General features: G+C 72.3%; 110 protein-coding genes and 1 pseudogene (1 of these 111 only partly in view). 57 read left to right on the forward strand and 54 right to left on the reverse strand.

Annotated elements, in window-relative coordinates; translation table 11 throughout:
• The coding region (locus Q8W71_RS13060) for a transposase (protein WP_459251762.1) at positions 1-390 on the reverse strand (390 nt) is incomplete at its 3' end.
• Positions 391-458: 68 nt separating this feature from the next.
• Here Q8W71_RS13060 and Q8W71_RS13065 point away from each other — a divergent pair.
• Positions 459-977, forward strand: coding sequence for a dienelactone hydrolase family protein (locus tag Q8W71_RS13065; protein WP_305525812.1), 519 nt, complete (start codon positions 459-461; stop codon positions 975-977).
• A 48-nt stretch (positions 978-1,025) separates the two neighbouring features.
• Here the strand turns inward: Q8W71_RS13065 and Q8W71_RS13070 are convergent, their stop codons facing one another.
• Together Q8W71_RS13070 and Q8W71_RS13075 are read right to left on the reverse strand one after the other, a co-directional pair.
• On the reverse strand, positions 1,026-1,211 hold the full coding sequence (locus tag Q8W71_RS13070; protein WP_305525813.1) for a hypothetical protein: 186 nt from the start codon (positions 1,209-1,211) through the stop codon (positions 1,026-1,028).
• A gap of 117 nt (positions 1,212-1,328) precedes the next feature.
• Positions 1,329-1,586 carry a hypothetical protein gene (locus Q8W71_RS13075; RefSeq protein ID WP_305525814.1) on the reverse strand — a complete coding sequence of 86 codons (258 nt, stop codon included), beginning with the start codon at positions 1,584-1,586 and terminating at the stop codon, positions 1,329-1,331.
• 465 nt (positions 1,587-2,051) lie between these two features.
• On the opposite strand from Q8W71_RS13075, the gene Q8W71_RS13080 reads away from it, so the two are divergent.
• The 4 genes from Q8W71_RS13080 (at position 2,052) to Q8W71_RS13095 (ending at position 3,495) form a co-directional block, all read left to right on the forward strand.
• Positions 2,052-2,306, forward strand: coding sequence for a putative hemolysin (locus Q8W71_RS13080; protein WP_305525815.1), 255 nt, complete (start codon positions 2,052-2,054; stop codon positions 2,304-2,306).
• A 77-nt stretch (positions 2,307-2,383) separates the two neighbouring features.
• Complete coding sequence (locus tag Q8W71_RS13085) at positions 2,384-2,662, forward strand: hypothetical protein (protein ID WP_305525816.1); 279 nt, start codon at positions 2,384-2,386, stop codon at positions 2,660-2,662.
• A gap of 72 nt (positions 2,663-2,734) precedes the next feature.
• On the forward strand, positions 2,735-3,190 hold the full coding sequence (locus tag Q8W71_RS13090; RefSeq protein ID WP_305525817.1) for a hypothetical protein: 456 nt from the start codon (positions 2,735-2,737) through the stop codon (positions 3,188-3,190).
• 77 nt (positions 3,191-3,267) lie between these two features.
• Positions 3,268-3,495, forward strand: a complete 228-nt coding sequence (locus tag Q8W71_RS13095) for a hypothetical protein (RefSeq protein ID WP_305525818.1) — start codon at positions 3,268-3,270, stop codon at positions 3,493-3,495.
• 60 nt (positions 3,496-3,555) lie between these two features.
• On the opposite strand, the gene Q8W71_RS13100 is transcribed toward Q8W71_RS13095, so the two are convergent.
• Complete coding sequence (locus tag Q8W71_RS13100) at positions 3,556-4,746, reverse strand: serine hydrolase domain-containing protein (RefSeq protein ID WP_305525819.1); 1,191 nt, start codon at positions 4,744-4,746, stop codon at positions 3,556-3,558.
• A gap of 463 nt (positions 4,747-5,209) precedes the next feature.
• On the opposite strand from Q8W71_RS13100, the gene Q8W71_RS13105 reads away from it, so the two are divergent.
• A complete protein-coding gene (locus tag Q8W71_RS13105; protein ID WP_305525820.1) occupies positions 5,210-5,593 on the forward strand; it encodes a hypothetical protein in 384 nt (127 codons plus the stop codon).
• 36 nt (positions 5,594-5,629) lie between these two features.
• Here the strand turns inward: Q8W71_RS13105 and Q8W71_RS13110 are convergent, their stop codons facing one another.
• The 4 genes from Q8W71_RS13110 to Q8W71_RS13125 all read right to left on the reverse strand — a co-directional run bounded on the left by Q8W71_RS13110 (position 5,630) and on the right by Q8W71_RS13125 (position 8,591).
• Positions 5,630-5,779 carry a hypothetical protein gene (locus Q8W71_RS13110; protein ID WP_305525821.1) on the reverse strand — a complete coding sequence of 50 codons (150 nt, stop codon included), beginning with the start codon at positions 5,777-5,779 and terminating at the stop codon, positions 5,630-5,632.
• The gene (locus Q8W71_RS13115) at positions 5,773-6,624 is read right to left on the reverse strand and encodes an NAD(P)H-dependent oxidoreductase (protein WP_305525822.1); all 852 of its coding nucleotides are present in this window, start codon (positions 6,622-6,624) and stop codon (positions 5,773-5,775) included. The genes Q8W71_RS13110 and Q8W71_RS13115 overlap by 7 nt, the downstream gene beginning before the upstream one ends.
• A gap of 226 nt (positions 6,625-6,850) precedes the next feature.
• On the reverse strand, positions 6,851-7,585 hold the full coding sequence (locus Q8W71_RS13120) for a hypothetical protein (protein ID WP_305525823.1): 735 nt from the start codon (positions 7,583-7,585) through the stop codon (positions 6,851-6,853).
• 304 nt (positions 7,586-7,889) lie between these two features.
• Positions 7,890-8,591, reverse strand: coding sequence for an IclR family transcriptional regulator (locus Q8W71_RS13125; protein WP_305525824.1), 702 nt, complete (start codon positions 8,589-8,591; stop codon positions 7,890-7,892).
• A 369-nt stretch (positions 8,592-8,960) separates the two neighbouring features.
• Here Q8W71_RS13125 and Q8W71_RS13130 point away from each other — a divergent pair, with 369 nt between their 5' ends.
• From Q8W71_RS13130 to Q8W71_RS13180, 11 genes are all read left to right on the forward strand, one after another.
• Complete coding sequence (locus tag Q8W71_RS13130) at positions 8,961-10,295, forward strand: MFS transporter (protein ID WP_305525825.1); 1,335 nt, start codon at positions 8,961-8,963, stop codon at positions 10,293-10,295.
• Between the two features lie 5 nt (positions 10,296-10,300).
• On the forward strand, positions 10,301-13,528 hold the full coding sequence (locus Q8W71_RS13135) for an FAD-binding and (Fe-S)-binding domain-containing protein (RefSeq protein WP_305525826.1): 3,228 nt from the start codon (positions 10,301-10,303) through the stop codon (positions 13,526-13,528).
• A 25-nt stretch (positions 13,529-13,553) separates the two neighbouring features.
• Positions 13,554-14,468, forward strand: coding sequence for a DUF1932 domain-containing protein (locus Q8W71_RS13140; protein ID WP_305525827.1), 915 nt, complete (start codon positions 13,554-13,556; stop codon positions 14,466-14,468).
• A 41-nt stretch (positions 14,469-14,509) separates the two neighbouring features.
• Positions 14,510-15,184 (forward strand): RraA family protein, encoded by a 675-nt coding sequence (locus tag Q8W71_RS13145; RefSeq protein WP_305525828.1) that lies wholly within the window; start codon positions 14,510-14,512, stop codon positions 15,182-15,184.
• Between the two features lie 77 nt (positions 15,185-15,261).
• A complete protein-coding gene (locus Q8W71_RS13150; RefSeq protein WP_370875404.1) occupies positions 15,262-16,602 on the forward strand; it encodes an MFS transporter in 1,341 nt (446 codons plus the stop codon).
• Between the two features lie 62 nt (positions 16,603-16,664).
• The gene (locus Q8W71_RS13155) at positions 16,665-17,585 is read left to right on the forward strand and encodes an SMP-30/gluconolactonase/LRE family protein (protein ID WP_305525829.1); all 921 of its coding nucleotides are present in this window, start codon (positions 16,665-16,667) and stop codon (positions 17,583-17,585) included.
• An 11-nt stretch (positions 17,586-17,596) separates the two neighbouring features.
• On the forward strand, positions 17,597-18,538 hold the full coding sequence (locus tag Q8W71_RS13160; RefSeq protein WP_305525830.1) for an amidohydrolase family protein: 942 nt from the start codon (positions 17,597-17,599) through the stop codon (positions 18,536-18,538).
• Between the two features lie 46 nt (positions 18,539-18,584).
• Entirely contained in the window at positions 18,585-19,574 is a 990-nt protein-coding gene (locus Q8W71_RS13165) for an amidohydrolase family protein (RefSeq protein ID WP_305525831.1), read from the forward strand.
• 71 nt (positions 19,575-19,645) lie between these two features.
• Positions 19,646-20,230 (forward strand): DNA-3-methyladenine glycosylase, encoded by a 585-nt coding sequence (locus Q8W71_RS13170; protein ID WP_305525832.1) that lies wholly within the window; start codon positions 19,646-19,648, stop codon positions 20,228-20,230.
• 100 nt (positions 20,231-20,330) lie between these two features.
• Complete coding sequence (locus tag Q8W71_RS13175; protein ID WP_305525833.1) at positions 20,331-20,549, forward strand: hypothetical protein; 219 nt, start codon at positions 20,331-20,333, stop codon at positions 20,547-20,549.
• A 72-nt stretch (positions 20,550-20,621) separates the two neighbouring features.
• Entirely contained in the window at positions 20,622-20,837 is a 216-nt protein-coding gene (locus tag Q8W71_RS13180; protein WP_305525834.1) for a hypothetical protein, read from the forward strand.
• A 57-nt stretch (positions 20,838-20,894) separates the two neighbouring features.
• Here the strand turns inward: Q8W71_RS13180 and Q8W71_RS13185 are convergent, their stop codons facing one another.
• A complete protein-coding gene (locus Q8W71_RS13185; protein WP_305525835.1) occupies positions 20,895-21,362 on the reverse strand; it encodes a Ros/MucR family transcriptional regulator in 468 nt (155 codons plus the stop codon).
• A 587-nt stretch (positions 21,363-21,949) separates the two neighbouring features.
• Here Q8W71_RS13185 and Q8W71_RS13190 point away from each other — a divergent pair.
• Complete coding sequence (locus Q8W71_RS13190) at positions 21,950-22,453, forward strand: Ros/MucR family transcriptional regulator (RefSeq protein ID WP_305525836.1); 504 nt, start codon at positions 21,950-21,952, stop codon at positions 22,451-22,453.
• A gap of 260 nt (positions 22,454-22,713) precedes the next feature.
• On the opposite strand, the gene Q8W71_RS13195 is transcribed toward Q8W71_RS13190, so the two are convergent.
• From Q8W71_RS13195 to Q8W71_RS13210, 4 genes are all read right to left on the reverse strand, one after another.
• Positions 22,714-22,890, reverse strand: a complete 177-nt coding sequence (locus tag Q8W71_RS13195; protein ID WP_305525837.1) for a hypothetical protein — start codon at positions 22,888-22,890, stop codon at positions 22,714-22,716.
• Between the two features lie 218 nt (positions 22,891-23,108).
• Positions 23,109-23,279: a hypothetical protein gene (locus Q8W71_RS13200; RefSeq protein ID WP_305525838.1), complete on the reverse strand. Its 171-nt coding sequence runs from the start codon at positions 23,277-23,279 to the stop codon at positions 23,109-23,111.
• Positions 23,280-23,397: 118 nt separating this feature from the next.
• Complete coding sequence (locus tag Q8W71_RS13205; RefSeq protein ID WP_305525839.1) at positions 23,398-23,580, reverse strand: hypothetical protein; 183 nt, start codon at positions 23,578-23,580, stop codon at positions 23,398-23,400.
• Between the two features lie 123 nt (positions 23,581-23,703).
• Positions 23,704-24,198 (reverse strand): ferritin-like domain-containing protein, encoded by a 495-nt coding sequence (locus Q8W71_RS13210; RefSeq protein ID WP_305525840.1) that lies wholly within the window; start codon positions 24,196-24,198, stop codon positions 23,704-23,706.
• A gap of 177 nt (positions 24,199-24,375) precedes the next feature.
• On the opposite strand from Q8W71_RS13210, the gene Q8W71_RS13215 reads away from it, so the two are divergent.
• Complete coding sequence (locus tag Q8W71_RS13215; protein WP_305525841.1) at positions 24,376-24,693, forward strand: hypothetical protein; 318 nt, start codon at positions 24,376-24,378, stop codon at positions 24,691-24,693.
• A gap of 54 nt (positions 24,694-24,747) precedes the next feature.
• Here Q8W71_RS13215 and lpdA read toward each other — a convergent pair whose 3' ends face one another.
• The 6 genes from lpdA to Q8W71_RS13245 form a co-directional block, all read right to left on the reverse strand.
• Positions 24,748-26,595 (reverse strand): dihydrolipoyl dehydrogenase, encoded by a 1,848-nt coding sequence (lpdA, locus tag Q8W71_RS13220; protein WP_305525842.1) that lies wholly within the window; start codon positions 26,593-26,595, stop codon positions 24,748-24,750.
• A gap of 48 nt (positions 26,596-26,643) precedes the next feature.
• A complete protein-coding gene (gene aceF, locus Q8W71_RS13225; protein ID WP_305525843.1) occupies positions 26,644-27,936 on the reverse strand; it encodes a dihydrolipoyllysine-residue acetyltransferase in 1,293 nt (430 codons plus the stop codon).
• Between the two features lie 116 nt (positions 27,937-28,052).
• Positions 28,053-30,716 (reverse strand): pyruvate dehydrogenase (acetyl-transferring), homodimeric type, encoded by a 2,664-nt coding sequence (gene aceE, locus Q8W71_RS13230; RefSeq protein ID WP_305525844.1) that lies wholly within the window; start codon positions 30,714-30,716, stop codon positions 28,053-28,055.
• Positions 30,717-31,440: 724 nt separating this feature from the next.
• Complete coding sequence (gene dgcA, locus Q8W71_RS13235) at positions 31,441-32,424, reverse strand: N-acetyl-D-Glu racemase DgcA (protein WP_305525845.1); 984 nt, start codon at positions 32,422-32,424, stop codon at positions 31,441-31,443.
• Position 32,425: 1 nt separating this feature from the next.
• Positions 32,426-33,439, reverse strand: coding sequence for an N-acetyltransferase DgcN (gene dgcN, locus Q8W71_RS13240; RefSeq protein ID WP_305525846.1), 1,014 nt, complete (start codon positions 33,437-33,439; stop codon positions 32,426-32,428).
• 64 nt (positions 33,440-33,503) lie between these two features.
• Complete coding sequence (locus tag Q8W71_RS13245; protein WP_305525847.1) at positions 33,504-33,743, reverse strand: hypothetical protein; 240 nt, start codon at positions 33,741-33,743, stop codon at positions 33,504-33,506.
• 76 nt (positions 33,744-33,819) lie between these two features.
• On the opposite strand from Q8W71_RS13245, the gene Q8W71_RS13250 reads away from it, so the two are divergent.
• Complete coding sequence (locus Q8W71_RS13250) at positions 33,820-34,464, forward strand: DUF47 domain-containing protein (protein WP_305525848.1); 645 nt, start codon at positions 33,820-33,822, stop codon at positions 34,462-34,464.
• Positions 34,465-34,475: 11 nt separating this feature from the next.
• On the opposite strand, the gene Q8W71_RS13255 is transcribed toward Q8W71_RS13250, so the two are convergent.
• Positions 34,476-35,288 (reverse strand): 2-keto-4-pentenoate hydratase, encoded by an 813-nt coding sequence (locus Q8W71_RS13255; protein WP_305525849.1) that lies wholly within the window; start codon positions 35,286-35,288, stop codon positions 34,476-34,478.
• 47 nt (positions 35,289-35,335) lie between these two features.
• On the opposite strand from Q8W71_RS13255, the gene Q8W71_RS13260 reads away from it, so the two are divergent.
• Positions 35,336-36,337, forward strand: coding sequence for an inorganic phosphate transporter (locus Q8W71_RS13260; RefSeq protein WP_305525850.1), 1,002 nt, complete (start codon positions 35,336-35,338; stop codon positions 36,335-36,337).
• A 16-nt stretch (positions 36,338-36,353) separates the two neighbouring features.
• Here the strand turns inward: Q8W71_RS13260 and Q8W71_RS13265 are convergent, their stop codons facing one another.
• The 10 genes from Q8W71_RS13265 to rho form a co-directional block, all read right to left on the reverse strand.
• A complete protein-coding gene (locus Q8W71_RS13265) occupies positions 36,354-37,118 on the reverse strand; it encodes a DeoR/GlpR family DNA-binding transcription regulator (RefSeq protein ID WP_305525851.1) in 765 nt (254 codons plus the stop codon).
• 156 nt (positions 37,119-37,274) lie between these two features.
• Positions 37,275-38,273 (reverse strand): 4-hydroxythreonine-4-phosphate dehydrogenase PdxA, encoded by a 999-nt coding sequence (gene pdxA / locus Q8W71_RS13270; RefSeq protein ID WP_305525852.1) that lies wholly within the window; start codon positions 38,271-38,273, stop codon positions 37,275-37,277.
• The gene (locus Q8W71_RS13275; protein WP_305525853.1) at positions 38,270-39,538 is read right to left on the reverse strand and encodes a four-carbon acid sugar kinase family protein; all 1,269 of its coding nucleotides are present in this window, start codon (positions 39,536-39,538) and stop codon (positions 38,270-38,272) included. The genes pdxA and Q8W71_RS13275 overlap by 4 nt, the downstream gene beginning before the upstream one ends.
• Before the next feature lie 247 nt (positions 39,539-39,785).
• Positions 39,786-39,986: a hypothetical protein gene (locus Q8W71_RS13280; RefSeq protein WP_305525854.1), complete on the reverse strand. Its 201-nt coding sequence runs from the start codon at positions 39,984-39,986 to the stop codon at positions 39,786-39,788.
• Between the two features lie 61 nt (positions 39,987-40,047).
• Positions 40,048-40,674 carry a dephospho-CoA kinase gene (gene coaE / locus Q8W71_RS13285; protein ID WP_305525855.1) on the reverse strand — a complete coding sequence of 209 codons (627 nt, stop codon included), beginning with the start codon at positions 40,672-40,674 and terminating at the stop codon, positions 40,048-40,050.
• On the reverse strand, positions 40,671-41,501 hold the full coding sequence (locus tag Q8W71_RS13290) for a shikimate dehydrogenase (protein WP_305525856.1): 831 nt from the start codon (positions 41,499-41,501) through the stop codon (positions 40,671-40,673). Before Q8W71_RS13290 ends, coaE begins: the two co-directional genes overlap by 4 nt.
• 10 nt (positions 41,502-41,511) lie before the next feature.
• Positions 41,512-42,528, reverse strand: a complete 1,017-nt coding sequence (locus Q8W71_RS13295; protein ID WP_305525857.1) for a cation diffusion facilitator family transporter — start codon at positions 42,526-42,528, stop codon at positions 41,512-41,514.
• 111 nt (positions 42,529-42,639) lie between these two features.
• Positions 42,640-43,263 (reverse strand): Maf family protein, encoded by a 624-nt coding sequence (locus Q8W71_RS13300; RefSeq protein WP_305525858.1) that lies wholly within the window; start codon positions 43,261-43,263, stop codon positions 42,640-42,642.
• A gap of 253 nt (positions 43,264-43,516) precedes the next feature.
• Complete coding sequence (locus Q8W71_RS13305; protein WP_305525859.1) at positions 43,517-44,065, reverse strand: PAS domain-containing protein; 549 nt, start codon at positions 44,063-44,065, stop codon at positions 43,517-43,519.
• 133 nt (positions 44,066-44,198) lie between these two features.
• Positions 44,199-45,554, reverse strand: a complete 1,356-nt coding sequence (gene rho / locus Q8W71_RS13310) for a transcription termination factor Rho (RefSeq protein WP_305525860.1) — start codon at positions 45,552-45,554, stop codon at positions 44,199-44,201.
• 384 nt (positions 45,555-45,938) lie between these two features.
• On the opposite strand from rho, the gene Q8W71_RS13315 reads away from it, so the two are divergent.
• The 6 genes from Q8W71_RS13315 to thiL all read left to right on the forward strand — a co-directional run bounded on the left by Q8W71_RS13315 (position 45,939) and on the right by thiL (position 50,952).
• On the forward strand, positions 45,939-46,442 hold the full coding sequence (locus tag Q8W71_RS13315; RefSeq protein ID WP_305525861.1) for a DUF3429 domain-containing protein: 504 nt from the start codon (positions 45,939-45,941) through the stop codon (positions 46,440-46,442).
• Positions 46,443-46,569: 127 nt separating this feature from the next.
• On the forward strand, positions 46,570-48,105 hold the full coding sequence (gene hisS, locus Q8W71_RS13320; protein WP_305525862.1) for a histidine--tRNA ligase: 1,536 nt from the start codon (positions 46,570-46,572) through the stop codon (positions 48,103-48,105).
• A gap of 35 nt (positions 48,106-48,140) precedes the next feature.
• The gene (locus Q8W71_RS13325; RefSeq protein ID WP_305525863.1) at positions 48,141-48,764 is read left to right on the forward strand and encodes a carboxymuconolactone decarboxylase family protein; all 624 of its coding nucleotides are present in this window, start codon (positions 48,141-48,143) and stop codon (positions 48,762-48,764) included.
• Positions 48,765-48,873: 109 nt separating this feature from the next.
• Positions 48,874-49,365 carry a 6,7-dimethyl-8-ribityllumazine synthase gene (gene ribH / locus Q8W71_RS13330; protein ID WP_305525864.1) on the forward strand — a complete coding sequence of 164 codons (492 nt, stop codon included), beginning with the start codon at positions 48,874-48,876 and terminating at the stop codon, positions 49,363-49,365.
• A gap of 11 nt (positions 49,366-49,376) precedes the next feature.
• Positions 49,377-49,952 (forward strand): transcription antitermination factor NusB, encoded by a 576-nt coding sequence (nusB, locus tag Q8W71_RS13335; RefSeq protein ID WP_305525865.1) that lies wholly within the window; start codon positions 49,377-49,379, stop codon positions 49,950-49,952.
• A gap of 4 nt (positions 49,953-49,956) precedes the next feature.
• Positions 49,957-50,952 (forward strand): thiamine-phosphate kinase, encoded by a 996-nt coding sequence (thiL, locus tag Q8W71_RS13340; protein ID WP_305525866.1) that lies wholly within the window; start codon positions 49,957-49,959, stop codon positions 50,950-50,952.
• Here the strand turns inward: thiL and Q8W71_RS13345 are convergent.
• On the reverse strand, positions 50,872-51,282 hold the full coding sequence (locus Q8W71_RS13345) for a hypothetical protein (protein ID WP_305525867.1): 411 nt from the start codon (positions 51,280-51,282) through the stop codon (positions 50,872-50,874). The genes thiL and Q8W71_RS13345 overlap by 81 nt on opposite strands.
• Positions 51,283-51,664: 382 nt before the next feature.
• Between Q8W71_RS13345 and Q8W71_RS13350 the strand changes: the two genes are divergently transcribed.
• Positions 51,665-53,809 (forward strand): sodium-translocating pyrophosphatase, encoded by a 2,145-nt coding sequence (locus Q8W71_RS13350; RefSeq protein ID WP_305525868.1) that lies wholly within the window; start codon positions 51,665-51,667, stop codon positions 53,807-53,809.
• An 88-nt stretch (positions 53,810-53,897) separates the two neighbouring features.
• Here the strand turns inward: Q8W71_RS13350 and Q8W71_RS13355 are convergent, their stop codons facing one another.
• Entirely contained in the window at positions 53,898-54,509 is a 612-nt protein-coding gene (locus Q8W71_RS13355; protein ID WP_305525869.1) for an SOUL family heme-binding protein, read from the reverse strand.
• A gap of 349 nt (positions 54,510-54,858) precedes the next feature.
• Here Q8W71_RS13355 and Q8W71_RS13360 point away from each other — a divergent pair, with 349 nt between their 5' ends.
• The 3 genes from Q8W71_RS13360 to Q8W71_RS13370 all read left to right on the forward strand — a co-directional run bounded on the left by Q8W71_RS13360 (position 54,859) and on the right by Q8W71_RS13370 (position 58,612).
• Complete coding sequence (locus Q8W71_RS13360) at positions 54,859-55,944, forward strand: alkene reductase (RefSeq protein WP_305525870.1); 1,086 nt, start codon at positions 54,859-54,861, stop codon at positions 55,942-55,944.
• Between the two features lie 119 nt (positions 55,945-56,063).
• Entirely contained in the window at positions 56,064-57,977 is a 1,914-nt protein-coding gene (locus Q8W71_RS13365; protein WP_305525871.1) for a PAS domain S-box protein, read from the forward strand.
• A gap of 2 nt (positions 57,978-57,979) precedes the next feature.
• On the forward strand, positions 57,980-58,612 hold the full coding sequence (locus Q8W71_RS13370) for an HAD hydrolase-like protein (protein ID WP_305525872.1): 633 nt from the start codon (positions 57,980-57,982) through the stop codon (positions 58,610-58,612).
• A 63-nt stretch (positions 58,613-58,675) separates the two neighbouring features.
• On the opposite strand, the gene Q8W71_RS13375 is transcribed toward Q8W71_RS13370, so the two are convergent.
• The gene (locus Q8W71_RS13375; RefSeq protein WP_305525873.1) at positions 58,676-59,173 is read right to left on the reverse strand and encodes an outer membrane protein assembly factor BamE; all 498 of its coding nucleotides are present in this window, start codon (positions 59,171-59,173) and stop codon (positions 58,676-58,678) included.
• Between the two features lie 186 nt (positions 59,174-59,359).
• Between Q8W71_RS13375 and Q8W71_RS13380 the strand changes: the two genes are divergently transcribed.
• From Q8W71_RS13380 to Q8W71_RS13435, 12 genes are all read left to right on the forward strand, one after another.
• Positions 59,360-59,956, forward strand: coding sequence for a ubiquinol-cytochrome C chaperone family protein (locus Q8W71_RS13380; protein WP_305525874.1), 597 nt, complete (start codon positions 59,360-59,362; stop codon positions 59,954-59,956).
• Positions 59,953-60,456 carry a YceD family protein gene (locus tag Q8W71_RS13385; RefSeq protein ID WP_305525875.1) on the forward strand — a complete coding sequence of 168 codons (504 nt, stop codon included), beginning with the start codon at positions 59,953-59,955 and terminating at the stop codon, positions 60,454-60,456. Before Q8W71_RS13380 ends, Q8W71_RS13385 begins: the two co-directional genes overlap by 4 nt.
• Positions 60,457-60,607: 151 nt before the next feature.
• Positions 60,608-61,642: a phosphate acyltransferase PlsX gene (gene plsX / locus Q8W71_RS13390; protein ID WP_305525876.1), complete on the forward strand. Its 1,035-nt coding sequence runs from the start codon at positions 60,608-60,610 to the stop codon at positions 61,640-61,642.
• An 86-nt stretch (positions 61,643-61,728) separates the two neighbouring features.
• The gene (locus tag Q8W71_RS13395) at positions 61,729-62,697 is read left to right on the forward strand and encodes a beta-ketoacyl-ACP synthase III (protein ID WP_305525877.1); all 969 of its coding nucleotides are present in this window, start codon (positions 61,729-61,731) and stop codon (positions 62,695-62,697) included.
• Between the two features lie 159 nt (positions 62,698-62,856).
• The gene (locus Q8W71_RS13400) at positions 62,857-63,177 is read left to right on the forward strand and encodes an integration host factor subunit alpha (RefSeq protein WP_305525878.1); all 321 of its coding nucleotides are present in this window, start codon (positions 62,857-62,859) and stop codon (positions 63,175-63,177) included.
• 151 nt (positions 63,178-63,328) lie between these two features.
• The gene (locus tag Q8W71_RS13405; protein WP_305525879.1) at positions 63,329-63,835 is read left to right on the forward strand and encodes a MerR family transcriptional regulator; all 507 of its coding nucleotides are present in this window, start codon (positions 63,329-63,331) and stop codon (positions 63,833-63,835) included.
• 98 nt (positions 63,836-63,933) lie between these two features.
• Positions 63,934-64,353, forward strand: coding sequence for a hypothetical protein (locus tag Q8W71_RS13410; protein ID WP_305525880.1), 420 nt, complete (start codon positions 63,934-63,936; stop codon positions 64,351-64,353).
• Positions 64,354-64,515: 162 nt separating this feature from the next.
• On the forward strand, positions 64,516-64,974 hold the full coding sequence (locus tag Q8W71_RS13415) for a 4-aminobutyrate aminotransferase (RefSeq protein WP_305525922.1): 459 nt from the start codon (positions 64,516-64,518) through the stop codon (positions 64,972-64,974).
• Between the two features lie 227 nt (positions 64,975-65,201).
• Positions 65,202-67,154, forward strand: coding sequence for a PrkA family serine protein kinase (locus tag Q8W71_RS13420; RefSeq protein ID WP_305525881.1), 1,953 nt, complete (start codon positions 65,202-65,204; stop codon positions 67,152-67,154).
• A gap of 91 nt (positions 67,155-67,245) precedes the next feature.
• Positions 67,246-68,541 carry a YeaH/YhbH family protein gene (locus Q8W71_RS13425; protein ID WP_305525882.1) on the forward strand — a complete coding sequence of 432 codons (1,296 nt, stop codon included), beginning with the start codon at positions 67,246-67,248 and terminating at the stop codon, positions 68,539-68,541.
• 264 nt (positions 68,542-68,805) lie between these two features.
• The gene (locus Q8W71_RS13430) at positions 68,806-70,374 is read left to right on the forward strand and encodes a SpoVR family protein (protein WP_305525883.1); all 1,569 of its coding nucleotides are present in this window, start codon (positions 68,806-68,808) and stop codon (positions 70,372-70,374) included.
• Between the two features lie 219 nt (positions 70,375-70,593).
• Positions 70,594-71,022 carry a PaaI family thioesterase gene (locus Q8W71_RS13435; protein WP_305525884.1) on the forward strand — a complete coding sequence of 143 codons (429 nt, stop codon included), beginning with the start codon at positions 70,594-70,596 and terminating at the stop codon, positions 71,020-71,022.
• Positions 71,023-71,380: 358 nt separating this feature from the next.
• Here the strand turns inward: Q8W71_RS13435 and Q8W71_RS13440 are convergent, their stop codons facing one another.
• From Q8W71_RS13440 to Q8W71_RS13480, 9 genes are all read right to left on the reverse strand, one after another.
• Entirely contained in the window at positions 71,381-72,004 is a 624-nt protein-coding gene (locus tag Q8W71_RS13440; protein WP_305525885.1) for a riboflavin synthase, read from the reverse strand.
• 3 nt (positions 72,005-72,007) lie between these two features.
• Complete coding sequence (gene ribD, locus Q8W71_RS13445; RefSeq protein ID WP_305525923.1) at positions 72,008-73,090, reverse strand: bifunctional diaminohydroxyphosphoribosylaminopyrimidine deaminase/5-amino-6-(5-phosphoribosylamino)uracil reductase RibD; 1,083 nt, start codon at positions 73,088-73,090, stop codon at positions 72,008-72,010.
• Positions 73,091-73,107: 17 nt separating this feature from the next.
• A complete protein-coding gene (nrdR, locus tag Q8W71_RS13450; RefSeq protein ID WP_305525886.1) occupies positions 73,108-73,626 on the reverse strand; it encodes a transcriptional regulator NrdR in 519 nt (172 codons plus the stop codon).
• A 99-nt stretch (positions 73,627-73,725) separates the two neighbouring features.
• Positions 73,726-75,030 (reverse strand): serine hydroxymethyltransferase, encoded by a 1,305-nt coding sequence (glyA, locus tag Q8W71_RS13455; RefSeq protein WP_305525887.1) that lies wholly within the window; start codon positions 75,028-75,030, stop codon positions 73,726-73,728.
• Positions 75,031-75,262: 232 nt separating this feature from the next.
• Positions 75,263-76,078, reverse strand: coding sequence for a DUF937 domain-containing protein (locus tag Q8W71_RS13460; protein WP_305525888.1), 816 nt, complete (start codon positions 76,076-76,078; stop codon positions 75,263-75,265).
• A 186-nt stretch (positions 76,079-76,264) separates the two neighbouring features.
• Entirely contained in the window at positions 76,265-77,713 is a 1,449-nt protein-coding gene (locus Q8W71_RS13465) for an MATE family efflux transporter (RefSeq protein ID WP_305525889.1), read from the reverse strand.
• Positions 77,706-79,694, reverse strand: coding sequence for a monovalent cation:proton antiporter-2 (CPA2) family protein (locus Q8W71_RS13470; protein ID WP_305525890.1), 1,989 nt, complete (start codon positions 79,692-79,694; stop codon positions 77,706-77,708). The genes Q8W71_RS13465 and Q8W71_RS13470 overlap by 8 nt, the downstream gene beginning before the upstream one ends.
• 147 nt (positions 79,695-79,841) lie before the next feature.
• Positions 79,842-80,156, reverse strand: a complete 315-nt coding sequence (locus Q8W71_RS13475; protein WP_305525924.1) for a BrnA antitoxin family protein — start codon at positions 80,154-80,156, stop codon at positions 79,842-79,844.
• Between the two features lie 103 nt (positions 80,157-80,259).
• On the reverse strand, positions 80,260-81,837 hold the full coding sequence (locus Q8W71_RS13480; protein WP_370875405.1) for a glucosamine inositolphosphorylceramide transferase family protein: 1,578 nt from the start codon (positions 81,835-81,837) through the stop codon (positions 80,260-80,262).
• Positions 81,838-82,191: 354 nt separating this feature from the next.
• On the opposite strand from Q8W71_RS13480, the gene ispH reads away from it, so the two are divergent.
• The 3 genes from ispH (at position 82,192) to Q8W71_RS13495 (ending at position 85,022) form a co-directional block, all read left to right on the forward strand.
• On the forward strand, positions 82,192-83,193 hold the full coding sequence (ispH, locus tag Q8W71_RS13485; RefSeq protein ID WP_305525892.1) for a 4-hydroxy-3-methylbut-2-enyl diphosphate reductase: 1,002 nt from the start codon (positions 82,192-82,194) through the stop codon (positions 83,191-83,193).
• An 88-nt stretch (positions 83,194-83,281) separates the two neighbouring features.
• Positions 83,282-84,247, forward strand: a complete 966-nt coding sequence (locus Q8W71_RS13490; protein ID WP_305525893.1) for a homoserine kinase — start codon at positions 83,282-83,284, stop codon at positions 84,245-84,247.
• A gap of 148 nt (positions 84,248-84,395) precedes the next feature.
• Positions 84,396-85,022: a hypothetical protein gene (locus Q8W71_RS13495; protein WP_305525894.1), complete on the forward strand. Its 627-nt coding sequence runs from the start codon at positions 84,396-84,398 to the stop codon at positions 85,020-85,022.
• A gap of 4 nt (positions 85,023-85,026) precedes the next feature.
• Here the strand turns inward: Q8W71_RS13495 and zwf are convergent, their stop codons facing one another.
• Complete coding sequence (zwf, locus tag Q8W71_RS13500; RefSeq protein ID WP_305525895.1) at positions 85,027-86,553, reverse strand: glucose-6-phosphate dehydrogenase; 1,527 nt, start codon at positions 86,551-86,553, stop codon at positions 85,027-85,029.
• 144 nt (positions 86,554-86,697) lie between these two features.
• Between zwf and Q8W71_RS13505 the strand changes: the two genes are divergently transcribed.
• A complete protein-coding gene (locus tag Q8W71_RS13505) occupies positions 86,698-87,345 on the forward strand; it encodes a transposase family protein (protein WP_305525896.1) in 648 nt (215 codons plus the stop codon).
• 288 nt (positions 87,346-87,633) lie between these two features.
• Entirely contained in the window at positions 87,634-87,915 is a 282-nt protein-coding gene (locus Q8W71_RS13510) for a hypothetical protein (RefSeq protein WP_305525897.1), read from the forward strand.
• Between the two features lie 132 nt (positions 87,916-88,047).
• Here Q8W71_RS13510 and Q8W71_RS13515 read toward each other — a convergent pair whose 3' ends face one another.
• From Q8W71_RS13515 to Q8W71_RS13525, 3 genes are read right to left on the reverse strand one after another with little or no spacing between them, the layout of a single operon-like run.
• Positions 88,048-89,745 (reverse strand): efflux transporter outer membrane subunit, encoded by a 1,698-nt coding sequence (locus tag Q8W71_RS13515; RefSeq protein ID WP_305525898.1) that lies wholly within the window; start codon positions 89,743-89,745, stop codon positions 88,048-88,050.
• The gene (locus Q8W71_RS13520) at positions 89,742-92,891 is read right to left on the reverse strand and encodes an efflux RND transporter permease subunit (protein WP_305525899.1); all 3,150 of its coding nucleotides are present in this window, start codon (positions 92,889-92,891) and stop codon (positions 89,742-89,744) included. Before Q8W71_RS13520 ends, Q8W71_RS13515 begins: the two co-directional genes overlap by 4 nt.
• Before the next feature lie 4 nt (positions 92,892-92,895).
• Complete coding sequence (locus Q8W71_RS13525) at positions 92,896-94,227, reverse strand: efflux RND transporter periplasmic adaptor subunit (RefSeq protein ID WP_305525900.1); 1,332 nt, start codon at positions 94,225-94,227, stop codon at positions 92,896-92,898.
• Between the two features lie 401 nt (positions 94,228-94,628).
• Between Q8W71_RS13525 and Q8W71_RS13530 the strand changes: the two genes are divergently transcribed.
• Positions 94,629-95,612, forward strand: coding sequence for a CobW family GTP-binding protein (locus Q8W71_RS13530; RefSeq protein ID WP_305525901.1), 984 nt, complete (start codon positions 94,629-94,631; stop codon positions 95,610-95,612).
• A 120-nt stretch (positions 95,613-95,732) separates the two neighbouring features.
• On the opposite strand, the gene Q8W71_RS13535 is transcribed toward Q8W71_RS13530, so the two are convergent.
• The 3 genes from Q8W71_RS13535 to Q8W71_RS13545 all read right to left on the reverse strand — a co-directional run bounded on the left by Q8W71_RS13535 (position 95,733) and on the right by Q8W71_RS13545 (position 98,319).
• Positions 95,733-96,848, reverse strand: a complete 1,116-nt coding sequence (locus Q8W71_RS13535; RefSeq protein ID WP_305525902.1) for an ATP-dependent DNA helicase — start codon at positions 96,846-96,848, stop codon at positions 95,733-95,735.
• The gene (gene hemF, locus Q8W71_RS13540; RefSeq protein WP_305525903.1) at positions 96,848-97,780 is read right to left on the reverse strand and encodes an oxygen-dependent coproporphyrinogen oxidase; all 933 of its coding nucleotides are present in this window, start codon (positions 97,778-97,780) and stop codon (positions 96,848-96,850) included. The genes Q8W71_RS13535 and hemF overlap by 1 nt, the downstream gene beginning before the upstream one ends.
• A 107-nt stretch (positions 97,781-97,887) precedes the next feature.
• Positions 97,888-98,319, reverse strand: coding sequence for a PaaI family thioesterase (locus Q8W71_RS13545; protein WP_305525904.1), 432 nt, complete (start codon positions 98,317-98,319; stop codon positions 97,888-97,890).
• 351 nt (positions 98,320-98,670) lie between these two features.
• Between Q8W71_RS13545 and Q8W71_RS13550 the strand changes: the two genes are divergently transcribed.
• Positions 98,671-99,174 (forward strand): Ros/MucR family transcriptional regulator, encoded by a 504-nt coding sequence (locus tag Q8W71_RS13550; RefSeq protein ID WP_305525905.1) that lies wholly within the window; start codon positions 98,671-98,673, stop codon positions 99,172-99,174.
• A gap of 123 nt (positions 99,175-99,297) precedes the next feature.
• On the opposite strand, the gene Q8W71_RS13555 is transcribed toward Q8W71_RS13550, so the two are convergent.
• Positions 99,298-99,492 (reverse strand): hypothetical protein, encoded by a 195-nt coding sequence (locus Q8W71_RS13555; RefSeq protein ID WP_305525906.1) that lies wholly within the window; start codon positions 99,490-99,492, stop codon positions 99,298-99,300.
• Between the two features lie 80 nt (positions 99,493-99,572).
• On the opposite strand from Q8W71_RS13555, the gene Q8W71_RS13560 reads away from it, so the two are divergent.
• From Q8W71_RS13560 to Q8W71_RS13580, 5 genes are all read left to right on the forward strand, one after another.
• Positions 99,573-100,370 carry an alpha/beta hydrolase gene (locus Q8W71_RS13560; RefSeq protein ID WP_305525907.1) on the forward strand — a complete coding sequence of 266 codons (798 nt, stop codon included), beginning with the start codon at positions 99,573-99,575 and terminating at the stop codon, positions 100,368-100,370.
• A 22-nt stretch (positions 100,371-100,392) separates the two neighbouring features.
• Positions 100,393-100,848 carry a GNAT family N-acetyltransferase gene (locus Q8W71_RS13565; RefSeq protein WP_305525908.1) on the forward strand — a complete coding sequence of 152 codons (456 nt, stop codon included), beginning with the start codon at positions 100,393-100,395 and terminating at the stop codon, positions 100,846-100,848.
• Between the two features lie 179 nt (positions 100,849-101,027).
• A complete protein-coding gene (locus Q8W71_RS13570) occupies positions 101,028-102,359 on the forward strand; it encodes an NAD(P)/FAD-dependent oxidoreductase (RefSeq protein ID WP_305525909.1) in 1,332 nt (443 codons plus the stop codon).
• 68 nt (positions 102,360-102,427) lie between these two features.
• Entirely contained in the window at positions 102,428-102,739 is a 312-nt protein-coding gene (locus Q8W71_RS13575) for an EthD family reductase (protein WP_305525910.1), read from the forward strand.
• Positions 102,736-103,050 carry a hypothetical protein gene (locus Q8W71_RS13580; protein WP_305525911.1) on the forward strand — a complete coding sequence of 105 codons (315 nt, stop codon included), beginning with the start codon at positions 102,736-102,738 and terminating at the stop codon, positions 103,048-103,050. The genes Q8W71_RS13575 and Q8W71_RS13580 overlap by 4 nt, the downstream gene beginning before the upstream one ends.
• 323 nt (positions 103,051-103,373) lie before the next feature.
• Here the strand turns inward: Q8W71_RS13580 and Q8W71_RS13585 are convergent, their stop codons facing one another.
• On the reverse strand, positions 103,374-106,733 hold the full coding sequence (locus Q8W71_RS13585; RefSeq protein ID WP_305525912.1) for a PAS domain-containing protein: 3,360 nt from the start codon (positions 106,731-106,733) through the stop codon (positions 103,374-103,376).
• Positions 106,734-106,764: 31 nt separating this feature from the next.
• Positions 106,765-108,066 (reverse strand): O-antigen ligase family protein, encoded by a 1,302-nt coding sequence (locus tag Q8W71_RS13590; protein ID WP_305525913.1) that lies wholly within the window; start codon positions 108,064-108,066, stop codon positions 106,765-106,767.
• Between the two features lie 230 nt (positions 108,067-108,296).
• On the opposite strand from Q8W71_RS13590, the gene Q8W71_RS13595 reads away from it, so the two are divergent.
• Entirely contained in the window at positions 108,297-108,419 is a 123-nt protein-coding gene (locus Q8W71_RS13595) for a hypothetical protein (RefSeq protein ID WP_305525925.1), read from the forward strand.
• Positions 108,404-108,762, forward strand: a pseudogene (locus tag Q8W71_RS13600) (IS3 family transposase); the annotation flags it as partial. The gene Q8W71_RS13595 and the pseudogene Q8W71_RS13600, both read left to right, overlap by 16 nt.
• An 88-nt stretch (positions 108,763-108,850) precedes the next feature.
• On the opposite strand, the gene Q8W71_RS13605 reads toward Q8W71_RS13600, so the two are convergent.
• Positions 108,851-109,543: a fumarylacetoacetate hydrolase family protein gene (locus Q8W71_RS13605; RefSeq protein WP_305525914.1), complete on the reverse strand. Its 693-nt coding sequence runs from the start codon at positions 109,541-109,543 to the stop codon at positions 108,851-108,853.
• Positions 109,544-109,693: 150 nt separating this feature from the next.
• Positions 109,694-110,475, reverse strand: the 3' portion of a protein-coding gene (locus Q8W71_RS13610; RefSeq protein WP_305525915.1) for an SDR family oxidoreductase. Its footprint extends 7 nt past the window's final position; 782 of the gene's 789 nt are visible here — the last part of the coding sequence; its start codon lies off the right edge, out of view — the gene reads right to left on this strand; the stop codon is at positions 109,694-109,696.

Raw genomic sequence — 110,475 nt, forward strand, 5'->3', positions numbered from 1 at the left:
GCCGCGCAGGGCCTTCAGGCGCTTCTGGCTGGCCGGCAGGTGGTTGCCGTCGAGGATCCGGATCGCGTAGCCCGGCAGCCGCACCGGGCTCGGACCCAGCGCCGGCAGCACCGGGCCGAGCCGCTCGGCGCTCGCGCGCACCAGCGCCCCCAGCAGGTCCGGATCGGTGCGCTTGAGCTTGTCGTACAGCGCCGTCAGCGACACCGGCAGAGGCTCCGCCTGCCGGGCTGCCGCGTGCAGCGAAGGCTGCAACCCCACCGCCACACGCATCATCAGCTCGACCACCGTCGAGAACAGCAAGGTGCGCTCGTACTGGCGGCCGCGATGCTGCGCGAACACCGCGTCGAGCCAGGGCGCCGGAAACGCCTGTTCCAGCAGCGTGCGCGCCATCACGCTGGCCGGCGCCTGCTGCTCGAACCGCTCCAGAACAGCGCCCCAGAGTGGCCCCAATCCGTCCGATGTGCCCGTCATCGCAAGGACTTGGGGCCAGCGCAAACACCTTGAAAGGGCTGGCCTATCTCCAGGCGAGGCCCGACGTGAATCCGCACGCCGTGTCGCTCCTCGGCTGGTCGAACGGCGGCTCCACCGTGCTCTACGCCGCAGCGGCGGGCGCCCGCGACCCGGCCGCCGGGCCGCCCTTCGCCCGGGCCGTCGCGTTCTATCCCGGGTGCCGCCGCGCGGCCGAGAGCGGATGGCGGGACGGCGTGCCGCTGCACATCCTCGTCGGGGGCGCCGACGACTGGACCGGTGCCGAGGCCTGCCGAGCGCTGGCCGCCGCGGCGCAGGCCCGCGGCGAGCCGGTCGGGATCACCGTCTATCCCGGCGCCTGCCACGACTTCGACCACCCGAACCTGCCGGTCCGCGCGCGGCGCGGCCTCGCCTACACGGCGACCGGCACGGGGGTGGCCCATGTCGGCACCGATCCGGCGGCCCGCGCGGATGCGCTGCGCCGCGTCCCGGCCCTTCTCGCGCGGTGACGGGGTCGGAACCGAGGCGGCGCCCCGGCGCGCGCTGGCGGGCGCGTCCTAGCGGGTGCGGCGCTTCGGTCCCGGGCGCGGCTTGCGCTTCGGCTTCGCCCCCGTCGCGGCCCGCGTCATCTCGGCCAGCGCCGCGCGCTGCTGACGGCGGACGGCATTGGTGGCGTGGCCCATCCACCAGCCGGCGGCGCGGTTGGCGGTGGACATCCAGAGGCTCAGGGCCGGGTTCTTCATCGCGCGCTCCTCGGCAGGCAACGGGGCCGGCGCCGATCGGTTCGGCGCGGTGCCGAGATTGGCCGGGGTCCGTCGCCGCGTGAGCGCTCCGGCGCGCGGCGACGGGCGTGCGACCGGTCAGTCCGCGTAGGCGATGCCGGCCTGGACCTGCTCGATGGCGGCGTTGACGAGGCTGATCGCCCGCTCGCGATGCCCGCCCTTGTTCGGCGTGGCGACTTCGAGCTGCTGCCGCGCGGTGCTGAGCGCGGAGAGCGCGGCGTCCATGTGCGGCTGGAACGGTTGGGCCCCGGCCAAGCCGGCGTAGAGCGCCGAGGTGACTCCGGCGGCGGTCGCGATCCCGAAACAGAAACCCTTCACGGTCTTGCGGTCGAACATCGATCCCTCCCAGCTCGACACCCGCCCGGTCGGGCGGCGTGCAGCGACCCCTCAGTGCACCGTACGGTTCTGAGGCGCGAAAGCGTAGCCGCAATGGGTCGTCGCGAGCAACAGGTCGAGCGCGGCGTTCCGATGAACTGTAAACGGGGCGCGGCCGCCGATCTGCCGTCGTGCGACGGCCCGTGTCTTCCGCATCGACGCCCCATGAGCCCCGCACGAACCCGAACAGCGCGCGGGCCACGACCTCCGGGCGGCGCCGAGATGTGGCTGCGCTGCCTCTGCGGTCCGCGAATTCCATCCCTCCACAGTTTTGGGGCCCGGGACGTCGGCTCAGCGACGGATCGCGGTCTGGACAGGTCGGGCACGGCGATGCAGTGATCGCGGCGCGACCCGATCCGACGCCGTCTCGACCGGATGCAGGGCGGGATGCTCGACCGGGCGTCTCCTGGCGAAGGGCTGACTGGGATGAGGGTTCGATCCCTGTTGGCGGCCTTCGGTCTCTGCCTGAACGTCGGCGTGTGCGGGGCCGGCCAGCCCGGCGCCCCGGGTGGTCCGAGCGGGCTCGCGAACCCGGCCGCCGTGAACTGCGTCGCGCGCGGCGGCGCGACCGAGATCCGGAACGGCAAGGGCGGCCAGATCGGCTACTGCCGCTTCGCCGACGGCCGCGTCTGCGAGGAGTGGGCGCTGCTGCGGGGCGACCGCTGCGCGCCGCCAAAATGATGTGCCCGGCCGGATCGGCACGCCGCGGGCGAAGATCCGAAGTTTCGAGAAACGCGGACGCGATAGGCAGATCGACCATGAAGCCCCTGATCTTCACCACCCTCACCCTTCTCGGCGCCCCGGCGCTCGCCTCGGCGCAGGACATCCCGGTCCAGCAGGATCTCAAGCGGATGGAGAGGGTCGAGCGGCGCCTCGACCGCGACGGCCTCAGGCGGCCCGTCGACCCGAACGTGACGCCGGACAACCCCGACGGGGTGGTCGGCTTCGATGGACCGCCCTTCAACTACGGCGATCCCGGCGTGATGGGCGACGCGCCCCTGCCGCCCGGCTCGCCGGCCGACATCGACGACGAGTGAGCCGGATCCCGGGCCGGTGACCGGCGCACGGTGACCGGCTCGCGACCGCCGCTCCTCCACGGAGATCCCGCCATGCTGCGATCCAGTCTCGCCGTGCTCGTCGCAGCCTTCGCGTGCTGCCCGGCCCGGGCCGACAGCCTGCCCCCGCCGGTGGCGGCGGCCGTTCGCGACGTGAAGGCATCCTGCGGCGGCGCGCCCGCCACGATCGGCAAGGGCTTCCTGCGCAGGCAGGACGTGACCGGCGACGGGCTTCCGGACTACGTCATCTCGTATGCCGGCGTCTCGTGCCCGACCGGCGGCCACATGAAATGCGGGTCGGGCGGCTGCCTGACGCAGGTCTTCGCCTCCACGCCGGGCGGCTACGTCGAGGCCCTGAACCAGAACGTCCAGAAGATCGCGTTCAGGACGCGGAACGGCAAGCCGGCCGTCGTGCTCGACCTGAACGGCAGCGAGTGCGGCCGGTTCGGCTACCAGGTGTGCAAGTCGGTCCGGTACTGGAACGGCACGGGGTTCGTCGCCCAGAACTGATCCGGGCCCCGACGAGGACCGCCCGACCGCGCCCGGCCGCCCCTGGACCGGCCGGCGTCCCGTCCTACTCTGGCGCCATGCCCGCCAAGAAGCCCTCCAAACAGCCCGCGAAGAAGCCCGCCAAGGTCGGCCTGCCGACGCAGCTCGCCGCGATCCAGGCCCGCTACCGGCGCGCCATGCTCGACGTGCACCGGCGCCCGGAACACGAGCACGCCGCGCTGATCCGCGCCGCCATCCGGACGATGCTCGCCGAGAAGGCCGCGCTGGGGATCCGGGACGGGGAGGAGGCGGCGTCCCCCGAGTAGCCCGCCCCCGAGTAGCCCGCCCGGGCGCTCGCCGGGTCGGCGCGGGCGCCGGACAGGGCTTCAGACCGTGAAGAGCTGGTAGCCGAGCTGGTCGATCGCGGTGAGGAGGCTGCGTCCGCCGACCGTGCGGCCGGTCCGCAGATTCGTCATCGCCGCGTAGGAGCGGCCGTTGGGCTGCCGCCAGAGGATCGAGGTCGTGCCCGGAAGCGACCCGTTGTGCCACAGATTGTAGGGCGGGTTGCCGCCGAGCTGCCAACCCTCGCCGTAGGGCTGTCCGGCGGCCAGCGATTGCGGCGTCGGCGTCGCCATCCGCTGCTCCATGGCCTCCGGCAGGCCCTGCAGGGCGGTCGCCGCGAACAGCGCCACGTCGTGCGCCGTCGCGACCCAGCCCCCGTGCGCCGCCATGCGGGTGATGTTGAAGCCGTAGGGATTCTCGCCGTTCTCGCCGTAGTACACGACCTCGTTCGGCAGCCGGACGCCGTTGCGCGCGAGCCGCATCCCGTGGATGCCGCGCGGCTTCAGGACCATCTCCTGCACGAACCGGCCGTAGGGGCCCGCCACCTCGCAGGCGGGCGCGTCGGGCTGCGGGGCGTCGCAGCGCAGGGCCGCCCGGCCGATGATGGCGCCGAGCAGGTAGAAGCCGAAGTTCGAGTACGCGTATTGCAGGCCGGGGCTGGTCCTGGGGCAGGCGCCGTCGCGCGGCATCTCCTGGTTCAGGCAGCGCGACGTGGCGACCTCGCGGATGAACGGCGCGTCGCCGAGATTGCGCAGCGCCGGGGCGAACATCGGATCGCGGCCGTCGTTCGTCGGGCAGCCGGCGGTGTGCGTGAGAAGCTGGCGGACGGTGATCGCCTCCCAGCCGTTCCGCATGCCCGGGACGTCCAGCTCCGCCAGGAGTCCGCCGGCGCCGAACACCTTCTGGTCGAGATCGGCCCGGTCGGGCCTGCCGGTCGAGGCCGCGAGCATCATCGCCGCGGAGGTGAACGGCTTGGTGCAACTCGCGATGCGGAACAGGCTCTGGCCGGTGACGGGCTCCCGCGTCGCGGTGTCGGCGACGCCGCTCTGCGCCTCGAAGATCACCTTTCCGCCGGCCGCGAGGGCCACCGTCAAGCCCGGCAGCCCGTAATCCTGCCGGACCTGATCGACCAGGGCCCGGCGCCGGGCATCCTCCGATTGCGCGCGCACGCGCAGGGGCACGAGGACCGCAGCGGTCGCGGCGCCTCCGACGAGGCCGCGGCGCGTGATGCTCATCCGTCCCTCCCGAATCCGCTCTCCGGCCTCACGGGTAACCCGGCACTCCTGAATTCCCCGTTCGAACCGGACCCGAGCCACGCGCGAATTCAGGTCCGTCCGGCCGTGCGGCCCGCGTTAACACGCTTCGCAGCCCGCGTGTCCCGTCACACATCGGGCCGGACAGCTTGAGCGTAGATCTCGGCCATGGCGGCGGTGGCCGCCGAACCGATGGAGATCACCATGCCCCTCGCGTCCCGCATCGTCCTGCTCGGCGGCGTCGTCGGCCCCGCGGCCGCGCTGCTCGTCGGCGCCTATGTCCAGCTCGTCAGCCTCGCCCTGCCGATGCACTTCGTCTGAGGGACGGACGCCTTTGACCCGTCTCAGCGCCGCGGCCGGCCTGCGCGCCGGAACAGGGCGGCTCCGGGCGGCTTGCTGGAATCGACGCCGCAGCGTGACGGCGGCGAACGTCAGGACGGAACCCGTGCACCGCCGAGCCTCCACCGCCCCGTCCCGTGCCGCGTTCCTGGCCAGCGCGGCCCTCGTCGCGAGCCTGCACGCCGTGCCGGCCCGCGCCCAGGCCGACGCGGATCAGGCCCTGGCCCTGCTCCGGACCGCCAGCGCCCAGGCGGCCATCATCACGTTCTGCCCGAAGCACTACGCCATCGACGGCACCACGGCCCTGCGGATCTCGCAGACGACCCGGGACGTCGCCGCCAAGGTGCTCGGCCGGGCGCGGGCGGACGCCGCGTTCAAGGACGAGCTGGCGCGTCGCTTCGACGAGGTGAAGGCGGTCGGCGAGCAGCAATGGTGCGCCGAGCAGCGCGACGAGCTCGCCGATGTCGGCGCGGGGATCTTCAAGGACTGAGGGCGATCCGTCCGGACCGCCCGCCGGGGGATCCGGTCAGGAGCCGATCGGGCGCGCGGCGGCCCGGACGGAGGCGGGCCGGAACAGGCCGCGGACCGCGCGGAACGGCAGCGTCGGCAGCTTGAGCAGGCCGTGCAGCGCCACGACGGCGAAGACGGTCAAGAGCGCCAGCAGAGTCTTCAGCAACGCGACATCCTCCGGGGCACGGCGACCGCCGCGGGGGCGGCGCCGTCCTGACCGGCAGGCAGCGCCCGGATCGTGGCGAAGTTGTGTGCCGTTTCCCGCGTCATGTGGACTCGGCGGCGGCGCTGCCTGGACGTGCCCTTGGGCCGGACGCCGACGAAGGGCTCCCGTCGATGCGGCCGGTCCGGGGGGCTGGGGCGGCAGGTCTCAGGCGTCCGTGCGATTGGGCATCTCGCCCGCCGCGACCAGGGCACGGGCGATCGCCACGGTGTGCCGCGCCTGATGCCGAGCCGCGTCGAGATCCTCGGACCGCGGGTGGCCCTTGCTCCCCCGACGATGGCCGAGGCGCCGTAGGGCGAGCCCGCCTCCAGCATCGCCTCGTCCGTGTAGCCGGTCGGCACGATGATCATGCCGAGATGCGCCATCGGCGCGTAGAGCGCCAGCGTGACCACCTCGGAGCCGCCGTGCGGGAAGGAGGCGGTGGCGAAGGCGCCGCCGACCTTGCCCGACAGGGCGCCCTTCTTCCACTGCGGCCCGAGCCGGTCGAGGACGTTCTTCAACTCCGTGGCCGGCGCGCCGAAATAGGACGGCGTGCCGAGCAGGATCGCGTCGGCCCACTCGGCGTCGTCGTGCGTGGGGGCCGGGTAGAGCGCGTTCTGGCGGTCCGCCTCCTCGCGCCAGCCCTCGACCTTGGTCATGTCCTCGGCGGACGCGACTTCCCGCGCCCGGCGCAGACGCACCGCGGCCCCGGCGCCGCGCGCCGCTTCGGCGGCGGCGACCGCCAGGGCTTCGACCGAGCCGGTGCGCGAGTAGAAGGCGATCAGCAGGCGGACTTGTGGCTCGGCCATCGTGTCGTCCGGTTCGGTCGCGGCGCGGTCACAGCGCGGCCGGCCGCGAGCGGGGAGGGTGTCCGACAACCGCTCGCCGGTGGGCCGGCTCCCGCGCCCATTGCGCGCACGCAGGCGCGTCGGCGGGATCGACCGGATGCGGGCGGGCCCGCGCCCCGGCGTCGCCTGGGCCGACCGCTCCGCGTCGAAGCGTCGACGACGGCCCGCGCCGCGCGTCCGGAGACGTTCACCAGTTGCCCTTGAGCTTCTCCCACCCGTCCTCCGAGACGAGCGTCGCGACGGCCGCCGCCATGGTCTGCCGGTCCCGGCTGCCCATGAACGTCCACGAACCGGAGAGAAGGAAGATCGTCCCCATGGCGGCGGTGCAGCCGTTGCGCCCCGACTCGATCAGGGCCTTGCAGACCTTTTCCTTGGGCCGCTCCTCGCCGACGCCTTTCGAGTAGGCCCATTTGCCGATCGAGTGGATCTTCTTCCCGATCCCGACCGCGCCGAACGTGAAGATCGAGGTCGCGACGACGGCGACGTTCCTCTCCTTCTTGTCGATGACGTACTGGATGTTCTTCGCGCATGTGCCGCAGCCGCACGTGTACCGCACGGACGAGGAGCCCTGCTTCTGCGCGTCCTCCATCAGGTCGTAGAGATCGAAGATCTTTCCGGCCTGGACGGCCACCGTCGCCGCCCCGATCCAGGGGGCCAGGGCCGCACCGATCGGCGCGATCGTCGTGCCGGCCAGGACCGACGTGCCGAGGACGTTGACGCTCGCACCCACTTGCAGGCCGCTCGAGATGCCGCCCAGGCTGGCGAGCCCCGTCACGCCCGATTGCAGGGCCGTGGGGACGCCCACCTCGGTGAGCGTCTTCATGACGCCTTTGAACTTCGGCCACGCGCCGTTGCATTGTCCTTTGACGGCGCTGATCTTGCTGGAGAGCTCGTCCAATTGTTGCGGAGATGGCAGGCCCACCGATCGCTCCTCGATGAAAGTAAAATCAGACCACGAGCCGCCCGTTCCTAGCAGGCCCTCTCGGAATTTGGAACGGAAATCACGATCGGGCTGGTGAATTTTGCGTGCGCGGCGGATTGTTTGGTAAAATTCTATTTACGGATACTGAACGCTGTTTTGCCGTATTGATTGCCGACGGTCCCGATCGACGATGCTTGATCCGAGTATCCGCCGGTCGCCGGTCCGTGTGGCCTCGCTACCGAGCGTCCGCGCCCCGACCCGAGCCGTGTGTCGGGTTGGACCGCTCCAGGGCGGCTTCAGGGCATCAGAGTTCCGCGCCCAACTCCGCGGACAGGCGCTCTGCCGCCTCCCGCAGCCGCGGCTTCAGGCCGTCCGCCCGGTCCTCGGTCAGGCGCGACAGGGGCCCCGAGAGCGCCAGGGCCCCGAGGAGCCGCTCCCCGGAGCCGAACACCGGCATCGCGAGGGAGGCCACGTGCGGGTCGGTGATCCCGGCGGTGTAGACCGGCAGCGCGATGCCGGTCCGCGCCGAGCGCTTGCGGTCGCCGAACGCCGCCAGGACCCGCGCGATCGCCGACTCGTCCATCGGGCGCATGTCGCCGGGTCGGACGTGCATCCGGAGCGGGGAGGGCGAGTCGGCCCGGAACAGGCAGAGCCGCTGATCGCCGCGGCGGATGTAGAACGAGGCCGTCTCCAGGGACTCGGCGGCGAGGCGGTCGAGGACGGGGACGATGCGCTCCTCCAGCGCGAAGGATTGCTGGTAGACCGAGCCGATGCGCGCGGCCTCGACGCCCAGGCGGTAGCGCCCGTCGTCCAGGCGCTCGATGAAGCCGAACTTCTCGAGCGAGATGCACAGCCGCATGATGGTGCTCTTCACGAGCGCCGTGCGGCGGGCGAGTTCGGACAGTTCGAGCGCGTCGTCGCCGCGCCGGAACGCGGCCAGGACCGTCAGGACCCGGTCGGCCGAGGCGACGCCTTCGAGCTTGGGCCTCGTTCGAGCCTCCTTCATCGGTCCGTGCCCTCCCCAGACTCGGCGGTATCGGCCGACCCATAACCGTCGCCGGTCGTCCGACCAAGAACCCGCGCCCTCGCGCGGCAGGCGAGGGGGCCGGGCCGGCGCAGCGCGGCGCTCTTCGCCCACCGCGCGGCACCCGTCGCGGCGGGGCTGGCGGGCGACGCCGCCCGGCGAGCCCGGTGCGACGGATCTCGCGCCGAACTGCACAGCTTTGCTGGATCCCGCGACCGGCGGCGACTTCATTCGCGCCGATCGAGGGCCCGGTGGCCAAGTCACGGCCGGCCTCGCGGCGCTTGACTTCCGGCAGAATCAGCGTCATTCAAAAACGAAACGACGTTTCAAAAATTGCTCGGAGGCAACGTCATGATGCAGGCACGCTCGCTCGAGGCGGCACCCGCCCGAACGCCGGCGGTCGACGAGACCGCGCTCTTTCGCAAGATGATGCGGCGGATCCTGCCGTTCCTATTCGTCTGCTACGTCGTCAGCTACCTGGATCGCGTGAATGTCGGCTTCGCCGCGCTCACGATGAACAAGGATATCGGCCTCACCGCCACGTCGTTCGGGATCGGCGCCGGACTGTTCTTCTTCGGCTACTTCATCGCCGAGATCCCGAGCAACCTGATCATGATGCGGGTCGGGGCCCGGATCTGGATCGCCCGGATCATGATCAGTTGGGGGCTGGTCTCGGCGGCGACCGCCTTCGTGACCGGCCCGGTGCAGTTCGGGATCGCCCGCTTCCTGCTCGGCCTCGGCGAGGCGGGGTTCGTCCCCGGCGTGTTCCTCTACCTGAGCCTGTGGTTCCCGGCCGCCGTCCGGGCCCGGGCGACCGCCATGTTCCTGCTGGGCATCCCCGTCGCGAACATCGTCGGCTCGCCGCTCTCGGGGGCGCTCGTCCAACTGGAGGGCTTCGGCCTGAAGGGCTGGCAGTGGCTCCTGATCCTGGAGGCGGCGCCCGCCGTCCTGCTCGGCATCGCCTGCCTGTTCGTGCTGACCGACAAGCCCGAGAAGGCGCGCTGGCTAACCGCGCCGGAGCGCGATTTCCTGGTCGACCGGCTGGCCGCCGAGAAGAGTGCCATCGAGAAGAAGCACAACCTCACGCTGGGCCAGGCCCTGCGGAACTGGCGCGTGCTGACGCTGGCGATCATCAACTTCTGCGCCATTGTCGGGTCGCTCGGCATCGGCCTGTGGCTGCCGCAGATCATCAAGCAGCTCGGCCTCGACACCGCCAGCGTCGGCCTCGTGACGGCGATCCCCTACGTCTGCGGCGCGGTGGCGATGGTCGCCTGGGGCCGGATGTCCGACCGGGGCCGCGACCGGACGATCTATCCCGCCATCGCCCTGTTCGTCGGCGCGGCCGCCCTGCTCGCCAGCGCCTTCACGCCCACGCCGACGCTGACGATCGCCGCCCTCTGCGTCGCGGTCGCCGGGATCAACGCCTTCGTCGCGACCTTCTGGGCCGTCCCGTCGGGTTTCCTCACCGGCCGCGCGGCGGCGGGTGGCATCGCGATGATCGTGTCGATCGGCAACCTCGGCGGCTTCGCGGGCCCCTACCTGATCGGCCTCGTCCGCGACCTGTCGGGCGGGTTCACGGCCCCGCTTCTCCTGGTGGCCGGCTTCCTCCTGGTGGGTGCGAGCCTGATGGTCGTCTTCGGCCAGCGCGTCCGGCGGGCCGATCTCCCCGCCGCGATCCCGGCCTGAGCGCCATGATCCCCCGCCTGCCCCTCGAACCCGCGGCTCCGCCGGTCTACGCGAGCTTCTGCGCCGAGCTGCGGGCGCGGGGCTTCGCGGGGGACCTGTCCCTGGGCGCGGCCGACCGGACGGTCCTGTCGACCGACAACTCGATCTACCAGATGACGCCCGGGGCGGTCGCCTTCCCGCGGGGCCTCGACGACCTCGTGCGGATCGCCACGCTGCTGGCGGAGGCGCGCTTCGCCGAGGTTCGGGTCGCCCCGCGCGGCGGCGGCACCGGCACCAACGGCCAGTCCCTGACGGACGGGCTCGCGGTCGACCTGTCGCGGCACATGAACCGCATCGTGGCGATCGATCCGGTGCGCCGCACCGCGCGGGTCGAGGCGGGCGTGGTCAAGGACCAGCTCAACGCGGCGCTCAAGCCCCACGGGCTGTTCTTCGCACCCGAATTGTCGACCTCGAACCGGGCGACGATCGGGGGCATGATCTCCACCGATGCCTGCGGCCAGGGCTCGTGCCTCTACGGCAAGACCCGCGACCACGTGCTCGAACTCACGACGGTCCTGTCCGACGGGACGGTCTGGCATTCGAGGCCCCTCGACGACGCCGCCCTCGCCGCGATCCAGGCCCGGCCCGACCGGGCGGGTGCCATCCACCGGGAGGTGGACCGGCTCCAGCGCGCGAACGCGGCGCTCATCGCCGAGCGCTTCCCGCCCCTCAACCGCTGCCTCACCGGCTACGACCTCGCCCATATCCGCCGCGCCGACGGCCTGTTCGACCTGAACGCGGTCCTGTGCGGCTCGGAGGGGACGCTCGGCTTCCTCGCCGAGGCGACCCTCAACCTCCTGCCGATCCCGCGCCACGCCGCGCTGGTGAACGTCCGCTACGACGGCTTCGACGCGGCGCTCCGCGACGCGCGTGCGCTCGCCGCCCTGGGGCCGGCCTCGATCGAGACCGTCGATTCCCGCGTGCTCGACCTCGCCCGCGGCGATGGCGTCTGGCACGAGGTCAGCGCCTACTTCCCCGACGACGCGGAAGGGCCGGCCGCGGGCGTCAACCTCGTCGAGGTGCTGGCCGAGACGCCCGCCGACCTCGAAGTCCGGCTGGCCGCCGTGACCGGCCTGCTCGACCGCAAGGGCCGCAGCGGTGGGCGGCGCGGCTACACCGTTGCCCGCGAGGCGGCGGCCGATCCAATGACGCCAGGCGGCGAGGCCGCCCGCGCGTTCGGTGCGGGCGCGCAGGGAAGCCAGCGCTTGGCTGAGGACGGCGACGAGGCAGAGGGCGACGGCGTGCGGCTGGCACCCCCGGAGGCGGTCGACGCGGTCACCCGCATCTGGGGCATGCGCAAGAAGGCGGTGGGGTTGCTCGGCAACATGCAGGGCGACGCCCGGCCGGTCGCCTTCGTCGAGGACACCGCCGTCCCGCCCGAGAACCTCGCCGACTACATCGCCGAATTCCGCGCGGCGCTCGACCGCCGCGGCCTCGTCTACGGCATGTTCGGCCACGTCGATGCCGGCGTGCTGCACGTGCGGCCCGCCCTCGACATGAAGGCCCCGGGCGCCGAGGCGACGGTCCGCGCGGTCACCGAGGAGGTGGTGGCGCTGACGCAGAAGTACGGCGGCCTGCTCTGGGGCGAGCACGGCAAGGGCGTGCGCTCCGAGTTCTCGCCCCGGTTCTTCGGCCCCCTCTACCCCGTGCTCCAGGCGATCAAGGCCGCCTTCGACCCGCGCCACCAGTTCAACCCGGGCAAGATCGCCGCCCCGGACGGGGCCGCGCTCCTCACCGTCGACGGCGTGCCGACCAAGGGCGCCGCCGACCGCGCGATCCCGGCCGATGTCCGGGCCGGCTACGACGAGGCGCTGCACTGCAACGGCAACGGCGCCTGCTTCAACTGGGACCCGGACGACGCGATGTGCCCGTCCTGGAAGGGCACGCGCGAGCGGCGGCACAGCCCCAAGGGCCGCGCCCAGTTGATGCGCGCGTGGCTGCGCCGCCTCGCCACCGAGGGCCGCGACCCGCTGGAGGAGGCGCGCCGGCTGCGCGCCCGGCCGGGCTGGCGCGGCTTCCCGCGCCGCCTCGCGGCGACCGTGCGCGGGCGGCGGGACGACTTCTCCCACGCGGTGCACGAGGCGATGGCCGGGTGCCTCGCCTGCAAGTCCTGCGTCGGGCAGTGCCCGATCAAGGTCGACGTGCCGACCTTCCGGGCGAAGTTCCTCGAACTCTACCACGGGCGCTACCTGCGGCCCCCGCGCCACCACGCCGTCGCCGCGCTGGAGGCGCTGGCGCCGCGGCTCGCCCGGGTGCCGCGGCTGGTCAACGGCGCGACCGGCCTGGGCGTGGCGCGCGCGATCGGGCTCGTCCACGCGCCCAGGCTGTCGGGTCTCGATCTCGACCGCGAGGTCGCCCGCCGCGGCGTCGCCCGCGCCACCCCGGACGCCCTGGCGCGGCTGACCGATCCCGAGCGCCTGACGAGCGTCGTCGTCGTCCAGGACGCGTTCACGAGCCACTACGACACGCCCGTCCTGCTCGCGCTGCTCGACCTCCTGATCGCGCTCGGCGTCCGGCCGTGGCTCGCCCCCTACCGCCCCAACGGCAAGCCGCTGCACGTCCACGGCTTCCTCGGCCGGTTCGAGCGCCTCGCGGCGGCCAACGCGGCCGATCTCGGCCGCCTCGCGGCGACCGGCGTCGCCCTGGTCGGCCTCGACCCGTCGATGACGCTGACCTACCGCGCGGAGTATCGGCAGGCCCTGCCGGGGCACGACGTGCCGCGCGTCCAGCTCGTCCAGGAATGGCTCGCGGACCGCCTCGACCGCGCCCCGCGCGCGGCGGGCCGGGAAGCCTTCTGGCTTCTGCCGCACTGCACGGAGCGCACCACCGCACCGGCCGCGACGGCGGCCTGGACCGCGGTCTTCGCGGCCTTCGGGCTCGACCTCGCGGTGCTGCCCTCCGGCTGCTGCGGGATGGCCGGCACCTACGGCCACGAGGCCGAGCACCGGGCGACGTCCGAGCGCATCTACGGGCTCAGTTGGGCGGGGCACGTGGCCGACAAGGGCCGCACCGGGCGCCTCCTCGCCGACGGCTACTCGTGCCGCAGCCAGGCCAAGATCGTCGACGGCGTCCGGCTGCCCCACCCCGTCGAGATCCTGCGCGACCGCTTGGCCGACCGCTCGGCCGACCGCTCGGCGTCCGACGGGATCGACCCCCTCACCGAACCACGCCGCCCGCGCGAAGCGCGGCACTGACCCGGATCACACGGAGGAGCACATCATGGCGAACCGCGAACAGTTCAGGCTCGGCCTCGTCGGCTACGGCGAGATCGGCAGCACCCTCGGGGCGGGCCTGCGCGGGGCGGGCCTCGAAGCGATCGCCTGCTACGACAGGTACGCCTTCGACGGGCCCTACGCCGACCTGATCCAGGGCCGGGCGCGGGAGGCCGGCGTCACCCTCGTGCGCTCGAACGCGGAGCTCGCCGCGGCCGCCGACCTGATCGTCAGCGTCACGCCCGGCGCGTCCTCCCTGGAGAGCGCGGCGGCCTTCGCCCCGGTCCTGACCGAGCGGCACACCTTCCTCGACTTCGCCTCCGCCACCCCGAAGATCAAGACGACGGTCGCCGAGACCCTGGCGGCGAGCGGCGCGCTGCTCGGCGACGGCTCGATCGAGGGCACGCCGCTGCACGGCTACGCGATGCGCATGCTGTCGAGCGGCCCGGCCGGCGAGCGCGTGCGCGATCTCCTGGTCCCGTGGGGGATGCAGATCGAATTCACGGGCCCGGTGCTCGGCACCGCCTCGGGCATCAAGATCATCCGCTCGGTCCTGATCAAGGGCATCGAGGCGCTCACCGACGAGATGCTGCTCGCCGCCCGCCAGTACGGGATCGACGAGGTGGTCCTCGCCTCCGCCGCGAAGACCCTGGCGCGGCCGTGGATGGACACGGTCCAGAGCCTGACCCCGTCGGGCGTGATCCACGCCAAGCGCCGCGCCGAGGAGCTGGAGATGTCGGCGGACGCCGTGGCCGATGCCGGGGTCGAGCCGATCATGGCCCGCGCCGTGGCCCAGCGGCTGCGCTGGAAGGAGAGCCTCGGCCTCAAGGACCACTTCAAGGGCGTCGTACCGCGCACCTACCAGGAGGCCGTCGAGGCCATGGCGCTCAAGGCCGGCCTCAAGCCCGCCGACCCGGCCTGACCGGCCGCCGACATCCGCGACGCATCGAGAAGGAGGACACCATGCCGATCGGGTTCAGGATCCACCCGCGCGCCCGCGCGGTCGACGCCGCGACGGTCGAGAGGTTCAAGGGCATCGCGGTCGCCAACATCAGCGACTCGATGAACCGGATGGCCCACGGCGGCCCGCGCCTGCGGCCGCTCCACGCCGGGGGCGGGATGTGCGGCGCCGCGCTCACCGTGCGGCAGCGCCCGGGCGACAACCTGCTCGTGCACGCCGCCCTCAACCGCGCCAAGGCGGGCGACGTCCTCGTCGTCGACGCGGGCGGCGACCTGACCAACGCGATCATGGGCGAGCTGATGCTCTCCCACGCCCAGAAGATCGGCGTCGCGGGCGTCGTGATCAACGGGGCGGTCCGCGACTTCGGCTGGATCCGCGCCAACCCGTTCCCGGTCTTCGCCGCCGGCGTCACGCACCGCGGCCCCTACAAGGACGGGCCGGGCGAGGTGAACGCCACCATCGCCATCGACGGCATGGTGATCGAGCCGGGCGACCTGATCGTCGGCGACGACGACGGCTTCGTCTGCGTGCCCTTCGACCAGACCGAGGCGGTCCACGCCGCCGCCGACAAGAAGCAGCGCGGCGAGGCGCAGACCATGGCGGCCATCCTGGCCGGCACCGTCGACCGGTCCTGGGTCGAGCGCGCCCTCCGGGACGCCGGCTGCGAAGGGATCTGACCCGCGCCGACGCGCATAGCGACAGGCTCAAGAGCGACAGGCTTACGGGCGACGACCGTCACGCGAGCCGCAACACGATGTCATGGGGAGGTTGTGACGTGAGTGTCTCCGAGGACGGCGCGCACGCGCTGGAGAAGACGACGATGCGCCGGGTCATCCTGCGCCTCGTGCCGTTCCTGATGCTCTGCTACTTCTTCGCCCTGCTCGACCGGGTGAATGTCGGCTTCGCCGCCTTGCAGATGAACAAGGATCTCGGGCTCACGCCCGCGATGTTCGGCTTCGCGGCGAGCCTGTTCTTCGTCTCGTACTTCCTGGTCGAGGTGCCGAGCAATCTCGCCCTGCAGCGCGTCGGGGCGCGGCGGTGGATCGCCCGGATCATGATCACCTGGGGCCTCGTCACCATCGGCATGTCCCTCGTGACCGGGCCGTACTCGCTCTACGCGATGCGCTTCGTGCTCGGCGCGGCCGAGGCCGGGTTCTTCCCGGGCGCGATCCTCTACCTGACCTACTGGCTGCCCAGCGCGTACCGCGCGCGGATCCTCGCCACCTTCACGGTCTCGATCCCGCTGGCGACCTTCCTGGGCTCGCCGCTCTCCGTGGCGCTGCTCGAACTCGACGGGGCCCTCGGGCTCAAGGGCTGGCAGTGGCTGTTCGTGCTGGAGGGCGTGCCCACCGTCCTCCTCGGGATCGCCTGCCTGTTCGTGCTGACCGACAAGCCGCGGGAGGCCCGGTGGCTCGGCGACGCGGAGCGCACCTGGCTCGTCGGGCGCCTGGACGAGGAGGCGGCGCGCAAGAAGCCGATCGGCCACATCTCGCTCTGGCAGCTCGCGCGCAACAAGTACTTCCTCACCATGGCGCTGGTCTGCTCGGGGGCGTCGGCGACCGGCAGCACCCTGTCGGTCTGGCAGCCGCAGATCATCAAGGCGTTCGGTCTGACCAACCTCCAGACCGGCTTCGTCAACGCGATCCCCTACGGCATCGCCACGGTGCTGATGGTCCTGTGGGGGCGCCGGTCGGACCGCAGCGGCGAGCGCCGCTGGCACACCGCGATCCCGCTGCTCCTGGCGGCCTGCGGCCTCACCTACCTGAGCGCCTCGGGCGGCCTGACCACCACCGTGGTGGCCGTGTCCTGCGCGCTGGTGGGCGCCTACGCCTTCAAGGGGCCGTTCTGGGCCCTGTCGGCGGGCTGGCTGTCGGCCGGCACCCTGGCCGCGGGCCTCGCCGGGATCAACGCCATCGCGAACCTGATCGGCGGCGGCCTGATGGTGAACGTCGTCGGCCTCGTGCGGGAGGCCACCGGCAGCTTCGCCCTCGGCATGCTGCCGGTCGCCGCGCTCGACGCCGCCGCCGCGGTCAGCGTGATCCTGATCAGCCGGGCGCATGCCCGCGAGACGCAGGCCGCCGCCCTCGCCGCCTGAGCCCGCGGTCGCGCCGCCGCAGCCCCATTCCCAAACCCCGCCACCCCTTCCGAGGACGGACCATGTCGTTCTTCGCCCCCCCGCCGGCCGTGACGGCCGAGGTGTTCACCCGGTTGCCCGACCGCTTCCGCAACGCCCGCCCGACCGCCTGGGCGAACGCGAACCGGGGCGGCCACGCGATCGACTCCTTCCTGGAGGGACCGGTCTTCGACCGCGCCGGCCGGCTCTACGTCACCGACATCCCGTACGGGCGGATCTTCCGGATCGATGCGCAGGGCGAGTGGGAGCTCGTCGCGGAGTACGACGGCTGGCCGAACGGGATGAAGATCCACCGCGACGGGCGGATCTTCATCACCTGCTACAAGCGCGGCCTGATGCTGCTCGACCCGGATACGGGCGCGGTGACGCCGTTCCTGGAGACGGCCGGCTCGGAGGGGTTCCGCGGCGTCAACGACCTGACCTTTGCGCAGAACGGCGACCTCTACTTCACCGACCAGGGCCAGACCGGCCTCCAGGACCCGACCGGCCGGGTCTACCGCCTGCGCCCGTCCGGCGAGCTGACCTGCCTGATCGACACGGTGCCGAGCCCGAACGGCATCGTGATCGACACGGCGATGTCGAGCCTGTTCATCGCCGTCACGCGCGCCCAGCAGATCTGGCGCATCCCGCTCAACGCCAGCGGGCTCGTGGCGAAGGTCGGCGTCTTCGCGCAGCTCCACGGCGGGCTGGGCGGTCCGGACGGCATCGCCCTCGATTCCGAGGGCTGCCTGATCGTCGCGCATACCGGCTTCGGGTCGATCTGGCGGCTGTCGCCGGTCGCCGAGCCGGTGCTGCGCGTCATGGCGCCCTCCGGCATCTCGACGACCAACGTCGCCTACGGCGGGCCGGACGGCGCCACCCTGTTCATCACCGAATCCCAGACCGGCAGCATCCTGACCGCGCGGATGCCGGCCCCGGGGCAGCCCCTCTTCTCCCACGCCTGAACGGAAGCCCCATGAGCACGAGCACCACGACGACGCGCCGCACGTATCTGGCGATGCTGGCGGGGGCGGCGCTGGCCGCCGGGGCGCGGCCGGCCTCCGCCCAGGCCGTGCGCTGGTCGTCGGGCACGGAACGCCCGACGATCGCCGTGCCGCCGAACGCCTGCGACTGCCACCACCACATCTACGACGCGCGCTTCCCCCCGGCCCCGGGCGCGACCCTGCGGCCGCCGGACGCGAGCGTCGACGAGTACCGGGCGCTCCAGCGCCGGCTCGGCCTGACCCGGAACGTCGTCGTGCAGCCCTCGACCTACGGGACCGACAACCGGCTCCTCGTGGACTCCGTGAAGGCGTTCGGCGCGTCCGCCCGCGGCGTGGCGATGCTCGACGCGACGGTGAGCGCGGAGGAGCTGAAGCGCCTCGACGCCGCCGGCATCCGCGGCGTACGGTTCGGGACGCGGCTGCCCGGCGGCGCCTCCATGGACGACATGGTCCCCGTCGCCCGCAGGATCGCGGATCTCGGCTGGCACATCCAGCTCGTGTCGGACGGCGACAAGATCGTCGAACTCGCCGAGGTCCTGAAGGGCCTGCCGGTGCCGGTCGTGTTCGACCACATGGGGCACCTCCCGGAGCCGGCCGGGCCGGACCACCCGGGTTTCCGGGTGATCGCCGACCTGATCGAGACGCGCGGCGCCTGGGTGAAGCTCACCGGCGCCTACATCCTGTCCAAGGTCGGCCCGCCGACCTACGGCGACCGGAGCCGGCTCGCCCGCGCCTACGTCGCCCTCGCCCCCGAGCGCCTCGTGTGGGGCAGCGACTGGCCGCACCCGACATCGCCCGCCGACGCGAAGCCCGACGACGCCGTCCTGCTCGACCTGCTCGCGAACTGGGCGCCGGACCCGCGGGTGCAGGCGCGCATCCTCGCGGACAACCCGGCCGAGCTCTACCGCTTCTGATCCCGCCCGGATCCGATCCCAGCGTTCGCAGAGAGGAGACGCGTCCATGAACCCATCCCGGACAGACGCCCCCGTGGGCGCGGCGCGCCCGTCCCGGCGGACGGTGCTGGGGGCCGGCGGCCTGATCGCCGCCGCGATGGCAGCCGGCACCCGCGCCGTCCGCGCCAAGGGTCCGGAGCCCGTCCCGTTCTCGTCGGGCACGGAGGCGCCGCGGACGCGGGTGCCCCCGAACGCCTGCGACAGCCACATCCACATCTTCTCGACCCGCTTCCCCGCGTCGAGCCACTGGAAGGGCGAGCCGGTGGTGGATGCCGACGTGGCGGCCTATCGCCGGTTCCAGAAGCGGATCGGCACGAGCCGGGTGGTCGTGGTGACGCCCTCGACCTACGGCACCGACAACCGCGCGACCCTCGACGGCGTCGCGCAGTTCGGCGCGTCGGCGCGGGCGGTCGTGGTCGTCGACCTCGACGTGTCCGAGGCGGCGCTGAAGGACATGGCGGCGCGCGGCGCGGTCGGCATCCGGGTCAATTTCGGCACGCCGCAATCCTGGGGGCCGACGACGGCCGAGCGCCTCGAAGCGATGGCCGAGAAGGTCCATCCGCTCGGATGGCACGTGCAGATCTACGCGACCGGCGACCGGATCGTCGAACTCGCCCCCGTCCTGTCCCGGCTGCCGACGCCGCTCGTCATCGACCACCTCGCGCGCCTGCCCCCGGGCCAGGGCGTGGACCACCCCGCCTTCGCGGTCGTGCGCCGGCTGCTGGACGGGGGCCGCACCTGGATCAAGCTGTCGGGGGCCTACCTCAACACGGCGAGCGGGCCCCCCGACTACGCCGACGCCACCGCAATCGCCCGGGCCTTCGCCGCGGCGGCACCCGAGCGCGTGGTCTGGGGCAGCGACTGGCCGCACCGCGGCGAGAAGCACATGCCCGACGACGCCCGCCTGTTCGACCTGCTCGCCGCCTGGGCGCCCAGCGAGGCCGCCCGCGACCGGATCCTGGTCGACAACCCGGCCGAGCTCTACGGCTTCGCCTGATCCGCGCGGCGCGAGGCGGTCGACCGGATTTGGTACGACGCTCCTCGGAGCGCGCGGGGATGGGAGCGACGATGCCCGAGACCTTCTTCGCCCGGAGCGCCGCGGCGGTCGCGCGCGATCTGGTCGGCGCGCGGATCTTCGTCGGCGCGGCCGGCGGCGTGATCGTCGAGACCGAGGCCTACGACCGGACCGATCCGGCCTCCCACAGCTTCGCCGGACCCACGGCCCGCAACGCCAGCATGTTCGGCCCGCCCGGGCACGCCTACGTCTACCGCTCCTACGGCCTGCACTGGTGCCTGAACCTCGTCTGCGAGCCCGGCAGCGCGGTGCTCCTGCGCGCGCTCGAACCCACGGAGGATCTCGACGGGATGCGGGCGCGCCGGGGCGTGAGCGAGCTGCGGCTGCTCTGCGCGGGCCCCGGCCGCCTCTGCCAGGCGCTCGGCGTCACCGGCGCGCTGGACGGGTGGCCGCTCGACCGCGCGCCGTTCCGCTTCGCGCGCCGCGAGGGGGCAGCCTCGGTCGTCGCGGACAGGCGGATCGGGATCACGCGCGGCGCCGAGACGCCCTGGCGCTTCCTGCTCGGCGGGTCGCGGTTCGTGAGCCGTCCGGCGCGGCGCCCCGATCCGATGCGCGGCCGGCCCGACGCCCTGCGCTGAGCGGTGCGGCGCCCGCCGAGTGGCCGCCGCCTGCCGCGCGCCCGGGAACACGCCCGGGCGCCCATGCCTTGAACCGGGGTGTCCAGGCACGGAGGACGGTATGGGTCAGGATGTCGATGCAGCCCGCGAGGCGTTCGGGACGGTGCCGCCCGTCAAGCCGGCCGAGCCCGACCGGCGGCCCGCGGCCGGCGGCAGCGGCCCGCACGCGCCCGGTTCTCCGGAGCCGGAGAGCGATGTCGGACCGGAGAGCGGCGGCTACGACAACAGGCCGCCGCTGCCGCAGCCGGACAACCGGAAGGGCGGCCACGGCGCCGGCTGAACCGTCGCGATCCGGGCGGCATCCGCCCGGACGCCGCACGACCGAACACGGCGCGACCGGAGGGACCGGCCCATGGAAGCCAGCGGTCTGAAGCCGCCCCCGTTCCGGGTGATCACCTTCCGGGACGCGCACGCGGTGAACGCGGAGGATGTCGAGACGGAGGCCGCGTCCCGGATCCGGTTCGCCTCGGCCATCGACCTGTGCCGGTCGCGCGACGACGCGCACGCGCATCGGGTCGAGCTGCGGGCCGGGGACGCCGTGATCGACACGTGGCCACGGCGCGTCTGACGCCCGCAGGACGGATCCCGCCGGGACGACGCCGCGCCCGGCCGGCTTCCCATCAGCTCAGGCGGCCTTGCGGGCGCCCTTCGGCTCCTGTCCGACCACGTCCGCGCGCGCGCCGGGCACGCCGAGACCGATCGCCCGGGCGAGGTTCGAGCGCTGCTCGCTGTAGGAGGGCGACACGAGCGGGTAGTCGACGGGCAGCCCGTAGCGGGTCCGGTAGCCCTCCGGCGTCAGGCCGTTCGCCGTCAGGTGCCGCTTCAGGGTCTTGTACGTCCGGCCGTCGATGAAGCTGACGATGCCTTCGGGCTGGATCGACCTGCGGATCTGCGCCGTGCTCGGCTTCTCGACGGGCGCCTCCGCCACGACCGCCGGCCGGCCCGAGGCCAGGCCGCCGATCGCGGCGTGAATCTGCGTGATCAGCGCCGGCAGGTCCGCCGGTGCGACGTGATTGTTCGAGACGTAGGCCGCTACGATCTCGCTCGTCAGCGCGATGAAGTCGGGGCTGAGCCCTGCATTTTCTTCGGTCATGTCGGCTCCTGAATGCGCCCTCCCACTCCGCATCCGCAATGCATCCGACGAACGCAAGTTAAAATTGGGTAATCTGGGCGCGGAACCGATCTGACCGGAATGCATGGCTAAGCATCCGTCAACGATGTCTTCCCGAAAGCGATGAAAACCGGTCCGTCGCCAACCGGACGTCGATGAATCCTGATGCTTGCCCGCCGCGCCTGCGAAGTGCCGGACATTCGCCCGACGGGCGCGCCGGGACCCTGCGGCCGTCCGCACACGAGCAAGGATCTGCAAGTCTTCCGCAAGCATCGCAACACGTCCGAGCGGTCGAGCGAGCGGTCCGGACCGGATCGGTGCCTGTCGACCCGGACCCTTTCCGGTGCGCGATCCGTACTCCGCTCGGACGGCCGCTCGGACGAGCATCGGGATGCAGCTTCGCAAGTCATGGCTTGCGGCGGAAAAAAGCGCGATGCGGCGCCGGATTGTATCGGCTGGATGCAATTACCTGTTGGTAATTTCTGCCCGCGCACCTATGGCAAGACGTTCCGGTTGACCAGCCCGACACAGGGGCATCTCAGTCGCACAGCGCGCAGCGAGGATATGAGATGGACGAGCCAACATCACCTCAGCAGGGTCAATTGACCGAGTGGGCCGCGGATATCGTCGCTGCCTACGTGTCGAACAACTCGATCCCGGTTGCCGAGATGCCGGCCCTGATCGCCGCCACCTACGCGGCCCTCGTCGGTCTCGACCGCGGGACCGCCGCCGAGCCGGCGATCGAGAAGCCGACCCCCGCGCAGATCAAGCGGTCGATCACACAGGACGCGCTGGTCAGCTTCGTCGACGGCAAGCCCTACAAGACGCTGAAGCGCCATCTCGGCACGCACGGGCTCACCTTCGAGGCCTACCGTGAGCGCTACGGCCTGCCGCTGGATTACCCGGCGGTCGCGCCCAGCTACTCGGAGGCGCGCTCAGCCCTCGCCAGGAGCCTCGGCCTGGGCCGACCGCGCCGCGAGGCCGCACCGGAGACGCCCGCCGAGACCGAGACCGAGAGCGACGCGCCGAAGGCCCGCAAGCCCAGGACGGGGCGGCGGACGGCGGCGGAATAAGCGATCCGGACGCGGCGCCGACGCCGCGTCCGTACACGATCGGATCTCCCGGCCGGCGATCGGCATCTCCCATCGCCGGCCAACCCACAAGCCGATCGGGATCACACCGCCTCCCGTTGAACCGCTCGGCTGCCCCCGCGCCCACGACAGCGGAGTGGCCCGGGCAGCGCGACCTCACGGAACGTGGCGCCGCCGGGTTTGTTCGCCCCGCTCGCAGCGGCGGGCGGAGACGACCGCGATCCCTTCAATCGGATGGCGTGTCAGACGCGGACTTCCTCGGCCTGAAGGCCGCCGGCGCGCATGTGCTCGGGGATGTCCGAGTGGTCGTAGTAGCCGGCCTCGTGGGCCATCGCGTCCAAGGCGGACAGCGGATCGGCGGCCGCTCCGGTCCAGAGGATCGCGCCCGTCGTCGTCTGCCGCACCTGAAACACCCGCATCGCGTCCTCCCACCGGCATCCCGCCCGCTCGACAAGCGCGACCGTGCCGGTGACGTTCCATCGTCCGTCCAGGGATTGTGGCGCAGTTTGCCGCAGGGGGCGGACCGGAGCGTGGACCATCGCTCCGGCCCCGCGGAGATCGCTGCTCCGCCCGAGCGATCTCGGTCGAAAGGGATGCGCATTCAGCGCCGGTTTGGGCCCCGGTTGGCGGGCCGAACTCACGCCGCCACGGCCGCCATCAGCGCGAGACCGGCCGCCGGGAGGGCGAAGGCCAGCACGGCGAGGGGGTCGAACGGAGCCGGTCTACCCGCCGCGAGCCAGCGCCGCGCGATGCAGCCGTCGGCCGCGAGGCCCGCCAGCACGAGCCCGCACCCGACCGCCGACCCCATCCCGCACGTCATCGCGCCCGCCTCTCGACACGGTGCGAGGATCGCCGCCGCATGTTTCCACGATGTGTGCGCCGCCTTGTTCGCAGATGCGCGCCGAGCGGGGGCGCCGCGGATGGCCCTACATCCGGGGCGGCCGATCCCCGGCCTTGGTCTCGGCTCCCGGCGCGTCGTCGGCCCCGGCATCCGGCGCGGGCTTGCGGTCCCGACTCGCGCCGCCTGTGCGGCCGGGCTCAATCCCGTCGAGTCCCCGGCGATCGGAGCTTCGCGCGCGGTTCTGCGGCGCCTTCTCGTCGTCGGTCATCGCGTTCCTCGATCCTGATCGCTCGTGGCCCAATCCGGGGAGGGGCCCGACGCGGCGGCGCTGCTTGCGCCGCCGCGTCGGGCCGGTCCGCCTTCAAAGCCGTAGGTGCGGGCCGGGAGCCCCTCAGGCCGCGGCCTTCTCGACGGTTTCCGCGAGCTGGCTGGCGATCTCGTCGCCCTTGTAGATCTCGGACACCGCCTGCTTGAGCTTGGCGGCATCGTCCTGCCGTCCCAGCGCCTTCGCGTAGGCCGCAGCCGTGCCGAAGCCGGCGAGACCGTAATGCGTCATGCGCTGGTACTGGGCGAGGATCGCGCAATCCCGCAGCCGGCCGTCGCCGGACGCCTCCTGCACGCCGTGCTTGAGCGCCTCGGCGACCAAGCCCTCCATGCCCTTGCAGTGCTCGGGCTTGGTCTCGCCACCGTTGGCCTGGATCAGGCTCTTCAGCGCATCGGTGTGCTTCTGGATGCCGCCGACCGCCTGTTCGAGCATCTGTTTCAGCTTCGGGTCGCTGGCCTTGCCGCCGAGCTGCTGGACGGCGCGGACCATCTGGTCGTTTGCCGACCACAGGTCCTGCATCTCGTCGAGATACACCTCCTTGAGGTTGCCGGGTGCGCCCATCTTGTCCTCCGCCGATGCCTGAGTCAGATGCTCCGCAAACCCCGGCGGGATGGCCCTGTTCCGATCCCCGCCCGGCGCGGATTCGCGGCTGGTCACACCGCCGCATGACGCGGCCGGGCCATGGACGGTCGAACCGGGGGCGTGTAGGCGCGAGGCTCGGAAGGGACGAGGTTCGACATGGCCGGCACGCTCGCGGACCGCGTCGCGGAGGCCGCCGGAACGGCGCGGCGCCGGGCCGAGGCCTTCCCCGGTTCGGTCTCGAAGGACGCCTTGCCCTGGGCGGTGATCGAGGCGTTCGACGCCGATGTCCGCGGCAGGGTCGCGCGGGATGCGCGCATCGAGGACGAGCGCGACCGCGTGCTGATCGCCGCCGTCAAGCTCGCCGAGACGCCGCCGGACGAGGCCGATGCGGTCGCGGCCGCGCGCCGGCATCTCGTCGACGCGATCGATTATCTGGAGCAGGCGGTGCTGCGGTTCGGCGGCGTCGGCCGGTAGACGCGCCGCCTCGCCGAGAGGTCGGTAGCCGGCGGCATACGCCGCCGGCCGCTTTCAGGCGTGGGCCTTCTTCTTGGGCATGTACAGGTCGGTGATCGTGCCCTCGAACGCTTCGGCCGCCATGCCCACCGTCTCCGACAGGGTCGGGTGCGGGTGGATGGTGAGCCCGATATCGGCCGCGTCCGCCCCCATCTCGATGGCGAGCGCGGCCTCGGCGATCAGGTCGCCCGCGGACGGCCCGACGATGCCGCAGCCGACGATCCGGTCGGTCGCCTCGTCGAACAGCACCTTGGTCAGGCCCTCGTCGCGCCCGAGCGACAGGGAGCGCCCCGAGGCGGCCCAGGGGAAGACGCCCTTGCCGACCTTGATGCCTTTGCCCTTGGCCTCGTTCTCGGTCATGCCGACCCAGGCCACCTCCGGGTCGGTGTAGGCGACCGACGGGATCACCTTCGCGTCGAAGAAGCTGTTCTGGCCGGACGCGGTCTCGGCCGCGACCTTGCCCTCGTGCACCGCCTTGTGGGCGAGCATCGGCTGGCCGACCACGTCGCCGATGGCGAAGATGTGCGGCACGTTGGTGCGCATCTGCTTGTCGACGGGCACGTAGCCGCGCTCGTCGACGATCACGCCGGCCTTGTCCGCGCCGACCAGCTTGCCGTTCGGCCGCCGCCCGACCGAGACGAGGATCTTGTCGAAGGTGTCGGTCGGCGGCGCCGAGCCGCCCTCGAAAGTCACCTTCAGGCCCTCGGGCGTCGCCTCGACGTTCGTAACCTTAGTCTTGAGGTGGATCGCCTCGTACTGCTTCTGGATGCGCTTCATCAGCGGCGTGACGATATCCTTGTCGGCGCCGGGGATGATCTGGTCCATCAGCTCGACGATCGTCACCTTGGCGCCGAGCGCGTGGTAGACGGTCGCCATCTCCAGACCGATGATGCCGCCGCCGATCACCAGCATCCGCTTGGGGATCCCGTCGAGTTCGAGCGCGCCGGTCGAGTCGATCACTCTGCTGTCGTCGTGGGGGATGAACGGCATCTGGATCGGCTCGGAGCCGGCCGCGATGATCGCGTGGTCGAAGCCGATCACCTGCCGCTTGCCCTCGTGCTCGACCGCGACCTGATGCGGGCTGACGAAGCTCGCCACCCCCGTCACGATCGTGACCTTGCGCTGCTTGGCCAACCCTCCGAGGCCGCCGGTGAGGCGCTTGACCACGCCGTCCTTCCAGCCGCGGAGCTTGTCGATGTCGACCTGCGGCGCCGCGAAGCTGATGCCGTGGGCGGCCATGGCGTGGCTCTCGTCGATCACCTTGGCCGCGTGCAGCAGGGCCTTGGACGGGATGCAGCCGACGTTGAGGCACACCCCGCCGAGCTGCGGCCAGCGCTCGACCAGCACCACCTTCTTGCCGAGGTCGGCGGCGCGGAAGGCGGCGGTGTAGCCGCCGGGCCCGGCGCCGAGCACCAGCACCTCGGCGCGCAGATCCTCGCCGGAGACCGGGGCGGCGGCCTGCGGCGCGGCCTTCGTGGACGAGCCGTCCATGGTGGCGCCCGCGGCGGAGGAGCCGTAGCCCGCCTGACCCTCGCCGACCGCGTGCGGGCCGGTGCTGAGGCCCGGCGCGGCCTGGACGCTCTTGCTCGCCTTGTCGGTGGTCGAGGGCTTCGGGGCTCCCGCGTCGGCCGTGTCGGCCATCACCAGCAGCAGGTCGCCCTGCGTGACCGTGTCGCCGACCTTGACCTTCACCTCGGCGACCGTGCCCGCGACCGGGGACGGGATGTCCATGGTCGCCTTGTCGGATTCCAGCACGATCAGCACGTCGTCGACCGAGATCTGGTCGCCCGCGCTGACGCTCACCTCGATGACCGGCACGTCCTTGAAATCGCCGATGTCGGGAAGCTTGACCTCGTTGCTCATGCGCTCACCCTCTCCATTCGCGTCGGGGATCGTCGTCGGGGCCGGCCGTCAGACGACGAGCCGGCGGACGTCCTCCAGGGTGTGGGCGAGGTGGCGGGTGAAGCGCGCGGCGAGCGCCCCGTCGATCACGCGGTGGTCGTAGGAGACGCAGAGCGGGAGCATCAGGCGGGGCTTGAACTCCTTGCCGTCCCAGACCGGCGCCATCTTCGAGCGCACGACGCCGAGGATCGCCACCTCCGGCGCGTTGACCAGCGGCGTGAAGTGGCTGCCGCCGATGCCGCCGAGCGAGGAGATCGTGAAGGTCGCCCCCTGCATGTCGCCGCCGCCGAGCTTGCCGTCGCGGGCCTTCTTCGAGATCGCGCCGAGTTCCTGGCTGATCTCGACGATGCCCTTCCGGTCGGCGTCCTTGACCACCGGCACCACGAGCCCGTCCGGCGTGTCGACCGCCACGCCGATATTGTAGAACTTCTTGAGGATCAGCGCGTCCTTCTCGGGACTCAAGGATGCGTTGAACTCCGGGTGCGCCCGCAGGGCCGAGACGGAAGCCTTGATCAGGAAGGCGAGCAGGGTGACGCGGTAGCCCTTCTCCTTGCCCGCCGTGTCGAGTTCCTTGCGGTAGGCGTCGGTGTCGGTGATGTCCGACTCGTCTGTGTGGGTGACGAGCGGCACGTTGAGCCACGCCCGGTGCAGGTGCGGCCCCGAGATCTTCTTGATCCGCGGGAGCGGCCGATGCTCGATCGGGCCGAACTTCGAGAAGTCGACCGCCGGGATCTCGGGGATGCCCATGCCGCCGGACGCCATCACCGCGCCGCCCGCCGCCGCGGCCGGGGCGGCCGAGCGGGTGAGGTGGCCGCGCACGTCCTCCTTGGTGATCCGGCCCTTGTCGCCGGTGCCCTTGACGCCGGTCAGGTCGACGCCGAGCTCGCGGGCGATGCGGCGCACCGCCGGGCTCGCGTGGACGTTCGAGAAGTCCGGGATGTTCGAGGCGGCGCGCGGCGCCGGGGCGGCCGCGGCCGGGGGTGCGGAGGCGGTCGGCGCCGGCTCCTGCTTCTCGACGAGCGCGGCGGTGTCGGCCGCGGCGGGCGTGCTCGGGGCCTCGCCCGCGCCCTCGCCGGCGAGCAGCAGGACGGGCGAGCCCTCGCTGACCTTGTCGCCGATCTTCACGAGGATCTTCTCGACGACGCCCGCCTGCGGCGAGGGCACGTCCATCGTCGCCTTGTCGGATTCGAGCGAGACCAGCGGGTCGTCCGGCCCGATCGTGTCGCCTTCCTTCACGAAGATCTCGATGATCGGGATGTCCGTGAAATCGCCGATGTCGGGAATCTTGACCTCAATACCCACTGCTCATCCTCCCAAAGCATCGGCCTCTGCGGGGCCTGGATCCGTCCGAATTGTCCGTCGTGATGGCGCGCGGCCGCCCCCGCGCCAGCGGGGCGGCGGCCGGAGATCGGGATGCCCTAGACCGTCCAGGGGGCGGGCTTGGACGTGTCGAGGCCATACTTGGCGATGGCCTCGGTGACCTTCGCCTTCGGCACCGCGCCCTCCTCGGCCAGGCACTGGAGCGCGGCGACCGCGGTCCAGTAGCGGTTGACCTCGAAGAAGTCGCGCAGCCGCTTGCGGTAGTCGGAGCGGCCGAAGCCATCCGTGCCGAGCACCCGGTAGCGGCCGGGCACCCAGGCGCGGATCTGGTCGGCGAACAGCCGCATGTAGTCGGTGGTGGCGATCACCGGCCCGGACCGGCCCGTGAGGCAGGTCTCGACGTAGGACTTGCGCGGCGCCTCCTCCGGGTGGAGCAGGTTCCAGCGCTCGCAGGCCATCGCCTCGCGGCGCAGTTCAGTGAAGCTTGGGCAGCTCCAGATGTCCGAGACCACGCCGAAATCCTGTTCCAGGAGATCGGCCGCGGCGATCGCCTCGCGCAGGATGACGCCGCTGCCCATGAGCTGCACCCGCGGCGCGCCCGCCTTCCCTTTGCCCTCGCGGAACAGATACATCCCCTTGAGGATGCCTTCCTCGGCACCGTCCGGCATGCCGGGGTGCTCGTAGTTCTCGTTCATCACGGTGATGTAGTAGTAGACGTCCTCCTGCTCGGCATACATCCGGCGCAGGCCGTCCTGCACGATCACCGCGACTTCGTACGAGAAGGTCGGGTCGTAGGAGACGCAGTTCGGGATGGTCGCCGAGAACAGGTGGCTGTGCCCGTCCTCGTGCTGGAGGCCCTCGCCGTTCAGCGTCGTGCGCCCGGCGGTGCCGCCGATGAGGAAGCCGCGGGCGCGCATGTCGCCCGCCGCCCAGGCGAGGTCGCCGACCCGCTGGAAGCCGAACATCGAGTAGTAGATGTAGAACGGGATCGTCGGCGCGTCGGAGTGCGAGTACGAGGTCGCCGCCGCGATCCACGAGGACATGGCGCCGGGCTCGTTGATGCCCTCCTGGAGCATCTGACCCTTCTCGTCCTCCTTGTAGTACATGAGCTGGTTGGCATCCTCCGGCCGGTAGAGCTGGCCGACCTGGCTGAAGATGCCGAACTGGCGGAACATGCCCTCCATGCCGAAGGTCCGGCTCTCGTCGGGCACGATCGGCACGATGCGGTTGCCGATGTTCTTGTCGCGCAGAAGCGTGTTGAGGATGCGCACGAAGGCCATCGTCGTGGAGATCTCGCGGCCGGCGGTCTCCTTCAACTGCGCGCCGAAGGCCGAGAGCGCCGGGATCTCCAGGGACTTCGACGTGCGCCGCCGGGCCGGCAGCGGGCCGCCGAGCGCCTGCCGCCGGGCCTGGAGGTAGCGCATCTCCGGGCTGCCCTCGGCGAAGCGGATGAACGGGATCTCCTTGATCTGCTCGTCCGACAGCTCGATCCCGAAGCGGTCGCGGAACTGCTTGAGCACCGCCTCGCCCATCTTCTTCTGCTGGTGGGTGATGTTCTGCGCCTCACCCGCCTCGCCCATGCCGTAACCCTTCACGGTCTTGGCGAGGATCAGCGTCGGCTGGCCCTTGTGCTTCACGGCGGCCGAGTAGGCCGCGAACACCTTCGCCGGATCGTGGCCGCCGCGGGTCAGGCGGAAGATGTCCTCGTCCGACCAGTCCTTCACCAGCGCCGCGGTCTCCGGGTACCTCCCGAAGAAGTGCTCGCGGATGTAGGCGCCGTTCTTGGACTTGAAGTCCTGGTACTCGCCGTCGACGCACTCCTCCATCAGCCGCACCAGCGTGCCGGTGGTGTCGCGCTGGAGCAGCTCGTCCCAGCCCGAACCCCACAGGCACTTGATGACGTTCCAGCCGGCGCCGCGGAAATCGGCCTCCAACTCCTGGACGATCTTGCCGTTGCCGCGCACCGGCCCGTCGAGCCGCTGGAGGTTGCAGTTGATGACGAAGACGAGGTTGTCGAGCTTCTCGCGCGCGGCCATCGAGATGGCGCCGAGGCTCTCCGGCTCGTCCATCTCGCCGTCGCCCATGAACGCCCAGACCTTGCGGCCGTCGGTGTTGGCGTGGCCGCGGTGGTGCAGGTAGCGCAGGTAGCGGGCCTGATAGATCGCCATCAGCGGCCCGAGGCCCATCGAGACGGTGGGGAACTGCCAGAAATCCGGCATCAGCCAGGGATGGGGGTAGGAAGACAGGCCCTTGCCGTCGACCTCCTGGCGGAAGTTGAGGAGCTGCTCCTCGGTCAGCCGGCCTTCGAGGAAGGCGCGGGCGTAGACGCCGGGCGCCGAGTGACCCTGGACGTAGATCAGGTCGCCGCCGCGGCCTTCGCTATCGCCCTTCCAGAAATGCATGAACCCGGTGTCGTACAGGGTCGCCGACGACTGGAAGCTGGCGATGTGGCCGCCGAGCTCGGACGATTCCTTGTTGGCGCGCAGGATGATGGCGATGGCGTTCCAGCGGATCGCCGAGCGGATCCGGTGCTCGATCGCCCGGTCGCCCGGGTGCGGATCCTGCTTGTCGACCGGAATCGTGTTCAGGTAGGCGGTGTTGGCGGAGTAGGGCACCGGCGCGCCGCGCTTGCGGGCGCCCTCGACCACCTGCTCGATCAGGAAGTGCGCCCGCTCCGGCCCCTCGATTTCGAGCACGCCGTCGAGGGAATCCAGCCATTCCTGAGTTTCGACCGGGTCGAGGTCGCGGAACGGTGCGTTCATCTGTGTTGCCTTCCTGGGAGGGGTCTGCGGCGCGAGGCTGCGCCGTGACCGGGCGGACGGATCTCGATGGGTCGCCGCGCGCCGCGTGGCCGCGCGGCGGCGGACGGGTCAGGCGGTCATGACGGGGACGCGAAACGTTCGGGCCCCGCACCGCCGTGCCGCGGCTCGGGGCAGGCGGATCGCCGTCGCGGATGGACCGGTGATCGGACCCGTTCTGTCAGCATCCCGCCCGAACCCCATCCGATGCGACCCATCGATGGACGGAGAGGCGGTCTTCGCGGGAGGTTCGCGCATCCGGCGTCGAGCGCTGTCGAGAACACCGGAGACGAGCTTCCTCAACGTGCCACCTTCGTTCACCGCGCGGCAGGCACCCGGAGACCGGGTGCGCGGCCCCGGAACCGACCGGCATCCGGTCGCGACTCCTGGTACGCACGCCCTGTCCCGGCCGGGAAAGCCCTTGTGCGGGAGTGTTGTAGCGTCGCGGATGGCGGCGTCTATGATGCGGGCGACAGCGGCGCCCGCTTTGAAACTCGTAACGCGCAGGTCGCCGCGAGACCCGCCCTCGGCTCTACACCTTACGATCGTGTCGACTCGGCCACAGCGTGCATCGCCGCCGCCCGGACGCCGTGCCGGGCGGTTCGGTCGGCGCCCGGACCCGCCGTGGCGCGCGCGCCCGCCTACCCTCGCGAATCGATCGTCGCTCCGAGCGCCCTCGCGCGCTCCGTCAGCCCCACAGCTCCGGCTCCGGCGGGTAGATCGTGCTGCCCGCGTAGCGCAGTGGCGGCTCGCGGTCGCGGGCGAGCAGCAGCGGCCCGTCGAGGTCGACGAAGTCGGCGTGGTGCGCGAGCAGGGTGGCGGGCGCCATGCTGAGCGAGGTGCCGAGCATGCAGCCGACCATCACCGACAGGCCCCGCGCCCGCGCCGCGTGGGCGAGCATGACCGCCTCGGTCAGGCCGCCGGTCTTGTCGAGCTTGATGTTGATCGCGTCGTAGCGTCCGGCCAGTGCGTCGAGGCCGGCGCGGTCGTGCAGGCTCTCGTCGGCGCAGATCGGGATCGGGTGGGGGATCTCCGCGAGCAGGGCGTCCGCGTCCGCCGGCAGCGGCTGCTCGATCAGCGCGACGCCGGCCGCGACGCAGGCGGCGAGATTCGCCTCCAGGGTCTCGGGGCGCCACGCCTCGTTGGCGTCGACGATCAGCCGCGCGTCGGGAGCCCCGGCCCGCACCGCGGCGATGCGCTCGGGGTCGCCCGCGCCGCCGAGCTTCACCTTCAAGAGCGGGCGCGCGGCGGCCCCGCGGGCGGCCTCCCCCATGCTTTCGGGGGTGCCGAGGCTCAGGGTGTAGGCGGTGGTCGCCGGCTCGGGCGCCGGCAGGCCGGCGATGTCGTGGGCGCGGCGGCCCTGGAGCTTGGCCTCCAGGTCGAACAGGGCGCAGTCGAGGGCGTTGCGGGCCGCGCCCGCCGGCATCCGCTCCATCAGCTCGGCCCGGCCGATGCCGGCCGCGATCGCCGCGGCCTGCGCCTCGATCAGCGCGGCGACGCTCTCGACGCTCTCGCCGTAGCGCGGGTAGGGCACGCACTCGCCGCGCCCGGCGGCCTCGCCCTCCGTGATCCGCGCCACCACCACCGCGATCTCGGTGCGGCTGCCCCGGGAGATCGTGAAGGCGCCGGCGATGGGGAACCGCTCGACGGCGAGGGTGAGCGCGCGGGCCATCTCAAGCCTCCGGGAAGTCGGCGACGATCCGGTCGACGAGAGCCTCGACGCCGAAGCGCACCGGGTCGGTGGCGGGCAGGCCGTGCTCGGTCGCGATCTGATCGAGCAGCGCCCGGGCCTCGTCCTCGGGCAGCGCCTGGGTGTTCACCGCGATGCCGACCGGCCGGATGTCCGGGTTGGTCAGGCTGCCGAGCTGCACGGTGAGGTCGATCACCTGGCGGATCGTCGGCAGCGGGTGCTGCACGCCGCGCATCGTCGTGCGGGTCGGCTCGTGGCAGACCACGAACGCGTCGGCCTGCGCCCCGTGCAGCAGGCCGAGGCTGACGCCGGCGAACGACGGGTGGTAGAGCGAGCCCTGGCCCTCGATCAGGTCCCAGTGGTTCGGTGCGGCCTCCGGCGCGATCGACTCGACGGCGCCGGAGATGAAGTCGGCCACCACCGCGTCGATGGCGACGCCCCGGCCGGAGATGAACACGCCGGTCTGGCCGGTGGCGCGGAAATCCGCGTCGAGGCCCCGGTCACGCATGCCCTTCTCCAGCGCCAGCACCGTGTACTTCTTCCCCACCGAGCAGTCGGTGCCGACGGTGAGCAGGCGCCGGCCCGCCCGCTTCGTGCCCTTGCCGGTCGGGAAGGTCTCGCTGGTGTGGCGCACGTCGTGCAGCCGGCAGCCGCGGCGCTCGGCGGCCTCGGCGATGGCCGGCACCGCACCGAGCCGCACGTGCAGGCCGCTCGCCACGTCGAGCCCGGCCTCGATCGCCGCCACGATCTCCGTCACCCAGTGGTCGGGCAGCACGCCGCCCGCGTTGACGACGCCGACCACCAGGGTCCGGCAGCCCTTGGCCAGGGCCTCGGGCAGGGTCAGGTCGGGGATGCCGAGGTCGGCCTTGCAGCCCGGCAGCCGCATCTGGCCGACGCACCATTCCGGCCGCCAGTCCTTGATCCCGTAGGCAGTCTTGGCCGCCAGTGCGTCGGGCACGTCGCCCAGGAACATCAGGTAGGGCGTGGCGATCTGCATCGGTCGAAAGGCTCCGGCTCGCGCCGTCTATGCGGGATCGCTGGCCCTCAACGCAACGCCAGACTCACACCGGCCGCACCTCGTCGGGCTTCAGCTTGAGCGCCTTGGCGGTGCGCGTCGACAGGCTGCCGACGATCCGCACGTCCGCGGGCAACTCCGCCAGGGCCCGCACGGCGGCCAACGCCTCCTCGGGCTTGCGCTTCATCACCGCGTACACCACCGGGCCCAGCGCGCCGTCGTCGCCGTGCTCCGTCGTCAGCGCGACGAGATAGGTGGTATGGCGTCCCCGGGGGCGATCTGGCATGCGCGATCTTTGCCACGTCGGCTAAACAGTACCAATGCCCGCCTTATAACGGACATTGGACAACGGGAGGTGGCGGATGCTCGGCTGGTTTCGGGCCTTGATGCCGCGGGAGGACCGCTTCTTCGAGCTGTTCGACCGCCACGCCGCGGCCCTGGTGGCCGGGGCCGAGGCGATGCAGGGCCTGCTCGAAGGCGGCGAGCGGGTGCCGCACTGGTGCCGGGTCATCGTCCAGCGGGAGCAGGAGGCGGACGGCATCGCCCGCGAGGTGCTGCTGGCCGTGCGGCGCAGCTTCATCACCCCCTTCGACCGCGGCGACATCAAGGACCTGATCCAGGCGATGGACGACGCCATCGACCAGATGCAGCGGACCGTGAAGACCGTCGAGCTGTACGAGGTCCGCAGCTTCGACCCGATGATGCGCGAGATGGGCGCCACGGCCCTGGAGGCCGCCAAGCTCGTCGCCGAGGCGGTGCCGCTGCTCAACGCCATCGGCACCCACGCGGTCCGGCTCGGGCAGCTCACCGAGGAGGTGACCCGCGTCGAGGGGCGTTCCGACGACCTGCACGACCAGGGGCTCAAGGCACTCTATCAGGCGCACGGCCACGGCGACCCGATGCGCTACATGATCGGCCGCGAGATCTACGAGAGCCTGGAGGAGGTGGTCGACCGGTTCGAGGACGTGGCCAACGAGATCAACGGCATCGTCCTGGAGAACGTGTGAGGATGCCGCCCTCACGCCAGGGTCAGGGCGAGGCCGGGCAGCCTCGACCCGGAGAGATCGGCGCGCCACGTCTGCCCCGGCGCCACCGGAAGCACCCGCGTCAGCGTGCCGGTGGTGACGATCTCGCCCGCCGCCAGCGGCGGGCTCTCCGGATCGTTAGCCAGCGCAGCGACGAGGTGGGCCAGCGCCGCGAGCGGCCCGCCGCCGAGGACGTTCTTCGCGATGCCGCGATCGGCCTCCCGGCCGTCGCAGGACAGCGTGACGGTGAGGTCCGCGAGGTCCCGGATCCAGGCGCCGGCCTCCCCGTCGATCGGCACCCGCGCGCCGACGACCAGGGCGCCGTGCAGGCCGAAAGCGGCCACCGTGTCCGGGGCGGTGAAGCGCCAGCCCGGGTAGAGCGACTGCACGAGCTCGAAGCCGAGCGCCGCCCAGGCGACGCAGCCGAGCAGCGCTTCCGCGTCCGCGCCGCGCTCGGGCGCCGCCGCGAGCCCGAACACGATCTCCGGCTCGATGCGCGGCTCGACCAGGGCGGCGAGCGGCAGCGGTCCGTCGCCGGCTTCGTGCAGGGTCGTGTCGTAGACGGTGCCCCAGATGGGCGCGCGGACGCCGTAGGTCTCCCAGAGCGTGGTGTTGGTGAAGCCGATCTTGCGGCCGACCGGCCGCTCGCCGCGCGCCTCGCGCAGGCGGCGCACCTCCGCCGCGACCCGGTAGGCGGCCGGCAGGTCGAGCCCCGGATCCCAGTCGAACAGGGGCGCGATCGACCGGCGGTGCTCGTGCGCGGCCAGGATCGTGCGGGCGTGGGCGGCGGGGGAGACGGCACTCATCGCCCGCTTCTAGCACGACGGCCACGCGCCGAGGGGAGACGCGAGCGATGACCGCCCTCGCCCTGCACTGGCTCGTCGGCCTGATCGCCGTCGCGTTGCTGTTCGACTTCCTCAACGGCCTGCACGACGCGGCCAACTCCATCGCCACCATCGTGTCGACGCGGGTGCTGCGCCCCCGCTACGCCGTGCTCTGGGCGGCGTTCTTCAACTTCATCGCCTTCCTGTTCTTCGGGCTGCACGTCGCCGACACGCTGGGCACCGGCATCGTCAGCGCCGAGATCGTCGACGCGCGGGTGATCTTCGCGGCGCTGATCGGCGCGATCGTCTGGAACGTGGTGACCTGGGTGCTCGGCATCCCGTCGAGTTCGTCCCACGCGCTCGTCGGCGGGCTCGTCGGCGCCGGTCTCGCCAAGGCGGGATTCTCCGTCGTCGTCTGGGCGGGGCTGGGCAAGACGGTGGCGGCGATCGTGCTCTCGCCGCTCCTGGGCTTCGTGCTCGCTCTCCTCCTCGTGCTGTCGGTCTCGTGGATCTTCGTGCGCCGCACGCCGTTCGCGGTCGACCGCACCTTCCGGGTGCTGCAATTCGTCTCCGCCTCGCTCTACTCGCTCGGCCACGGCGGCAACGACGCGCAGAAGACGATGGGCATCATCGCCGTGCTGCTCTACTCGCAGGGGATGCTGGAGGGCGGGTTCCACGTGCCGCTCTGGGTGGTGCTGGCCTGCCAGGCGGCGATGGCGCTCGGCACCCTGTTCGGCGGCTGGCGCATCGTCCACACCATGGGCTCGCGCATCACCCGCCTCACGCCGATGCAGGGCTTCTGCGCCGAGACCGGCGGGGCGATGACGCTGTTCCTGGCCACGTGGCTCGGCGTGCCGGTCTCGACCACCCACACCATCACCGGGGCGATCGTCGGGGTGGGCGCGGCGCGGCGCACCTCCGCCGTGCGCTGGGGGGTGGCCGGCAACATCGTGGTCGCCTGGATCCTGACCATGCCCGCCGCGGCGGGGATCGCCGCCGCCTGCTACGCGCTGACGGCGCTGCTCGTGTAGACGTTAGCCGGCTGTCTCAGAGGGGCGCGATCACCACCCGGGCGCCCATCTCGGCGAAGGCGCGCCGCTGCGGCTCCGGCGCGCCCGCGTCGGTCACCAGGGTCCAGCGGGCGGGGAGGGCGGCCCAGGCCCTCTGCCCGGCGCGCCCGAGCTTGGAGGCGTCGGCCAGCACGACCGTCTCCCCGGCCTGCTCGAACATCGCCGACTTGAGCGCCACCTGATCGAGGCTCGCCTCGCACAGGCCGCGGCCGGCGACCACCCCGTCGGCGCTGGTCACCACGGCGTCGGCGGTCATCCGGCGCAGGGCCTCCACCGCCAGCGGCCCGACCGTGCCCATGCTCGTCGCCCGCACCGCGCCGCCGAGCACCACCAGCTCGATCCCCGGCGCCGGAGCGAGGATGGGCAGCAGCGCGAGGTTGTTGGTGATGATCCGCAGCCGCCGGCCGAGCAGCATCTGCCCGAAGGCCGCCACCGTGGAGCCGGCGTCGAGGATCAGCGTCTGCCCATCCTCGACCAGCGCGAGCGCCGCGCGGGCGATCGCCCGCTTCGCGGGGCCGTTCACCGCGAGCCGCTGGTCGAGGGTGGTCTCGGCCGCCGGCCCGGCCAGGATCGCGCCGCCGTAGGTCCGCCGCACCGCGTTGGCGCCGGACAGGTGCTGGAGGTCGCGCCGGACGGTGGAGGCGGAGACGCCGAAGCGCCGGGCGAGATCCTCGACGTCGCTCTCCCCGGCGCCGAGCGCCTCCAAGAGCCGCGCCCGCCGCTCCCTGCCGCGCAGTGTCATGGTTCTCGCTCCCCCGACCACGCGTATAGGCGATCGGGGTTTCGAAAGGGCGAGCCCTTTCGCGGGCGCAGGGCGGCGCCCTGCGAACTCCGGGGCTCTGCCCCGAAAGCCCCGCCGAAGGGACCCGTCCCTTCGGGATCCCCGATCCTTGAGGGCTCAGGCGGCCGATTTGGGCGCGAGGCCGACCGCCTGCCGCAGGGCCTCGACGAGGCTGCGCTCGTCGGCGATCCCTGTTCCGGCGATGTCGAAGGCGGTGCCGTGATCGACCGAGGTGCGGATCACCGGCAGCCCGACGGTGATGTTCACGCCCTCTTCGAGGCCCAGCACCTTGATCGGGCCGTGGCCCTGATCGTGGTACATCGCCACCACCATGTCGTAGTCGCCGCGGCCCGCGAGATAGAACAGCGTGTCGGCCGGCAGCGGCCCGCGCACGTCCCAGCCCTTCGCCCGGCAGGCCTCGACGGCCGGGGTGATCTTCTCGGCCTCCTCGTTGTGCCCGAACAGCCCGCCCTCGCCAGCGTGCGGGTTGATTGCGCAGACGCCGATCTTCGGGTTCGCGATCCCGGCCTTCACCAGCACCGCGTGGCCGCGGGCGATCACCCGCTCGACGAGCCCCGGCTCGATCCGCGCGATGGCGTCGATCAGGCCGATATGGGTGGTGACGTGGATCACCCGGAGCTTCGGGGAGACCAGCATCATCGACACCTCCGGCGTGCCGGTGAGGTGGGCGAGCAATTCGGTGTGGCCGGGATACCTGTGCCCGGCGGCGTGCAGCGCCTCCTTCGACAGGGGCGCGGTGCAGATGCCCTGGGCTTGCCCCGCCTGCACCACCTGCACCGCGGTCTCGATGCAGCGGTAGGCGGTCTCGCCGGCCACCGCCGACAACTGCCCGAAGGGCAGGTCGTCGGGCACGCAGGCGAGGTCCAGGCACTGGATCGCGGCGGTGGCGAAGTTCGCCGCGCCGGCCTCAGTGAGCGCGTCGACCGGCATCTCGGCCCCGACGATCCGGCCGGCCTTGCGCAGGCGGCCGGCGTCGCCGATCACCAGGGGCTGGCAGAGCGCGTGGACCTCCGGCCGGGCCAGCGCCTTCATGATGACCTCGGGCCCGATCCCGGCCGGGTCGCCCATGGTGATCGCGATGGTCGGGCGGGTCATGTCAGGCTTCCTTCGGTGCGGGCCCGGTGCAGGCGGTCGCGGATGCGGGTGAGGCTGTCGGCGTCGCCGAAGGCGCCCGCCTTGGTGGCGATCGGTACGGAGAGCCGGCCGAGGGTGAGGCCGAGGGAGACGCCCGGCTCGATCTCGTCGGCGAGCCGGATGCCGTGGATTCCGAGCCGGGCGAGCAGTGCCGCGGCGGTCTCGCCGCCGGTGGCCGCAAGCGCGCCGATCCCGTCGGCGACGGGGGCCAGCGCCTCGGCGAGCGCCGCGGCGAGGCGGGGGCCGAGGCTCATGTCGGGCTCGGCCGGCATCGTGATCTCCACCAGGGCGTCGCCACTGGCGGCGAGCCGCGCCGCCACCCGCGCCGCCAGCGCCGTCCGGCCCGCGGGATCGCCGAGCAGGGTTTCGGGCGTCACGGTCAGGTGCGCGACGTCGCCGCCCGCGGCGAGTTTCCTCGCGCCCGCGCGGGAGGCGGCGGCGAGCGAGCCGACGACGATCAGCGTGCCGCGGCCGTCCGGCGCGATCCGGACCGGCTCAGGCGGGGCAGACGGCTCGATCTCGGCCTCCGCCTCGGCCAGGGCGTGGGCGAGGCCGGCGCTGCCGACGAAGAAGGCGGACGCGGTCGCAGCGAGGCTCGCCCGGGCGATGCGGCGCAGGTCGTCGTCGGTCTGCGCATCGCAGACGGCGATCACGCCGCCCCGGGCGGCGATCTCCGCCAGGGCGGATCCGAGGCCGTCGCCCCGCACCGTCGGCAGCGTCAGACCGTGAGCGGAAATCCCGGCACCGGCCAGGACGGCGCCGAGTTCGGCGCTGGCGTAGCTGTGGTCGCGCCGCCAGACTTCCGCCTCTTCCAGGGGGTGGCCGCCGACGAGCACCCGGCCGTCCACTGTGGTCCGGCCGGTGCCGGGGAAGGCCGGGGCGAACACGCCGAAGGCGGCACCGGTTCGAGCCCGCAGATGCGCCATCAGGGCGGCGGTCTCGGCGGCGGGCTGGCCGCGCAGCGTCGAGTCGATCTTCTTGAACAGGCGCCGGTCCGGGCCGTGCAGCCGCGCCAGCAAGGCCGCGTGGCGCTCGGCCGCCGCCTTCGCCGCGAGGCCGCGGCTGTCGGCGTCGTAGGACAGGACCGGGACGTCGTGGTCCGCGGTCGCCGTGTTCCAGGTCTCGCCCCACGTCACCGCGGCGGCGCGGCCCCGGCGGCCGAAGGCGATAGCGCAGTCGGCTGCCCCCGTGAGGTCGTCGGCCAGGACGAGCCAGCGCGCGCGCATCTCAGGCGCGGCCGAGGAAGGTGCGTATCGTGCGGTCGAGGTTGCCGATCAGCATGCCACCGCCTCCCCGCGCAGTGTGCGCAATTACTCTCGGAATTTGCGCACACTGCGCGCCTTAGACGGTGGTTTTCTGCGCATTTCGCGCATGAAGTCAAGGTCCTTGCGGCGAATGCGCATTCTGGCGCGGGAGGGGGCCGGCCGGGCGCATCCGGCGCTCCGTCGCAGGTCTCTCGTCCGAGGTGCCCGATCAGCGCGACAGGCTGCGGAACACGCATTCGCGGCCGCGATCCTCGTAGCCGCTCGGGCAGGCGGCGACGCAGGCGCCGGCCGCGAGCTTCAGGGGCGGCGGGCACGCGGTGGCGTACTGGGCGAGGGCGGGCGCGGCGCCGAGCGCCGTCAGCAGCGCGGCCAGCGTGAAGGGCCCTGCGCGCCCGGGCTTTCTGGTCATCGCCCTTGACCTCGCGGCGGAAGCAATCGTGCGTTGCAACATACCGCGCCGGCCCGGCGCGTCACCCCGCGTCGCCGATGTCCGGCCGCGCGAAGGCGGCGATGATCCGCGCGACCTCCGCCTCGGCGACGGCGAAGCCCCGGCCGGTGTCGATCAAGAAGTCCGCCCGCGCCCGCTTCTCGGAATCGGGCATCTGCTTGGCGAGGATCGCCGCGAACGCCTCCTCCGTCATGCCCGGCCGGGCGAGCACCCGGGCGCGCTGAACCTCGGCCGGCGCGCTCACCACGGCGACCGCGTCGCAGCGCCCCTCGCCCCCGGTCTCGTAGAGGAGCGGGATGTCGAGGACGACGAGGGGCGCCTCGGCGTGCGCGTCGAGGAAGTCCCGGCTCGCCGCCCGCACCAGCGGGTGGACGATGCCTTCGAGCCGCGCCATCCGCTCGGGCGACCCGAGCACCGCCGCGCGCAAGGACGGCCGGTCCACGCCGCCGGCCGCGTCAAGCACGCCCGGGAAGGCGCGCCCGATCTCGACCGCGGCCGCCCCGCCGGGGCCGTAGAGGGCGTGGACCGCGGCGTCGGCGTCGTGGACGGGAACGCCGCGGGCCCGAAACATCGCCGCGGTGGCCGACTTGCCCATGCCGATCGAGCCGGTGAGGCCGAGGACGAACGGCTTCTTCGGTTCACGCGTCACGGCGCGAGGTCCGCGACGATTCTGTTACGGAGCGCCGCGGTCACCGCGGGCCGCACGCCGAACCACGCCGCGAAGCCCGGCACCGCCTGGTGCAGCAGCATCCCGAGGCCGTCCACCGCCGCGAGGCCGCGGGCGCGGGCGTCGGCCAGCAGCCGCGTCTCCAGCGGCGCGTAGACGATGTCGGCCACCGCCGCGCCCGCCGGCAGCGGCGCGAGGTCGATGTCGAGGGGCGGCTGCCCCTTCATGCCGAGCGCCGTGGTGTTCACGAGGAGCCCGGCCCCGCGCAGGGCCGTGGGCAGGTCCGACCACGCCAGCGCCTCGGCGATCCCCGGCGCCAGCGCCGCCACGGCCTCGGCCCGGGCCGGCGTGCGATTGGCGACCCGGATCCGCGGCACCCCGCGCTCGGCGAGCCCCACGACGATCGCCCGGGCGGCGCCCCCGGCGCCGAGCACCAGAGCGGGACCGCGCGCCGGCCAGTCCGGACCGAGCGTCTGGTCGAGATGGGCGCAGAAGCCCGGCGCGTCGGTGTTGTCGCCGAGGATCCGTCCGTCCGGTCCGACGATCAGGGTGTTGACCGCGCCGATCCGCTCCGCCCGCGGCGTCAGGCTGTCGGCCAGGGTGAAAGCCGCCTCCTTGTGCGGGATCGTGACGTTGCCCCCCGCGAATCCGGCCTCGGCCAGCCCGCGCACGAAGGCGGGGAAGGCGTCGGGCGCCACGTCGACCCGCTCGTAGGAGCCGGCGATCCCGTGCTCGGCGAGCCAGTGGCCGTGGATCAGCGGCGAGCGCGAGTGCGCGATCGGGTGGCCGGCGACGAAGGCGCGGATCATCGGGCGGCCCTCACGCGGCGCAGTCCCGCGCCAGCCGGCAGGCGGGGCCGTCCGCATCCTCGATCTGGAGCGTGGCGTGGCCGATGCCGAACCGGGCGCTCAGGGTCTCCGCCGTCTCGGTGAGGAAGGCGTTGCCGGGATGCCCGCCCTCCATCACGAGATGGGCGGTGAGCGCGACGCTGGTGGTGCTCATCGACCAGATGTGCAGGTCGTGAAGCGCCGCCACCCCGGGCCGCTCCCGCAGGTAGGCGGAGACGGCCTCGGGCGAGATCCCCGGGGGCACCGCGTCGAGGGACATCGCCACGCTGTCGCGCAGCAGCCCCCAGGTCGCCCAGACGACGAGGGCCGAGACCACGAGGCTGACCGCCGGGTCGATCCAGGCGAGGCCGGTCATCCAGATGATGAGGCCCGCGACCACGACGCCCGCCGAGACCGCGGCGTCGGCCGCCATGTGCAGGTAGGCGCCGCGGATGTTGATGTCGCCCTTGGCGCCGCTGGCGAACAGCCACGCGGTGAAGCCGTTCACGAGGATGCCGATGCCGGCCACGATCATCACCGTGACGCCCCCCACCGGCTCCGGGTTGAGGAGGCGCAGGATCGCCTCCCAGATCACCGCCCCCATCGCCACCAGCAGGAACACGGCGTTGAACAAAGCCGCGAGGATCGATGAGCCGCGGTAGCCGTAGGTGAAGCGGGCGGTCGCCGCCCGCTTCACCAGCACGGAGGCGACCCAGGCGGCCACCAGCCCGAGCACGTCCGAGAGGTTGTGGCCGGCATCCGCCACCAGCGACATCGAGTTGCTGGCGTAGCCGTAGGCGGCCTCGATCACGATGAAGACGGTGTTGAGCGCGATTCCGACCGCGAAGGCCGTCCCGAAATCCTTCGGCGCGTGGGCGTGGCCGCCGTGACCCCCGTGACTGTGCCCCCCGTGACTGTGCCCGCCATGGCTGTGGCCCGCGTGCCCGGGTTCCTCGTGGTCCGGCCCCCCGTGATCGTGGAGGCCGTGCGCGTGATCGTGTCCGGCCAAGGCGGCCTCCCTAGAGCATCGTCCCGAAAGGTGGTCACCGGCTTTCGGAAACGATGATGCGAAGACGAAGGGCTCGCGCATCGTCCCGGATCCGATATCCAGGACGATGCGCTAGAAGCGCAACAGGCCGGCGGCGCGCAGGCGCGCCAGCAGCGGCAGCAACGGCAGGCCCAGCACGGTGCTGTGATCGCCCGCGACCCGCTCGAACAGGTGGATGCCCGGCCCTTCGAGTTGGTAGCCGCCGACGCTGGCCCGCACCCGATCCTCGCCGGCGCAGGCGACGTAGGCGGAAATCGCCCGCGCATCGAGGGGACGGACCGTCAGCCGCGCCGTCTCGACGAAGCTCGCGACATCGCCGCCCCGCACGAGCGCGACGGCCGCGTGCAGGGCGTGGGTGCGGCCGGCGAGGCGGGCGAGCTGCGCGCGCGCCTGCGCCGCGTCCGCCGGCTTGTGGAACACCGCGCCGTCGAGATCGAGCACCTGATCGGCCCCGACGACGACCCGGCCGGGATGGCGGGCGGCGACCGCCTCGGCCTTGGCCCGGGCGAGCCGCAGCGCGAGATCCGGCGGCGCGAGCCCCGCGCTCGCGGCCTCGACGGCGCGCTCGTCCACGTCCGGGGGAACCGCCTCGACCGGGAGCGCGGCGCTCTCCAGCAGGAGGCGGCGGGTCGGGCTGGTGGAGGCGAGGAGCAGGGGCTCCGGTCCGAGCCAGGGTCCGAGGGCGGGGGAATCCATCGCCTCAGTGTCACGGATCTCAGGCGGCCGGCAAGCCGGCGCGCCGCGGTCGGTGCGCCGTGCCGGTGCCTCGCGTCGACGCGTCGTGGCGACGAGCCCCGCCGCCGGGATCGTCCGGACGGCGGGGCTGTCGCGGGGCCGTTACGCAACGCGGCCCCGTCCGTGACCTTGTCAGCGCCGGGTTAGCCGAGCGTTGACGCGTCCCCGCGCGGCCGCGCGATTTCGGGACACCCGGTCCGCGGCGCGCGGGACCTCAGGACAGGCGCCGGGCCGCGAGCGCCCGGCCGATCTCCCACAGCAGCAGGTCGGCGGCCAGGAGCAGGGGGCCGTTGCCGCTCCGGCCCAGGGCCTCCCGCGCCCGCAGGACCTGCGACTCAGCCTCGGTCAGGGGGTCTGGATACCGGTCCGGTTCGGCGATGGATGGTGGCCGGTCGAAGCCGGTCGTGTCGATGTAGGCCCCGTAACCCCGCATCGCCCCGCGCGCATCGCGGGCGAGGATGCCGCGGGTCAGGACGCGGCGGATCTCGCCCGCCGCGCCGAGGATCCTGAACTCGACCGCGATCGGACCGCCCGTCTGCCGGGTCCGCCGGATCCGCGCGAACAGCCAGTCGCGATCGTCGGGATGGACCCGGGCGAGGGCGGCTTCGAGCGTCAGGGGCTGGCCGGCGAGGGTGGCGCTTCCGGCGAGCAACGCGGCGGCCTCCCGGTCGAGCACCGAGACGCCCGCCTGGACGTCGGTCTCCCAGGTGCCGATGAGGCCGGCGGCCTTCAGCGCCTCCGCGCGCGACGAAATCGTCGACATGAGATCTCCACGACCCTGGAATAGGGCGGGAGAGCCGCGCCTCACAGCGTTTAACGTACCAGAGCGTGAAAAATTTAAACGATACAACCGAGATTTGAAGGCGGGGCGGCCCAGGGAGCGGCGCCCCGCGCCCTCAGGTGTTCATCGAGTCGAAGAAGTCCTGGTTGGTCTTGGTCTGGCGCAGCTTGTCGAGCAGGAACTCGATCGCGTCCGTGACGCCCATCGGGTTGAGGATGCGGCGCAGGACGTAGGTCTTCTTGAGCGAGTCCGGCGGCACCAGCAGCTCCTCCTTGCGGGTGCCGGAGCGGGTGATGTCGATCGCCGGGAAGATGCGCTTGTCCGAGACCTTGCGGTCGAGGATGATCTCGGAATTGCCGGTGCCCTTGAACTCCTCGAAGATCACCTCGTCCATGCGCGAGCCGGTATCGATCAGCGCGGTGGCGATGATCGAGAGCGAGCCGCCCTCCTCGATGTTGCGCGCGGCGCCGAAGAAGCGCTTCGGGCGCTGGAGCGCGTTGGCGTCGACGCCGCCGGTGAGCACCTTGCCCGACGACGGAACCACCGTGTTGTAGGCCCGGCCCAGGCGGGTGATGGAATCCAGCAGGATCACCACGTCGCGGCCGTGCTCGACGAGGCGCTTGGCCTTCTCGATCACCATCTCGGCGACCTGCACGTGGCGGGTGGCCGGCTCGTCGAAGGTCGAGGCGATGACCTCGCCCTTCACCGAGCGCTGCATGTCGGTCACCTCCTCGGGGCGCTCGTCGATGAGCAGCACGATGAGGTAGCACTCGGGGTGGTTGAGGGTGATCGACTGGGCGATGTTCTGCATCAGCACGGTCTTGCCGGTGCGCGGCGGCGCGACGATCAGCGCGCGCTGGCCCTTGCCGATCGGCGCCACGATGTCGATGATCCGCGGGGAGAAATCCTTCTTGGTCGGATTCTCCAGCTCCAGCTTGAACCGCTTGGTGGGGAACAGCGGCGTCAGGTTGTCGAAGTGGACCTTGTGCTTGATCTTCTCCGGATTCTCGAAGTTGATCGTGTTCACCTTCAGCAGCGCGAAGTAGCGCTCGCCGTCCTTGGGCCCGCGGATCGGGCCCTCGACGGTGTCGCCGGTGCGCAGGCCGAAGCGGCGGATCTGGGTCGGCGAGATGTAGATGTCGTCCGGACCCGGCAGGTAGTTCGAGTCGTTCGAGCGCAGGAAGCCGAACCCGTCCTGCAGCACCTCGACGGTGCCGGCGCCGATGATCTCGACATCCTTGGCAGCGAGCTGCTTCAGGATGGCGAACATCAGCTCCTGCTTGCGCATGGTCGAGGCGTTCTCGACCTCGACCTCCTCGGCGAAGGTGATCAGCTCGGTCGGCGTCTTGGCCTTGAGGTCGGAGAGCTTGACCTCGCGCATGCCGGCGAGTTCGGCCGAGGGCAATGCGGCGGACGACTCGTCCGGTTCCGCGGTCGCGAGGTCGGCGAAGGCGTCGGAGTTTGGTGTCATGGAGTGTCTTGAACCGACGAGAAGGCGGGAGGGAAGGGCCGGTTTCGCGGGCGGCACCCGGGGGACGGGCGCTTGAGGTCGGGCCGCGCGGGGACGTGAAGCCCGAAGCAACGTTGTGGCTGAACCCTGGCGGCTCACGGGCGCCCTGCGGCGCGGACCTAATGAGGAGGGCAGGGCATGCATAGCGCGTTTCCGTCGCCGGCTCAAGCCGTGCACGCGCGCTTCGCGGGACTTGTCCCGGGGGTTCACGCGGCGCCGCCGCGGCCGTAAGCCCGGCGGCGCCGCGGAGCCGTGCCGGAACCGTGCCGGTGCGCGGCCGTTGCCCGTGCCTGTGCCGCGATGGCAGGACGGACAAGGAACGCGCGGCGCGCGATCAGGACAGACATGCTCGACGACGCAACCGGACGCACGCTCTCCGTCCACGAGACCCGCCGCATCCCCTGGCTCGACATCGTGTTCGGGTTCGGGCCGATGGTGCCGATCGCGGTCGGCGCGGCGGCGGCGTGGTGGCTCCAGGGCCAGCCGCTCGACTATCTCGTCGCCCTGTTCACGCTGCTCTACGCCGCCTCGATCCTGCTGTTCCTGGCCGGCGTGCACCGCGGCGTCAGCTTCCGGACCGAGGGCGGTCCCAGCCTGTCGCAGATCGTGACGATGCTGGTCCTCTACGGGCTCGGGCTGGCCGCGCTGCTCTGCGCGGTGATGGGCAAGGCGGTGGTCGCCGTCGCCCTGCTGATCCTGGGCTACGCGGCGGTGATGGTGATCGACCCGATCGCGGCGCGGGCCGGCGAGGTTCCGCTGGCCCATGCCCGGCTGCGGCCGATCCAGATGCCGATCGCCCTGGTGAGCCTCGCCGTGCTGCTCTGGGTCAAGCTCGTCGCGCCGTATTGACGATCTTGCCGCTTCCCGGCCGGCTGCGTTAGAGCCCGCGGCGGGATCCCCGGGCCTTCAAGGCCCCCTGACCGGCCGCCCGCTCGACCCGCTCGGGCCGGGGCGGCCGCGAGAAGCGAACGCCACCATGTCCAAGGCCGAATCGAAGGCCGAAACCCTGAAGCCGCGCCTGCCCCGCGGCTTCGTCGACCGGCGCGCCGAGGAGATCGCCGCGCAGCACCGGATGCTGGAGACCATCCGGGCGAGCTTCGAGCTCTACGGCTTCGAGGCGCTGGAGACGCCGTTCGTCGAGTACACCGAGGCGCTCGGCAAGTTCCTGCCCGACCTCGACCGCCCGAACGCGGGGGTGTTCTCGTTCCAGGACGACGACGAGGCGTGGCTGTCGCTCCGCTACGACCTCACCGCCCCGCTCGCCCGGTTCGTGGCGGAGCACTTCGACGCGCTGCCGAAGCCCTACCGGAGCTTCCGCGCCGGCTACGTCTTCCGCAACGAGAAGCCCGGCCCCGGCCGCTTCCGGCAGTTCATGCAGTTCGACGCCGACATCGTCGGTGCGGGCTCGGTCGCGGCCGACGCCGAGATCTGCATGCTGATGGCCGAGACCCTGAACCGGCTGGGGCTCGCCGGCCGCTACGTGGTCAAGGTCAACAACCGCAAGGTGCTCGACGGCGTGATGGAGGCCGCCGGGCTCAGCGGCCCCGAGCAGGCCGGGCGCCGGCTCACCGTGCTGCGGGCGATCGACAAGCTCGACCGGCTGGGCGTCGACGGCGTGCGCGACCTGCTGGGCGCCGGCCGCAAGGACGAGAGCGGCGACTTCACGAAGGGCGCCGGGCTCGACCCGGCGGCGGCCCAGCGCATCCTGGCCTACGTCGCCCTCCAGGCCGATCCGTCCGAGGGCGCCGACCGGGTGGCGTTCTGGGAGCGGTTCTTCGCGGGCTGGCACGAGGCGGTCGGCACGTCGGAGACGGGCCGCGAGGGCATCGCCGAGCTGCACGCGATCATGCGCCTCTGCGCGGCGGCCGGCTACGGCCACGACGTGATCCGCGCCGACCCGAGCGTGGTGCGCGGCCTCGAGTACTACACCGGCCCGGTCTACGAGGCGGAGCTGACGTTCCCCGTCACCAACGAGGACGGGCAGACGGTGCGCTTCGGCTCGGTGGCCGGGGGCGGGCGCTACGACGGCCTCGTCGGGCGCTTCCGCGCCGAGCCGGTGCCGGCGACGGGGTTCTCGATCGGCGTGTCGCGGCTGTTCTCGGCGCTGCAACTCGTGAAGAGCCCGCTCCTGCACGGTGCCGAGCGGCCCGGACCGGTGGTGGTGCTGGTGCTCGACCGCGAGAACATGGCCGACTACCAGAGGCTGGTCGCGGCGCTGCGGGCGGAGAACGTCCGGGCCGAGCTGTATCTCGGCGCAGCCGGCATGAAGGCGCAGATGAAGTACGCCGACCGCCGCCGGGCGCCGGTGGCGATCATCCAGGGCTCGAACGAGCGGGCGGCGGGCGAGGTCCAGATCAAGGACCTGATCGAGGGCGCCCGCGCCGCCGAGGGCATCGCCAGCAACGCGGAGTGGAAGGCGGCGCGGCCCGCGCAGTTCTCGTGCGCCGAGGCCGAGATGACCGCGCAGGTCCGCGCCGTGCTCGCGCGGCATTTCCCGGACGCGGCGGACTGAACGGACCGGTCGCCGCACGGGGGAGGGGAGACGCCATGACGGACGCGAGCAGGACCGACGCGACGAAGGCCGGCGCGACGAAGACGGACACGACACACGCCGACCGGATGCCGGAGATCCCGGCCGAAGCCTATACCGAGGCGCAGGCCGCCGCGGCGGAAGCGTTCCGGGCCGAGCGCGGCGTGCCGGTGTTCGGCCCGTTCGTGCCGCTGCTGCGCAGCCCCGAGCTGATGCAATGTGCGAGCCGCATGGGTCTCTACCTGCGCTACAACAGCGTCCTGCCGCTGGGCATCAGCGAGTTCGTGATCCTCGTGGTCGCCCGGCTGTGGAGCCAGCAGTTCGAGTGGCACGTCCACGCGCCGATCGCCCTGAAGGCCGGGGTGGCGCCCGAGACGGCGCGGGCGGTGGCCGAGGGACGCCGGCCCGCGACGATGAGCGCGGACGAGGCGCTGGTCTACGACTTCTCGATCGAACTGCAGCACAACCGGGCGGTGAGCGACCCGACCTACGCCGCGGTGGTCGCGCGCTTCGGCGAGCAGGGGGCGATCGATCTGGCCGGCCTCAACGGCTACTACGCGCTGCTCGCCATGACCATGAACGTCGCCCGCACCGGGCTTCCCGACGGCGCCGCCCGGCCGCTGCCGCCGCTGGTGCCGTGATCCCGGAGCCGCGCGCCGCGCTTGTGGCGCCGGCCGCTTCGGTCTAACCCCGCCGCCCAGCACCCCTTCATCCTCCCTTGATCTCCCCTTTCCGGGCCGGACGAGAGACATGGTCGCCCACAGCCGCGCCGAAACGGGCTCGAGAGCCCCCGACCCGCACGTGGCCGGCGCCCGCGTCCTCGTCGTCGAGGCGCGCTACTACGACGCCATCGCCGACGAGCTGCTCACCGGCGCCCGGGCCGCGATCGAGGCGGCCGGCGCCCAGGCGGAGGTCGTCACCGTGCCGGGCGCCCTGGAGATCCCGGCCGCGGTGGCGATCCTCCTCGATGCCGGCGGCTACGACGCCGTGGTGACGCTGGGCTGCGTGATCCGCGGCGAGACCGGGCACTACGACATCGTCGCGGGCGAGAGCGCCCGCGCCCTGATGGACCTCTCGGTCGACCGCCGCATTCCCCTGGGCAACGGCATCCTCACGGTCGAGACCGAGGCGCAGGCGCTGGCCCGCGCGCGCGTCGCCGAGATGAACAAGGGCGGCGGCGCGGCCGAGGCGGCGCTGGCGGTGCTGGCCCTCAAGCGCGCGGCCGCCGCGCGCCCCCGATGACGACAGGCGCCATGACCGACGCGAAGCCCGACGTGCAGGACAGCGAGGCCGGAGCGAAGCCGGCCCGGGTGAGCCCGCGCAGCGGCGCCCGGCTCGCCGTGGTGCAGGCGCTCTACGACATGGACATCTCCGGCAAGGGCGTCCTCGACGCGCTCGCGGAGTTCGAGGCCCACTGGATCGGCCGGGAGGTCGACGGGATCGAGCACCCGCCGGCCGAGACCGCCTTCTTCCGCGACCTGCTGCGCGGCACCGTCGAGGAGCAGCGCGCCATCGACCCGCAGCTCGACCGGGCGCTGACCCAGGGCTGGCCGCTGCGGCGCATCGAGGCGGTGCTGCGGGCGATCCTGCGCGCCGGGGCCTACGAGCTGATGTTCCGCACCGACGTGCCGGCCCGGGCGGCGATCTCGGAATACGTCGACGTCGCCCACAGCTTCTACAGCGCCGACGAGCCGGGCCTCGTCAACGCGGTGCTCGACCGGGTGGCGCGGCAGGTCCGCCCCGACGAGGTCGGGGGCCAGAAGTCGGCTCCCCAGAAGCCCACACCCCAGAAGCCCGCCACCCAGAAGCCGGCCGCGAAGGGCGCCTGAGCCGGTGGCCGGGCCGGCGCGCGCGGACGAGAACGGCCTGATCGCCCGCTACTTCGCGCCGCTCGCCGGCCCCGGCGCCGACCGGATGCGCGACGACGCCGCGACGCTGGCGCCGACCCCGGGCCACGACCTCGTCCTGACCGCCGACGCCCTGGTGGCGGGCGTCCACCACTTCCCCGACGACCCGCCCGCCTCGATCGCCCGCAAGGCGCTGGGGGTGAACCTGTCCGACCTCGCCGCCAAGGGCGCGACCCCGCGGGGCATCCTGCTGACGCTGGCGCTCCCCGACGACTGGAGCGAGGACTGGCTCGCCGCCTTCTCCGCCGGCTTGGGGACGGCCACCGCCGAGCACGGCTGCCCGCTCCTGGGCGGCGACACGGTGCGCGCCCGCGGGGCGATGGTGATCGGCGTGACCGCGCTCGGCGAGGTGCCGGCCGGGGACATGGTCCGCCGCGTCACGGCCCGGGTCGGCGACCGGATCTGCGTCACCGGCACGATCGGCGACGCGGCGCTCGGCCTCGCCCTGCGCCTGGAGCCCGAGGCGCCCTGGATCGCCGCCCTCGACGACGGAATGCGCGAATACCTGCGCGATCGCTACCTGCACCCGCGCCCGCGCCTCGCCCTGGCGGAGGCGCTGCGCCGCCACGCCTCGGCGGCGATGGACGTCTCGGACGGGCTGGCGGGCGACTGCGCCAAGATGCTGGGGGAGGGGCGGGGTGCCCGGATCGCCGCCGATGCGATCCCCCTCTCGGCCGCCGCCGCCCGCGCGGTGCGGGCCGAGCCCGCCCTCATCGAAAGGATCCTGACCGGCGGGGACGATTACGAGATCCTCTGCACGGTCCCGGACTCGGCCCTCGACGCGCTCCGCGCCGAGGCCGCCGCCGTCGGCGTACCGCTCGCGGTCGTCGGCACCGTGACCTCAGGCGACGGCCCGCCCGCCTTCGAAATGGGCGACGGCACCGCGCGCGTGTTCGCGGCAGGGGCTTTCAGCCACTTCTGAGGCCGGGACGCCGCGGGCCGGCTGGCCGCGACCGAGGACGATGTGCGTCACGCCCTCGGGCGGGCGCCCGATCTGGCGGCGCACCTCGTCCATCATCCCCGCGGCGACGATCGGCATCCACAGGGCGAGGTCGGCCTGGGCCAGGGCCGCGCGCCCGGTGAGCGCCTCCTCGGTGCGCGGCGGCGTCGAGAACGCCCGCTGCAGGATGTGCAGCAGGTCGCCCTGCGCCGCCGCGGGCTGGGCGGCGACGCGCTCGGCGATCAGGAAATGCACCGCGCCCGTCAGCACCTCGATCGTCGCCGCCAGCTTGGCGACCTGGTCGCTGCTCATCGTGGCCCCCATCAGGATCTACAACCTGTAATGGATGAGCTCATGGTTAACGGCCGGTTAACAGGGTGGTGTCGCCGATCGCTTATTCGATCAGTGGTTGTGTGCCCCGCGAGGAGGCGGGGGTGGGATCGGCTGCCCGCGACCTGCACCGCAGCAAAGGGCGACCGAGGAAAGCACTGCGACGTCCCCGATTATATCGCAATGCAACATTCAACTTCGACTCGTCCCAACGTCGCGTTTGCGCTCTGCGGCGAAGTTTGGCAATCAGGGTGCGTTTCTGGGAAGGAAAGCCCCGAATCCGAGCGTCACGTCCCGCGGCCATCCCGGCCGAGCTCGGCAATCACAAGCCCCAGCCAGGCAGCATAATCTCAAGGACGGTCGAATGCTTCCCTTGATTCTGATCATCGTGGGCGGGCTCTGCGCCGTCGCCTACGGCATCGTCACGATCTCAGACGTGATGAAGCGCGACGCCGGAACCCAGCGCATGCAGGAGATCGCGGGCGCGATCGCCGAGGGCGCGCAGGCCTACCTGAAGCGGCAGTATCTCACGATCGGGATCGTCGGCGTCGTGCTGTTCGCGGCGCTCGCCGCCTTCCTCGGGATCAAGGTGGCGGTCGGCTTCCTGATCGGTGCGGTGCTGTCGGGGGCCGCGGGCTTCATCGGCATGAACGTGTCGGTGCGCGCCAACGTCCGCACGGCGCAGGCCGCCTCGACCTCGCTCGGCGGCGGCCTCGAGGTCGCGTTCAAGTCGGGCGCCGTCACCGGCATGCTGGTCGCCGGCCTCGCGCTGCTCGGCGTCGCCCTCTACTACCTCTACCTCACCCGCGGCGCCGGGCTCGACCCGTCGAGCCGCGAGGTGATCGACGCCCTCGTGGCGCTCGGCTTCGGCGCCTCGCTGATCTCGATCTTCGCCCGCCTCGGCGGCGGCATCTTCACCAAGGGCGCCGATGTCGGCGGCGACCTCGTCGGCAAGGTCGAGGCCGGCATTCCGGAGGACGATCCGCGCAACCCCGCCACCATCGCCGACAACGTCGGCGACAATGTCGGCGACTGCGCCGGCATGGCCGCCGACCTGTTCGAGACCTACGCCGTGACCGTGGTCGCGACGATGGTGCTCGCCGCGATCTTCTTCTCCGGGCCGACCGGGAGCGGGCGCGAGGCGCTGGAGCCGATGATGCTCTACCCGCTGGCGATCGGCGCTGCCTGCATCATCACCTCGATCATCGGCACCTTCGCGGTCAAGCTCGGCGCGAACCAGTCGATCATGGGCGCCCTCTACAAGGGGCTGATCGCCGCCGGCGTGCTGTCGATCGGGGCCATCGCCGCGGTCAACTTCGCCCTGTTCGGCAGCTTCTCCCGGACCTTCACCACCTCGACCGGCGTGACCTTCTCCTCGGCCGGCCTGCTCGGCTGCGCGGTGATCGGGCTCGCCATCACCGCGCTGATCGTCGTGATCACCGAGTACTACACCGGCACGAACTTCCGGCCGGTGAAGTCGATCGCCGACGCCTCGGTCACCGGCCACGGCACCAACGTCATCCAGGGGCTGGCGATCTCGCTGGAATCGACGGCGCTGCCGGCGATCGTCATCGTGGCGGGCATCATCGCCACCTACGCGCTCGCCGGCCTGTTCGGCATCGCCATCGCGGTCACCGCGATGCTGGCGCTCGCGGGCTTCATCGTCGCCCTCGACGCGTTCGGGCCCGTCACAGACAATGCCGGCGGCATCGCCGAGATGGCCGGGCTGCCGAAGGACGTGCGCAGGTCGACCGACGCGCTCGACGCGGTCGGCAACACCACCAAGGCGGTCACCAAGGGCTACGCGATCGGCTCGGCCGGCCTCGGCGCGCTGGTGCTGTTCGCCGCCTACACCTCCGACCTGAACTACTTCACCGCCAACGCCACCGACACGCAGTACCGGTTCTTCAAGGGCGTGACGGTCGATTTCTCGCTCTCGAACCCCTACGTCGTCGTCGGCCTGCTGCTCGGCGGCCTGATCCCCTACCTGTTCGGCGGCATCGCCATGACCGCGGTCGGCCGCGCGGCCGCCGCCGTGGTCGAGGAGGTCCGGCGGCAGTTCCGCGAGAAGCCCGGCATCATGGAGGGGCGCGACCGGCCCGATTACGGCCGCGCCGTCGACATGCTGACCCGCGCCGCGATCAAGGAGATGATCGTCCCCTCGCTGCTGCCGGTCCTGTCGCCGATCGTGCTGTTCTTCGTGATCCAGGCGATCGCCGGCAAGAGCCAGGCCTTCGCCACGGTCGGCGCGATGCTGCTCGGCGTCATCATCACCGGCCTGTACGTGGCGATCTCGATGACCTCGGGCGGCGGCGCCTGGGACAACGCCAAGAAGTTCATCGAGGACGGGCACCACGGCGGCAAGGGCTCGGAGGCCCACAAGGCGGCGGTGACCGGCGACACGGTCGGCGACCCCTACAAGGACACGGCGGGCCCCGCCGTGAACCCGGCGATCAAGATCACCAACATCATCGCCCTGCTGCTGCTGGCCGTGCTCGCGCACGCCTGAGGAACCGCGCCGGGTATCCGGACGGGACCGCGGCCGCCCCGGTGGGCGGCCGCGTGACCGGCGGCGGGGCCGGAGCGGTCCCGGGGCGTCACGTCCCCGGGGGCGGAAGCCGGACGGCGACCTCGTTCCGCCGCAGGAACGGCACGGAGAAGGGCGGATCGTAGCCCATGAAGACGGGCGGCCCGGCCGGCTCCCGCCCCGCCCGGGCGAGCACGTCGGCCAGGATGCGGGCCTGCTCCGCCCGCGCCTCGGGCGTCGCGCTGCCGGAGAAGCGCAGCACCGCCAGCCGCTCCGGTGGCACGCGGACCAGCCGGATTCCGGGCTCGGTCGGCTCGGGCGCCCCGGCCTCCGCGACCGCCCGCGGCAGGTAGAACCGCATCGTGCCGGCCGCGCCCTGCTCGACCGGCACCGTCATCGCGATCAGCCGGCCGCCGGTCTCGACCGGCGCCGTCATGGCGATGCGGTTCCCGCCGCGGTTCGCGCCGGTGATGTACCGGAACAGCCGTCCGAACGCCGCGCCGTCCTGCTGGCCCCGCGCGCCCGTCTCGACCGCGGTGCGCGCCTCGTAATCCCGGATCTCCACGCCGCGATCCAGATGCTCGACCACCGCGTAGCGCGGCTGCTCGTAGGTCGCGCGGATGCCGACGACCGACAGCGCCGATTCGAGGATGGTCACGAGGTAGTAGAGGAAGGTGCTCACGCGGCCGGCTTCCGAGACGGAACGTGCGGACGCAAGACTCGGTCGCCGGTGACCGTTCCGCCCGGACGCCGTCGGGCCCGGGATTCGATCGTCCGGTGGGACGGACCGTCCGCGGCGCGCTTCCCCGCCCGCGGGCGGGTCGGCGCGGTGCGCTGCCGACGCCCGCTCGCCCGCCTGCACGGCGTCGGATCGGAGCCCTGCTCCGCGCGCGGGTGACCGGGTACGGCTCCGGCGGGGTGTGCGGCCGCGCACGTGCCGACGCTGGTATTGCACCGCGCAAAGCACATTTCGCTCACCGCACGGCGCGGCTCTGCGGGCCGCCCATCCCCATCACAGCGATCGAGATCCCATGCCGTCCCTGTTCGACCCGATCCGCGTCGGTGCCATCGAGGCCAAGAACCGGATCTTCATGGCGCCCCTGACCCGCGGCCGCGCCGACCGCGCGCACGTGCCGACGCCGATCATGGCCCAGTACTACGCCCAGCGCGCCGGCGCCGGCCTGATCCTGAGCGAGGCCACCGGCATCAGCCAGGAGGGACTGGGCTGGCCCTACGCCCCGGGCGTCTGGTCGGACGCGCAGGTCGACGCGTGGCGGCCGGTGGTGCGGGCGGTGCACGAGGCCGGCGGCAAGATCGTCTGCCAGCTCTGGCACATGGGCCGGATGGTCCACCCCGACTTCCTCGGCGGCGAGAAGCCCGTCTCGTCCTCCACCCACGCGGCGCCCGACGCGGCCCACACCTACGCGGGCAAGAAGCCCTACGGCGCGCCCCGCGCCCTGGCGATCGACGAGATCCCGCGGATCCTCTCCGACTACGAGCGGGCGACCGCCAACGCGCTGGCCGCGGGCTTCGACGGCGTCCAGATCCACGCCGCGAACGGCTACCTGATCGACCAGTTCCTGCGCGACACCCCGAACGACCGGACCGACGCCTACGGCGGCCCGATCGCGAACCGCGTCCGCCTGCTGCGCGAGGTCGCCGAGGCGGTCGCCGGGGTCGCGGGTCCGGAGCGCACCGGCGTGCGGCTGTCGCCGAACGGCGCGATCCAGGGCACCAACGACTCGGACCCCGAGCCGCTTTTCGTGGCCGCGGCCGAGGCGCTGGCCGGGATCGGCATCGCCTTCCTGGAGATGCGCGAGCCGGGGCCGGAGGGCACCTTCGGCAAGGCCGACCACCCGCCGATCGCTCCGGCGATGCGCCGCGTCTTCGGCGGGCCGATGATCCTCAACGCCGATTACGACGCGGCGAGCGGCCAGCGGGTGCTGGACGCGGGCGAGGCCGACGCGATCGCCTTCGGGCGCACCTTCCTCGCCAACCCGGACCTGCCGGAGCGCTTCGCCAAGGGCGCGCCCCTCAACCAGGACGATGCGCGGACGTGGTACAGCCAGGGGCCGGAGGGCTACATCGACTATCCGACCCTGGCGCAGGCCGCCTGATACCCGCCGCGGCGGCGCGGGCCCGGGACGGATCGCGCCGCCTGCTGACACGGTCGGCATGCCTGTTCACGCCGATACCTGTGCAGGACGGGATCCCGCGCCTATCTGAGGCCGGGACCATGGATCAACCGAAACCCGACGCGCTCGCGGCTTCCGACCCCCCCGACAGCCGCTGGTGCGCCGCGGACCGGATCGCGGAACTGCGCGACCTCTCGATCCTCGATTCCGAGCCCGAGGCGCCCTACGACGACCTGATCCGGATCGCGGCCCATGTCTGCCGCGCGCCGGTGGCGCTCGTCAGCTTCGTCGATGCCGAGCGGCAATGGTTCAAGGCCGAGCTGGGCCTCGGCATCCGCGAGACCCCGCTCGACTGCTCGGTCTGCGCCCATGCCATCGAGGCCGGGGACGCCCTGGTGATCCCGGATCTGACCGCCGACCCGCGGACCGCCGCCAATCCGCTGGTGACCGGCCCGGAGCAGTTCCGCTTCTACGCCGGCGTAGCGATCCGCGGTGCGGGCGGCGTCCCCCTCGGGGCGCTGTGCGTCCTCGACCGGGTCCCCCGGCCCGAAGGCCTCGACACCGCCCAGACCGCGACGCTCGCCGCCCTCGCCCGCCAGGTCTCGACGCTGCTGGAGCAGCGCCGGACGCTGGCGCGGGTGGCCGCCCGCGAGGCCGAACTCGCCGCGAGCGAGCGCCGCTTCCGGGTGATGACCGCGGCGATGCCGCAGATGGTCTGGACTACCCTGCCGGACGGGTTCCACGACTACTACAACGACCGCTGGTACGAGTTCACCGGCGTGCCCTACGGCTCCACCGACGGCGTGGGCTGGAACGGGGTGTTCCACCCCGAGGACCAGGAGCGGGCCTGGGCGCGCTGGCGCCGCTCGCTCGCCACCGGCGAGCCCTACGAGATCGAGTACCGGCTGCGCCACCACAGCGGCGCCTATCGCTGGACGCTCGGCCGCGCCATGCCGATCCGCGACGCGGACGGGCGCATCGAGCGCTGGTTCGGCACCTGCACCGACATCGACGACCTGAAGCGCGCCGAGGCCGAGGCGCGCCAGCTCGCGGCGATCGTCGAGACCTCGAAGGACTTCATCGGGCTCTGCACCGAGGACGGGCGCATCACCCACCTCAACGAGGCCGCCCTGGCGCTGGTCGGGCTGCCCGACCTCGCGGCGGCGCGGGCGCGGACGATCCCCGACTTCTTCACCCCCGAGAGCCGGATCGCCCTGGCGGAGACGGTGATGCCGGCGGTGCGCGGCTCGGGCTGGTGGGAGGGGGAACTCGCCTTCCGGCACTTCGCCACCGGCGCGGCGATCCCCGTCCTCTACAACATCTTCCCCGTGCGCGACGCGGCCGGGACGGTGGCCGGCTACGCCACGGTGACCCGCGACCTGCGCGAGGCCAAGCGCGCCGAGGAGGCCCGCGACCTGCTGATCCGGGAATTGTCCCACCGGATCAAGAACATCTTCGCGGTGGTGGGCGGCCTGGCCGCGCTCACCGCCCGCGGGGACCCGGCGGCCAAGCCCTTCGCCGACGCGTTCCGCCAGCGCCTCGGCGCCCTGGCCCGGGCGCACGAGTACGTCCGCCCGCACTCCCCCGACAGCGCCCCCGCGGTCGCCGGCCAGACGGTGCTCGGTCTGATGCGCCTGATCATGGCGGCCTACGAGGAGGGCGGCCGCGCCCGCGTGGCGATCGCGGGCGACGACGCGCCGATCGGTGAGCGCACCGCGACCGCACTTGCGCTCATCATGCATGAGCAGGCCACGAACGCCATGAAATACGGCGGCCTCTCCCGCGAGGACGGCGGCGTGTCGCTGACCGGCCATCGGGAGGACGGGCGCTACACCCTGGTCTGGGCCGAGTCCGGCGGTCCCCCCGTCGCAGCGCCCCCCTCGCGAAAGGGGTTCGGCACGGTGCTGGCCGAGCGCAGCGTCGCGGGGCAGCTCGACGGGGTGCTGGAGCGCGACTGGGCGCCGGCCGGCCTCGTGATGCGGCTCGCGGTGCCGGTCGAGAACCTGCGCTTCTGAGGGTGGACCACCACCCCCTCGTCGTCCTCGACTTCGACGGGACGCTCGCCGACAGCTTCGGCTGGTTCCGCTCCGTGCTGAACGGTGTGGCCGACCGCTACCGGTTCCGCCGGGTCGAGGCGCACGAGGTCGAGGCGTTGCGCGGCCAGGGCGCCCGCGAGATCGTGCGGCATCTCGGCATCCCGCGCTGGAAGCTGCCGCTGATCGCCCGGCACATGCACCGGCTCGCCGCCCGGGACGCGGCGGGCCTCGCGCTGTTTCCCGGGATCGAGGCGATGCTGGCCGCCCTCGCCGAGGCGGGCGTGCCGCTCGCGGTGCTCTCCTCCAACCGGGAGGACACGGTCCGGCGGGTGCTCGGCCCGGGCAACGCCGACCGGATCGGCCACTACGCCTGCGGCGCATCGGTCTTCGGCAAGGCGCGGCGGCTGCGCCGGCTGCTCGCGCGGACCGGCACGGCGCCGGAGCGGGTACTGTGTGTCGGCGACGAGATCCGCGACCTCGAGGCGGCGCGGTCCGTCGGCTGCGCCTTCGGCGCGGTCGTCTGGGGCTACACCCGGGCCGAGGCGCTGGCGGCGCAGGCCCCGGACCACCTGTTCGCCGAGCCCGCCGAGATCGCCGCGGCGGTGCTGGCCTGACCGAAATCGGGGTTCGGGAGGGCGAGCCCTCCCGCAGGGGCGGCGCCCCCGGGGCGCGACCGGCTACTGGCCGCGGTTGGCGCCCGGCACCACGCTCATGCCCGAGCCCGAGCCGAACGGCTCGTACTTGGTCAGGCCGCGGAAGAGCTGGCTGAGGAAGGCCCGGTCCGCGCCGCTCGTCGGCGTCGTGCGCTCGATGAAGTCGAACACCCGGCCGTCCTGGAGGCCGTAGAGGGCCACGCGCTCCACCTTGAAGGCGGGGGTGAAGTACACCGCCGTCACCTTCTGGTCCTCGACCTGCTCGCCGAGGAACATCACCGTGCGGCGGGTGTTCTGCGAGATGTAGTACCAGGACTTGTTGCCGACCGTGGAGACGGTCGAGGGCGTGCCGAGGATCTGGAGCACCTGCTCCGGGCTCATGCCGGGCTTCACGGTGGCGAGCGCCGCCGGATCGACCTGGTAGCCGTGGCGCAGCTCCTCGCCGATGCAGCCGGAGAGTCCGGCCCCGACGAGGCCGACGAGGGCGAGGCGCGCGAGTGACGAGACGAGACGGCGCCGCATCGGGCCCCCACAGATCCTGTTGACGTGCAGCGCGCCGGCCGGCCGGCACGAGGCGCGGCGGCGCTTGCGCCCTGGGCGTGGGTTGGCCTACCGCGGGGATATGGCTTTGACAAGGCAAGCTTGGCCACAGTCCCGAGCCCCGTGGCCGGGGCCCGGGCCGGTCCCTGCACGCTCGGGAGAGCATAGATGATCGCCGGCCTGTTCCGGCGCGGCGGCGACCGTCGGCGCATCGTCGCGGCGCTGCACGCCGCGGTGAGCGCGTCGGCGCGCCGGCCCGGCCTCTACACCGGCCTCGGGGTGCCGGACACCGTCGAGGGCCGGTTCGAGGCCCTGTGCCTGCACGCGATCCTGCTGCTGCGCCGCCTGGACCGGCTGCCGCCCCCGGCCGCCGACATCGCCCAGGATCTGGTGGATTCGGTGTTCGCGCAGCTCGACGCGTCCCTGCGCGAACTCGGCGTCGGGGACCTCGGGGTCGGCAAGCGGATGAAGAAGCTCGGCGCCGCCTTCTACGGCCGGGCCGCCGGCTACGACGCCGCGCTCGCCGCGGCCGACGACGCGGCTCTGGCCGCCGCGCTGGCGCGCAACGTCCTCGGCGGCGCCCCGGACGGCGACGCCGCGGCGCTGGCCGCCTACGTCCGGGCGGCCGACGCGGCGCTGGCCGGCGCCGACCTCGACGCCCTGCTCGCGCGCGGGGACGGGGGGGACGGGGGCGAGCAGGGCCTGCCCCTTCCGGAGCCGGACGCCTTCGCCCGCACCTCGATCGCCCCGGGAGAGCCCGCATGAGCCAGGATTCCGGACCGCTCACGCGCTGGGTCAACGTCGAGCGCCTGCCGCCGGGGCGGGGCGCCGTCACCGTCGAGGCGAGCCCCGCCGAGTGCGAGGCCCTGGCCCGGGACTTCGGCATCCCGGGGATCCGCGACCTCGTCGGGCGGTTCGACCTGTCCGGCCAGACCAGCCGGCTCGCCGTGACCGGACGCGTCGAGGCCCGCGTCACGCAGGTCTGCACCGTGAGCCTGGAGCCGTTCGAGGCGCCGGTGCGCGAGCCGGTGGACGTGGTGTTCACCGACACCGACCGCCTCGCGGGGACCGACGCGGAGGACGCCGAGGTTCCCGATCCGATCGTGGGCGGGCGGATCGATTTCGGCGCGCTCACCGCCGAGTTCCTGGCGCTCGGCCTCGATCCCTACCCGCGCAAGCCCGGCGTCGCGTTCGAGCCGGTGGAGGCCGGCGCCGAGCCGAGCCCGTTCGACGCCCTGCGCCGCCTGCGCGACGGGCCGGGCTGACCCGGAGTCCGGGCCGCGGGGCGCGACCCCCCGTGCAACCCGGGGAGCCCGATTTCGTTTGCCCGCAGGCCCGGTATCGCTATGGTCCGCGCCGCCCGGCCGTTTCCCGGCCGGTCTCCTTCCCGCCGAGGCCGCGATCCCCGAATCGACCATGTCCCGACGCGTGCGCATCTCGCTCGACGCCATGGGCGGCGACCACGGCCCCTCCACGGTGGTGCCCGGCGCCGCCCTGGCCCGGGAGCGACATCCCGAGACGACCTTCCTGATGTTCGGCGACGAGGCGGTGATCGCCCCGCTCGTCGCCAAGGAGCCGCGGCTCAAGGACGGCGTCGAGATCCGCCACACCAGCGTCGCGGTGGCGATGGACGACAAGCCGAGCCAGGCGGTGCGCCAGGGCCGGGGCAAGTCCTCGATGTGGCAGGCGATCCAGGCGGTGCGCGACGGCGAGGCCGACGCCTGCGTCTCGGCCGGCAACACCGGCGCGCTGATGGCGATGTCGAAGATCTGCCTCAAGACCATGTCCGGCATCGAGCGCCCGGCCATCGCCTGCCTGTGGCCCACCGTGCGCGGCGAGAGCGTCGTGCTCGATGTCGGCGCCACCATCGGCACGGATGCCGAGCACCTCGTCGAGATGGCGGTGATGGGTTCGGCCATGGCCCGGATCGTGTTCGACCTCGACCGCCCGACCGTCGGGCTGCTCAACGTCGGCACCGAGGAGATGAAGGGCAACGAGGCGGTCAAGGAGGCCGCCCGGATGCTGCGCGAGATGGACAGCCCCGGGCTGACCTACCACGGCTTCGTCGAGGGCACCGACCTCGGCCGCGGCACCGTCGACGTGGTGGTGACCGAGGGCTTCACCGGCAACATCGCCCTGAAGACCGCCGAGGGCACCGCCAAGCAGATCGGCTCGTACCTCCGCGCCGCGATGACCCGGACGCTCTCGGCCAAGATCGGCGCCCTGTTCGCCCGGCAGGCGTTCCGGGCGCTGAAGGACAAGATGAACCCCAGCCGGGCCAACGGCGGCGTGTTCCTCGGGCTGGAGGGCATCGTCATCAAGAGCCACGGCTCCGAGAACGCGCAGGGCTTCGCCGCGGCGGTCGATCTGGCGCACGACATGGCGCGGCACGACATGATGCGCACGATCCGCGAGATGCTCGACCAGACGGCGGCGCTGGCGCCGGCGTGAGGTCTGCGCGGATCGACCGGATGGAAAAGGACGGGCGGTCTCACAACTGATGGTTGTGGTATCGGCCGCCCGGGAAGGTTGAAGCGATGTCAGTCCTGCGTTCCGTCGTCCTCGGCACCGGATCGTGCCTGCCCGAGCGGGTGGTGACGAACGCCGCCCTCGCCGAGCGGGTGGAGACCTCGGACGAATGGATCGTCCAGCGCACCGGCATCCGCCAGCGCCACATCGCCGCCGCGGGCGAGACCACCTCGGTGCTCGGCGCCCGCGCGGCCCGCGCCGCCCTCGACGCCGCCGGCCTCGGGCCCGGCGACATCGACCTCGTGATCTGCGCGACCTCGACCCCGGACCACACCTTCCCGGCCACGGCGACGCAGATCCAGGCGGCGCTCGGCATCGACCGGGGCGCGGCGTTCGACCTCCAGGCGGTCTGCGCCGGCTTCGTGTTCGGGGTCTCCACCGCCGACAAGTTCCTCGTCACCGGCGCCGCCCGGCGCGCCCTGGTGATCGGCGCGGAGACCTTCTCCCGCATCGTCGACTGGGAGGACCGCACCACCTGCGTCCTGTTCGGCGACGGGGCCGGGGCGGTGGTGCTGGAGGCGCGGGAAGAGGCCGGCGCCCGCGGCGTGCTCAGCGCCGCGCTCCGCTCGGACGGGCGCTACCGCGAGAAGCTCTACGTCGACGGCGGCCCGGGCTCGACCGGCACCACCGGCCGCCTGCGCATGGAGGGCCGCGAGGTGTTCCGCTTCGCGGTGGGGCAGGTGGCCGACGTGATCGCCGAGGCCCTGGAACGGGCGGGCGCCACGGCGGCCGACCTCGACTGGTTCGTGCCCCACCAGGCCAACCGCCGGATCATCGAGGCCTCGGCCGACAAGATCGGGATCCCCCGGGACAAGATCGTGATGACCGTGGACCGGCACGGCAACACCTCGGCCGCCTCGATCCCGCTGGCGCTCGACGCCGCCTGCCGGGACGGCCGCATCCGCGCGGGCGACCTCGTGATGATCGAGGCGATCGGCGGCGGTTTCAGTTGGGGCGCGGCGCTGATCCGCTGGTGACGCGATTCCGGCAACACCCCCGCGCCCGCGCGGTTGACCGGGCCGCCGCAGCCGATTAGCGTGGCGGATCATAGGGATACGTCTCCAGCGCGGCCGCGCGGCGGGCATCGCCGCGCCCGCGGCGTGGCGGGACGAGATGACCGGGCGAGGGGGCGTGGCATGGCTGGCAAGACGGTGACGCGCGCCGATTTGAGCGAGGCCGTCTACCACCAGGTCGGCCTGTCGAGGACCGAATCCGCCGCCCTGGTCGAGACCGTCCTGTCCGAGATCTGCACCTGCCTCGCCAGCGGCGAGACCGTGAAGCTGTCCTCGTTCGGCTCCTTCGTGGTGCGCAGCAAGGGCCGGCGGGTCGGGCGCAACCCGAAGACCGGCGTCGAGGTCGCGATCGAGCCGCGGCAGGTGATGGTGTTCAAGCCCTCGAACGTGCTCAAGGCCCGGATCAACGGCCTCAACGGCGCCGACGCCCACGACGACGCGTGAGGGGCCGCCGGGGCTTCCGAGGACGCCTCGTCCGGTCCGGGCGCAAATCCCGGGGGCAGCCGCCGCGCCAGGCCCGTAGCGGGGCGGCGAGACTTGAGCGGCGGCGCCGCACCGGGCAGGATCGCCCCGATTCAACTGCGGGCCGATCAGGATGTCGTCAGCTCTCGCCGCCGAGATCGTCAGGCTCGCCGACGCCGTCGTGGATGTCGGCGAGCCCGGCGGCAAGGGCGCGGGCGCGTTCCGCACCATCGGCGAGGTCGCCGAGGCGCTGGACGTGCCGCAGCACGTGCTGCGCTTCTGGGAGACCCGCTTCGGCCAGATCCGGCCCCTGAAGCGGGGCGGCGGGCGCCGCTACTACCGGCCGGAGGACGTGGACCTCGTCGCCGGGATCCGCCACCTGCTGTACGTGCGCCGCTACACGATCAAGGGCGCGCAGCGCGTCCTCAAGGAGAGCGGGGTGCGCTTCGTCCAGGCGGTCGGCCGCGGCGAGGCGGTGGCGGCCGCGCCCCGCCTTCTGGAGGCGGAGGCCGGGTCGGCCCCGCCCCGCGCCGCGCTCGACGAGGCCGACCGGGCCGTCCTGGAGGCGGCGCTGGAGGATCTGCGCGCCTGCCGCGCGGCGCTGGCCGGGTTGCGCGCAGCCCCCGACCGCGACGCCTGAGGCCGCCGGGCCACACCGCGCAAGCGTTTGTCGACACAGGACGATTCGCGGCGTCGATCGCGGTCGAACTTTGTGCGGGGATCGGCGTTGTCGCCCGCATGGCCACGCCCCGACCCAAGCTGTCTCCGAGCCAGGAGCTGATGGCCCGCATCATGCGGATCGTCCGGATCTGCCCGCAGGCCGCCTCCGAGGTGCTGGAACTGACCTTCCTGGTCAGCCAGGTCGAGGCCGCCACGGCCGTCGACCGCGAGTACCGCGACGCGCGCCGCGTCATCGCGCGGCTGCGCAACCCGCTCTGGGAGATGGGCCCCGCCGACCGCGAGAGCCTGCTCGCCGCCGCCGAGACGATCCGCCGGGTCTGCCGGCTCGCGGACGACGACATCCCGCCCTCGCCGATCGCCGACGCGGGCGAGCGCGCCCGGGTGGAGGAGCGCCTCGCCGCCGCCCTGGCCGGGGAGTTCGACCCGGCCCAGATCGCACGCGTGACCGGCGTCGTCGCCGCGGCCCTCCAAGACTGAGCCCCTCCAAGACTGAGTCCCTCCCAGGACTGAGCCGCTCCCAGGACCGAACCCCTCGACGGCGGCGGCCGCCGTCCCCACATCGCTCCCACTCCCGAGCGGGCGGCGGGCGGATGAGCCGTCGCGGCGCCCGCGGGGGACCGGAGAGACGCCGTGACGCCGATGACCGCCTTCGCCCGCCCCCTCGCGGGTCCCCTGCTCGCCCTCGCCGCGGGTGGCCTGCTGCTCGCCGGCCCGGCGCTGGCCCAGACCACGGTGACGCGGTCCAAGTCGGTCGCCTCGGGACAGACCGTCCGGCTCGAGATTGCCCCCAACCTTAAGAAGGACTGCAATCCCGGGCCGATGCCGGAGATCAAGGTTTCCGGCGCGCCCAAGAACGGCTCGGTCATCACCAAGGTCGGCAAGCTCAAGACCCCGGCCGGTTACCGCTGCCCGAACAAGGAGGCCGCCGTCCAGGCACTCTTCTACCAGGCCAAGGCAGGCTACACCGGCGCGGACGAAGTCACGTTCGAGGTCAAGAATTCGGACGGTCAGGTTCAGACGCAGACGATAAAAATCACCGTCGAGCCGGCGTCTTCGAAGGCGGGCTCGGATGCGAAGAAGGAAGGCACAGACCTCTGATCGGCGGTGGATCGCCGCGCCTCGTGCCGGGAATTTCATCGATGAAAGCTGAGGAATGCAACCGGAAGAGGCGACTAGTCTGCGCGGTGGCAGGTTTCGACCGCGCAGGTGTTGCACGCAATCGACATGGATGGCGCGCGGCTGCCGCACTGCGACATAATGCGGGTCTGTCGGTTGCATCTGAGCCGGGACAGGATGAAGCTGTGTCGGTCTGAGAGGGTTATCGAATGCCGTTGCAAGCGACGAACGACCTCTTCCAGAGCTTCGCCCGCGGCTACGAGGCGCGCCGCGACACGGAGATGACCCTCTCCGAGTATCTCGAAGCCTGCCGCGACGAGCCCCTGATGTACGCCTCCGCGGCGGAGCGCATCCTGGCGGCGATCGGCGAGCCCGAATTCGTCGACACGGCCAAGGATTCCCGTCTCGGCCGGATGTTCATGAACCGGACGATCCGGACCTATCCGGCCTTCCGCGAGTTCTACGGGATGGAGGAGACGATCGAGCGGATCGTCTCGTTCTTCCGCCACGCGGCGCAGGGGTTGGAGGAGCGCAAGCAGATCCTCTACCTGCTCGGGCCGGTCGGCGGCGGCAAGTCGTCGCTCGCCGAGCGGCTGAAGCTGCTGATGGAGGTCCACCCGATCTACGTGCTCAAGGCCGGCAACGAGGTCTCCCCCGTCTTCGAGAGCCCGCTCGGCCTGTTCGACCCGGAGGTGATGGGCGCCGAGATCCAGAGCCGCTACGGCATCCCGCGCCGCCGGCTCACCGGCCTGATGAGCCCCTGGGCCCTGAAGCGCCTCGACGAGTTCGAGGGCGACATCTCCCGCTTCAAGGTGATCAAGGTGCGGCCCTCGCGCCTGCGCCAGATCGGCATCGCCAAGACCGAGCCCGGCGACGAGAACAACCAGGACATCTCCAGCCTCGTCGGCAAGGTCGACATCCGCCGGCTGGAGACGCTCTCTCAGGCCGACCCGGACGCCTACTCCTATTCGGGGGGCCTCAACCGGGCGAACCAGGGCGTCCTCGAATTCGTCGAGATGTTCAAGGCGCCGATCAAGATGCTCCACCCCCTGCTCACCGCGACGCAGGAGGGCAATTACGTCGGCACCGAGAACATCGGCGCGATCCCCTTCACCGGCGTGATCCTCGCCCACTCGAACGAGGCCGAGTGGCAGTCGTTCAAGACCAACAAGAACAACGAGGCGTTCATCGACCGGATCTACGTCATCAAGGTCCCATACTGCCTGCGCGTGCAGGAAGAGCAGCGGATCTATGACAAGTTGATCTCAAGCTCCGAGCTGTCGGACGCCGCCTGCGCCCCGGGCACGCTGGAGATGCTGGCGCGGTTCTCGGTGCTGTCACGTCTGCGCGAGCACGCGAACTCGAACCTGTTCTCCAAGATGCGGGTCTACGACGGCGAGTCGCTGCGTGAGGTCGATCCCCGCGCCCGCTCGATGCAGGAGTACAAGGACACCGCCGGCGTCGACGAGGGCATGGACGGGATCTCCACCCGCTTCGCCTTCAAGGTGCTCGCCGCCACCTTCAACCACGACACCACCGAGGTCTCCGCCGACCCGGTCCACCTGATGTACGTGCTGGAGCAGAGCCTGCGCCGCGAGCAGCTCCCGCCGGAGACCGAGAAGAAGTACCTGGAGTTCATCAAGACCGAGCTGGCGCCGCGCTACGCCGAGTTCATCGGCCACGAAATCCAGAAGGCTTATCTCGAATCCTACCACGATTACGGCCAGAACCTGTTCGACCGCTACATCGACTACGCCGATGCCTGGATCGAGGACCAGGACTTCAAGGACGCCGAGACCGGCCAGCTCATGAACCGCGAGCTCCTGAACCAGGAGCTGACCAAGATCGAGAAGCCCGCCGGCATCGCCAACCCGAAGGACTTCCGCAACGAGGTGGTGAAGTTCGCGCTCCGCTCGCGCGCCCAGCACGGCGGCCGCAACCCCGACTGGACGAGCTACGAGAAGCTGCGCGAGGTGATCGAGCGGCGGATGTTCTCCCAGGTCGAGGAACTGCTCCCCGTGATCTCGTTCGGCTCCAAGAAGGACGGCGAGACCGAGAAGAAGCACGGCGAGTTCGTCGAGCGCATGGTCTCGCGCGGCTACACCGAGCGGCAGGTCCGCCGGCTGGTCGAGTGGTACATGCGGGTGAAGCAGGCGGGGTGAGGGTCGGCAGCGGATCGCCCTCGCCACAGTTTCGGACGACCGGCCGGCCACCTTGGCTCGGCCGGACACGCGGACGAGGGTTTTTGCGCACGTGCACATCGTCGACCGACGCCTGAATCCCGGGGGCAAGAGCCTCCCGAACCGGCAGCGCTTCCTGCGCCGCGTCAAGGACGTGGCCCAGCGCGCGGTCCGCGAGTCGGCCCGGGAGAAGGACATCAAGGACCTCGGCAAGGACGGCCGCGTCACGGTCCCGGCCGACGGCGTGCGCGAGCCCCGCTTCAGCCGCCAGCCCGGCAGCGGCCGGCAGGACCACATCCTGCCCGGCAACAAGACCTACGTGGAGGGCGACACGATCGAGCGTCCGCCGGGCGGCGGGGGCGGCCGCGGCGCGGGGGAGGGGGGCGACGGCGGCGAGAACGGCGAGGACGCGTTCCAGTTCGTCCTGACCCGCGACGAGTTCCTGGAGCTGTTCCTGGAGGACCTGGAACTGCCCGATCTCGCCAAGCGGCGCCTCGCGGTGGTCGAGACCGAGGGCCTGCGCCGGGCGGGCTACACGATCACCGGCTCGCCGGCCAACCTCGCGCTCACCCGGACCCTGCGCAACTCTATGTCCCGGCGCATCGCCCTGAAGCGGCCGAAGCCCGACGAGGTGGCCGCACTGGAGGCGCGGCTCGCCGGGATGCGCGAGACCGACCCCGAGCGCCCCGACCTCGAAGCGTCCCTCGCGATGCTGCGCGAGCGCTCGAAGCGCATCCCCTACGTCGACCCGATCGACCTGCGCTTCCGCCGGTTCGAGCCCTACCCGCGCCCGATCGCGCAGGCGGTGATGTTCTGCCTGATGGACGTGTCCGGCTCGATGACCGAGCACATGAAGGACCTCGCCAAGCGGTTCTACATCCTGCTGCACATCTTCCTGACCCGGCGCTACCGCCACGTCGAGATCGTGTTCATCCGGCACACCGACCGGGCCACCGAGGTCGACGAGGAGACCTTCTTCGGCAGCAGGGAGACCGGCGGGACGCTGGTCTCCTCGGCGCTGGTGGAGATGAAGCGGGTCATCACCGAGCGCTACGACCCGAACGACTGGAACATCTACGCGGCGCAGGCGTCCGACGGCGACAACGTCTCCTCGGACGGCCCGACCGCGACGGATCTGCTGCGGGCCCACATCCTGCCGGCCTGCCAGCACTTCGCCTATCTGGAGGTCGGCGACGAGAACGGGCCGCGGGCCGGCTTCGTCGAGCACCGCACCACCCTGTGGCGGACCTACGAGGCCATCGCCAAGGGCGGCGGCGCGCTGGCCATGCGCAAGGTGAACCACCGCCGGGAGATCTACCCCGTGTTCCGCGAGCTGTTCGGCCGCAAGGACGCGAAGGCGGAGGCGTGAGGGCATGAGGGCGGTCCGTTCTCCGATCCGCGCGCGTCCCTCCCCCCTCTGCGGGGGAGGGTGGGCCAATGGGCGCCCCTCGCGTCAGGCCGGGTCGGGAGAGGGGGGCGCCGCCTCCGGAGAGGGCGCAACGGGTGCCAAAGCCCGAGCCGTCGCGCCGCCCCTCTCCCCCCCTGCTGCGCAGGGTACCCTCCCCCGCAGAGGGGGGAGGGCGTTTCCGTCCCGCGGATATGCCGGGGACGCTCCGCTCGATCGGGAGGCCGCATGACGCGCGTCGAGGCACGGACGCCCCAGGTCATCTCCGGCGGCCAGAACCCCCTGTTCACCGGCAACGACTGGGACTTCGACACCATCCGGCGCATCCACGATGCCTGCGAGGTCGAGGCGCGGGCGCTCGGCCTGTCGTGGTACCCGAACCAGATCGAGATCATCACTGCCGAGCAGATGCTCGACGCCTACGCCTCGATCGGCATGCCGCTGTTCTACAAGCACTGGTCGTTCGGCAAGCACTTCGCCCAGCACGAGGCCGGCTACCGCCGCGGCCTGATGGGGCTCGCCTACGAGATCGTCATCAACTCCGACCCGTGCATCTCCTACGTGATGGAGGAGAACACGGCGACGATGCAGACGCTGGTGATCGCCCACGCCGCCTTCGGCCACAACCACTTCTTCAAGAACAACTACCTGTTCAAGCAGTGGACCGACGCGGAAGGCATTCTGGACTATCTGGATTTCGCCAAGAGCTTCATCAGCCGCTGCGAGGAGCGCTACGGGCATCAGGCGGTGGAGCAGGTGCTCGACGCCGCCCACGCCCTGATGAGCCAGGGCGTGCACCGCTACCCCCGCAAGAAGCGGCCCGACCTCGCCTCCGAGCAGCGCCGCGAGCGCGAGCGGATCGAGCACGGCGAGCAGATCTACAACGACCTCTGGCGCACCCTGCCGGCCAAGCCCGGCGCGGCCCGCACCGACGCGGCGGCCGACCGGCGCCGCGCCCTGCTGGAACTGCCCCAGGAGAACATCCTCTATTTCCTGGAGAAGGTCGCGCCGCGGCTGCGCCCCTGGCAGCGCGAGATCCTGCGCATCGTCCGCCTCGTCGCGCAGTACTTCTACCCACAGCGCCAGACCAAGGTGATGAACGAGGGCTGCGCCACCTACGTCCACTACCGGATCATGAACGCCCTGTCCGAGAAGGGTCTGATCACCGAGGCGGCCTACCTCGAGTTCCTGACCTCGCACACCAACGTCATCCGCCAGCCGACCTACGATGACCGCTCCTACGGCGGCCACAACCCCTACGCGATCGGCTTCGCGATGATGGGCGACATCGCCCGCATCACGGAGCAGCCGACCGCCGAGGATCGGCAGTGGTTCCCCGAGATCGCCGGGCGCGGCGACGCGATGGGGGTGCTGCGCGACTGCTGGGAGAATTACCGCGACGAGAGCTTCATCCAGCAGTTCCTCTCGCCCAAGCTGATGCGCGACCTGCGCCTGTTCCACGTGGTCGACGACCCCGAGGAGGCCGACCTGCGGGTCGAGGCGATCCACGACGAGCGCGGCTACCGCAAGCTGCGCCGCGCCTTCGCCCGCCAGTACGACGTGGCGTGGCTCGACCCCGACATCGAGGTGGTGGACGTGGACCTCGAAGGCGACCGCCGGCTGATCCTTCACCACAAGGCGCTCAACCGCATCACCCTGCAGAAGGACGACGCCAAGCGCGTGCTCCAGCACCTCGCCGACCTCTGGGGCTACGACGTGGTGCTGAAGGAGGTGGAGCCCGGCACCGGCACGGTGATCGGCGAGATCACCGCCAGCGCCCGGCCGATTTTCTTCTGATGTTTTCGGGATAGGGTTCGGGTTGCGTCCGCCGTCATCGGGAGCGCAGCGACGCGACCCAGGGCTGCGCGCGGTCGGAAGGCGTGGCGCCGCTGGATCGCTTCGCTCCGCTCGCAAAGACGGAGACGGCGGTTTCAATCGCTCGTGGGCAGCCGTGTGATCGGTTTCCGTCCGGTCTGACCCCTTGCGAGCCAGGTACGGTCATGCTGCACAGGGGCCATGACGCGCACGATCATGGACCTCGCCGAGACGCGGGCCTTCCTCGACCGGGAATTCCCGCAGATGAACGCGGGCGGGCGCGCCTTCGTCCTGGAAGACGTGGGACCCCTCTCGGCGCGGATGCGGCTCGCGGGCGACGAGCGGTTCCTGCGGCCCGGCGGCACCCTCTCGGGCCCGGCGATGATGGCGCTGGCCGACTACGCCCTCTACGCGGCGATCCTCGCCAATATCGGCCCGGTGGCGCTCGCGGTGACGACGAGCCTGACCTTCAACTTCCTGCGCAAGCCCGCCGGCCTCGACCTGATCGCCGAGACGCGCCTGCTCAAGCTCGGGCGCCGGCTGGCGGTGGGCGAGGTGAGGATCGCGAGCCCGGACTCGGACGACCTCGTGGCGCAGGCGAACGGGACGTACTCGATCCCGCCGCGCTGATGGATCTCAATCTCGAGCGGCGCGAATCGCGTAGACGGCGACGCCGCATCCGACCGCGAGCGCCATCAGCGGCGTGATGATGAAGGCGACGACTTGAATGTCCGTCATGGCGTGAGGGCCTTCAGCACGTACCGGGCGACGAGGTGTAGGCTAACGCTCGCTCCCAGGAAAATTGTGACGCCGATGAGGAGCGTCAATGGGACAAGCTCTGGACTGCGCCCGGGAAGCCGAACGTGGCTGCGATTAAAGGCGCGACGACACCGGCGGTGAACAGGCCGCCGGCCGCAGTGTTGAGGTAGACAGCCGTCAGCTTGACCTGCTCGTTCCTGACCAAGCTCACGCTTGCACCCCCTCGGGCCTACAAACCCCGCGCCTCGGTCAGCCGCGCCGCGTAGCGGGCGATCAGGTCGACCTCAAGGTTCACGGGGTCGCCCGCCCGCCGCTCGCCCCAGGTCGTCACCGCCAGCGTGTGCGGGATCAGCAGGACGGTGAAACGGTCGCCATCGACCCCGTTCACGGTGAGCGATGTGCCGTCGAGACTCACCGAGCCCTTCTCGGCGATGAACCGGCCGAGCCCCGACGGCGCGCGCAAGGTGAAGCGCTCGCTCGGCCCCCAGGCGCCGGCGGTGACGGTGTCCCGCTCGACGATCTCGGCGACGCCGTCCACGTGGCCGGTGACGAGATGGCCGCCGAGTTCGTCGCCCATCTTCAGCGAGCGCTCCAGGTTGACCCGCCGGCCCGCCGCCCAGGCGCCGACCGTGGTGCGCGCCAGCGTCTCGGCGGCCGCGTCGACCTCGAACACGCAGCCGCCCTCGGCCGGCCTCACCGCGACCGCGGTGAGGCAGGGGCCGGAGCAGGCGATCGAGGCGCCGAGCGCGATGCCCGCCGGGTCGTAGGCGGAGCGGATCGCGAGGCGGCGCAGGTCGCCCCCGCCGGAGACCGACACCACCACTCCGACGTCGCTGACGAGACCCGTGAACATGGCTTAGACGACTCTCCGCTCGTAGGTGACCGCCGCGTCGGCGCCGAGCGCCAGGGTCTCGGCCACGTCGAAACCGGCCAGCCGCCGGGCGAGGCCGGGGCCGACCGCCGGCAGGCCGCCCGCCGCGCCGGCCGCCTCCGGGCCGGTCACCAGGGTGCAGGCATCGATCAGATCGGCCTCCGCCAGCGCCTCCGCAAGGCGGGGGCCGCCCTCGCTGCACAGCCGCGTGATGCCGCGCTCGGCGAGGTGGGCGAGCGCCGCGTTCAGGTCGAGCCGCCCGTCGCCCCCGGCCGGCAGCCGCTCGATCTCGACGCCGAGGGCCTCCAGCGCCCGGCGGGCATGGGCCGGGGCGGCCTGTGTGGTCAGCGCCAGGGTCGGCACGTCGCGGGCGGTGCGGGCGAGCACGCTCGCGGGCGACAGGCGCAAGGTCGAGTCGAGCACGACGCGCAGGGGCGAGCGGCCGGACAGGCCGGGCAGCCGCACCGTCAGGGACGGGTCGTCGGCCCGCGCGGTGCCGATGCCGACCAGGATCGCGTCGGCGTGCGCCCGCCACAGGTGGACGGCGCCGTCGGCGACCGGGCCGGTGATCCGCAGCCGCTCCGGTCCGGCGCCCGCGGCGAAGCCGTCGCGGGTGCGGGCGAGCTTGAGATGCAGGGCCGGCCGGCCGCGCGTCACCCGCGTCACGTGGCCGATGTGGTCGCGCGCCGCCTCCTCGCGGAGCAGGCCGGTCTCGACCGCGATCCCGGCCTCGCGCAGCAGCGCGTGGCCGCGTCCGGCGACCCGCGGGTCAGGGTCCTCCAGGGCGCTCACCACTCGGGCGATGCCGGCGGCGCGGATCGCGTCGGTGCAGGGGGGCGTGCGGCCGTAGTGCGAGCACGGCTCCAGCGTCACGTAGAGCGTCGCGCCGCGGGCGGCCGCGCCGGCCTCCGCCAGGGCGAGCGGCTCCCCGTGCGGGCGGCCCCCCGGCGCGGTGGCGGCCGCCGCCAGGATCGTTTTCGTGTCCGCGTCCACGACGACGGCCCCGACCGAGGGGTTCGGCCACGTGGTCCCGAGCCCCCGCCGCCCCAGCGCCAGGGCGAGGCGCATGAAGCGGGCTTCGCCGCTCACGGGCGCGCCGCCCGGCGCCGCGCGGGTGCGTCCGGCTCCGGCTCGGGCGCCTCGGGCAGGGGCGCGGCCTCGCCGAGGGTGCCGAGCAGTGCCTCGAAGTCCCGGGCCTCGCGGAAGTTCTTGTAGACCGAGGCGAAGCGCACGTAGGCCACGTCGTCGAGACCCTTGAGCCCGTCCATCACCAGCTCGCCGATCGCCTCGGAGGTGACCTCGGCCTCGCCCGCGCTCTCGAGCTGGCGGGTGATGCCGCTGACCAGCCGCTCGATCCGCTCGGGCTCGACCGCGCGCTTGCGCAGCGCCACGTCGATCGAGCGCTGGAGCTTGTCGCGCTCGAACGGCACGCGCTTGCCCGAGCGCTTGAGCACCGTCAGCTCGCGCAACTGCACCCGCTCGAAGGTGGTGAAGCGGCCGGCGCAGTCCGGGCAGACCCGGCGGCGGCGGATGGCGGCGCCGTCCTCGGAGGGGCGGGAATCCTTCACCTGCGTGTCGGACCCGCCGCAATAGGGGCACCGCATGACGTCTCCGCGCAAAGGCAAACGGCCGCGGATCGCCGGGATCCGCGGCCGTCGCCTCATCTAGTCGTCCCGGGCGGGGCGGTCAGCCCCATCGGGGGATCAGCCGTAGATCGGGAACCGGTCGGTGAGCGCGTGCACGCGGCTCTTCACGCTGGCCTCGACCTCCGGGTCGCCGCCCTCGCCCTTGGCGGCGAGCCCGTCCAGCACCTCGACGATGAAGCCGCCGATCTGCTTGAACTCGGCGACGCCGAAGCCTCGCGACGTGCCCGCCGGGGTGCCCAGCCGGATGCCCGAGGTCACGGTCGGCTTCTGCGGGTCGAACGGCACGCCGTTCTTGTTGCAGGTGATGTCGGCCCGCGTCAGCGCGGCTTCCGCCGCCTTGCCGGTCAGGCCCTTCTTCTGGAGGTCGACCAGCATGAGGTGGTTGTCGGTGCCGCCCGAGGTGATGTCGTAGCCGCCCGAGATCAGCGTGTCGGCCAGCGCCTTGGCGTTCTCCACGACCTGACGGGCGTAGATCTTGAACTCCGGCTTCAGCGCCTCGCCGAAGGCCACCGCCTTGCCGGCGATCACGTGCATCAGCGGACCGCCCTGGAGGCCGGGGAAGATCGCCGAGTTGAACTTCTTGGCGAGCGCCTCGTCGTTCGTCAGGATCATGCCGCCGCGCGGGCCGCGCAGGGTCTTGTGCGTGGTGGTGGTGACCACGTGGGCGTGCGGGAAGGGCGAGGGGTGCACGCCCGCCGCGATCAGGCCGGCGAAGTGGGCGGCGTCCACCATGAAGTAGGCGCCGACCGCGTCGGCGATCTCGCGGAACTTGGCGAAGTCCCAGTGGCGCGGGTAGCCCGAGCCGCCGGCGATGATGACCTTCGGCTTGTGCTCGTGGGCGAGGCGCTCGACCTGCTCCATGTCGATGCGCTGGTCGTCCCGGCGCACGGTGTAGGAGACCGGCTTGAACCACTTGCCCGAGACGTTCGGGGGCGCACCGTGGGTGAGGTGGCCGCCGGCCGCGAGGTCGAGGCCCATGAAGGTGTCGCCGGGCTGCATCAGGGCCATGAACACGCCCTGGTTGGCCTGCGAGCCGGAGTTCGGCTGCACGTTGGCGAAGCCGCAGTCGAACAGGCGCTTGGCGCGCTCGATGGCGAGGGTCTCGGCGACATCCACGAACTGGCAGCCGCCGTAGTAGCGCCGGCCCGGATAGCCTTCCGCGTACTTGTTGGTCAGCACCGACCCCTGCGCCTCCAGCACCGCGCGGGAGACGATGTTCTCGGAGGCGATCAGCTCGATCTCGTGCCGCTGGCGGCCGAGCTCCTGCTCCACGGCGCGGGCGATCTCGGGATCGGCCTCGGTCAGCGGGGCGGCGAAGAAGCTGTTGGGGAAGTGCTTGTCGGCGGCGGTCCCGGCGCTCATGGCGTGCCTCTGTTCTCAGCGAGGGATGCCCGGCCTCCGTCGGCGTGCACGGGCGGGCGATTGGTCCGCATCCCTACACGGCACCTTTCGCAAGGCCAAGCGCAGGCATTTTTCGGATCGGTTGAGCTTTTTTTGACGTCGCGCGCGCCTCGCACGAGCGCCGAACGAAGCCCGAACCCGGGCCGCCGGGGCCCGGCCGTCGCGCCTGCGACAGGAGGCCGCCGGGCGGGGCTCAGCCGGCCCCGCCGTCGCCCGAGCGGCCGCGCCGGGACCGCGGGGCGGGCCGCTCCGGCGGCGGCGCCTGCGGCGCGGCGTCCGCGGGCGGGGGCGGGGCCGCCGGGGCCGGCGGCGTCTCGGCCTGGGGCTGCGCCTTCGGCCAGAAGGCCTCGAACAGCTCCTGCATGGCCTTGATGTTCTGCTCCTGGACCTCGGCGCCGGTGCGGAACATCTGCTGGAGCACGTCGGAGCCGGTCTCGGGGGCGTCGATCTGCGGGGGCTGCTGCGCGGTCCGGGGCGCGGGCTGCGGCGGCCGCGTCGCGGCCGGCTTGGTGGCCTGCGGCTCGGACGGGGGCAGGAAGGCCCGGGCCATGTCGGCCCAGAGCGGCGCGAACGGGAACGGCGCCGGGGCCGGCGGGGCGGCGGGCTGGCGCGCCGGCTCGGCCTGGGGCTGGTTGAGCATCACGTGGACGATGCTCGCGACCACGGCGCCGGCCATCATCGGCAGCATCTGGCGCAGCACCTGGGAGCCGACGCCGCTGGCGGCCGAGGCCTGCTGCAGGACGGCCTGCATCAACTGGGCGGAGCCGAACATCTGGCCGAGCGCGTCGAGCCCCTGCGGGGCGGTCGAGCGGGCCGTGTCCGGGGCCATGAACATCCGGGCGAAGCCGATCGGGTCGAGGCCCGCGCCGCGCTGGAGGCCGAGCGTCAGGGCCGGCATCAGCGCTTCCATGGCGCGCTGCGTCTGCTCGACGGTCAGCCCGAACTGCTGCGCCATCGCCTGCGTCCCGGCGCCTCCCTGAACCTGCATCATATCGATCGGGTTGAACATGAGCCCTCGGTCCCGTCCCGGTCCTGCAGCCCGGGACTGACGGCATCTAAGCATCATTTCGCCACATGTCCCACGGTGGACCGCGACAAAAGATGCGACACCGTCAAAAACACAGTGGAACCAGCCCCGGATCCAGCCCCGGAACCAGACCCTTGCGGCCGCATGACCTGTCGATGACCCGGGGCGTCACGCCACCGGGCCGGGATGAGGCTGACCGGCGGGCAAGGGGCTGGACGGGGGGGTGGACAGGGGGACGGCCTCGGCCGCGCGCGGCTCGGGGGTCGGCGTCCCCCGGGCGGCGAGGCGGTCGACGGTGCGGCGGGCGAGCAGGATGCCGAGCGCGCCGAAGGCGAGCGAGCCGAGTCCCATCCCGGCCACCACCCCGCGCGGCCCGTAAAGCGCGCCGCCGAGCAGGGCCGGGGGCACGGTGCCGAGCGTGGCGCGGCCCCAGTTCAGCAGGGTCGAGCGCAGCGGGAAGCCGAGGTTGTTGAAGGCGGCGTTGCCGAGGAACAGCAGGCCGTTGAAGAACCAGATCGCCCCGCCGACGAGGCAGAAGAACGTGAACAGCTCGGCCGCGACGCCGTGCAGCCCGAACAGGGCGGCGAGCGGGGCGCGGGCGGCCGCCAGCGCGAGCCAGACGAGGGCCGCGTAGACCAGCGTGACCCGCGTCCCCGCGCCCAGGGTGGCGCGCATCCGGTCGAAGCGGCCCGCGCCCCAGTTCTGCGCCAGGATCGGCCCGACTGCCCCCGAGAGGGCGAACAGCCCGCCGAAGGCCACCGGCGTCAGGCGGTCGATGACCGAGGCGGCGGCCACCGCGTCGGGCCCGTAGCCGGCGAACAGGCGGGCCAGGAAGGCGCTCGCCACGGAGGGCGCGAGGTTGGTCAGCACCGCCGGGCCGGCGATCGCCGCCATCGCGGGGGCGTCGGCGGCGAGTTCGGCGAGCCGCGGGGCGCGCAGCAGCCCGTGCCCCGCCCAGGCCCGCCAGCCGATCGCCACGAAGGTCGCCCGGGCGATGCAGACGGTGATCGCCGCGCCCTCGACGCCGAGGCCGGCCCCGAAGATCAGCAGGGGATCGAGGGCGGCGGTGACGAGGGCGCCGCCGAGCGTCACGGTCATCGCCTGCCGCGCCGCGCCGATCGCCCGGAGCAGGCCGGTGAACAGCATGCCGGCGGCGAGCAGGGCGTTCGAGGGCAGCGCGATCCGCAGGAACGTCCCGGCGACCGCCAGAGTCTCGCCCTCCGCCCCGATCAGCCTCAGCAGCGGGTCGGTCAGCGCGAGCATCGCCACCGCGATCACCCCCGCGACCAGGGCGCCGAGCGCGAGCGCCGAGGCGGAGAGGCGGCGCGCCCCGGCGAGGTCGCCCGCGCCCACCGCCTTCGACACCAGGGCTCCGGCCGCGATCATCAGGCCGATGTTCACGGCGGTGGCGAAGAACTGCACGACGCTCGCGAACCCCACCGCCGCGGTGAGCCGCGGGTCGCCGAGCTGCGAGACGTAGACCAGCGACAGCAGGTCGACGACGAAGATCGCCATCAGGCCGACCGAGCCGGTGGCGCTCATCACCAGCACGTGGCGCAGGATCGAGCCCTCGACGAAGCGCGCAGCCTCGGCCGAACCCCGGGACCCGTCAGCCATCCCGGCCGCGGCCTTCCGTCTCCAGCTCGGCCTCCAGCTCCGGGTCTCCGGTCCCCTCGGGCTCGTCGGGGGCGGCCGACGGCTTGGCCAGCACCCGCTCGGCGGCCTCGCGGCGGTCCTGCCCGAGCAGGTCGCGGGTCTCGGCGCTCAGCGCGCGGGCCGGGCGGGCCGGGGCGGTCAGCGGCTCGGGGCGCAGTTCCACCGGCTCGGCGCCGCGCAGCCACGCGGCCCCGTCCGGCAGGGCGCCCGCCTGCTGGAGGACGAGGCGGGCGATGTCGCGCTTGCGCACGTCGTCGGCCCGGGCCGCGGCGGCCTCCGGCGTCAGCCCGAGCCCCTCCAGCGCCGCCCGCCCGAAGGCCAGCGCCGATTCGGAGGTCTCGCGGATCTGGAAGTCCACGTCGCGGTTCATCAGCTCGACGGCGTGGAGGCGGTCGTAGGCGCGCACGAAGGTGCGCACGCTGGAAAACTCCTCGTGCACGATGTCGACGATCTTCAGCGCCGCCTCGCGGTCGTCGACGCAGACGCAGACGGTCTCGACGCGGCCGATCCCGGCGGCGCGCAGCACGTCGAGGCGGGTGCCGTCGCCGTAGTAGATGCGGAAGCCGAAGCGGGTGGCGGCGCGCAGTTGCCCCACATCCTTGTCGATCACCGTGACGGGGATGCCCTCGGCGAGCAGCACCTGCGTCAGGATCTGCCCGAACCGGCCGAAGCCGATCACCAGCACCCGGGCCTCCCCCGCGCCCTCGGCGAGTTCGGCCGAGGGCTCCGCCTCGGCCTCGCTCGCCCGTGACAGGCGCCGGTCGATCAGCCGGTCGAGCCCCTTGGCCATGATCGGCCCGACCAGCATGGTCAGCGCCGCCAGTGCGACCGCGAAGCGGGTGGCGGTGGCGCCGGTGAGCCCGAGTTCGGCCGCCTGCGGCAGCAGAACGAAGGCGAACTCGCCCGCGGGCGCCAGCACGGCGGCCCCGCGCAGGGCGCCCAGCGTGTCGGACCCGAACAGCCGGAACAGCCCGGCCACCAGCGCGACCTTCACGAGGATCGCGGCGAGCGTCGCCCCGAAGAGCTGCGGCCACACCTCGCGCACGAGCGCGCCGTCGATCGACATGCCGACGCTCATGAAGAACAGGCCGAGCAGCATGCCGCGGAACGGCTCGATGTCGGCCTCCAACTGGTGGCGGAAGTTCGACTCGGCGAGCAGGATGCCGGCGAGGAAGGCGCCCATCGCCATCGACAGGCCGACCTGCTCCATCAAGAGGGCGGTGCCGAGCACCACGAGGAGGGCGGCCGCGGTCATCACCTCGCGGGCGCCGCTGGCCGCGAGCAGGCGGAAGAACGGGTTGAGGCCGTAGCGCCCGACCAGCACCACGGCGAGGATCGCGGCGAGCGCCCGGCCGGTCGAGGCCGCCGCCTCCCCGAGCCACGGGCCGCCCGCGCCGCCGGCCCCGTGGCCGGCCGAGGCGAGCAGCGGCATCAGCGCCAGGATGCCGACCACCGACAGGTCCTGGAGCAGCAGCACCGCGAACGCGCGGGAGCCGTAGGCGCTGCCGAGGTCGCCGCGCTCCTCCAGGAGCTGGAGCGCCACCGCGGTCGCCGACAGGGCGAGCGCGATGCCGATCACCGCCGCGGCGCCGATCTGGAGCCCGGCGAGCACGCCCGCGCCGCCGAGCACCAGGGCGCAGACCACGAGCTGGGCGGTGCCGAGGCCGAAGATGTCCCGGCGCATCGAGACGAGCCGCGACAGGTGCAGCTCCAGCCCGACGATGAACAGCAGCAGCACCACGCCGATCTCGGCGACGCTGGCGGCCGTGTCGGGCTCGGCGATCAGCGACAGGCCGGACGGCCCGATCAGCACCCCGGCGACGAGGTAGCCCAGCACGGCGCTTTGCCCGATCAGCCGGAACACCGGCACGCCGATGACCGCCGCCGACAGGAAGGTCAGGACCGGGGGCAGGAAGCTCGCGTGTTCGCCCGGGCTCGCCATGCGCACTCGTTCTGGGGGTTCGCGCGGGTGGAGCCCCCGCTTAACCCGCGTCGGGCCGCGAGGCGAGACGCGGGCGGTGCCGTTCGGCACACGGGGGCGGTTTCGGGGCGGACGCCGCCGCGCGGATCGATCGTGGGCCGGAACGCGTCAGGCCGCCGGCATGTCCCGCGCGGCTCGCCGGAGCACGTCGTTCATCCGGCTTTGCCAGCCGGGCCCGGTCGCCTTGAAGCGCGCGACGACGTCCCGATCGAGGCGAAGACTCACCTGCTGCTTGATCGGCGCCTTCTGCGGCCCGCGGCCGCGGCGAAGCTTTTCGGCGAGGGTCGGAAATGCGTCGGCGAAGGGGCGGGCTTGGGCGAACTGCGCGTCGGTGATCTCCGGATTGTCGGGGTCGGCGGCGATGCCGGCCTGGATCCGTTCCTCCTGCGCGTCGGTGATCGGCGGAAGGGTGAGCTTAGGCATTCTCGTAGATCCTCCGCTCCTTCCGATTATTTTGTATCTACAAATTGCGGCGATGAGCGTCAATATCGTCCGCGGCTCACGGCGGGACGCCGCCTCGCATGGCTCACGAGACGCTTCCGAGGAAGCGCGGCCGGGCGCGGCGCGAACCGTCGATGAATTCGAGGCCGCCGGCCGCGCTCAGCATGTGCAGGCGGCAGCCGGGCCACGCGGGCCCCGGGCCGAGGCGGGTCTCGACCACCTGTGAGAACGCCCCCTCGTCGAGGCGCAGGATGCGGGCGAGGCCGAGCGCCGCGCCGTAGCCGCCGCGGCAATCCTGCACCGGTCGGATCAGGGCGCCGCCGCGGACGACGATCGGCCCGGCCGGGCGGGCCGAGGCCACGTCGATCAGCACGGGGTTCTTCGGGTGGGAGGTCCAGGGGCCGCGGAAATCGTCCGCCCACCAGAGGTGCAGGGCGTCCGAGTAGCTGCCGCCGCCGTCGCGGACGGTGGCGAACAGCCACCAGCGGCCGCCGTGGCGCAGGAGCGTCGCGTCGCTCGCGGTCACGCCGCCGACGAGCGTCGCCGCGTGGGTCCAGCCGCCGGGAAAGCGCGCGGCCCGGTAGAGGTCGATCGTCCCGGCGGCGCAGGATTCCGGGATCATCCAGACCTCGCCCTCCGCCTCGAACACGAACGGGTAGGAGAGGTGGACGTCGCGCTCCAGCACCGGCTCGGGCCGGCCGACCGGCCCGTCGGGCCCGAAGCGCACCGCCGAGATCACGCCCTTGCCGGACGCGTAGGCGAATTCCTCGACGAACAGCGTCACCGCGCCGTCGCGGGCGATGGCGAAGGGGTCGGCGTAGAACCGGCGCCCGTCGTCGGGCAGGTCGGTCCAGCCCGCCTCCGGGTGGCGGCGCAGGTCGATCACGTCCGGGCCCGCGATCCGGCGCCACCCCACCCGCCAGCGCTCGCGGTGGAAGCCGACCTCGCGGACGCGCCGGGCGACCTGCCGGGCGAGCCCACCCAAGGCCCGCCGCCGCGCCTCGACCGCACCGAGGTCGAACCCGGCGGACGGCGCGAGGCGGCGGGCGTCGTCGTCCGGCAGGGCGCCCGCCCCCCCGTCGAGGGCCGCGAGGATCAGGGTGAGCGTGCGGGCGAGGTAATCCTCGAAGGCGGCGAGCATCACCGTCTTCGACTCGGCGCCGAAGCGCCCGACCGCGACCGGCGCACCGTCCGCCCCGCGCAGGACCGCGACCGGCGCGCGGCCCGCGAACAGGGCGGCGAGCAGGCCCGCCTCGCCCGGCACGCCGTCGAAGTCGAGCCGCCACGTCGCGGGCGCGTCCGCCCCCGCGGGCGAGGTGTCGGAGAGGTCGAGCACGAGGTCGGGAGCGCCGGCCTCCGGACCCGAGTAGGGCTGGAGGGCCGCCGCCCCGACCGCCGTGGCGAGGCCCGGGCGGGGCAGGCCGTGGATCGCCGCCTCCAGGCGGAACAGCAGCTCGGCGTTCGGGGGCAGGTCGGGCGCGTCGCCCGCGCTCACGGCGATCCCGAGCCGGCAATCCGGCCGCCGGGCGAGGGCGTCGAGCAGGCGCAGGTGCCACGTCCGCAGGCGGCCCCGCGCCAGCCGCACGGTGACGCGCCGCACCGCGCGCGGCGCTGCGGACGCCGCCGGCCCGTGCGGGACCGGGTCGTGATCGTCCAAGTCCATCTCGGCGACCGGCCGCTCCATCAGCCGACGGGGCTGGTGGCGAGCGGCGCGCCCGGACGGCGTGCCCTCGGTCGTTCGGGCAACGTACAAACGTTCACAGGGGATCCCGGGCCAGTCGTGGCTGCGCGCAGAGCTTTGGGTCGACGGCGGAGACCGTATCGCCGCGCGGGATGGTCGAACAAGCATGGCCGCGCGTCCATCGCCGGGCGCGGTTAATCCGACGGGGAATCTACCGAGGCCGGGCCCTGCGGGGCGCGGCAAACCTGCGACACAGGTCGGCCGCGGCCCCGATCTCGCCCGGTTCGCGTGTCAGGACCGTTGACAGGACAGCCCCGCCCTCGCCACATCCCCCGCATGACTGCCGACCTCGCGACTCCCGAGCCCAGCCCGGATGCGGCCGCCAAGCCGCCCCTCAAGATCCTGCTCTGCGCCCCGCGCGGCTTCTGCGCCGGCGTGGTGCGGGCCATCGACGTGGTCGAGCGGGCGCTGGCGATCCACGGCCCGCCCGTCTACGTGCGCCACGAGATCGTCCACAACAAGTACGTGGTCGAGAGCCTGAAGCGGAAGGGCGCCGTGTTCGTGCGCGAGCTCGACGAGGTGCCGGACGGGGACGCACCCGTGATCTTCTCCGCCCACGGGGTGGCCAAGACCGTGCCGGCCAACGCCGACTCGCGCGGGCTGACCACCATCGACGCCACCTGCCCGCTGGTGACCAAGGTCCACCGCGAGGCCGAGATCCACCACAAGCGCGGCCGCCACGTGCTGCTGGTCGGCCATTCCGGCCACCCGGAGGTGGTCGGCACGATGGGCCAGCTCCCCAAGGGCTCGATCACCCTGGTCGAGGATCTGGAGCAGATCGCCGCCCTGGAGCCCGAGAACCCGAACAACCTCGCCTGGGTCACCCAGACGACGCTCTCGGTGGACGACACGCGCCACATCGTCGAGGCGCTGAAGAAGAAGTTCCCGACCATCACCGGGCCGCACAAGGACGACATCTGCTACGCCACCACCAACCGCCAGGAGGCGGTGAAGCACGTGGCGCCGCTGGTCGACGCGCTGATCGTGGTGGGCTCCTCCAACTCCTCGAACTCGCAGCGCCTGCGCGAGGTCGCCGAGCGGGTCGGCTGCCCGATCACCCGTCTCGTGCTGCGCGCCGAGGAGATCGACTGGCCGGCCTTCGAGGGCATCGGCAAGCTCGGCCTCACCGCCGGCGCCTCCGCCCCCGAGGTGCTGGTCGAGGAGATCATCGATGCCTTCGCCGCCCGCTACGACGTGACGGTCGACACGGTGTCGACCGTCGTCGAGGACATGGTGTTCCCGCTGCCGCGCGAGCTGCGCAGCGAGGCGGCCGAGTAGGGCACCCGGCCAACGCCGGACGGACGGAAAGGGGCGCTTCGGCGCCCCTTGGCATATGAAACCCCGAGAGAAGCAGGGCGGAAGGCTCGTGGCGGTCTACACCGAGGTATCCGACGCGGCGCTCGGCGCGTTCCTCTCCGCCTACGAGATCGGCGGCCTCCTGTCCTACAAGGGCATCGCCGAGGGGGTCGAGAACTCGAACTTCTTCCTGCACACCACCGCCGGCTCCTACATCCTCACCCTCTACGAGAAGCGGGTGCGGGCGGACGACCTGCCGTTCTTCATCGGGCTGATGGAGCACCTCTCGGCCCGGGGCCTCGCCTGCCCGCAGCCGGTGCGCGACCGGGCCGGCACCGCGCTCGGGCGCCTGTGCGGCCGGCCGGCGGCGATCGTCAGCTTCCTCGAAGGCGTTTCGGTCAAGGCGCCGGGCGTCGACCATTGCCGCGAGCTGGGCCGGGCGCTGGCGCGGCTGCACGCGGCGGGCGCCGATTTCGCCATGATCCGCGAGAACAGCCTGTCGGTCGCCGCCTGGCGCCCGCTGTTCGAGCAGGCCGAGGCTCAAGCCGATTCGGTGTCGCCGGGGCTCGCCGCGCGCACCCGCGACGATCTCGCCGTGCTGGAGGCCGGCTGGCCGGCGGGCCTGCCCCGGGGCGTGATCCACGCCGACCTGTTCACCGACAACGTGTTCTTCATCGGCGACGCCCTGTCGGGCCTGATCGACTTCTACTTCGCCTGCACCGACGCCTTCGCCTACGACCTCGCGGTCTGCCTCAACGCATGGTGCTTCGACGCGGACGGGCGGTTCGACCGGGCGATGGCGGCTGCGCTGATCGCCGGCTACGAGGCCGAGCGCCCGCTGGAGCCGGCGGAGGTCGCGGCGCTGCCGATCCTCTGCCGGGGCGCGGCGCTGCGCTTCATGCTCACCCGCCTCGTCGACTGGCTGAACGTGCCGCCGGGCGCCCTGGTGAAGCCGAAGGACCCGCGCGAGTACGACCGGCGGCTGACCTTCCACCGGCAGGCGCGCGACGCGCGCGATTACGGCTGGTGGGGATGAGCGTCGACCCGCTCACGGGCCCGGTCGATGCGCCGGCCGTGGCGGCGATGCTGCCGTTCGGGCGGTCCTGAGGCCGCCGGGGCCGACCGGGGGCACGGATGGCGACGCGGCTGGAGGATTGACCCTCGACCGCCTGCGGAGGGTGACGATGCGCGGAGCCACCCCGAATCCTGAGCCTGCGACCCCAGCGTCCGACAGCGACCAGGCGCAGGTCGACGCGATGCTGACCCCGTTCGACGGCCTGACGTTCGACACCGTACCACCCGACCCGCGCCGTATCGATGCCGCCCGGATCCGGACCCTGCGCGAGCGGCTCGTATCGCCCTACAGCTATACGTGGCGGGGGAGCCGAGCGAATCTCGACATCGCCCTGGCCCTGTTCGACGGGCGGGAGGGTCACAGGGGCACCCTCATCCGGCTCACCCACGCCTTCCACGCGGACGACGAGGAGCGGGCCGGTCCGCCGGTCGCGCGCAGCCCGATCGATGGGGAGCCGGAGGCGTGCCGCCGACGATACTACATCACCGTCGCGATCTCGTACGTGGAGGACTACATCGGCGACCTCCGCAGCGCGGAGACGCTGATGAGGTCGATGCTGCCCGGCTGGGGGTACACCATGACCTACGGCAGCGCAGGCCGTCGCCTGCGCCTCGAACGGGGCGCCGAGCACGGCGGCTGGAGCACGCTCGAGCCGCCCGCCCGGGCTCTGGTCGCCGCGATCCTCGAACGCGTGGAGGCGCATCCCGACGAGGCGCCCCCCTGGCGGGGAGCGTGAGCGCTCAATCCGTCGCGCCGTCGAGCCCGAGCCAGTGCCGCCCGTCGCGGGCGAGCAGGTCGTCCGCCTCCTTCGGCCCGGCGCTCCCGGCCGGGTAGAACGCCACGTCCGCCTGCGGCCAGCCCTTCAGCAGCGGATCGACCGCCGCCCAGCCGGCCTCGATGTTGTCCGCCCGCTGGAACAGGGTCGCGTCGCCGGTCATGCAGTCGTAGAGCAGCGTCTCGTAGCCGACGTTCGGCCGGTTCGGGAAGAAGTCGCTGTACTTGAACGCGGTGCGCACCCGGCCGATCTTCATCTCCGGGCCCGGGACCTTGACGTTGAACTCGGTGTTCACGCCGTGGTCCGGGTCGATGGTGATGCGCATCACGGTCGGGGCGAGGTCGGCGTTCGGCGTGTCCTCGAACAGCTTGAACGGCGCCGGCTTGAACAGCACCGCGATCTCCGTGCGCCGCTCGGTCATGCGCTTGCCGGTGCGGACGTAGAACGGCACGCCGGCCCAGCGCCAGTTCTCGATGTGAAGCTTGAGGGCGACGAAGGTCTCCGTCACCGAATCCTTCGCCACGTGCGGCTCGTCGCGGTAGGCGGGCACGTCGCGGCCCTCCGAGGTGCCGGCCGTGTACTGGCCGCGCACCGCGTCGGCGGGCGGGATCGGCTTCACGGCCTGGGCGAGCTTGGCCTTCTCGCTGCGCACCGCCTCGGCGCCGAACGAGTTCGGCGGCTCCATCGCCACCATGCACAGGAGCTGGAACATGTGGTTCGGCACCATGTCCCGCAGGGCGCCGGTGGGCTCGTAGAAGCCGCCGCGCTCCTCGACGCCCACCGTCTCGGCGGCGGTGATCTGCACGCTGTCGATGTACTCGCGCCGCCAGACCGGCTCCAGCAGGCCGTTGGCGAAGCGGAAGGCCATGATCGACTGCACCGTCTCCTTCCCCAGGAAGTGGTCGATCCGGTAGAACTGCTTCTCGTCGGCCTGCTTGAGGATCCGGGCGTCCAGGTCCTCGGCGGAGGCGAGGTCCGAGCCGAACGGCTTCTCGATGACGACCCGCCGGAAGGTCCCGTCGGATTCCTTGAGCAAGCCCGCCGCGCCGAGCCCGTCGACGATGGTCCCGAAGAACCGCGCCGCCACGGCGCAGTAGAACACCGCGCTGCCCTGCACCTTCGCCTTCACGGCCGCGAAGGTCTCGGGCTTCTCGAAATCGCCCTTGAGGTAGTGCAGCCGGTCGCGGACGAAGCCCCAGCTCTTGGCGTCGATGTGGTCGGCGTGGAACTCCGAGGTCGGGTCCTTGCTGAACTCCTCCATCGTCCGGGTGAGGTTCTCGCGCAGCGAGTCGTCCGTGCCGTCGCTGTGGTCGACGCCGAGGATCGAGAACCCGTCCGGCAGGAGGCCGGCGCCCGCGAGGTTGTAGAGCGAGGGCATCAGCAGGCGCTTGGTCAGGTCGCCCCCCGCCCCGAAGATCACCAGCGTGCAGGGCGGGGCCGGCCGCGTGCCGCTCGCCGCGTCGTCCTTGAGGGCGGTCTTCTGTCCAACCATGCGCGGGGCTCCCGTCGTGATGCGGCGTCTTATCGCGGCGCCGCAGCGAAATCGAGGGACAACCCGGCCTCCCGCAGGGCGATTCAGAGAAGGCGATTGAGGGGGTGACGGTCCGCGGCGACGGATTCATTCAGGATCTGGAAGATGATCCTGGCGGGCGGCGTGGCCGAAGCACTGGACGTCGTGGGCGCTGGCAGCCTGTGGGATCACTTCGCGGCCATCCCGGATCGGCGCGGCCGCAAAGGGCGCCAGCACGGACTGCCCGCCGTCCTGACCCTGTCTCTGGCCGCCATGCTGTCGCGGGCCAACGATCTACGCGCCGTGTTCCGGTGGGGCCGACGGCTGCCGCCAGAGGCGCTGTTCCGCCTCGGCCTGGAGCGGGTGCCCTGCCATGCCACGTACCACGACGTCTTCAAGGCCCTCGACGTGGCGGCGACCGAGGCGGTGCTGGGGACCTGGGTGCGTGGTGCGGCCGAACCGGATCGGGGCTTGTGTCACGTGGCGCTCGACGGCAAGCGGTTGCGCGGCTCGGCGGGGGCGGACCACGACGGCAGCGGCGGCGCGCATCTGGTGGCGGCCTTTGCCAGCACGCTGGGCGGGGTGATCGGCCAGTTGCAGGTGACGCCCGACGCCAACGAGATCACGGCGGCCCTGACGCTGCTCAAGAGCTGCCGCTGCACGGTGCCCTCGTCACCGGCGACGCGGTGTTCTGCAAGCGGGCGATCTGCCAGGGCATCCGCGATCAGCACGGGGAGTACCTGTTTGCCGTCAAAGCCAACCGGCCCGCGTTGATGGCCGATCTGGTCCTCGCCTTCGGCGACGCCTTCCCCCCCGGCGCTGCTCAAGGCGCTCAAGGCGAGCGGCGCCGCCCGCCCGTCCGCTGATGCGGGCCAGCCCGCCCCCGACCTGACCCTCAGCGCGTCGGTCGCCGAGAAAGGGCACGGCCGCATCGAGACGCGGCGCCTGAGCGTCAGCCACGACTGCGTGGTCCCTCTCGGCTGACCGGGGGCCGCCCAGATCTGCCGGATCGAGCGGATCCGCCAGACGAAAGGTCGGATCAGCCGCGGGATCGCCTGCGCGGTGACCAGCCTCACGCCCGAGCAAGCCGATCCCGACGCCCTGCTGGCGCTCGGGCGCGACCGCGGGCTGATCGAGACCCGCCTGCACTGGCGCCGCGACGTGATCCTGCGCGAGGAGGGCAGCCGCATCCGCACAGGGGCCTGCCCGCAGGCCATCGCCGCGCTGCGCAATGCCATGCTGCGCCTCGTGAAGGACGCCCCCGGGCCGCTGCGCGCGATCCGCGAAGCCTTCGCCGAAAACAGGCACCGCGCCATCAAAGCCGCTCAGCAGGGCTTTCTTTGAAGCGCCCTGGGCATGGGTCGGGGCGCATGTTTTGCACGGAGGGTGTGCGGGAAGAGTGTCGGAGATGTGAGGCGCGATCCGGTGGAACCGCGCAAGCTCCCTCTCCCCGCGGGCGGGGAGAGGGAAGCCCGCTCACAGAAACTTCGCCGGGTCCGTCTCCGGCGGCGGGGGCGCCACGTCGGCCCGGTTCCACCAGCCGCCGCCCAGCGCCACGAACAGGGCCGCGGTGTCGGCGTACTGGGTGGCCCGGGCGCTCGCCGAGGTGACCAGCGCCGAGAGGTAGCCCTGCTGGGCGATCAGCACCTGCGACGAGTTCACGGCGCCCGCGGTGTACTGCTTGCGGATCAGCGACAGGCTCTCGCCCGTCGCCCGCTCGGCGGCCTCGGCGGCGGCCACCGCCCGGGCGTCGGCCTGGAGGGCGCGGAGCACGTCGGCGACGTTCTGGAAGGCGGTGATCACGGTGGCCTTGTACTGGGCCTGCGCCACGGTCAGCGCCTCCTCCGAGGCGCGCTGGCGCCGGAACAGGGTGCCCGCGTCGAAGATCGGCGCGGTGGTCTGGCCGAGGATCGTGAAGAAGGCCGCGCCGGGATTGGTGAGCTGGGCGATCTGCACCGCGCTCGACCCGCCGGTGACCGTGAGGTTGAACTGCGGCAGGCGGTTGGCCACCGCGACGCCGACATTGGCGGAAGCCTGATGCACCAGCGCCTCGGCGGCCTTCACGTCCGGCCGCTGCTGGACGAGGCGCGAGGGCAGACTCACCGGCAGCTTGGTCGGCAGGCGCAGGGCGGCCAGGGTGAAGGTCTCGGAGACTTCTTCCGAGGGCAGGCGGCCGGCGAGCGCGGTCAGCAGGTTGCGCTGCTGGGCGAGCTGCTTCTCCAGCGGCGGCAGGAGCTGCTGCGACAGGGCGAGCGCCGCCTGCTGCTGCACCACGTCGGCGCCGGCGATCTGCCCCAGCGAGAGCTGCTTGTTGTAGAGGCCCAGCACCTCGGTCTGGGCCTGGATCACCTTCCGCGTCGCGTCGATCTCGGCGCGCAGGGCCGCCTCCTGGATCGCGGCGGCGACGACGTTGGCCGTGAGCGCGAGGTAGGCGGCCTCCAACTGGAAGCGCTGGTTCTCGGTGGTCGCCTCCAGCGCCTCGATCTGGCGCCGGTTCCCGCCGAACACGTCCGGGTTGTAGGAGACCACGGCCTGCGGGGTGTACAGGCTGTAGAGGTAGTTGGTCGGGTTCAGCAGCGGCGATTGCAGGTCGAGGCCCGGGGCCCGCGAGCCCTGCGCCTGCGGCGTCGCGGTGAGCGACGGGTACAGGGTGCCCTTCTGCGCCAGCACGTTCTGCTGGGCGATCCGCAGGCTGGCCTGGGCCGCCTCGAGCGTCGGGTTGTTGGCGAGCGCCTGCTCGACGAGGCGGTTGAGCGCCTTCGAGCGGAACAGGGTCCACCACTGGCCGGGGATGTCGGCGCCGGAGACGAAGCTCTGGTCGGCCGAGCCGCCCTGGCGGGTCCGCACGGCGTCGGCGGCCGAGGGGTTCTGGAGCCGCTCCCTGGTGTAGCGGGTGACCGGCGGATCCTCGGGCGCCACGAAGTTCGGGCCGACCGCGCAGGCGGACAGGCCGAGGGCGGCCGCGACCGCGGCGCCGCGCGCCGCGGCGCGGATCCCGCGCCGGCCGATCCCAGCCGCCCCCGTCATCGCGCCCCCGACCCGGCCCGGGAAGGCCGCTCCGTGTCCCGTCCCGTAGAGGGCCGCCGACGGGCGCGCCGTCAATGCCAAGCCGTCCCGGCCCGCGGCCGCGCCGCGCGCCTGTGGCGCCCGCGCCACGGCCCCGACCCCGGTCACGCCGCGTACCTGTGCTCGCGCAGGGCCCGCGCCTCCGGGTTGGTGCCGCGCCGGGAGAACAGCGAGATCAGCACCGGCATGATCACCAGGATCAGGTTCGGCGCGAGCAGGATGCCGCCGACCACCACCAGCGCCAGCGGCTTCTGGACCTGCGAGCCGATGCCGGTGGACACCGCCGCCGGCAGCAGGCCGACGCAGGCGGCCACGCAGGTCATCATCACCGGGCGCATCCGCACCACCGCGGCCTGCCACACCGCCTGGGAGCGCTCCCAGCCCTCGTCGAGGAGCTGGTTGTAGTAGGCGAGCAGGATCACCCCCTCCATCGTCGAGATGCCGAACAGGGCGATGAAGCCGATCGCCGCCGAGATCGAGAACGGCGTGCCCGTGACGAACAGAGCGAGGATGCCGCCGATCATCGCCATCGGGATCACCGACAGGGTGAGCAGCATGTCGGTGAGCGAGGAGAAGTTCACGAACAGGAGCAGCGCGATCAGCAGCAGGGTGATCGGCACGACGAGGCTCAGCCGGGCGGCGGCCTCCTTCAGGTTGGTGAACTGGCCGACCCACTCCATGTGGTAGCCGGCCGGCAGGTCGACCTCCTGGGCCACGCGCCGCTGCGCCTCGATCACCGTCGAGCCGAGGTCGCGCCCGCGCACCGAGAACTTGACCGGGATGTAGCGCTCCTGGTCCTCGCGGTAGATGAAGGCGGCGCCGGAGACGAGGTCGACGTCGGCGATCTCGGAGAGCGGCACCGGGATCACGCCGCCGTTCGGGTTCTGGGCGCCGACCGAGATGTTGCGGATCGTCGCCAGCGACGAGCGGAACTCGCGCGCGAGCCGCACCCGCATCGGGAAGTGCCGGTCCGAGCCGTACTCGTAGAGGTCGCCGACTGTCTGCCCGCCGATCGCCGCCTGGATCGTGGTGTTCACGTCGCCGATCGACAGGCCGTAGCGGGCGGCCTTGTGCCGGTCCACGTCGATGCGCACGGTCGGCTGGCCGAGCGACTCGAACACCGACAGGTCGGTGATGCCGGGCACGGTCGCGAGCACCGCCTTGACCTGGTTGGCCGCCTTGGTGATCGCGGCGAGATCCGTGCCGTAGATCTTGACCGAGTTCTCGCCCTTCACCCCCGAGGCCGCCTCCTGGACGTTGTCCTCGATATACTGCGAGAAGTTGAACTCGATCCCCGGGAACTCGGCGTCGAGCCGCTTCGACAGGGAGCGGATCAGGCTCTCCTTGTCGAGCCCCCTGCGCCACTGGTCGATCGGCTTCAGGGGCGCCAGGATCTCGACGTTGAAGAAGCCGGTGGCGTCGGTGCCGTCGCTCGGCCGGCCCTGGTGCGAGATGACGGTGACGACCTCCGGCACCTCGGTGAAGATCTTGCGCAGGCGCTCCACGTAGGCGTTGCCCGCCTCCAGCGAGATCGAGGCCGGCATGGTGCCGCGCACGTAGAGGTTGCCCTCCTCCAGCTTGGGCAGGAATTCCAGGCCGAGGTTGCGCGCGGCGAGCCCCGACACCAGCAGGATCGCCAGCATCACCGCCAGCGACAGGATCCGGTTGCGCAGGCCGAACCGGAGGATGATCTCGTGGCCGAAGCGCAGCAGCCGCACGATCAGGGTGTCGCGCTCCTCCACGCGCTTCGGCAGCAGGATCGCCGACAGGGCCGGCGAGACGGTGAAGGTGGCGATCAACCCGCCGACCAGCGCGTAGGCGTAGGTCTTGGCCATCGGCCCGAAGATGTGGCCCTCGACGCCGGTCATCGTGAACAGCGGCAGGAAGCCGACGATGATGATCACCGCCGAGAAGAAGATCGCCCGGTTCACCTCGATGCCGGCGATGGCGATGGTCCCGAGCCGGCCCTTCAGCCCGCCGGGCGCGTTCTGCCCTTCCGAGTGCTCGGGCTCGGCCAGATGCCGGAACACGTTCTCGACCATGATCACCGTCGCGTCGACGATCAGGCCGAAATCGATCGCGCCCAGCGACAGGAGGTTGGCCGAATCGCCGCGCACCACGAGGATCAGGATCGCGAAGCCCAGCGCGAACGGGATGGTCGCCGCCACGATGATCGCGCTGGTGAGCGAGCCCAGGAACAGCCACTGCACGATGAACACCAGCACCACGCCGAACACGAGGTTGTGCATCACCGTGTGGGTGGTGGTGTGGATCAGCCCCGAGCGGTCGTAGATCCGCTCGATCTTCACGTCGGGGGGCAGCACGGTCGAGGCGTTGATCCGGTCGATCTCGGCCTCGACGCGCTCCAGCGTCGGCAGGCTCTGGCCGCCGCGGGTCATCAGCACGATGCCCTCGACGATGTCGGGCTGGCCGTCGTGGCCGACGATGCCGAGCCGCGGGGCGTTGGAGACGCGCACCTCCGCCACGTCGCGCACCAGCACCGGCACGCCGTTAACGAGGCTGATCATCGTGTCGCGGATGTCGTCCATGTCGCGGATCAGGCCGATGCCGCGCACCACCGCCGATTGCTGCCCCACGTTCAGCGTCTGTCCGCCGACGTTGATCGAGGCGTTGTTCAGGGCGGTGGTGAGCTGCACCAGGGTCAGCCCCTGCGCCTGGAGCCGGTTCAGGTCGACGGCGACCTCGAACTCCTTGGCCTTGCCGCCGAACGCGGTCACGTCGACGACGCCGGGGATCGCCTTGAAGCGCCGCTGGAGGACCCAGTCCTGGAGGGTCTTCATGTCCATCGGCGAGTAGCCCGCCGGGCCGACGAGCTTGTAGCGCATGATCTCGCCCACCGGGCTCGTCGGCGAGATCTGCGGCTGGGCGCCGTTCGGCAGGGTCGGGGCCTGCGACAGGCGGTTGAGCACGCGCTGGAGCGCCTGCTCATACGTGTACTCGTAGTTGAACTGCACCTTCACGTCGGAGAGGCCGAACAGCGAGATGGTGCGCACCACCGTGGCGTTCGGGATGCCGGCGAGCGCCACTTCGAGCGGGATGGTGATGTAGCGCTCGATCTCGTCGGCCGACTGGCCGGGGTTCTGGGTGATGACGTCGACCAGCGGCGGGACCGGGTCGGGATAGGCCTCGATGTTGAGGCGGGTGTAGGCGGCGTAGCCCGCGCCCAGCATCAGCACGAACAGCAGCACGACGAGGACGCGCTGCTTGAGCGAGAAGACGATCAGGCTGTTCATCGCCTCACGACGCCTTCTCGCCCGAGGCCGCCCGGTCGATGAACAGGGCGCCGCGGGTGACGATCTGCTCGCCGGCCTGGAGGCCCTCCACGACCTGGGCGCTGTCGCCGTTGATCAGCCCGAGCCGGACGTTCCGCGCCTCCACCGCCCCGTCGGGGCGGGCGACCCAGACGTGGGTGCGCTCGCCCTCGTAGACGACGGCCGCCAGCGGCACCGAGGGCGAGGGCTCGCCCTTGCCGGTGATGATCGTGTAGGTCGCGAACATCTCCGGCTTGAGCACCCGGTCGGGGTTGTCGACCTCGCTGCGCACGGCGAGCCGGCGGGTGGCCGCGTCGAGGCTCGCGGCCATGTAGTTGACCCGCGCCTTGAACACCCGGGCGCCGAAGCCCGCCACCCGCGCCTCGACCTCCTGGCCGATGCGGATCTTCGGGATCTCGCTCTCGCGCACGTTGGCCACGAGCCACACGGTGGAGAGGTCGCCGATCACGAACAGCGGGTCGCTCGACGCGCTGACGTACTGCCCGATGCCGACCTTGCGCTGGACGATGGTGCCGGCGATCGGCGCCCGGATCTGCGTCTCCGGGCTCATCGTGCCGTTCTTCTCGTAGGCGGCGATCTCGGCGTCGGTCTTGCCGAGCAGCCGCAGGCGGTTCTTCACCGCCTCCAGGCTCGCCTCGGCGGTCTTCAGGTCGCTCTGGGCGGCGATCACGTCGTTCTGCGCGGACTGGTAGTCCTTCAGCGCCACCGCGCGGGCCTGGAACAGCTCCTGCTGCCGCTGGGCGATGGTCACGTCGAGCTTGAGCAGCGCCTGCTGCTTCTGCACGTTGTTCAGGGCGGCCTGGTAGTCGCTCTGCGCCTGGAGCATGTCGGTGGCTTCGAGCGTCAGCAGCACCGCGCCGGCCTTCACGTCGTCGCCCGCCCGCACCAGGACCCGGGTGACGCGCCCGGAATAGGGCGACACGACGGGCACGTTGTCGTCCTCGTTGAGCGCGATGCGCCCCTCGGCCGACCCTTCGGGCCGGAACACCTGGGTCGCCACCGGCAGGATCTCGAAGGCGGCGCGCTGCTCCTTGCTCGGCCGGAACACCCGCTCGACCGGGGCGGCCTTGCCGATGTCGATGCCCGGATCCGCGTTGCCGGACTCGAACAGGCCCTTGACCGAGGCGACGACGCCCTCGGCGACGGCGCGGGCGCGCTCGGGCTGGAGGTAGGCGAAGGCGCCGGCGCCTGCGAGCGCGAGGAGCGCGGCGAGGATCGCGAGGGCGCGGCCGCGGCGGCGCGCCGGGGCGGGGCTGGCGAGGCCCTCGTCCTGTTCGAGCGGGTTGCGGGCGTCCATGAGCGTCGCGTCAGCCGGGATGGGGGAGGGGCACGATTCGCGCCGGGACCCGGCACAGGCAGTGAGCGGACGGGTGGTGCATTTCTAAGGCACGGAACCGGACCCGCGCCCGGCCGGCGGGACCGCCTCCCCGCGGCTGCGGGCGAGGGTTAACCCTGCGTCAAGGCGGCCACAATCGACGGTTTCGTGAGAACGGGAGAGGGGCGCTGCCTGCGCTGTTGCGGCCACAGTCACGGATTCCGTCGGGAGGCGGTCCGCCGTCTCTGGGCGAGCCCCGTGACGGTCGCGTGACAGGGACGCGTGACAGGCGCGCGGGGCCCTTCCGTTGGCCGGGACGCGCTACAATGTTACAGGGCGCGACCCCGAACGCATCCACGCCCGAACCCATCGACAGGCCCGCCATGACGACAGCCGCGCAGACCCCCGACGGCAGGATCCCGGTCACGGTGCTCACCGGCTATCTCGGCGCCGGCAAGACCACGCTCCTCAACCGCATCCTCACCGAGAACCACGGGCGCCGCTACGCGGTGATCGTCAACGAGTTCGGCGAGATCGGCATCGACAACGACCTCGTCGTCGGCGCGGACGAGGAGGTGTTCGAGATGAACAACGGCTGCGTCTGCTGCACCGTGCGCGGCGACCTGATCCGGATCATGGACGGGCTGGTCAAGCGCCGGGGCAAGTTCGACGCGATCATCGTCGAGACCACCGGGCTCGCCGACCCGGCCCCCGTCGCCCAGACCTTCTTCGTCGATCAGGATGTCGGCGGCGCCGCGCGCCTCGACGCGGTGGTGACGGTGGCCGACGCCAAGTGGCTCTCCGACCGCCTGAAGGACGCCCCCGAGGCGAAGAACCAGATCGCCTTCGCCGACGTGATCCTGCTCAACAAGGCCGACCTCGTGGAGGCGGACGACCTCGCCCGGGTCGAGGGCGAGATCCGGGCGATCAACCCGCTGGCCAAGCTCCACCGCACCACCAACTGCGCCGTGCCCCTCGACGCCGTGCTGGAGCGCAACGCCTTCGACCTCGACCGCATCCTGGAGGTGGAGCCCGAATTCCTGGAAGAGGGCCACCACCACCATCACGACGCGGACATCCGCTCGATCTCGGCGAAGATCGACGGCCCGGTGGACCCGGAGAAGTTCATGCCCTGGATCTCGAACCTGACCCAGGTGCAGGGACCCGACATCCTGCGCTGCAAGGGCATCGTCGCCTTCCCCGACGAGCCCAAGCGCTTCGTCTTCCAGGGCGTGCACATGATCCTCGACGGGGACGTGCAGGGGGAATGGGGCGCCGACGAGACGCGCGTGTCGCGGGTGGTGTTCATCGGCCGCAACCTCGACGAGGCGGCGATCCGCGAGGGGTTCGAGAGCTGCCGGATGTGAGAGGGCCTCTCTTCCCCCTTGTGGGGAGGAGCCGGAGGTGGGGGTGGTGCAGGAGGCACCGGATCGCTTGATCCTGCGCCACCCCCACCCCTAACCCCTCCCCACAAGGGGGAGGGGAACTCACACCACCACGGTGATCGCCTGCGCCGCGCGCGTCAGCCCCGTGTAGAGCCAGCGCGCCCGGTGCTCGCGGAAGGCGTAGGCCTCGTCGAACAGGGTCACCCGGTCCCACTGCGACCCCTGCGCCTTGTGCACGGTCAGCGCGTAGCCGTAGGTGAACTCGTCGGTCTCCCGCCGCAGGAACAGCGGGATCTCCTCGTCGGTGCCGGTGATCATCGCCCGCAGCACCTTGATGTCGGTGGGGCGGCGGCGCAAAGCCGGGTCGTCCTCGGGCACCACGTCGAGGCGGACCATGTCGGGCCGCGGCGGGTTGCGCACCGCCTGCACCGTCCAGGTCGAGCCGTTGAGCAGGCCCTTCACCCGGTCGTTCCTCAGGCAGACGAGCTTCTCCCCCACCGCCGGCATCGGGTCGGTGTGGCCGGCGAGTTCCCGCAGGCGGCCGTTGTAGAGGCGGCGGGTCTTGTTGAGGCCCACCAGCACCTGGTCGCATTCCAGCACCTCGGCCGGGTCCAGCTCCCGGCGGGAGACGACGCGGCTCTGGCCGTAGACGCCGAGGTCGAGGCGCCCGCCCTCGCGCACGGTCATGGCCATGCGCACGATCGGGTCGTCCTTGGCCTGCCGGTGGACCTCGGTGAGCATCACGTCGGGCTCGGCTTCCGTGAAGAAGCCGCCGCCGCGCACCGGGGGGAGCTGGGCGGGGTCGCCCAGCACCAGCACCGGCTTGTCGAACGACAGGAGGTCGTTGCCGAGGTCCGAATCGACCATCGAGCACTCGTCGATGACGATGAGGTCGGCCTTGGCGGCGGCGCCGGAGCGGTTGAGGGTGAAGGTCGGCCCGCCCTCCTCGGCCTCCTTGGTGCGGTAGATCAGCGAGTGGATGGTGGCCGCGTCGTAGCAGCCCTTCTGGCGCATCACCGAGGCGGCCTTGCCGGTGAAGGCGCCGAACACGACCGAGCCGTCGACGTCCTCGGCGATGCGCCGGGCGAGCGTGGTCTTGCCGGTGCCGGCGTAGCCGAACAGGCGGAACACCTGCGCGCCGCCGTCCCGCCGCCACGCGGCGATCGCCTTCAGCGCCGCGTCCTGCTGCGGGGCGAAGCTTCCGGGCAGCCCCGCCATCAGGGCCAGCGCACGGTCGGCGGCAGGGAGGACAGGATCGAGGCGACGTTGCCGCCGGTCTTCAGCCCGAAGATGGTGCCGCGGTCGTAGAGCAGGTTGAACTCCACGTAGCGCCCGCGCCGGACCTGCTGCTCCAGCCGGTCGTCCTCGGTCCAGGGCCGGGCCATGTTGGCGCGCATGATCGGCGGGTAGGCGTCCAGGAAGGCGAGCCCGACATCTTTCGTGAAGGCGAGGTCGGCTCCCGGATCGCCGCTCCAGCGATAATCGTAAAAGATGCCGCCGATGCCGCGGGGCTCGTCGCGGTGCTTGAGGTGGAAATACGCGTCGCACCACGCCTTGTAGCGGGGGTAGTCGCCGCCGTGCCGCCCGCAGGCGGCCTCCAGGCAGGCGTGGAAGTGCCGGCTGTCGGGGTCGTCCTGGTTGCGGCGGCGCTCCAGCACGGGGGTGAGGTCGGCCCCGCCCCCGAACCACGCCTTCGTCGTCGCCACGAACCGGGTGTTCATGTGCACGGTCGGCGCGTGCGGGTTCCAGGGATGGGCGATCAGCGAGATGCCGGTGGCGAAGAAGCGCGGGTCGTCCGCGGCGCCCGGCATCTGCGCCCGGAACTCGGGGGCGAACTCGCCGTGCACCGTCGAGATGTGCACCCCCGCCTTCTCGAACACCCGGCCCTTGAGCATCGCCATCACGCCGCCGCCGCCCGGCGCGCCGGTGTGGTCGGTGCGCGCCCACGGCGTCTTCACGAAGCGGCCGGGCTCGGCCGGCGCGTCCGGGTGGAAGGGGCCCGCGGCCTCGTCCTCCAGCGCCTCGAAGGCCGCGACGATGCGGTCCCGCAGGCTCGCGAACCACGCGGCGGCCTCCGCCTTCATCGCCGTCACGTCGGCCTCGGAGGCGGGGAGCGCCAGCGCGGCGCGGGGATCCTGCGGGGTCGTCATGGCCCGAGGCTTTCCCACCGCGCCGCCCGGGCGTCAATTCATCCGCGCCGACCCCGAGCGGCGCCGCCGCGACGTCCGCCGGCCCGGCGGTGTCGCACCGGGGCGCGTCAGCCCCGTCCGGGCGGCGCCTCCTCCGGCCGGCGCTCGGCCACCGGCTTGAGGAGGCCGGTGGCGGTGGCGACCAAGCCGCCGCCCTCGGTCCGGATCTCCGCCTCGCAGAACAGCACCGAGCGCCCGGCCCGGGTCACGCGCCCCTCCGCGATCAGCACCCCGCGGCCGGGGGCGAGGAAGCGGGTCTGCATGTCGAGGGTCACCACCGGCCGCCCGGCATTCAGGCGGGCGGCGGTGCCGAGCGCCACGTCGAGCAGCGTGCACAGGATGCCGCCGTGGGCGATGCCGAGGTTGTTGCCGTGCTCGGGCGCGAGCGCGAGGCGCAGGCGCGTGCGGCCCTCGCGCACGTCGAGCGCCTCGATCCCGCAGAAGTTCACGAACGGGATATGCGCCCCGAACACCGTGCCCCGCACCGCCTCGCCGTCCACCGCGCCAACTCCCCGCACGCCCCGCGTCGCACTCCATATGGCGCGCGCCGGACGGGCGCACACGGTGCCGGCGCGGCGACGACCGCCCGTGTTTCGATCATCAGTCCGAGTCGAGGCGGCGTCGCCAAGCCGGAAAGGGCGCCCTTCGCCGCGATGCGCGGGCCGGGCGGACACTCTCCGGGGCGCGTTGCACCGAACTCCGGCCGGCGACGATTGGGGTTCATCGACCGAATGAGTAATGCGCCCGTCGACGATCAGGGGATTGTGTTAGATTGATCCGCTAGGACGGCTTGCTTTTGTCGCGCAAACCGTAGATCGGTAGAGCAGTTGCGCGGATAGAGGGATCCATCGATGGACGAGATTGCGGCGGACCGGCATTTGAGCTTCATCGAACAGGCGACGGACATCGTGTCGGCCTACGTTTCGAACAATTCCGTGCCGGTCGGGGAATTGCCGACCTTGCTCGCCGGCGTGCACGCCGCCTTGGTGAAGCTCTCCGCACCGGAGGCCGCCGTCGAGGTCGCGGACAAGCCGAGCTCCGCGCAGGTCCGGAAGTCGATCACCCCGGACGCGCTGATCTCGTTCATCGACGGCAAGCCCTACAAGACGCTGAAGCGCCACCTCTCGCGCAACGGCCTGACCATCGAGCAGTACCGCGAGCGCTACGGCCTGCCGCGGGACTATCCGTCCACCGCGGCCAACTACTCGGCCCAGCGCTCGGAGCTGGCGCGCAGCCTCGGCCTCGGCCAGCAGCGCCGCAAGTCCGCCGCCCCGGCCGCTTCGGAGGAGGCCGAGACGGTGGCCGAGAAGCCCAAGCGCGCCAGCCGCCCGCGCAAGGCCAAGGAACCGGTCTGAGCCCGATCGCCGGCCGCGCCGCGCCGCCGGAATCCCCTGAGACGCGAAGCCCGTCCGGCCCGCAAGCGGCCGGGCGGGCTTCGCGTGTCCGCCGGTTGCCGGGCGGGGCCTGATTCGGCCGCCTCAGGCGAAATCGGCGAGGTCGTCGGCCACGTCGCCGGCCTCGATCTCGGTCCGCGCCTTCTCCGGCTCCGCTTTGTCCCGCTCCACCTCGCGCGCAGCCGGCGCATCGGCGCTGTCGGGCGGCGACGAGGCCTGCGGCGGGGTCTGAGCCTGCGGCGGCTTGCCGCCGCCCGGGGTCCCGGATCTCTCGATCATGTCGTGCACTCCCGCGTTGCCCGGACGTTTGCGGGGCAAAGCGCGAGGCGGTGCCCCGTTCCCCGCCGACGGAGCACCGGATGGACCTGGAGCTGGAGATCCTCACGCGCCGCCCCGCCGGGACGCCGCGCGGGCCCCGGCTCCTGTTCGTCCACGGCATCTGCGTCGGCGCCTGGGTGTGGGAGCATCACTGGTTGCCGCGCATGGCCGAGGCGGGCTACGCCGCGCACGCCGTCTCCCTGCGCGGCCACGGCGGCAGCCCCGGGCGCGCGGATCTGCCCCGCCACACGCTCGCCGACTACACGCGCGACCTCGCCACCGCGGCCGCGCGGATCGGCGGCCCGCTGGTGGTGGTCGGCCACTCGCTCGGCGGCGCCGTGGTGCAGAACTGGATCCGCGGCGGCGGGCGGCCGCTCGGCATGGGCCTGATCGCCGCGGTGCCGCCCTGGGGCCTCGCGCCGTCGACCTGGCGGATGGCGCTGACCGCGCCGGCCCTGCTCGGCGAGATCCTGAAGACGAGCTTCGGCGGCCGGCCGGATCCGCGGGTGCTGCGCCGCGGCCTGTTCTCGGAGGACGCCGCTCACGACGCGCTCGCGGCGTTCGAACGGCGCGCGAGCGCCGAATCGGGCCGCGTCGGCGCCGAACTCCAGGGCTGGCCGCCCTTCGCGCCGCTGCCCTGGCAGGCGCCCGCGACCTTCGTGCTCGGAGGCGCCGACGACCGCTTCGTGCCGGCCGACGAGGTCTTCCGGACCGGGCTGTACTACGGCGCCGCGCCGGTGATCCTGCCGCGCATGGCCCACGCCGTGATGCTGGAGCCCCGCTGGCGCGCGGCGGCCGACGCGCTGCTCGGCTGGCTCGACCGCCTGCCGGCGCGGTGAGCGCGGCGCTGGAGGGACCGGGATGGGCACGCGCTACGGGCTTGAGATCCGCGCCGCGGCGGCGTCCGACGCGCCGGGGCTCGCCGCGCTGCTCGCCGAGGCCGGCCTCGCCGTCTCCGTCGCGGATCTGGCCGGGCGCCTCGACGCTCTGGGCCAGGCGGGCGGCACCGCCCTCCTCGCCGTGGAGTGGGGACCGCCGAGCGGCCTCATCGCCCTCAACCCCTGCCCGACCCTGGCGGCTCGCCCCTTCGGGCTGATCACCCTGCTCCTCGTCGCCCCCGACGCCCGTCGCCGGGGGATCGGCCGCGTGCTGCTCAAGGCCGCCGCGCGGGCGGCGCGGCAGGCGGCCTGCGACCGCCTCGTGCTGCATCCCGGACCGCCCGACCTGCACGCCTTCGCCGCCTCCACCGGGTTCGCGCCGGACGCGGACGGCCTCCTCGTGCGGCCGCTGCTGCGGCGCGGCTCCGCGGAGGGATGAGCGCCCGGGTCTGCGCGTCCCTCCGCGGAGCCGTGCGGCGCACCGCAAAAGTCCTGACGGGAGCATGGATTATGACACCGTGCGGCATCGCGGGGAGGGGGCAGAACTGGCAAACCGCCCGCCCGAGCGTTTAAGCAGGGCGACGCGCCGTTTCCGGCGCGCCGGGAGGCGAGGCGTCCATGGTCCCTGTCGAGAGCGAGTCCGGGCTGCACCGCATCGTGGTGGTCGGCGGCGGCGCCGCCGGGCTGCAACTGGTGACGAAGCTCGGCGACACGCTCGGGCGGAAGCGGCAGGCGCACGTCACCCTCGTCGACCGGGCCCGCACCCACATCTGGAAGCCGCTGCTGCACGAGGTGGCGGCGGGCAGCCTCGACATCGGCCACCACGCGGTCGATTACCTGCACCACGCCCACACCCACGGCTACCGCTACCGGATCGGCCGGATGACCGGGCTCGACCGGGAGGCGCGGACGGTCCAGCTCGCCGCGAGCCACGACGCGGAGGGGCGCGAGGTCACCCCCGAGCGCACCGTCGGCTACGACACGCTGGTCATGGCGGTGGGCTCGACCACCAACGATTTCGGCACGCCGGGCGTGGCCGAGCACGCCATCGCCCTAGACACCCAGGATCAGGCGGTGCGCTTCCACCAGCGCCTCGTCAACGCGAGCCTGCGCGCCCACACCCAGGCCGGCCCGGTGCGGCCGGGCCAGCTCCACGTCACCGTGATCGGCGCGGGCGCCACCGGCACCGAGCTCGCGGCCGAGCTGCACCGGACCCTGCGCCACGTGGTCTCGACCGGGCTCGACAAGATCGACCCGGGCAAGGACATCCGCATCACCCTGGTCGAGGCGGCCGACCGCATCCTGCCCGCGGTGCCGCCGCGCCTGTCCTCGGAAGTGATGGCGCTGCTCTCCAAGATCGGCGTCGACGTCCGGCTCAAGGCGCGGGTGACCGAGGTGCGCGCCGACGGCGTCCAGCTCGCCGACGAAACCTTCATCCCCTCGGAACTCGTGGTTTGGGCGGCGGGCGTGAAGGCGCCGCCGTTCCTCCAGGGCATCGGCGGCCTGGAGACGACGCGCACCAACCAGCTCGTGGTGACGCCGACCCTCCAGACCACCCGCGACCCCGACATCTTCGCGCTCGGCGACTGCGCCTACCTCGTCGAGGCGGGCTCGGACCGGCCGGTGCCGCCGCGCGCCCAGGCCGCCCACCAGCAGGCCACCCACCTGATCGGCCAGATCCGCGCCAAGATCGAGGGCAAGCCGCTCAAGCCGTTCAAGTACAAGGATTTCGGCTCGCTCGTGTCGCTCGGCGAGTACTCGACGGTCGGCAGCCTGATGGGCTTCATCCAGGGCAAGAACATGCTCATCGCCGGCCTGTTCGCACGGATGATGTACCGCTCGCTCTACAAGATGCACGAGCGGGCCCTGCACGGCACCGCCAAGACGGCGATCGACGCGGTCGCCCGCGCGCTCACCCGCCGCACCGAGCCCCGGGTGAAGCTGCACTGATTTTTTCGAACCTCTGCCGGTTCGTGTCGGGACCGGGCAGATGAGGACGGACAGGGAGGAAGGAAAAAATGATCCTGGTGAGCGTGATGTACCCGGCCGGCCCGAAGTTCGACATGGGCTACTACCTCGGCCACCACATGCCGCTGGCGCGCGAGCGCTGGTCGGGGCTCGGCCTGCACGAGGCGAAGGTGGTCAAGGGCGTCTCCGCCCCGGACGGCAGCCCCGCCCCGTTCCAGGTGATGGCGCTGCTGACCTTCGAATCGGCCGACGCCTTCCAGAAGGCCATCGCCGCGCACGGCAAGGAGATCTTCGCCGACATCCCGAACTTCACCGACGCGCAGGCGCAGGTGCAGATCAACGACTTCGCGGAAAGCCCGTGATCGACATCGTCAAGGCGGTGCAGGAGGCGGATCCGAGCCTCGGCAGCTACGTGCTGGTGCTGCGCGGCGACGCCCGCGCGCTGGCCGGGCCGGAGCGGTTCGTCCCGGAGGCGGCGGACTGGATCGCCGCCCACGCGCCGGGCGCCCGGCTCGCCCGGGTGCGGGTGATGCTGAGCCCCTATCCGGGCGGCACCCCGGCCGAGCGGGAGGTCAGCGTCGCCGCCTTCGCCGACGCCCGCCAGCTCGCGGCCTTCGCCACCGCCTGGACCGGCGATCCGGAGCCGGAGGGCGGGGACGACGCGGCGGGCTGACCGGCTGCGTCACGCGAGGCATTCGGACGGCCCTCTCCCCCGCCTCAGGCGATCGGATTCACGCATCCGGATCTGATGCACTCCCCGTCATCCCGGGTCCGCGCAGCGGAGCCCGGGATCCAGATCCGCGACGGCCGCCGGCGGTCATCTGCCCGTGGAACATTCATCCGGTCATCGCGGCGGGTCTGGATCCCGGGCTCTCGCCTGCGGCGAGCCCCGGGATGACGGCGCGCGCGGCAGGGGACGCGTGTGGGTGAACTTCCATCCCCGCATGCGGGAGACCGCGCTGGCGATCGGGAGGCCGGCGCGACCCTGCGTGTCCCTCACGCCGCGCGCAGCTTGCGGATCGTCCGCAGGGTGGTCGCCCGCTGCACCTCCAGGCGGCGGACCAGCGGCATCAGGTCGTCGCCCGCGTGGGCGGCGGCCTCGACCTCGCGGCACAGGCGCGACAGGCCGACGAAGCCGAGCATCCCCGCGGCCGAGACCATCGCGTGCGCATCGTGGGCGATCTGGAGGCGGTCGGTCTCGGTCGGCCGGAACCGCTCGGAGAGCTCGTTGGCCAGGAGATCGAGCAGCCCGCCGACGCGGTCGTTGCCGAAGCTCTCCTCCATCGCCCGGAGCACGGCGGCGTCGAGCACCGCCGGGTCGACCGGTGCGCCGCCCCGCTCCTCGGCCTCCGGTTCCACGCGGGAGGCGCGGCCCTCCGGGCCGGTCCAGCGGGCGATGACCGCGAACAGGTCGGCGCGCCGGAACGGCTTGCCGACGTGGTCGTCCATCCCCGCCTCGCGCAGCTCCGCGATCTGCGTCGGCAGGATGTTGGCGGTCATCGCCACGATCGGCACGGCGCGGGCGCGCCCGGGCAGGGCGCGGATCCGCCGGGTCGCGGTGATGCCGTCGACCCGGGGCATCTGCACGTCCATCAGGACGAGGTCGTAGCCGTCGCCCGCGGCGAAGGCCGTCTCGACCGCCGCGATCGCCTCGGCCCCGTCGCCGGCCACCGTGACGGCGTAACCCTGCGATTCCAGCACGGCGCAGGCCAGTTCCTGGTTGAGCGGCACATCCTCCACGAGCAGGATCGTCTTCGGAGCCCCGGCCCCGGCCCCGGCGGCGGATGCGGGGGCGGGGGCCGGCTCCGGGGCGGGCGCCGCGGCCTTGCCCGGCGCCGCGCTCGGGGGCAGGGGGATCTCGAACCAGAAGGTCGAGCCCGCGCCCTCGCGGCTCTCGACGCCGATCGTGCCGCCCATCAGCGTCACGAGGTGGCGGGAGATCGCGAGCCCCAGTCCCGTGCCGCCGAACCGCCGGCTGATCGAGCCGTCCACCTGGCTGAAGCGCTTGAACAGGCGGTCCTGCTGGGCGGGGGCGATGCCGATGCCGGTGTCGGTCACCGCGAAGCGGATCGGCGCCCCGGGCCCCGGGCCGGCACGGGAAACCCGCAGGGTCACCGAGCCCGCTGGGGTGAACTTCACCGCGTTGTTGAGCAGGTTCAGGAGCACCTGCCGCAGGCGGCCGGGATCGCCGGTCACGAAGTCCGGCAGGGCCGGGTCGACCTGCGCCGCGATCTCCAGACCGGTCTTGAGGGCGCTGCCGCGCACGATCGAGACGGTGTTGTCGATCACCGAGGGCAACGGGAAGGCGACGGGGTCGAGGGCGAGTTCGCCCGCCTCGATCTTCGAGAAGTCGAGGACGTCGTTGACCACCGTCAGCAGCGCCGCCCCCGAGCCCTGGATCAGCTCCAGCCGCCGCCGGTCCTCGCCGCGGACGGCGTCGCCGTCGAGCAGCAGTTCGGTGTAGCCGAGGATGCCGTTGAGCGGCGTGCGGATCTCGTGGCTCATCGCCGCGAGGAACTCGCTCTTGGCCTCGCTCGCCCGCTCCGCCTCGGCCCGGGCGGCCTCGGCGTCGCGGGTCGCCGCGCGCAGGGCCGCCTCGGCCGCCTTGCGCTCGGTGATGTCGAGGTGCAGCCCCATCATCCGGGCGGGCCGGCCGTCGGCCCCGTAGAGGGTGCGCCCGCGGGCGTAGATCCAGCGCGCGCCGACCCGGAACTCGGCGGCGTAGGTGGTGCGCGAGTCGATCGCCCGCCGCACCTCGTTCCAGGTGTCGCCGGCATCCTCCGGATGGACCAGGGCGGTCCAGGCGGCGGCGCTGAGCGCGTGCGGCTCGGCGCCCGCGGGCAGCCCGTGCATGCGGGCGCTCTCCGGGCTCAGCGTCGCGATGCCCGAGCGCATGTCCCAGTCCCAGGTCCCGGCCTCGGCAGCCTCCAGGGCGAGGCGCAGCAGCCGGCGCGCCTCCTCGACGGCGATCCCGGCGGTGACGATGTCGTCGACGTCCAGCGCGGTGCCGAGCCACTCGACGATCGGGCCGCCCTCGCGGTCGAGGTAGATCGGCGAGACCGAGACCGTGTGCCAGCGGTAGGCGCCGTCGTGGCGCCGCAGCCGCCACTGCCCGGCATAGCCGCGGCCGGCGGCCAGGGCCTCCCGCCACGCCGCCTCCATCGCCGGGGCGTCCTCGGGGTGGTTGCGGGCGAGCCGCTCCGCCCGTTCCGCGCCGATCGACCCGTAATAGGCGCGGAACTGCGGGTTGACGTAGGTCGCCTGCCCGTCGCTGACCCGCATCGTCCAGACCAGCAGCGGCAGGGTCTCGGCCAGCCCCCGGTAGCGCACCTCGCTGCGGCGGATCGCGTCCTCGGCCCGCCGCCGCTCGGTGACGTCGATCAGCACGCCGAGCAGGCCCGTCACGGCGCCCCCCGCGTCGGTCCGGGCGGTGCCGCGCACCACCACGTCGCGGAGCGTCCCGTCCGCCCGCAGCACCCGCGCCTCGTAGGCGAAGCTCCGGCCGCCGGAGATCGCATCGGCGATCGTCGCACGCAGCCGGGCCCGGTCCTCGGGGTGGTAGAGGTCGGCGAGCCGCGAGAGGTGGGGCGGCGGCGTGGCCGGATCGCGGCCGACGATGCGGTATAGCCCCTCCGACCAGACGGGCTGCCCGTCGGCGAGGTCGACCTGCCAGTTGCCGATGCTGGCGAGCTGCTCGGCCATGACGAGCTGCTGGTTGGCGCTCTCCTGAGCGCAGGCCCGCTTCGCGATCTCGCCGGCCTGCCCCTGGATCACCGCCTCGCGGGCGACCGCCTTCTCGACCTCGCGGGCGCGGCGGGCGCTCAGCTCGGCGAGCCGCAGGTGGGCGACCACCACCTCGGCGAGGTCGCGCAGGGAGGCCGCCTCCTCGGGCGACAGGTCGGCGCGCGGCCGGCGGTCGGCGAGGCAGAGGGTGCCGATCCGCAGGCCCGGCCGCAGGCTCAGCGGGATGCCGGCGTAGAAGCGGAGACCCGCGGGGCCCCGCACGATGTTCCAGTCGCTGAAGCGCGGGTCGCGGTGCGTGTCGGGCAGGACGAAGATGTCGTCCCCCTGGATCGTGTGCTGGCAGAAGGTCTCCTCGCGGGGCACCTCCGTCGGAATCTCGGCGCAGGGCGTCTTCAGCCACATGCGCCGCGCGTCGACCATCGCGACGAAGGCGATCTGCACCCCGAACTGGCGGCGGGCGACCCGGCAGACCGCGTCGAAATGCGGCTCGGGGTCGGTGTCGAGGATGTCGAGGGCGGCCAGCGCGGCCAGCCGCGCCGCCTCGCCGCCCGCGCCGTCGGAGGGGCCGCGCCTGGACCCGTCGCCCGGCTTCAGGTCGCGATCGCGAATCATGGCACCGTTCTGCCGCGCCCCGCGGCGTCTGTCAGCCGTCATGCCGCCGCGCTCCCTCCGGCGCGGCGCGCCACGCGAGGCGCGCGGCCTCCAGGCCCCAGACCATGCCGAGCATCATGTAGACGTGGCGCCACTTCTCGATGTCGATCTGCACCGCCTGCAGGAAGAACATCAGCAGCGCCGGCCAGACGATCTGCGCGTGCGCCCGGAACGGCGAGGGCCGCACCATCAGGCGGAAGCCGACGAAGCCGGTGGCGAGCACGAGGCCGAGGAACACCGCGCCCCCGAGCCAGCCGCCGTTGGCGAAGGAGCCGATATAGGAGTTGTGCGGCTCTAGCCCGAAGATCAGGCGCCAGTGCATCGGCCCCATGCCGAACGGGCGCTCGAGCAGCATCGCCATGCCGTGGATCTGGTTGCCGAACCGGCCGGTCTCGCCCCGGTCGTAGTCCTGGGTCATCGAGGCGCGGATCTCGAACATCTTGTGCACGTGCTCGACCGAGAGCAGGGCGGCGACCGCGATCACGCCGAGCACCAGCGTCGCCAGCGTCAGGAGGACGATGCGGCGGCGCAGCCGGGCCGACGCGCTCGTGGCGTAGACCGAGCCGACCATCAGCACGACCGCCACCAGGGTCCCGCCCCAGGAGCCGCGCGAGAACGACAGGAAGATCCCGGCCAGGATGATCAGCAGCCCCGTGAGCGACAGCAGCGGGCGCCGGGTCGTGGCAGTGAGCAGGCCGTGCATCAGGTAGAGGGCGCCGAGCGTCAGGAACGAGCCGAAGACGTTGGGGTCCTGGAAGGTCCCGGAGGCGCGGTCGTACTTGTAGAACAGGTCCTCGATGCCGAGCCATTGCAGGTAGCCGACGATGCCGAGCGCGGCCGAGAACACGCAGCTCGCGGTGTACGCCTTCAGCGCGACCTCCATCCGCGCCTGCGTGTCGTCCGAGAACAGCATCGCGAAGAAGATGCCGGTGATGCACAGGTAGACGAGCTGCACCGTCCAGGTGACCGGGAACGCCTCGTCGAGGTAGGGCAGCAGGGCGATGATGATGGCGGTCAGATAGAGCAGCAGCAGCCCGAGCAGCGGCACCGCCCCCCGGCGCAGCCGCACGCCGAGGCACAGCCACAGCAGCATGGTCGGGAGCGCCACCGCGTCGTAGGGCGACGTGTCGGAGAACGCGAAGCAGGCGAAGAACACGAACGCCGCGAGCAGCGCCTTGGCGAGGCCGTGGATCGCGGCGAGCAGCGGGATCCCCGGCGCGGCCGGGCGCGCGCCGGGAAGCGCGCGCTGGAACGCCCCCTGTAACGCCCCCTCGGGGGCGGCGGTGTGAGCCATGGATACGCGACTCCGCGGGCCGAGAACGCGGGCCCGCTTCACACGCCATCATCGCGCGCAATGATTGAAAATCGGCTGACGCGGGCCGCCGCGGCGGCCCGCTCCGGGGTTCCGAGGGGCGATCCCAGGGCGGTCGTCACACCAACGGCGGCTGGGGTGTGGCTCGTTTGAGGTGAGGCGCTGGGTCTGCCGGGATTGGCTGTGTCCTGCTGAGCGGCGGGAGCGATGCGATGACCCTCGCGATCACACGCCTGGACCGGACGGCCGCGGATCTGCGCAGGGCGGCGCGCTCCGGTCGCACCGTTGCCCGGGCCCGGCGCCGTCTGGCGATCGCCGCCGTCCTGAAGGGCTGACCGACAACGGGTCGAGCTACGTCGCGGGCGGCGTGGCCGACCGGCTCGGCATGACCCACATCCCCGGTGCCCCGCGCGCCCCAGACCCATGGCAAGATCGAGCGCCGGCACCTCACGCTCGAGAACAAAAATTCTGCTCGAACACGCCGACCTGCCCGGCGAACGGCAGGGGCGGATCGCGGCCTTCGGCGAGCACGACAACCGCGCCCACGTGAGCCTGGGCAACCTCGCCCCAGCCGAGGTCGACCTCGGCCGCGGCTCGGACATCCTGCGCGCGCGGGCGCGGATCAAGCGTCAGACCCTGATCGATCGCCGCTTGCGCCATCACGCGCAGGCCGCCTGACCTCTCAACCCAGATGGACCAGAGCCTCCGCTCCCATGCGCCGCGAACCGTCCCAAACGATCTGACGACGGACACCTTTGACCCACGGCTATCCCGGAACAACCCGCGTCTCGATCGTTCCGACACCATGGATGAACCCTCGCATCGTCTGTCCGCGCGAGACCGAACCCACGCCTTCGGGAGTTCCGGTGAAGATGAGGTCACCCGGCGCGAGCCGGACAGAGGCCGAAAGGTGCGCGACGGTCTCTGCCACGTTCCATATCATCCGTTCGAGGTCGGACGATTGACGGACGTCCCCATCGACGGCCAGTTCGATCGTCCCGCTGCTCGGGTGACCGATCCGGGATACCGGGACGATATCGCCGATCGGGGCCGAGTGATCGAAGCCCTTGGAGAGGTCCCAAGGTCGCCGCATCTGCTTGGCGGCGTCTTGGAGATCGCGCCTCGTCATGTCGATACCGACAGCGTAGCCGAAGACATGATCGAGGGCCTCTGTGACGGAGATCGAAGCTCCCGCTCGACCAATGGCCGCGACGAGCTCGACCTCGAAATGCAGGTCTTCCGTCTGCGGCGGATAGGGCAGGTCGCCCCCGCAGGCCAGGATGGCATCGGCGGGCTTGGAGAAGAAGAAGGGCGGCTCGCGGTCGGGATCCGCTCCCATCTCTCGCGCATGCGCGGCGTAGTTGCGGCCTACGCAATAGATGCGGCGCACGGGAAACTGGCCGCCGCCTTGCACGGGGATGGTGGCGACGGAAGGCGGCGCTACGACGAAATCGTCCATGCGGAGGTCTCCTTGATTGGTGGGGCAGTCAGAAGGGATCCGCCGATGACCACTCGGCCCGAGGACGAGCCGGAGGGGTGAAATGTCGACGCACGCCTCAACCCGCGCTGTCCCGTCGCGCGAGTGCCCCGCCGGGACGGGCAAGGGCGTCTAGATGCTTTGGATGAGGCCACCGTCGATACGTATGACGGAACCCGTCACGTAGGAGGCGCGCTCGCTGGCGAGGAACGTGACCACGTCGGCATATTCCTGCGGGTCGCCGTAACGGCCGGCCGGAATCGAGGCCGTGCTCTGCGCGGAAACGTCCGCGACGTCGCGGTTCTCACGCTTCGCCTTCTGCTCGTCGAGGAATGCGATGCGCTTCGTCGCGATCCGGCCGGGCAGGACGATGTTGCACGTGACGTTGTCGCGACCGACCTCGCCCGCGAGGGTCTTCGACCAGCCGACGAGGCTCATGCGAAGCGCGTTGGAGACGGCAAGGTTCGGGATCGGCGCGACCACACCGGACGAGGTGGACGTGATGATCCGGCCCCACGTGCGGCTGCGCATGCTCGGCAGCACGGCATCGGTGATCGCGACGACCGACAGCACCATCGAGTCGAAATGCTTGCGCCAGACCGCCGGGTCCTGCCCTGCGGCGGGTGTCGGCGGCGGACCGCCGGTGTTGTTGACCAAGATGTCGACGGTCCCGCCGAGACCTTTCTCGACAGCCGACAGGTGGCTCGCGATCGAGCCGAGGTCGGCCAGATCCCACCCGAGCGCGAGCGCCTTGCCGCCCGAGGCCTCGATCTCCCGCGCGGTCTCACGTGCCGCGCTCTCGTCGATGTCCGCCGCCGCGACACGGGCGCCCTCCGCCGCCAGCGTCCGAGCGATCGCGCCGCCCAATCCACCGCCGGCGCCCAGCACCAGGGCTACCTTGCCTTTCAATCCCA

The organism is Methylobacterium amylolyticum (assembly GCF_030700245.1).
In the GTDB taxonomy this organism is placed as follows: domain Bacteria; phylum Pseudomonadota; class Alphaproteobacteria; order Rhizobiales; family Beijerinckiaceae; genus Methylobacterium.

Coding starts and splice junctions, on each gene's coding strand:
- Q8W71_RS13255 (WP_305525849.1), bottom strand. CDS start 35,288: ATGAGTGCCGTCTCCCCCGCCGCCCACGCCCGCACGATCCTGGCCGCG.
- pdxA (WP_305525852.1), bottom strand. CDS start 38,273: ATGACCCGCCCGACCATCGCGATCACCATGGGCGACCCGGCCGGGATC.
- Q8W71_RS13400 (WP_305525878.1), top strand. CDS start 62,857: ATGGCTGGCAAGACGGTGACGCGCGCCGATTTGAGCGAGGCCGTCTAC.
- Q8W71_RS13080 (WP_305525815.1), top strand. CDS start 2,052: ATGAGGGTTCGATCCCTGTTGGCGGCCTTCGGTCTCTGCCTGAACGTC.
- Q8W71_RS13495 (WP_305525894.1), top strand. CDS start 84,396: ATGCGCGGAGCCACCCCGAATCCTGAGCCTGCGACCCCAGCGTCCGAC.
- Q8W71_RS13305 (WP_305525859.1), bottom strand. CDS start 44,065: ATGTCGACGATTTCGTCGCGCGCGGAGGCGCTGAAGGCCGCCGGCCTC.
- Q8W71_RS13480 (WP_370875405.1), bottom strand. CDS start 81,837: ATGGACTTGGACGATCACGACCCGGTCCCGCACGGGCCGGCGGCGTCC.
- Q8W71_RS13415 (WP_305525922.1), top strand. CDS start 64,516: ATGACCGCCTTCGCCCGCCCCCTCGCGGGTCCCCTGCTCGCCCTCGCC.
- Q8W71_RS13070 (WP_305525813.1), bottom strand. CDS start 1,211: ATGAAGAACCCGGCCCTGAGCCTCTGGATGTCCACCGCCAACCGCGCC.
- Q8W71_RS13175 (WP_305525833.1), top strand. CDS start 20,331: ATGGGTCAGGATGTCGATGCAGCCCGCGAGGCGTTCGGGACGGTGCCG.
- Q8W71_RS13095 (WP_305525818.1), top strand. CDS start 3,268: ATGCCCGCCAAGAAGCCCTCCAAACAGCCCGCGAAGAAGCCCGCCAAG.
- Q8W71_RS13215 (WP_305525841.1), top strand. CDS start 24,376: ATGGCCGGCACGCTCGCGGACCGCGTCGCGGAGGCCGCCGGAACGGCG.
- Q8W71_RS13525 (WP_305525900.1), bottom strand. CDS start 94,227: ATGGACGCCCGCAACCCGCTCGAACAGGACGAGGGCCTCGCCAGCCCC.
- Q8W71_RS13205 (WP_305525839.1), bottom strand. CDS start 23,580: ATGACCGACGACGAGAAGGCGCCGCAGAACCGCGCGCGAAGCTCCGAT.
- Q8W71_RS13585 (WP_305525912.1), bottom strand. CDS start 106,733: ATGATTCGCGATCGCGACCTGAAGCCGGGCGACGGGTCCAGGCGCGGC.
- Q8W71_RS13260 (WP_305525850.1), top strand. CDS start 35,336: ATGACCGCCCTCGCCCTGCACTGGCTCGTCGGCCTGATCGCCGTCGCG.
- Q8W71_RS13380 (WP_305525874.1), top strand. CDS start 59,360: ATGATCGCCGGCCTGTTCCGGCGCGGCGGCGACCGTCGGCGCATCGTC.
- nusB (WP_305525865.1), top strand. CDS start 49,377: ATGACCGACGCGAAGCCCGACGTGCAGGACAGCGAGGCCGGAGCGAAG.
- Q8W71_RS13605 (WP_305525914.1), bottom strand. CDS start 109,543: ATGGACGATTTCGTCGTAGCGCCGCCTTCCGTCGCCACCATCCCCGTG.
- Q8W71_RS13385 (WP_305525875.1), top strand. CDS start 59,953: ATGAGCCAGGATTCCGGACCGCTCACGCGCTGGGTCAACGTCGAGCGC.
- Q8W71_RS13565 (WP_305525908.1), top strand. CDS start 100,393: ATGGGCACGCGCTACGGGCTTGAGATCCGCGCCGCGGCGGCGTCCGAC.
- hemF (WP_305525903.1), bottom strand. CDS start 97,780: ATGACGACCCCGCAGGATCCCCGCGCCGCGCTGGCGCTCCCCGCCTCC.
- Q8W71_RS13245 (WP_305525847.1), bottom strand. CDS start 33,743: ATGCCAGATCGCCCCCGGGGACGCCATACCACCTATCTCGTCGCGCTG.
- Q8W71_RS13275 (WP_305525853.1), bottom strand. CDS start 39,538: ATGCGCGCGCGCTGGCTCGTCCTGGCCGACGACCTCACGGGGGCAGCC.
- Q8W71_RS13465 (WP_305525889.1), bottom strand. CDS start 77,713: ATGGCTGACGGGTCCCGGGGTTCGGCCGAGGCTGCGCGCTTCGTCGAG.
- Q8W71_RS13430 (WP_305525883.1), top strand. CDS start 68,806: ATGACGCGCGTCGAGGCACGGACGCCCCAGGTCATCTCCGGCGGCCAG.
- Q8W71_RS13065 (WP_305525812.1), top strand. CDS start 459: ATGTGCCCGTCATCGCAAGGACTTGGGGCCAGCGCAAACACCTTGAAA.
- Q8W71_RS13470 (WP_305525890.1), bottom strand. CDS start 79,694: ATGGCGAGCCCGGGCGAACACGCGAGCTTCCTGCCCCCGGTCCTGACC.
- Q8W71_RS13560 (WP_305525907.1), top strand. CDS start 99,573: ATGGACCTGGAGCTGGAGATCCTCACGCGCCGCCCCGCCGGGACGCCG.
- Q8W71_RS13350 (WP_305525868.1), top strand. CDS start 51,665: ATGCTTCCCTTGATTCTGATCATCGTGGGCGGGCTCTGCGCCGTCGCC.
- Q8W71_RS13265 (WP_305525851.1), bottom strand. CDS start 37,118: ATGACACTGCGCGGCAGGGAGCGGCGGGCGCGGCTCTTGGAGGCGCTC.
- Q8W71_RS13195 (WP_305525837.1), bottom strand. CDS start 22,890: ATGCGGGTGTTTCAGGTGCGGCAGACGACGACGGGCGCGATCCTCTGG.
- Q8W71_RS13185 (WP_305525835.1), bottom strand. CDS start 21,362: ATGACCGAAGAAAATGCAGGGCTCAGCCCCGACTTCATCGCGCTGACG.
- Q8W71_RS13190 (WP_305525836.1), top strand. CDS start 21,950: ATGGACGAGCCAACATCACCTCAGCAGGGTCAATTGACCGAGTGGGCC.
- Q8W71_RS13150 (WP_370875404.1), top strand. CDS start 15,262: ATGTCATGGGGAGGTTGTGACGTGAGTGTCTCCGAGGACGGCGCGCAC.
- Q8W71_RS13530 (WP_305525901.1), top strand. CDS start 94,629: ATGACGACAGCCGCGCAGACCCCCGACGGCAGGATCCCGGTCACGGTG.
- Q8W71_RS13165 (WP_305525831.1), top strand. CDS start 18,585: ATGAACCCATCCCGGACAGACGCCCCCGTGGGCGCGGCGCGCCCGTCC.
- glyA (WP_305525887.1), bottom strand. CDS start 75,030: ATGAGCGCCGGGACCGCCGCCGACAAGCACTTCCCCAACAGCTTCTTC.
- Q8W71_RS13115 (WP_305525822.1), bottom strand. CDS start 6,624: ATGGCCGAGCCACAAGTCCGCCTGCTGATCGCCTTCTACTCGCGCACC.
- nrdR (WP_305525886.1), bottom strand. CDS start 73,626: ATGCGGTGCCCCTATTGCGGCGGGTCCGACACGCAGGTGAAGGATTCC.
- rho (WP_305525860.1), bottom strand. CDS start 45,554: ATGACACCAAACTCCGACGCCTTCGCCGACCTCGCGACCGCGGAACCG.
- Q8W71_RS13520 (WP_305525899.1), bottom strand. CDS start 92,891: ATGAACAGCCTGATCGTCTTCTCGCTCAAGCAGCGCGTCCTCGTCGTG.
- plsX (WP_305525876.1), top strand. CDS start 60,608: ATGTCCCGACGCGTGCGCATCTCGCTCGACGCCATGGGCGGCGACCAC.
- ispH (WP_305525892.1), top strand. CDS start 82,192: ATGACTGCCGACCTCGCGACTCCCGAGCCCAGCCCGGATGCGGCCGCC.
- Q8W71_RS13440 (WP_305525885.1), bottom strand. CDS start 72,004: ATGTTCACGGGTCTCGTCAGCGACGTCGGAGTGGTGGTGTCGGTCTCC.
- Q8W71_RS13595 (WP_305525925.1), top strand. CDS start 108,297: ATGACCCTCGCGATCACACGCCTGGACCGGACGGCCGCGGATCTGCGC.
- Q8W71_RS13290 (WP_305525856.1), bottom strand. CDS start 41,501: ATGATCCGCGCCTTCGTCGCCGGCCACCCGATCGCGCACTCGCGCTCG.
- Q8W71_RS13075 (WP_305525814.1), bottom strand. CDS start 1,586: ATGTTCGACCGCAAGACCGTGAAGGGTTTCTGTTTCGGGATCGCGACC.
- Q8W71_RS13300 (WP_305525858.1), bottom strand. CDS start 43,263: ATGGATTCCCCCGCCCTCGGACCCTGGCTCGGACCGGAGCCCCTGCTC.
- Q8W71_RS13135 (WP_305525826.1), top strand. CDS start 10,301: ATGATCCCCCGCCTGCCCCTCGAACCCGCGGCTCCGCCGGTCTACGCG.
- Q8W71_RS13475 (WP_305525924.1), bottom strand. CDS start 80,156: ATGCCTAAGCTCACCCTTCCGCCGATCACCGACGCGCAGGAGGAACGG.
- Q8W71_RS13360 (WP_305525870.1), top strand. CDS start 54,859: ATGCCGTCCCTGTTCGACCCGATCCGCGTCGGTGCCATCGAGGCCAAG.
- Q8W71_RS13395 (WP_305525877.1), top strand. CDS start 61,729: ATGTCAGTCCTGCGTTCCGTCGTCCTCGGCACCGGATCGTGCCTGCCC.
- aceE (WP_305525844.1), bottom strand. CDS start 30,716: ATGAACGCACCGTTCCGCGACCTCGACCCGGTCGAAACTCAGGAATGG.
- Q8W71_RS13405 (WP_305525879.1), top strand. CDS start 63,329: ATGTCGTCAGCTCTCGCCGCCGAGATCGTCAGGCTCGCCGACGCCGTC.
- Q8W71_RS13155 (WP_305525829.1), top strand. CDS start 16,665: ATGTCGTTCTTCGCCCCCCCGCCGGCCGTGACGGCCGAGGTGTTCACC.
- zwf (WP_305525895.1), bottom strand. CDS start 86,553: ATGGTTGGACAGAAGACCGCCCTCAAGGACGACGCGGCGAGCGGCACG.
- Q8W71_RS13590 (WP_305525913.1), bottom strand. CDS start 108,066: ATGGCTCACACCGCCGCCCCCGAGGGGGCGTTACAGGGGGCGTTCCAG.
- Q8W71_RS13170 (WP_305525832.1), top strand. CDS start 19,646: ATGCCCGAGACCTTCTTCGCCCGGAGCGCCGCGGCGGTCGCGCGCGAT.
- hisS (WP_305525862.1), top strand. CDS start 46,570: ATGTCCAAGGCCGAATCGAAGGCCGAAACCCTGAAGCCGCGCCTGCCC.
- Q8W71_RS13280 (WP_305525854.1), bottom strand. CDS start 39,986: ATGACCAGAAAGCCCGGGCGCGCAGGGCCCTTCACGCTGGCCGCGCTG.
- Q8W71_RS13375 (WP_305525873.1), bottom strand. CDS start 59,173: ATGCGGCGCCGTCTCGTCTCGTCACTCGCGCGCCTCGCCCTCGTCGGC.
- Q8W71_RS13125 (WP_305525824.1), bottom strand. CDS start 8,591: ATGAAGGAGGCTCGAACGAGGCCCAAGCTCGAAGGCGTCGCCTCGGCC.
- Q8W71_RS13325 (WP_305525863.1), top strand. CDS start 48,141: ATGACGGACGCGAGCAGGACCGACGCGACGAAGGCCGGCGCGACGAAG.
- ribH (WP_305525864.1), top strand. CDS start 48,874: ATGGTCGCCCACAGCCGCGCCGAAACGGGCTCGAGAGCCCCCGACCCG.
- Q8W71_RS13200 (WP_305525838.1), bottom strand. CDS start 23,279: ATGGGGTCGGCGGTCGGGTGCGGGCTCGTGCTGGCGGGCCTCGCGGCC.
- Q8W71_RS13570 (WP_305525909.1), top strand. CDS start 101,028: ATGGTCCCTGTCGAGAGCGAGTCCGGGCTGCACCGCATCGTGGTGGTC.
- Q8W71_RS13505 (WP_305525896.1), top strand. CDS start 86,698: ATGATCCTGGCGGGCGGCGTGGCCGAAGCACTGGACGTCGTGGGCGCT.
- dgcN (WP_305525846.1), bottom strand. CDS start 33,439: ATGCAGATCGCCACGCCCTACCTGATGTTCCTGGGCGACGTGCCCGAC.
- lpdA (WP_305525842.1), bottom strand. CDS start 26,595: ATGAGCAACGAGGTCAAGCTTCCCGACATCGGCGATTTCAAGGACGTG.
- Q8W71_RS13090 (WP_305525817.1), top strand. CDS start 2,735: ATGCTGCGATCCAGTCTCGCCGTGCTCGTCGCAGCCTTCGCGTGCTGC.
- Q8W71_RS13435 (WP_305525884.1), top strand. CDS start 70,594: ATGACGCGCACGATCATGGACCTCGCCGAGACGCGGGCCTTCCTCGAC.
- Q8W71_RS13210 (WP_305525840.1), bottom strand. CDS start 24,198: ATGGGCGCACCCGGCAACCTCAAGGAGGTGTATCTCGACGAGATGCAG.
- Q8W71_RS13145 (WP_305525828.1), top strand. CDS start 14,510: ATGCCGATCGGGTTCAGGATCCACCCGCGCGCCCGCGCGGTCGACGCC.
- Q8W71_RS13535 (WP_305525902.1), bottom strand. CDS start 96,848: ATGGCGGGGCTGCCCGGAAGCTTCGCCCCGCAGCAGGACGCGGCGCTG.
- Q8W71_RS13160 (WP_305525830.1), top strand. CDS start 17,597: ATGAGCACGAGCACCACGACGACGCGCCGCACGTATCTGGCGATGCTG.
- Q8W71_RS13140 (WP_305525827.1), top strand. CDS start 13,554: ATGGCGAACCGCGAACAGTTCAGGCTCGGCCTCGTCGGCTACGGCGAG.
- Q8W71_RS13085 (WP_305525816.1), top strand. CDS start 2,384: ATGAAGCCCCTGATCTTCACCACCCTCACCCTTCTCGGCGCCCCGGCG.
- Q8W71_RS13100 (WP_305525819.1), bottom strand. CDS start 4,746: ATGAGCATCACGCGCCGCGGCCTCGTCGGAGGCGCCGCGACCGCTGCG.
- Q8W71_RS13365 (WP_305525871.1), top strand. CDS start 56,064: ATGGATCAACCGAAACCCGACGCGCTCGCGGCTTCCGACCCCCCCGAC.
- Q8W71_RS13550 (WP_305525905.1), top strand. CDS start 98,671: ATGGACGAGATTGCGGCGGACCGGCATTTGAGCTTCATCGAACAGGCG.
- Q8W71_RS13410 (WP_305525880.1), top strand. CDS start 63,934: ATGGCCACGCCCCGACCCAAGCTGTCTCCGAGCCAGGAGCTGATGGCC.
- Q8W71_RS13250 (WP_305525848.1), top strand. CDS start 33,820: ATGCTCGGCTGGTTTCGGGCCTTGATGCCGCGGGAGGACCGCTTCTTC.
- Q8W71_RS13460 (WP_305525888.1), bottom strand. CDS start 76,078: ATGTTCAACCCGATCGATATGATGCAGGTTCAGGGAGGCGCCGGGACG.
- Q8W71_RS13130 (WP_305525825.1), top strand. CDS start 8,961: ATGATGCAGGCACGCTCGCTCGAGGCGGCACCCGCCCGAACGCCGGCG.
- dgcA (WP_305525845.1), bottom strand. CDS start 32,424: ATGGCCCGCGCGCTCACCCTCGCCGTCGAGCGGTTCCCCATCGCCGGC.
- Q8W71_RS13315 (WP_305525861.1), top strand. CDS start 45,939: ATGCTCGACGACGCAACCGGACGCACGCTCTCCGTCCACGAGACCCGC.
- ribD (WP_305525923.1), bottom strand. CDS start 73,090: ATGCGCCTCGCCCTGGCGCTGGGGCGGCGGGGGCTCGGGACCACGTGG.
- Q8W71_RS13575 (WP_305525910.1), top strand. CDS start 102,428: ATGATCCTGGTGAGCGTGATGTACCCGGCCGGCCCGAAGTTCGACATG.
- Q8W71_RS13345 (WP_305525867.1), bottom strand. CDS start 51,282: ATGAGCAGCGACCAGGTCGCCAAGCTGGCGGCGACGATCGAGGTGCTG.
- Q8W71_RS13180 (WP_305525834.1), top strand. CDS start 20,622: ATGGAAGCCAGCGGTCTGAAGCCGCCCCCGTTCCGGGTGATCACCTTC.
- Q8W71_RS13555 (WP_305525906.1), bottom strand. CDS start 99,492: ATGATCGAGAGATCCGGGACCCCGGGCGGCGGCAAGCCGCCGCAGGCT.
- Q8W71_RS13420 (WP_305525881.1), top strand. CDS start 65,202: ATGCCGTTGCAAGCGACGAACGACCTCTTCCAGAGCTTCGCCCGCGGC.